Source organism: Vibrio sp. 10N.222.55.C7, assembly GCF_041473335.1.
Taxonomy (GTDB): domain Bacteria; phylum Pseudomonadota; class Gammaproteobacteria; order Enterobacterales; family Vibrionaceae; genus Vibrio; species Vibrio crassostreae_C.
Genome location: NZ_JBFRSC010000021.1, coordinates 269826 through 385168 on the forward strand (window position 1 = coordinate 269826; position 115343 = coordinate 385168).

At 44.6% G+C, this 115343-nt stretch carries 90 protein-coding genes, 4 tRNA genes and 3 pseudogenes (1 of these 97 only partly in view); 53 read left to right on the forward strand and 44 right to left on the reverse strand.

Annotated features, from left to right (window positions below):
• Window positions 1-25 precede the first annotated feature (25 nt).
• From AB4482_RS08490 to yeiP, 3 genes are all read right to left on the reverse strand, one after another.
• Window positions 26-508, reverse strand: a complete 483-nt coding sequence (locus tag AB4482_RS08490; RefSeq protein ID WP_017061495.1) for an RNA methyltransferase — start codon at window positions 506-508, stop codon at window positions 26-28.
• 147 nt (window positions 509-655) lie between these two features.
• Window positions 656-985, reverse strand: a complete 330-nt coding sequence (locus AB4482_RS08495; protein ID WP_004741258.1) for an HI1450 family dsDNA-mimic protein — start codon at window positions 983-985, stop codon at window positions 656-658.
• A gap of 10 nt (window positions 986-995) precedes the next feature.
• Window positions 996-1565, reverse strand: coding sequence for an elongation factor P-like protein YeiP (gene yeiP, locus AB4482_RS08500; RefSeq protein ID WP_017055115.1), 570 nt, complete (start codon window positions 1563-1565; stop codon window positions 996-998).
• 137 nt (window positions 1566-1702) lie between these two features.
• Here yeiP and AB4482_RS08505 point away from each other — a divergent pair, with 137 nt between their 5' ends.
• On the forward strand, window positions 1703-2470 hold the full coding sequence (locus AB4482_RS08505) for a hypothetical protein (RefSeq protein WP_017061494.1): 768 nt from the start codon (window positions 1703-1705) through the stop codon (window positions 2468-2470).
• A 92-nt stretch (window positions 2471-2562) separates the two neighbouring features.
• Here the strand turns inward: AB4482_RS08505 and AB4482_RS08510 are convergent, their stop codons facing one another.
• A complete protein-coding gene (locus AB4482_RS08510; RefSeq protein ID WP_372180785.1) occupies window positions 2563-4926 on the reverse strand; it encodes a DNA polymerase II in 2364 nt (787 codons plus the stop codon).
• A gap of 426 nt (window positions 4927-5352) precedes the next feature.
• Here AB4482_RS08510 and uvrY point away from each other — a divergent pair, with 426 nt between their 5' ends.
• The 10 genes from uvrY (at window position 5353) to nspC (ending at window position 15996) form a co-directional block, all read left to right on the forward strand.
• Window positions 5353-5997, forward strand: coding sequence for a UvrY/SirA/GacA family response regulator transcription factor (uvrY, locus tag AB4482_RS08515; RefSeq protein ID WP_004729778.1), 645 nt, complete (start codon window positions 5353-5355; stop codon window positions 5995-5997).
• A 15-nt stretch (window positions 5998-6012) separates the two neighbouring features.
• Entirely contained in the window at window positions 6013-7845 is a 1833-nt protein-coding gene (gene uvrC, locus AB4482_RS08520) for an excinuclease ABC subunit UvrC (protein ID WP_029235668.1), read from the forward strand.
• 46 nt (window positions 7846-7891) lie between these two features.
• On the forward strand, window positions 7892-8449 hold the full coding sequence (pgsA, locus tag AB4482_RS08525) for a CDP-diacylglycerol--glycerol-3-phosphate 3-phosphatidyltransferase (RefSeq protein ID WP_017061490.1): 558 nt from the start codon (window positions 7892-7894) through the stop codon (window positions 8447-8449).
• A gap of 266 nt (window positions 8450-8715) precedes the next feature.
• Window positions 8716-8789: transfer RNA gene (locus tag AB4482_RS08530), tRNA-Cys, on the forward strand.
• 36 nt (window positions 8790-8825) lie between these two features.
• Window positions 8826-8901 (forward strand) — tRNA-Gly (locus AB4482_RS08535).
• 80 nt (window positions 8902-8981) lie between these two features.
• Window positions 8982-9068, forward strand: a tRNA-Leu gene (locus tag AB4482_RS08540).
• A gap of 32 nt (window positions 9069-9100) precedes the next feature.
• Window positions 9101-9176, forward strand: a tRNA-Gly gene (locus AB4482_RS08545).
• Window positions 9177-10455: 1279 nt separating this feature from the next.
• A complete protein-coding gene (locus tag AB4482_RS08550) occupies window positions 10456-13395 on the forward strand; it encodes a pyridoxal phosphate-dependent class III aminotransferase (protein ID WP_372082731.1) in 2940 nt (979 codons plus the stop codon).
• A gap of 8 nt (window positions 13396-13403) precedes the next feature.
• A complete protein-coding gene (locus AB4482_RS08555; protein ID WP_017061002.1) occupies window positions 13404-14657 on the forward strand; it encodes a carboxynorspermidine synthase in 1254 nt (417 codons plus the stop codon).
• Between the two features lie 199 nt (window positions 14658-14856).
• A complete protein-coding gene (gene nspC / locus AB4482_RS08560) occupies window positions 14857-15996 on the forward strand; it encodes a carboxynorspermidine decarboxylase (protein WP_017063550.1) in 1140 nt (379 codons plus the stop codon).
• A 112-nt stretch (window positions 15997-16108) separates the two neighbouring features.
• Here nspC and AB4482_RS08565 read toward each other — a convergent pair whose 3' ends face one another.
• The gene (locus tag AB4482_RS08565) at window positions 16109-16621 is read right to left on the reverse strand and encodes a glycine cleavage system protein R (RefSeq protein WP_017061000.1); all 513 of its coding nucleotides are present in this window, start codon (window positions 16619-16621) and stop codon (window positions 16109-16111) included.
• A 267-nt stretch (window positions 16622-16888) separates the two neighbouring features.
• Complete coding sequence (locus AB4482_RS08570; protein WP_017069173.1) at window positions 16889-17797, reverse strand: DUF3943 domain-containing protein; 909 nt, start codon at window positions 17795-17797, stop codon at window positions 16889-16891.
• A 212-nt stretch (window positions 17798-18009) separates the two neighbouring features.
• Here AB4482_RS08570 and AB4482_RS08575 point away from each other — a divergent pair, with 212 nt between their 5' ends.
• Window positions 18010-19248, forward strand: coding sequence for a CinA family nicotinamide mononucleotide deamidase-related protein (locus tag AB4482_RS08575; RefSeq protein ID WP_017069172.1), 1239 nt, complete (start codon window positions 18010-18012; stop codon window positions 19246-19248).
• 174 nt (window positions 19249-19422) lie between these two features.
• Here AB4482_RS08575 and AB4482_RS08580 read toward each other — a convergent pair whose 3' ends face one another.
• Genes AB4482_RS08580 through AB4482_RS08590 form a run of 3 tightly spaced genes read right to left on the reverse strand, consistent with a single transcriptional unit; the run spans window position 19423 to window position 23340 of the window.
• On the reverse strand, window positions 19423-20268 hold the full coding sequence (locus tag AB4482_RS08580) for a DmsC/YnfH family molybdoenzyme membrane anchor subunit (protein ID WP_017060997.1): 846 nt from the start codon (window positions 20266-20268) through the stop codon (window positions 19423-19425).
• Between the two features lies 1 nt (window position 20269).
• Window positions 20270-20890 (reverse strand): DMSO/selenate family reductase complex B subunit, encoded by a 621-nt coding sequence (locus AB4482_RS08585; RefSeq protein ID WP_004733360.1) that lies wholly within the window; start codon window positions 20888-20890, stop codon window positions 20270-20272.
• Window positions 20891-20901: 11 nt separating this feature from the next.
• On the reverse strand, window positions 20902-23340 hold the full coding sequence (locus tag AB4482_RS08590) for a DmsA/YnfE/YnfF family dimethyl sulfoxide reductase (RefSeq protein WP_017069171.1): 2439 nt from the start codon (window positions 23338-23340) through the stop codon (window positions 20902-20904).
• A gap of 198 nt (window positions 23341-23538) precedes the next feature.
• On the opposite strand from AB4482_RS08590, the gene AB4482_RS08595 reads away from it, so the two are divergent.
• Window positions 23539-24105: a molecular chaperone gene (locus tag AB4482_RS08595; RefSeq protein WP_017060995.1), complete on the forward strand. Its 567-nt coding sequence runs from the start codon at window positions 23539-23541 to the stop codon at window positions 24103-24105.
• Entirely contained in the window at window positions 24105-24620 is a 516-nt protein-coding gene (gene napF, locus AB4482_RS08600; RefSeq protein ID WP_017060994.1) for a ferredoxin-type protein NapF, read from the forward strand. The genes AB4482_RS08595 and napF overlap by 1 nt, the downstream gene beginning before the upstream one ends.
• A gap of 172 nt (window positions 24621-24792) precedes the next feature.
• Here the strand turns inward: napF and yfaE are convergent, their stop codons facing one another.
• From yfaE to ubiG, 4 genes are all read right to left on the reverse strand, one after another.
• The gene (gene yfaE, locus AB4482_RS08605; protein WP_010438115.1) at window positions 24793-25071 is read right to left on the reverse strand and encodes a class I ribonucleotide reductase maintenance protein YfaE; all 279 of its coding nucleotides are present in this window, start codon (window positions 25069-25071) and stop codon (window positions 24793-24795) included.
• Window positions 25071-26204 carry a class Ia ribonucleoside-diphosphate reductase subunit beta gene (nrdB, locus tag AB4482_RS08610; RefSeq protein ID WP_017063554.1) on the reverse strand — a complete coding sequence of 378 codons (1134 nt, stop codon included), beginning with the start codon at window positions 26202-26204 and terminating at the stop codon, window positions 25071-25073. Before nrdB ends, yfaE begins: the two co-directional genes overlap by 1 nt.
• A 103-nt stretch (window positions 26205-26307) precedes the next feature.
• Window positions 26308-28590 carry a class 1a ribonucleoside-diphosphate reductase subunit alpha gene (gene nrdA / locus AB4482_RS08615; protein ID WP_372180787.1) on the reverse strand — a complete coding sequence of 761 codons (2283 nt, stop codon included), beginning with the start codon at window positions 28588-28590 and terminating at the stop codon, window positions 26308-26310.
• 508 nt (window positions 28591-29098) lie between these two features.
• Entirely contained in the window at window positions 29099-29842 is a 744-nt protein-coding gene (gene ubiG / locus AB4482_RS08620) for a bifunctional 2-polyprenyl-6-hydroxyphenol methylase/3-demethylubiquinol 3-O-methyltransferase UbiG (protein ID WP_372132323.1), read from the reverse strand.
• Between the two features lie 258 nt (window positions 29843-30100).
• Here ubiG and gyrA point away from each other — a divergent pair, with 258 nt between their 5' ends.
• Window positions 30101-32743: a DNA topoisomerase (ATP-hydrolyzing) subunit A gene (gene gyrA, locus AB4482_RS08625; RefSeq protein WP_017072500.1), complete on the forward strand. Its 2643-nt coding sequence runs from the start codon at window positions 30101-30103 to the stop codon at window positions 32741-32743.
• A gap of 169 nt (window positions 32744-32912) precedes the next feature.
• The gene (locus AB4482_RS08630) at window positions 32913-33542 is read left to right on the forward strand and encodes a tetratricopeptide repeat protein (protein ID WP_017066842.1); all 630 of its coding nucleotides are present in this window, start codon (window positions 32913-32915) and stop codon (window positions 33540-33542) included.
• A 25-nt stretch (window positions 33543-33567) separates the two neighbouring features.
• Here the strand turns inward: AB4482_RS08630 and AB4482_RS08635 are convergent, their stop codons facing one another.
• Entirely contained in the window at window positions 33568-33912 is a 345-nt protein-coding gene (locus AB4482_RS08635) for a rhodanese-like domain-containing protein (RefSeq protein WP_017063559.1), read from the reverse strand.
• Window positions 33913-34037: 125 nt separating this feature from the next.
• Entirely contained in the window at window positions 34038-35468 is a 1431-nt protein-coding gene (nrfA, locus tag AB4482_RS08640; RefSeq protein ID WP_170967975.1) for an ammonia-forming nitrite reductase cytochrome c552 subunit, read from the reverse strand.
• Window positions 35469-35950: 482 nt separating this feature from the next.
• On the opposite strand from nrfA, the gene nrfB reads away from it, so the two are divergent.
• From nrfB to AB4482_RS08715, 15 genes are all read left to right on the forward strand, one after another.
• Window positions 35951-36535, forward strand: coding sequence for a cytochrome c nitrite reductase pentaheme subunit (gene nrfB / locus AB4482_RS08645; protein ID WP_372180789.1), 585 nt, complete (start codon window positions 35951-35953; stop codon window positions 36533-36535).
• Between the two features lie 3 nt (window positions 36536-36538).
• Window positions 36539-37225: a cytochrome c nitrite reductase Fe-S protein gene (nrfC, locus tag AB4482_RS08650; RefSeq protein ID WP_017060985.1), complete on the forward strand. Its 687-nt coding sequence runs from the start codon at window positions 36539-36541 to the stop codon at window positions 37223-37225.
• A gap of 2 nt (window positions 37226-37227) precedes the next feature.
• On the forward strand, window positions 37228-38202 hold the full coding sequence (gene nrfD, locus AB4482_RS08655) for a cytochrome c nitrite reductase subunit NrfD (RefSeq protein ID WP_017063561.1): 975 nt from the start codon (window positions 37228-37230) through the stop codon (window positions 38200-38202).
• A 167-nt stretch (window positions 38203-38369) separates the two neighbouring features.
• The gene (locus AB4482_RS08660) at window positions 38370-40286 is read left to right on the forward strand and encodes a heme lyase CcmF/NrfE family subunit (RefSeq protein ID WP_372180791.1); all 1917 of its coding nucleotides are present in this window, start codon (window positions 38370-38372) and stop codon (window positions 40284-40286) included.
• Complete coding sequence (locus tag AB4482_RS08665) at window positions 40267-40821, forward strand: DsbE family thiol:disulfide interchange protein (protein ID WP_017063563.1); 555 nt, start codon at window positions 40267-40269, stop codon at window positions 40819-40821. Before AB4482_RS08660 ends, AB4482_RS08665 begins: the two co-directional genes overlap by 20 nt.
• A complete protein-coding gene (gene nrfF, locus AB4482_RS08670) occupies window positions 40818-41258 on the forward strand; it encodes a heme lyase NrfEFG subunit NrfF (RefSeq protein ID WP_372132311.1) in 441 nt (146 codons plus the stop codon). Before AB4482_RS08665 ends, nrfF begins: the two co-directional genes overlap by 4 nt.
• 89 nt (window positions 41259-41347) lie before the next feature.
• Window positions 41348-41524 (forward strand): hypothetical protein, encoded by a 177-nt coding sequence (locus AB4482_RS08675; protein ID WP_017063565.1) that lies wholly within the window; start codon window positions 41348-41350, stop codon window positions 41522-41524.
• Between the two features lie 249 nt (window positions 41525-41773).
• Entirely contained in the window at window positions 41774-42370 is a 597-nt protein-coding gene (gene ribA, locus AB4482_RS08680) for a GTP cyclohydrolase II (protein WP_009848836.1), read from the forward strand.
• Window positions 42371-42546: 176 nt separating this feature from the next.
• Window positions 42547-43806: an imelysin family protein gene (locus AB4482_RS08685; RefSeq protein WP_017063566.1), complete on the forward strand. Its 1260-nt coding sequence runs from the start codon at window positions 42547-42549 to the stop codon at window positions 43804-43806.
• A gap of 111 nt (window positions 43807-43917) precedes the next feature.
• Window positions 43918-45306 carry a di-heme oxidoredictase family protein gene (locus tag AB4482_RS08690; protein ID WP_372132308.1) on the forward strand — a complete coding sequence of 463 codons (1389 nt, stop codon included), beginning with the start codon at window positions 43918-43920 and terminating at the stop codon, window positions 45304-45306.
• A gap of 159 nt (window positions 45307-45465) precedes the next feature.
• Complete coding sequence (locus AB4482_RS08695; RefSeq protein ID WP_372132306.1) at window positions 45466-46527, forward strand: imelysin family protein; 1062 nt, start codon at window positions 45466-45468, stop codon at window positions 46525-46527.
• Window positions 46517-47605 carry a DUF1513 domain-containing protein gene (locus tag AB4482_RS08700; RefSeq protein ID WP_372132336.1) on the forward strand — a complete coding sequence of 363 codons (1089 nt, stop codon included), beginning with the start codon at window positions 46517-46519 and terminating at the stop codon, window positions 47603-47605. Before AB4482_RS08695 ends, AB4482_RS08700 begins: the two co-directional genes overlap by 11 nt.
• An 80-nt stretch (window positions 47606-47685) precedes the next feature.
• Complete coding sequence (locus AB4482_RS08705) at window positions 47686-49224, forward strand: murein L,D-transpeptidase (RefSeq protein ID WP_372132303.1); 1539 nt, start codon at window positions 47686-47688, stop codon at window positions 49222-49224.
• A 197-nt stretch (window positions 49225-49421) separates the two neighbouring features.
• Entirely contained in the window at window positions 49422-49970 is a 549-nt protein-coding gene (locus AB4482_RS08710; RefSeq protein ID WP_017060953.1) for a YcbK family protein, read from the forward strand.
• A gap of 205 nt (window positions 49971-50175) precedes the next feature.
• Window positions 50176-50829: an MBL fold metallo-hydrolase gene (locus AB4482_RS08715; RefSeq protein ID WP_017060954.1), complete on the forward strand. Its 654-nt coding sequence runs from the start codon at window positions 50176-50178 to the stop codon at window positions 50827-50829.
• A gap of 111 nt (window positions 50830-50940) precedes the next feature.
• Here the strand turns inward: AB4482_RS08715 and AB4482_RS08720 are convergent, their stop codons facing one another.
• Window positions 50941-51741, reverse strand: a complete 801-nt coding sequence (locus AB4482_RS08720) for a DUF2982 domain-containing protein (protein ID WP_372130291.1) — start codon at window positions 51739-51741, stop codon at window positions 50941-50943.
• A 220-nt stretch (window positions 51742-51961) separates the two neighbouring features.
• On the opposite strand from AB4482_RS08720, the gene AB4482_RS08725 reads away from it, so the two are divergent.
• From AB4482_RS08725 to AB4482_RS08765, 9 genes and pseudogenes are all read left to right on the forward strand, one after another.
• Window positions 51962-52354, forward strand: coding sequence for a hypothetical protein (locus tag AB4482_RS08725; protein WP_017060956.1), 393 nt, complete (start codon window positions 51962-51964; stop codon window positions 52352-52354).
• A 553-nt stretch (window positions 52355-52907) separates the two neighbouring features.
• Window positions 52908-54002 (forward strand): TRAP transporter substrate-binding protein, encoded by a 1095-nt coding sequence (locus AB4482_RS08730; protein ID WP_017060957.1) that lies wholly within the window; start codon window positions 52908-52910, stop codon window positions 54000-54002.
• A gap of 197 nt (window positions 54003-54199) precedes the next feature.
• Complete coding sequence (locus AB4482_RS08735) at window positions 54200-54745, forward strand: TRAP transporter small permease subunit (protein ID WP_017060958.1); 546 nt, start codon at window positions 54200-54202, stop codon at window positions 54743-54745.
• Window positions 54746-54754: 9 nt separating this feature from the next.
• Window positions 54755-56038 carry a TRAP transporter large permease subunit gene (locus AB4482_RS08740; RefSeq protein WP_029235146.1) on the forward strand — a complete coding sequence of 428 codons (1284 nt, stop codon included), beginning with the start codon at window positions 54755-54757 and terminating at the stop codon, window positions 56036-56038.
• Between the two features lie 104 nt (window positions 56039-56142).
• Window positions 56143-57498, forward strand: coding sequence for a cache domain-containing protein (locus tag AB4482_RS08745; RefSeq protein WP_019821218.1), 1356 nt, complete (start codon window positions 56143-56145; stop codon window positions 57496-57498).
• Window positions 57491-58129: a response regulator transcription factor gene (locus AB4482_RS08750; RefSeq protein ID WP_017060961.1), complete on the forward strand. Its 639-nt coding sequence runs from the start codon at window positions 57491-57493 to the stop codon at window positions 58127-58129. Before AB4482_RS08745 ends, AB4482_RS08750 begins: the two co-directional genes overlap by 8 nt.
• Before the next feature lie 169 nt (window positions 58130-58298).
• A pseudogene (locus AB4482_RS08755) lies at window positions 58299-59897 on the forward strand (BCCT family transporter).
• A 271-nt stretch (window positions 59898-60168) separates the two neighbouring features.
• Window positions 60169-61740, forward strand: a complete 1572-nt coding sequence (locus tag AB4482_RS08760) for a BCCT family transporter (RefSeq protein WP_017060963.1) — start codon at window positions 60169-60171, stop codon at window positions 61738-61740.
• Window positions 61741-62062: 322 nt separating this feature from the next.
• The gene (locus AB4482_RS08765; RefSeq protein ID WP_017070254.1) at window positions 62063-63946 is read left to right on the forward strand and encodes a methyl-accepting chemotaxis protein; all 1884 of its coding nucleotides are present in this window, start codon (window positions 62063-62065) and stop codon (window positions 63944-63946) included.
• Window positions 63947-64289: 343 nt separating this feature from the next.
• Here the strand turns inward: AB4482_RS08765 and cydC are convergent, their stop codons facing one another.
• The 4 genes from cydC to AB4482_RS08785 form a co-directional block, all read right to left on the reverse strand.
• Entirely contained in the window at window positions 64290-66011 is a 1722-nt protein-coding gene (gene cydC / locus AB4482_RS08770) for a heme ABC transporter ATP-binding protein/permease CydC (protein WP_372180793.1), read from the reverse strand.
• The gene (gene cydD, locus AB4482_RS08775) at window positions 66004-67788 is read right to left on the reverse strand and encodes a heme ABC transporter permease/ATP-binding protein CydD (protein WP_372180794.1); all 1785 of its coding nucleotides are present in this window, start codon (window positions 67786-67788) and stop codon (window positions 66004-66006) included. The genes cydC and cydD overlap by 8 nt, the downstream gene beginning before the upstream one ends.
• Before the next feature lie 161 nt (window positions 67789-67949).
• Window positions 67950-68909, reverse strand: coding sequence for a thioredoxin-disulfide reductase (gene trxB, locus AB4482_RS08780; protein ID WP_004733400.1), 960 nt, complete (start codon window positions 68907-68909; stop codon window positions 67950-67952).
• Between the two features lie 535 nt (window positions 68910-69444).
• Complete coding sequence (locus tag AB4482_RS08785; protein WP_372180795.1) at window positions 69445-70491, reverse strand: S1C family serine protease; 1047 nt, start codon at window positions 70489-70491, stop codon at window positions 69445-69447.
• Between the two features lie 806 nt (window positions 70492-71297).
• Here AB4482_RS08785 and AB4482_RS08790 point away from each other — a divergent pair.
• Both AB4482_RS08790 and AB4482_RS08795 read left to right on the forward strand, forming a co-directional pair.
• The gene (locus AB4482_RS08790; protein WP_372180796.1) at window positions 71298-71954 is read left to right on the forward strand and encodes a 2OG-Fe dioxygenase family protein; all 657 of its coding nucleotides are present in this window, start codon (window positions 71298-71300) and stop codon (window positions 71952-71954) included.
• On the forward strand, window positions 71938-73173 hold the full coding sequence (locus AB4482_RS08795) for a cysteine desulfurase-like protein (RefSeq protein ID WP_123422882.1): 1236 nt from the start codon (window positions 71938-71940) through the stop codon (window positions 73171-73173). The genes AB4482_RS08790 and AB4482_RS08795 overlap by 17 nt, the downstream gene beginning before the upstream one ends.
• Window positions 73174-73314: 141 nt before the next feature.
• On the opposite strand, the gene AB4482_RS08800 is transcribed toward AB4482_RS08795, so the two are convergent.
• On the reverse strand, window positions 73315-73986 hold the full coding sequence (locus tag AB4482_RS08800; protein ID WP_372180798.1) for a type 1 glutamine amidotransferase domain-containing protein: 672 nt from the start codon (window positions 73984-73986) through the stop codon (window positions 73315-73317).
• A gap of 227 nt (window positions 73987-74213) precedes the next feature.
• Between AB4482_RS08800 and AB4482_RS08805 the strand changes: the two genes are divergently transcribed.
• Together AB4482_RS08805 and AB4482_RS08810 are read left to right on the forward strand one after the other, a co-directional pair.
• Window positions 74214-75098: a LysR family transcriptional regulator gene (locus AB4482_RS08805; RefSeq protein WP_372138701.1), complete on the forward strand. Its 885-nt coding sequence runs from the start codon at window positions 74214-74216 to the stop codon at window positions 75096-75098.
• Window positions 75099-75381: 283 nt separating this feature from the next.
• The gene (locus AB4482_RS08810) at window positions 75382-76632 is read left to right on the forward strand and encodes a diguanylate cyclase (protein WP_372180799.1); all 1251 of its coding nucleotides are present in this window, start codon (window positions 75382-75384) and stop codon (window positions 76630-76632) included.
• Between the two features lie 132 nt (window positions 76633-76764).
• Here the strand turns inward: AB4482_RS08810 and AB4482_RS08815 are convergent, their stop codons facing one another.
• The gene (locus AB4482_RS08815) at window positions 76765-77589 is read right to left on the reverse strand and encodes a DUF2797 domain-containing protein (protein WP_029235797.1); all 825 of its coding nucleotides are present in this window, start codon (window positions 77587-77589) and stop codon (window positions 76765-76767) included.
• A 302-nt stretch (window positions 77590-77891) separates the two neighbouring features.
• Here AB4482_RS08815 and AB4482_RS08820 point away from each other — a divergent pair, with 302 nt between their 5' ends.
• Window positions 77892-79187 (forward strand): GGDEF domain-containing protein, encoded by a 1296-nt coding sequence (locus AB4482_RS08820; protein WP_372174087.1) that lies wholly within the window; start codon window positions 77892-77894, stop codon window positions 79185-79187.
• A 254-nt stretch (window positions 79188-79441) separates the two neighbouring features.
• Here the strand turns inward: AB4482_RS08820 and AB4482_RS08825 are convergent, their stop codons facing one another.
• The 3 genes from AB4482_RS08825 to AB4482_RS08835 form a co-directional block, all read right to left on the reverse strand.
• A complete protein-coding gene (locus tag AB4482_RS08825) occupies window positions 79442-80812 on the reverse strand; it encodes a DASS family sodium-coupled anion symporter (protein WP_017059762.1) in 1371 nt (456 codons plus the stop codon).
• A gap of 196 nt (window positions 80813-81008) precedes the next feature.
• Window positions 81009-81809, reverse strand: a complete 801-nt coding sequence (locus tag AB4482_RS08830; protein WP_017063589.1) for a vancomycin high temperature exclusion protein — start codon at window positions 81807-81809, stop codon at window positions 81009-81011.
• Window positions 81810-81981: 172 nt separating this feature from the next.
• Window positions 81982-83670 carry an NAD-dependent malic enzyme gene (locus tag AB4482_RS08835; protein WP_017059764.1) on the reverse strand — a complete coding sequence of 563 codons (1689 nt, stop codon included), beginning with the start codon at window positions 83668-83670 and terminating at the stop codon, window positions 81982-81984.
• A gap of 183 nt (window positions 83671-83853) precedes the next feature.
• Here AB4482_RS08835 and AB4482_RS08840 point away from each other — a divergent pair, with 183 nt between their 5' ends.
• Together AB4482_RS08840 and AB4482_RS08845 are read left to right on the forward strand one after the other, a co-directional pair.
• Window positions 83854-86232 (forward strand): helicase-related protein, encoded by a 2379-nt coding sequence (locus AB4482_RS08840; RefSeq protein ID WP_372073738.1) that lies wholly within the window; start codon window positions 83854-83856, stop codon window positions 86230-86232.
• A gap of 203 nt (window positions 86233-86435) precedes the next feature.
• Entirely contained in the window at window positions 86436-86813 is a 378-nt protein-coding gene (locus tag AB4482_RS08845; protein WP_017059766.1) for a hypothetical protein, read from the forward strand.
• A 160-nt stretch (window positions 86814-86973) separates the two neighbouring features.
• Here the strand turns inward: AB4482_RS08845 and AB4482_RS08850 are convergent, their stop codons facing one another.
• The 8 genes and pseudogenes from AB4482_RS08850 to AB4482_RS08885 all read right to left on the reverse strand — a co-directional run bounded on the left by AB4482_RS08850 (window position 86974) and on the right by AB4482_RS08885 (window position 93131).
• The gene (locus AB4482_RS08850) at window positions 86974-88077 is read right to left on the reverse strand and encodes a phosphoribosylaminoimidazolesuccinocarboxamide synthase (RefSeq protein ID WP_017055177.1); all 1104 of its coding nucleotides are present in this window, start codon (window positions 88075-88077) and stop codon (window positions 86974-86976) included.
• 327 nt (window positions 88078-88404) lie between these two features.
• Entirely contained in the window at window positions 88405-88812 is a 408-nt protein-coding gene (locus tag AB4482_RS08855; protein ID WP_372073740.1) for a SulA-like leucine-rich domain-containing protein, read from the reverse strand.
• 371 nt (window positions 88813-89183) lie between these two features.
• Window positions 89184-89372, reverse strand: coding sequence for a hypothetical protein (locus AB4482_RS08860; protein WP_017059767.1), 189 nt, complete (start codon window positions 89370-89372; stop codon window positions 89184-89186).
• Window positions 89373-89537: 165 nt separating this feature from the next.
• Window positions 89538-89975 (reverse strand): annotated as a pseudogene (locus tag AB4482_RS08865) (hypothetical protein); the annotation flags it as partial.
• An 80-nt stretch (window positions 89976-90055) separates the two neighbouring features.
• Window positions 90056-90623 (reverse strand): annotated as a pseudogene (locus AB4482_RS08870) (tetratricopeptide repeat protein); the annotation flags it as partial.
• Window positions 90624-90780: 157 nt separating this feature from the next.
• The gene (locus AB4482_RS08875) at window positions 90781-91449 is read right to left on the reverse strand and encodes an OmpA family protein (RefSeq protein WP_372050980.1); all 669 of its coding nucleotides are present in this window, start codon (window positions 91447-91449) and stop codon (window positions 90781-90783) included.
• A gap of 99 nt (window positions 91450-91548) precedes the next feature.
• Window positions 91549-92238 carry a DUF2786 domain-containing protein gene (locus AB4482_RS08880; RefSeq protein WP_017059769.1) on the reverse strand — a complete coding sequence of 230 codons (690 nt, stop codon included), beginning with the start codon at window positions 92236-92238 and terminating at the stop codon, window positions 91549-91551.
• Window positions 92239-92447: 209 nt separating this feature from the next.
• The gene (locus AB4482_RS08885) at window positions 92448-93131 is read right to left on the reverse strand and encodes a DUF3334 family protein (RefSeq protein WP_017059770.1); all 684 of its coding nucleotides are present in this window, start codon (window positions 93129-93131) and stop codon (window positions 92448-92450) included.
• Window positions 93132-93353: 222 nt separating this feature from the next.
• On the opposite strand from AB4482_RS08885, the gene AB4482_RS08890 reads away from it, so the two are divergent.
• Together AB4482_RS08890 and AB4482_RS08895 are read left to right on the forward strand one after the other, a co-directional pair.
• A complete protein-coding gene (locus AB4482_RS08890) occupies window positions 93354-96389 on the forward strand; it encodes an FAD-binding and (Fe-S)-binding domain-containing protein (RefSeq protein ID WP_171733459.1) in 3036 nt (1011 codons plus the stop codon).
• A gap of 66 nt (window positions 96390-96455) precedes the next feature.
• Window positions 96456-96917, forward strand: coding sequence for an isoprenylcysteine carboxylmethyltransferase family protein (locus AB4482_RS08895; protein WP_017066183.1), 462 nt, complete (start codon window positions 96456-96458; stop codon window positions 96915-96917).
• A 91-nt stretch (window positions 96918-97008) separates the two neighbouring features.
• Here AB4482_RS08895 and AB4482_RS08900 read toward each other — a convergent pair whose 3' ends face one another.
• The 6 genes from AB4482_RS08900 to hutC all read right to left on the reverse strand — a co-directional run bounded on the left by AB4482_RS08900 (window position 97009) and on the right by hutC (window position 104373).
• Window positions 97009-97734 (reverse strand): DUF3581 domain-containing protein, encoded by a 726-nt coding sequence (locus AB4482_RS08900; RefSeq protein ID WP_016792117.1) that lies wholly within the window; start codon window positions 97732-97734, stop codon window positions 97009-97011.
• A gap of 208 nt (window positions 97735-97942) precedes the next feature.
• The gene (gene hutH / locus AB4482_RS08905) at window positions 97943-99475 is read right to left on the reverse strand and encodes a histidine ammonia-lyase (RefSeq protein ID WP_102428045.1); all 1533 of its coding nucleotides are present in this window, start codon (window positions 99473-99475) and stop codon (window positions 97943-97945) included.
• A gap of 14 nt (window positions 99476-99489) precedes the next feature.
• On the reverse strand, window positions 99490-101184 hold the full coding sequence (gene hutU, locus AB4482_RS08910; protein WP_229647058.1) for a urocanate hydratase: 1695 nt from the start codon (window positions 101182-101184) through the stop codon (window positions 99490-99492).
• Between the two features lie 96 nt (window positions 101185-101280).
• Window positions 101281-102309: a formimidoylglutamase gene (gene hutG / locus AB4482_RS08915; RefSeq protein WP_102393420.1), complete on the reverse strand. Its 1029-nt coding sequence runs from the start codon at window positions 102307-102309 to the stop codon at window positions 101281-101283.
• Complete coding sequence (hutI, locus tag AB4482_RS08920; RefSeq protein WP_372129913.1) at window positions 102296-103546, reverse strand: imidazolonepropionase; 1251 nt, start codon at window positions 103544-103546, stop codon at window positions 102296-102298. Before hutI ends, hutG begins: the two co-directional genes overlap by 14 nt.
• A gap of 113 nt (window positions 103547-103659) precedes the next feature.
• Window positions 103660-104373, reverse strand: a complete 714-nt coding sequence (gene hutC / locus AB4482_RS08925; RefSeq protein WP_017059778.1) for a histidine utilization repressor — start codon at window positions 104371-104373, stop codon at window positions 103660-103662.
• 181 nt (window positions 104374-104554) lie between these two features.
• Between hutC and AB4482_RS08930 the strand changes: the two genes are divergently transcribed.
• Window positions 104555-105298, forward strand: a complete 744-nt coding sequence (locus tag AB4482_RS08930; protein ID WP_372073746.1) for a sporulation protein — start codon at window positions 104555-104557, stop codon at window positions 105296-105298.
• 118 nt (window positions 105299-105416) lie between these two features.
• Here the strand turns inward: AB4482_RS08930 and AB4482_RS08935 are convergent, their stop codons facing one another.
• The 5 genes from AB4482_RS08935 to AB4482_RS08955 form a co-directional block, all read right to left on the reverse strand.
• Window positions 105417-106340, reverse strand: a complete 924-nt coding sequence (locus tag AB4482_RS08935) for a DUF3187 family protein (protein ID WP_372180800.1) — start codon at window positions 106338-106340, stop codon at window positions 105417-105419.
• A 270-nt stretch (window positions 106341-106610) separates the two neighbouring features.
• On the reverse strand, window positions 106611-107408 hold the full coding sequence (locus AB4482_RS08940; RefSeq protein WP_017059781.1) for an IclR family transcriptional regulator: 798 nt from the start codon (window positions 107406-107408) through the stop codon (window positions 106611-106613).
• A gap of 73 nt (window positions 107409-107481) precedes the next feature.
• Window positions 107482-108765, reverse strand: coding sequence for a TRAP transporter large permease (locus AB4482_RS08945; protein ID WP_372133508.1), 1284 nt, complete (start codon window positions 108763-108765; stop codon window positions 107482-107484).
• On the reverse strand, window positions 108762-109331 hold the full coding sequence (locus tag AB4482_RS08950) for a TRAP transporter small permease (RefSeq protein WP_017059783.1): 570 nt from the start codon (window positions 109329-109331) through the stop codon (window positions 108762-108764). The genes AB4482_RS08945 and AB4482_RS08950 overlap by 4 nt, the downstream gene beginning before the upstream one ends.
• 40 nt (window positions 109332-109371) lie before the next feature.
• Window positions 109372-110601, reverse strand: coding sequence for a TRAP transporter substrate-binding protein (locus tag AB4482_RS08955; protein ID WP_372133511.1), 1230 nt, complete (start codon window positions 110599-110601; stop codon window positions 109372-109374).
• Window positions 110602-110800: 199 nt separating this feature from the next.
• Here AB4482_RS08955 and AB4482_RS08960 point away from each other — a divergent pair, with 199 nt between their 5' ends.
• The 3 genes from AB4482_RS08960 to infC form a co-directional block, all read left to right on the forward strand.
• Window positions 110801-112456 (forward strand): GMC family oxidoreductase, encoded by a 1656-nt coding sequence (locus AB4482_RS08960; protein WP_372133515.1) that lies wholly within the window; start codon window positions 110801-110803, stop codon window positions 112454-112456.
• A gap of 497 nt (window positions 112457-112953) precedes the next feature.
• Complete coding sequence (gene thrS / locus AB4482_RS08965) at window positions 112954-114882, forward strand: threonine--tRNA ligase (RefSeq protein ID WP_048659527.1); 1929 nt, start codon at window positions 112954-112956, stop codon at window positions 114880-114882.
• A gap of 2 nt (window positions 114883-114884) precedes the next feature.
• Window positions 114885-115343, forward strand: the 5' portion of a protein-coding gene (infC, locus tag AB4482_RS08970) for a translation initiation factor IF-3 (protein ID WP_076654893.1). Its footprint extends 93 nt past the window's final position; 459 of the gene's 552 nt are visible here — the first part of the coding sequence; its start codon is at window positions 114885-114887; the stop codon falls past the right edge of the window.

Sequence of the window (115343 nt, forward strand, 5' to 3'; positions counted from 1 at the left end):
TCTCGTATCTCGTATCTCGTTCTATTTACTTGTGATTCGAGAAGTTATCGCCTTTCGCCAGTCGGTCGTAAAGCACTACATTCACTGATGCCGCTAGATTCATGCAGCCGTTGGTCGGAACGTAAATCGTCTCACGACAGAAATCTGTGATCTCTTTCTTTAGCGTGCCATCTTCAGGGCCAAAAATGTAAAACGCGCGTGGTGGGTGCTTGTAATCAGGTAGAGGCTTAGCACCTTCAATCAGATCAACAGCAACCGGCACGCAGCCGACTGGAATAATATCTTTCAGCTCTTCAACACCAATCAAAGGCAGGGCTAGGTGCTTTTCTTTGGTATCGGTATGGAATTTTCGCGCATGGTCGTAGCGTGTGCCAGTGTAAAACACAGAGTTGGCGCCGTAGCAGCCAGCTGCTCGCATCACTGAGCCTACGTTTTCTGGCGTCTTTGGGTTAACTAGGCCAATGCAGGCATAGCCTTTTGATTGTGTGTCTGTTTTTGCTTTGGTCATAATCAGTGAATCTAACGTTGATGATGAAAGTGATGAATCACGATGGAAAATAGCGTGATAAAAATAGCCGAGCAATGGGCTCGGCTAACTTTTAACTCGCTTACATGAATACTTGTTTACTCATGCAGATGAGCGTCAACAGCGGTATTAGTCGCGTTTCCACAGCATGTGACAGAACTTATGTTCTGGATCACGGCTGATTAACATGCGAGCAAATACGTCGTCTAGAACGTCATCAGCTTCATTCACAAGACCAATGCGCACTTCAGCGTAGATCTCTTTGTCGACTTCAAAGCCAACATGTTCAACCCAATCATCGCCAGTTTCAACAAGCTCTGCTGCGCCACGATCTTCAAACTGAGCAGTGAAAAGAATCACGTCTGCAGGCTCTAGGTTGTCAGGTGCCATCTCTAGGAAGATGTCGTATGCAGTGTCAATTGCGTCGTCATAAGACATTAGGTCGTTAGCTTCGGTCATAATAAGTATCTTAGCTTGCGCGGTTCATGTATTTACGTTCAGCAGTGTTTACTACTACTTTGTCGCCAGTCGCGATGTATTCAGGTACTTGAATAGTAAGACCTGTAGAAAGACGAGCAGGCTTAGTACGAGCAGACGCTGATGCACCTTTGATTGAAGGATCAGTCTCTTCGATAACTAGTTCAACAGATGTTGGTAGCTCAAGCGTTGCAGCGTTGCCGTCGATAAGGATCGCGTACATGCCTTGAGTTTCTTCGTTGATGAACAGTAGTTCGTCTTCGATAGTCTCACCGTTGAAGATGAATTGTGTGTAATCTTCGTTGTCCATGAAGATGTACTCGTTGCCATCAACGTAAGAGAACATTACTGCACGCTTAGTTACGTCAATAGTTTCAACAATTTCGTCAGCCTTGTGGCGAACTTCAGTTTTAACGCCAGTTGCTACATCGTTACCACGGAAGCGGTAAATCTTTTGGCCGCCACGGCCGCCTGGTGTTGTTACTTCGATATCTTTAACGATCACTGTTTTGCTTTCTACTGTGATAGCAAAACCTTTTTTAATTTCACTTGCTCTAGGCATTTTGTGTTTGTCCTTAGTGGGTCTATCCGCTGATTATATCTCGGAGATGCTATAAATAGGAATAGCTTGAATCATAAAGTCACCTAGGCGATCATAGAGTTATAGTTAAATCATTATTTTATTTACCGAAACGACCTATGCAGCTACCCGTTATTGACCCAACACAGCCTTTTCAACCTGAATTTCAACCTGTGGTTAACGATCTGATTACCTTTCTAAAAGGTGGGTTAGGATCTAATCTGCACAGTATTTATATTTATGGCAGTGTGGCTCGTAAGCAAGCCGTCTTCGGTCGCTCCAATCTAGATGTGGTTGTGGTGACCCATCGACCGTTTCCTGACCAACGAACCACTTTGTTGAACACCATCAAATGGCGTTTCCAAAAGAGCTTCCCGCAGGTAACTCAAGTGGCGATAAAAACTACCTTAGTGAGTGAGATAGTCGATTTCGACAATATCTTCACTTGGGGTTTTATGCTCAAGCATTTAGCCGTGTGTGTGCATGGTGAAGACTTATCAGACTGCTATGGTGATTTTGAAACAAGTTGGGAAATCGCTAAGCACTGGAATATGGATGCGGAAAACTGGTTGGCGGTGTATCGCAACAAGATCGCACGAGCGACAACGCCAGAACAACAAGTCGCTGCGCAGGTGATTATTGCCAAGAAGCTTCTACGGGCGAGTTACTCACTGGTGATGTACCGCGATAAATATTGGTACGATGATCCTGTTGAATGTGGCCAACAGTTCTTGAAGTATCACCCAGATCGAGAAGTCGAAATCCAAAGGTTGGGCATTTTACTTTCTGGTCGACCAATCCCTAAACGTTCGGTGATCGGTATTCTTGATGGCTTTGGTGAGTGGTTGATTAAGCAGTATCAGAAAACCGAGTTCAGAATCGGATAGAGATTTATAACCGATCCATTGATACTAAAAAGCGAGTGTGCTGAAGAACATATCTCTGCTTTTTTCGTTTTAAGAGCATATTGAATATAGTGCTAGAACAAACCCAACTGCTGCCCACTAACTCTTTCAAAGTCTAAACCGATGAAGGGCAGTATTGCCTCTGCGACCGGTTTAATCTGCTTGTCGATATAGTGCTGATAATCGATACCACTCTTTAAATACTCCTTGGGCTCAGGGCCACTCAGAGTAATCAAATACTCAATGCGTCCTTTATTTTGGTATTGAAGAGGGCGCCCTAACTGAGCATTGATCTCATCGGCCATACGAGCTGCGCGAACCTGTGGCGGAATGTTCTTTTGGTATTCATGTAATTTGCGGCGTAAGCGCTTTTGATACACCAATAAATCATCATGTTTGCCAGCAGAGGTTTCATCAACAAACTGTCTGACGTAGTCGGTTGGATCTTGATCGTGAAACACCATCTCATACAAGGTTTGTTGGAATTGCTGTGCGAGAGGTGTCCAATCGGTGCGTGCACTCTCAAGCCCTTTAAATATGATCTTTTCTTTATCGCCTTGAGTGATTAATCCGGCATAACGTTTCTTCGAGCCGGTTTCTGAACCTCTAATGGTCGGCATTAGAAACTTGCGATAGTGAGTCTCGTATTCCAATTCGAGTATTGAGGCTAGGTTGTGGGTCTCTTTTAAGTGATTCGTCCACCAATCGTTGATGTAAGCGACCAGTGTGTTCCCGATCTCGTCTGCTTTTTGCTGATCATAACTGCCGTTCAGAGACACGAAGGTTGAATCGGTATCGCCGTAAATCACTTGATAGCCTTTGTCTTCGATCAGAACCTTGGTTTGCTTCATGATCTCATGTCCACGCATGGTAATTGAAGACGCTAACCGGGTATCGAAGAAACGACAACCAGACGAACCTAACACACCATAGAATGAGTTCATGATGATCTTAATCGCCTGAGAGAACGCTTTCTCGTTGTTCTTCTTCGCCACATCACGTGCAGCCCAAAGGTTTTCGATCATCTCGGGCAAGAAGTGTTTAGAGCGGTGGAATTGCCCACCTCGAAAGCCATCAACGGCTTGGTTTTCTGCTGGGCCTAGTTCAAGCTTCAACCCTTCAATTAGTCCCATAGGGTCAATCAGAAACGAGCGAATGATCGATGGATACAGGCTCTTAAAATCGAGTACCAAAACCGAGTCGTACAGATTGGGAATTGAATCCATCACATAACCACCGGGGCTAGCAATCCAGTTCTCAGGCTCTAAGTTAGGCGCGACATAACCCGCTCTGTGTATCTGTGGTAGGTACAAATTAGTAAAAGCAGCAACAGAACCGCCAACACGATCAAGCTCGACACCAGTCAGTCGCGAACGCTCAATCGCAAAATCGAGTAGGTGGGTATGTTCGAAGATTCGGTTTACCAACACACAGTCTTGAAGGTTGTACTTAGCGAGTGAAGGCTTATCGAACTTAAACATCCGGTTAATCTCATCCATGCGGTCATGAACGTTGTGGATGTCTTTGCCTTCACCAAGTAACTCTTGCGATACGGACTCCAGTGACCAAGACCGGAAGTGGTAGGTTGCCGTTTTAAGCATATCGATACCATCCAAGACAACGCGCCCTGGGATAGTGATAAACCCCTGCTGATTCTGTGCAGAGCTACGGAAAAAGCTTGGTTGATTGTCTCTACCGATATTTAGCTTTACTTCGTTCCATTCTGAACGTTTGTGCAGCAGCCTAAAGTCGAAGTCGATAACATTCCAACCAATGATGATGTCAGGGTCAAATTCAGAGAACCACATAATCATGGCTTCAAGAAGAGCTTTTTCGTTGGCAACCCATTGGATGTTGGTGCCGGCTTCTTGAGGGGCGCCGACCATGATCACTCGGCTATCCATCGAGCTGTCTAGACCAATCGAATAAAGCACGCCTTTTTCTGAACATTCAATATCAAGCGAGACGACAGATAGATTGGGTAAGTAGTCGCCCGCTCGGCATTTCGCATTTGAGACTCTGCGATGCTGGTTCTTTTGTACCGCGGTACCCGTGAACTCAATACTTCCTTTGATAAAGCGTTCCATCAAGAATCGGTCAGCGAGTCGAATATCGCTTTCAAAGGTTTGGATTTCTTCGTTATGGAAGGCTTGCGCTAAACCAAAGCTACTTCTCGACAGCGAGGTATAACACGCGGCGAGAGGTGTTTGCTCGAATGTGGCTAGTTCTAGAGGCTTAAATTGGCAATCAATCGACTCTTTGGCTGCGATTGTCTGACATGCTTCTAAATCAGATTGAGCGACAAAAAATACAGGTTTTTCATTTGGAATGGTCAGCAGAGTAGGGCCTTGAGGGGTGCTTAACCACAAGTCGATTTGCGTGCGCCCTGAAAAATCTCTCGCTTGTCTTGTAAGTACAAAGCCTTGCTGAATATCCAATGTAGTAACCTATTGAAATTGGGAATCGAATACTACCACTTAGCGACCCTCAGCGCACAACAGGCAGCAAAAATACTAACTAAATTCTAGTTAACAGAGGCAAATAACGGGACTCTATAAGCAAATAAGTGAAATTGTCGCGAATGGTTATTCAATGGTATTGAAAATATCTTTATCTTGTGTAATTTTATTGGGTGTTGTTTTAACTGGTTGATTTTTAGAAAAAGCTTGTTGTTTTAGTTAGCTTATTTGTTAATAAGTACTTGCTAAAGTTCGTGTTTCAGCACATATTCAACAGAGCTTTTTTTTAGTAATTAAGTTAAGATGTACTCAATGCTGCGATCCACTGTTCCTTTGTTCAATTGTTTCAAACAGATGAAACGACACAGTGGTTGCAGAGCCAATTAATAGTGTGGAGATACAAGTTTGATAAATGTTTTCCTTGTAGATGATCACGAGCTGGTTCGCACAGGGATACGACGTATTATTGAAGACGTCCGTGGAATGAACGTAGCAGGGGAAGCTGAAAGCGGTGAAGATGCTGCAAAATGGTGTCGTACTAACAATACTGACGTTATTTTGATGGATATGAATATGCCTGGTATTGGTGGCTTAGAGGCAACCAAGAAAATCTTGCGTTTCAACCCTGATGTTAAAATCATCGTTTTAACTGTTCATACGGAAAATCCGTTTCCAACTAAAGTGATGCAAGCTGGAGCTGCTGGTTACCTTACTAAAGGGGCAGGTCCGGATGAAATGGTAAATGCAATTCGAGTGGTTAACAGTGGCCAACGATACATTTCACCAGAAATTGCGCAGCAGATGGCTTTGAGCCAATTCTCTCCTGCGTCTGAAAATCCATTCGCAGACTTATCTGAACGTGAACTTCAAATCATGATGATGATTACCAAAGGTCAGAAAGTGACGGATATTTCAGAACAACTCAATCTAAGTCCTAAAACAGTCAACAGTTACCGCTACCGCTTGTTCAGTAAGCTAGATATCAGTGGCGATGTAGAGCTGACGCATTTAGCGATTAGACATGGAATGTTAGACACTGAGACCCTTTAACACTGAGATCGTATAGTGACCAACTTGTTTGACTCAGTCTCATTCCTCAAGACAGTAACAGAGCAGCCCGGCGTTTATCGAATGTATAACGCCGAGGCTGCCGTTATTTACGTCGGTAAAGCTAAGAACCTCAAAAAACGCCTTTCCAGTTATTTCCGTAAAAAAGTCGACAGTGAAAAAACACGCGCTCTAGTTAGTAATATTGACAAGATCGATGTCACTGTAACGCACACGGAAACAGAAGCGCTCATTCTTGAGCACAACTACATCAAGCAGTACTTGCCTAAATACAACGTACTTTTGCGTGATGATAAGTCGTACCCTTATATTTTTATTAGCGGTCACAAGCATCCTCGTTTGTCGATGCACCGTGGTGCTAAGAAGAAAAAGGGCGAATACTTTGGTCCTTACCCTGATTCCGGCGCTGTGCGTGAGACGCTACACCTAATCCAAAAGATTTTCCCTGCCCGCCAGTGTGAAGATACGGTTTATGCCAATAGAACGCGCCCGTGTTTGATGTATCAGATTGGTCGTTGTGCTGCGCCATGTGTTAGCTCAATCATCTCTGATGAAGAGTACAGTGAACTTATCGACTACGTTCGTCTGTTCCTGCAAGGGAAAGACAAATTAGTCCTTGAGACGCTCATCGACAAAATGGACAAGGCAAGCCGTGAGCTTCGTTTTGAACAAGCTGCCGCTTTCCGTGATCAAATCCAAGCGATTCGACGTGTGCAAGAACAACAATACGTATCTGACGATTCAATGGAAGATATGGACGTGTTGGGATTTGCTCAAGAGAATGGCGTAGCGTGTATTCATATCTTGATGATTCGCCAAGGCAAGGTTTTAGGCAGTAGAAGCCATTTCCCTAAAATTCCCAACAATACGGTGCGAGAAGAGGTCTTTTCGAGCTTTTTAAGCCAATACTATCTTGCGCATAGTGAAGCGAGAACCATCCCAACCCGTTTGATTCTCAATGCCGATTTGATGGAAGATGTCACACCGATTCAAGAAGCCTTGTGTGAAGTAGCGGGTCGTAAGATTCACTTCAATACCAACCCTTCAGGTACTCGAGGTCGTTACCTTAAATTGTCTAATACCAATGCATTGACGGCTATTACCACCAAGATTAATCACAAGATGACGATTAATCAGCGCTTCAAAGAGCTCCAAGAAGTGCTGTCGATGGATGCTATCAAGCGCATGGAATGTTTTGATATCAGTCATACCATGGGTGAAAGCACGATTGCGTCGTGTGTGGTGTTCAATCAAGAAGGCCCGGTTAAACCAGAGTACCGTCGTTACAACATCACCGGCATTACAGGTGGCGATGATTATGCAGCGATGGCTCAGGCGCTTGAGAGACGTTATTCGAAGCAACTCGATGTCGACAAGATCCCAGACATCATCTTTATCGATGGTGGTAAAGGTCAGTTAAACCGCGCTCATGAGATCATTTCTCAATATTGGGGTGATTGGCCGTTTAGACCAAGAATGATGGGTATTGCGAAAGGCGTGACGCGTAAACCGGGTTTAGAAACTTTGGTAACCCTTGAAGGTGAAGAGTTTAATTTACCTAGCGATGCACCAGCGCTGCATCTTATCCAGCACATTCGTGATGAGAGCCATAATCATGCGATTGCAGGGCACAGGGCGAAACGTGGTAAAACGCGCAGAACCAGTGCTTTGGAAGGAATTGAAGGGGTAGGACCTAAACGTCGTCAAGCTTTGCTGAAATATATGGGTGGCTTACAAGAACTTAAGCGTGCAACTGTCGAAGAAATAGCCAAAGTGCCGGGCATTAGTCATTCTTTGGCAGAAAACATTTATCAAGCATTGAAACAATAGTAAAAATCCCGCACCATTAAAGCGCAATTAATAAGAGCCCAATAATATGCGTTTGAATATACCTAACATTTTGTCCTTACTGAGACTATTTTTGATCCCAGTATTCGTTGTCGTTTTCTATCTACCTTATCAATGGGCTCCTTTCGCTGCTGCGATGGTGTTTTGGGTAGCCGGTTTCACTGATTGGCTAGATGGCATGCTAGCTCGTAAGTTAGGGCAAACGTCTCGCTTCGGTGCCTTCATTGACCCTGTGGCTGACAAAGTGTTGGTCGCTACGGCTCTTATCCTGATTACAGAGCATTACCACTCTATTTGGATAACTATTCCAGCCGTGACCATGATTGCTCGTGAGATCATCATTTCAGCGCTTCGTGAATGGATGGCTGAAATCGGTAAACGCGCAAGTGTTGCGGTATCTTGGGTTGGTAAAGTCAAAACGGTTTCTCAGATGTTCGCTCTTTGGGTACTTATCTGGAGATACGACGACTGGATGGTGTGGGTAGGTTACATTGCACTGTATGTCGCCACCGTTCTTACTTACTGGTCAATGGCACAATACTTGATGGCTGCCAAAGACGATTTGTTAGACGAAAAACATCATTGATGAAGAAGCGAGCTGAGGCTCGCTTTTTTGATCTTTAACCTAAGGTTAAGTTATCAATAGTGGATATCTAATGTGATATAGATCTCCTTTGAATAACCCGCTCACAGTGTGTTTTGAACATAAAGTCAGCTATTTGGCCTGTTTCGTATGAAATCTATTCAAACGAATTAAAAATACAAAAATAATATTGACTCAATCGTCTGAATCCGTAGAATGCATCCCGTACCCAAGAGGATGGCAATGAGCGATTCGATTGGAGTTACTAAGGCGCCTTGGCAGAGTGGCTATGCAGCGGATTGCAAATCCGTGGACCTCGGTTCGACTCCGGGAGGCGCCTCCATTCTCTCTTTCTTCTAGAAAGAATTTGAATGAAAATGCGATACTAGCTCAGTTGGTAGAGCGCAACCTTGCCAAGGTTGAGGTCATCGGTTCGAACCCGATGTATCGCTCCAAATTTTGTAATGTTGATTGGCGTCAGCATTAAGATGGTGTTTTACTTTTCAGTAATCGGCATCGCAATAAAGAATTGCGTGCCCTGGTGGTGGAATTGGTAGACACAAGGGATTTAAAATCCCTCGGCGTTCGCGCTGTGCCGGTTCAAGTCCGGCCCGGGGCACCATCTATTAAAGTCTTTATCTCGATAAAGCAAATGCGATACTAGCTCAGTTGGTAGAGCGCAACCTTGCCAAGGTTGAGGTCATCGGTTCGAACCCGATGTATCGCTCCAAATTAAGAAGCCCGAACAGAAATGTTCGGGCTTTTTGGTTTCTGACGTTTAGCTTTTACGTTTAAGAACTCTTCTTGTTCGAATCCGCACTCAACATTCATTTCTATCTCTGTTTCAAATTTTGCAATCAAGTTAGTTTTTAAAAGCGAGATTCCCTATGAACTCGTTCCTCGTGCTAGGGAATGACGGAAAGACGGTATGACCTCAAAGTCTCTCTAGTAACGTTTATAAATCCACGTCGTCATCCTCGGGCGTGAGGAACGAGCGAACCGGGGAGCTCTTGCCGCTTGCTGATTAACTTCAGTTTAATCTATTGCATCAGATAGTTTCTGAATAAAACAATACATCGACATGTTGTAAGGGACTCCCAATGAACTCATTCTTCAGGCTAAGGAATGACGGAAAGGCGCCACAGCCTCAAAGCCATCACTAACACCGCCTGTACACCCACGTCGTCATCCTCGGGTGTGAGGAACGAATGAACCGGGGATCTCTTGCCGCTTGCTGATTAACTTCAGTTTAATCTATTGCATCAGATAGTTTCTTGAATAAAGCAATACAATGACATGTTGTAAGGGGTTCTCTATGAATTCATACCTCGCTCTAGGGAGTGACGCCATGACCTAAAAGCTTCTCTAGCAACGTTTATAACCCCACGTCGTCATCCTCGGGTATGAGGAACGAATGAACCGGGGATCTCTTTCCCAAACGATAGTGTGACGATATTTACAGCAATTGCTTAGCCACCGCTGCTATTTATCAAGCTATTACTAAAAACTATTGATCGTTCATTTCACTTTATGTTACTTTCCCGCGCAATCTCGGAATGAAAATGTTCAAGAAGAGCAACGATTGCTTCTGGGGGATACGCGTAGTGACCATTCTTGCTGATTGGGACATTACGTAGGGTAGGTATTGGCTAGTCCTTTAGCTGATAGACGGGATACTTATGGCGCAGTTCGTCATGTTAATGGGAAACCCAACATTGAACACACTAATTACAACATTGCTAATCAGCTCTGCATTTCCAAAGGGACCAGCTCCTCATAGCTGCCCGATCCTGCAAAAATGTCCAATTCTTCAAAACAGTAGCATTACTGAACCTTGAGCTCACGCTAACAATTTATCGCTGTCTTAAGACGGCTTAATTTCGTATTCGTCATTTGACTTATGCGAGCGTACAGCTATATCTCATTTCTAGACAATACGTGTACTTCACTATGAACTCTCTCCAAATTTAACGAGAGTTGGTGGGTAATTGCGTCTGATGGAGGTGAGTATGAACACATTCAAGGGGACTTTTATGACTACCGCCTTTGAAGTCGATATCAATACTATCGCAAATTCATTTTCAACTATGGTTCCTATCTTAGAGGGAACGTACGACCTAACACCTGACGCTATTTTGCTAGAGCAAGAACAGCATGAGTCGGATGTTCGCTCTTACCCAAGACGCCTGCCTATTGCTATTAAACGAGCATGTGGCGCTTTAGTTGAAGATACTCGTGGCCAACTCTTTCTCGATTGCTTAGCCGGTGCAGGTACACTTTCTCTGGGTTACAACCACCCTGAGATTAACCAAGCACTTAAAGACCAACTCGATTCTGGTTTGCCATACCAAACACTTGATATCACGACTCAAGCAAAAGAGACGTTTATCAAACGAGTTAAAGCTTTTCTTCCTCAAGACTTTTCAAATAACTCGGTTCTTCAATTCTGTGGCCCATCTGGCGCTGACGCTGTGGAAGCGGCGATCAAGCTCGCCAAGCAAACCACAGGTCGCAACACCATGTTTGCTTTCCGTGGTGCTTACCATGGTATGACGAACGGCACCATGGGTATGATGGGTAACCTCGGCACTAAAGAGCGTCGTAGCGGCTTGATGTCTGATGTGCACTTCATGCCTTTCCCATACAACCTACGCTGCCCGTTTGGTATTGGTGGTGAAGCGGGTGCTAACGCGAGCATTCGTTACATCGAACGTATGTTGAATGATGACGAGTCTGGCATCATGAAACCGGCGGCGATGATCGTTGAGCCTGTGCAAGGTGAGGGCGGTGTGATTCCTGCTCCAGCATCTTGGTTACAAGGCCTACGTCGCATCTGTGATGAGCACGGCATCCTACTGATTTTTGATGAGATTCAGTGTGGTGTGGGCAAAACTGGCCATCGATTTGCGTTTGAAGAGTCTGGTGTTAATCCAGATATCTTATGTTTATCTAAAGCGATTGGTGGTGGACTGCCTATGTCGCTGCTTGTGTTCGATAAGAGCATTGATACATGGAAAGCGGGTGAGCACACCGGTACATTCCGTGGTAACCAATTAGCAATGGTCTCTGGCGCTAAGGCGTTGGAGATCATCGAACGAGATGGCTTAGTTGAGCACGCGAACATCGCAGGCCAATATTTACGTCACGGGCTTGAGAAGATTCAATCACGCGTTAGCTGTATTGCTGAAGTTCGTGGTAAAGGCCTGATGCTCGGTGCTGAGATCAAACAACCAAATGGTGAGCTTAACAAGTTTGGCGAACCACAATCAGACGGCGAACTAACCCTAGCGATTCAACGAGCAGCGTTAGAGCGTGGCTTGATGGTTGAAAAGGGTGGTCGTGATGGCTCGGTAATTCGTTTCCTTCCGCCAATGATTATCTCTTTTGAGCAGATTGACTTTGCACTCCGCGTAATGGAAGAAGCGATCATCGCAACTGGTGGTGGCTTACAACAAGACCCAGCTTCAAGCGAACAAGCAAACCAAGAATGGAACAAGCATTTCATCCATACAGGTTTAGGCGGTAGCGACGAATTTGCTAACGTGATGAACCAAACCACTCAAGCGATGAAAGCGGTTTTTGAACAGGTTGAAACCCCTTATTCGGGTTTAGATCCAAAAGTGCTAGAAGCAGCTATCAATGCTGTCGACCTTGATAAAAATCAACACGCTTTGGTTGATGTTGTAGATAGTACTGCAGACCTTGTCGCTGCAAACTCCATCTTCGTGCAACACCCAGATTGCATTGCACACCTTCACACTCCTCCTCTTATGGCTTCGGTAGCAGCGGAATCGATTATCGCGGCGTTGAATCAATCAATGGATTCATGGGACCAAGCATCGGCTGCGACTTATGTTGAGCAGCGCGTTGTGGATTGGATGTGTGACAAATACCAACTTGGCGCACAAGCTGACGGTGTTTTCACTAGCGGAGGCACGCAAAGTAACCTAATGGGTTTATTGCTTGCGAGAGACTGGGTTGCGGATAAGCACAATGGTCATTCTATCCAAAAGCTTGGCTTACCAGAATACGCGAGCAAGCTGCGTATCTTATGTTCAAAGAAATCTCACTTCACGGTTCAAAAGTCAGCCTCTCTACTAGGGCTAGGCGAAGCGGCAGTGTGCTGTGTTGATACCAATGCAAACGGCACTATCAAGCCTGACTTGCTAGACGCAGAAGTGAAAGCACTGAAAGCACAAGGTCTGATTCCTTTTGCTGTGATTGGTACTGCGGGCACAACCGATCATGGTGCTATCGATGACCTTGATGCGATTGCAGAAATCGCAAGTCAGCAAGGCCTTTGGTTCCATGTCGACAGTGCATACGGTGGCGCGCTTATCTTGAGTAGCCACAAGGCTCGCTTACAAGGCATCGAAAAAGCGGACTCTGTGAGTGTCGATTTCCACAAATTGTTCTATCAAACAATCAGCTGCGGCGCGGTATTGTTGAAAGACAAAGCGAACTTTAAGTACCTTCTACATCACGCAGATTACCTAAACCGCGAACACGATGAACTGCCAAATCTAGTCGATAAGTCTATTGCGACCACCAAGCGTTTCGATGCATTGAAAGTCTTCATGACGATGCAAAGCGTTGGACCAAAGCAGTTGGGTGATATGTACGACCATCTTCTTGAGCAAACGCTAGAAGTGGCAGACCTGATTCAAAACCAAGCTGACTTAGAGCTACTCGCAGAGCCGTCACTATCAACAGTGCTGTTCCGATCTAAGCCGTCAGCAAACGGCGAGCTAGATTTAGACAAATTGAATCAAACGCTAAGACTGGAAGCGCTGACTCGTGGTGTTGCAGTACTCGGTGAAACGGTCGTGGATGGTAAGAGTGCGCTTAAATTCACTATCTTGAATCCGTGCCTAAAGACATCAGATTTCAAATCTCTAATTAACAAAATTCAAACTCTAGCCACTGAGCTAGCAGAACAACAAGGGTAATTAATACTATGGCTATTCTACAAATTGGTGCAGGCGGCGTTGGTTGGGTTGTTGCACACAAAGCAGCACAAAATAACGAAGTACTGGGTGATATCACAATCGCTTCTCGCACAATCGCGAAGTGTGAAAAAATCATCGAATCTATCAAGGGCAAAAACAACCTTAAAGATTCAACTAAGAAACTAGAAGCACGTTCAGTAGACGCTGATGATGTTGATGCGCTTGTTGCTTTGATTAAAGAAGTTCAGCCGGATCTAGTGATCAACGCTGGTCCTCCTTGGGTAAACATGGCAATCATGGAAGCATGTTACCAATCTAAAGTTTCTTATTTAGATACATCGGTAGCGGTTGACCTATGTTCTGAAGGCCAACAAGTACCACAAGCTTACGATTGGCAGTGGGGCTACCGTGAGAAGTTCGCTGAAGCAGGCATCACAGGTATTCTTGGTGCTGGTTTCGATCCAGGTGTGGTATCAATCTTTGCTGCATACGCGGTTAAGCACTTGTTCGATGAGATTGACTCAATTGATGTAATGGATGTGAATGCTGGTGACCACGGCAAGAAGTTTGCGACAAACTTTGACCCAGAAACCAACATGCTTGAGATCCAAGGCGATTCTTTCTACTGGGAAAATGAAGAGTGGAAACAAGTACCTTGTCACTCTCGTATGCTTGAGTTTGAATTCCCGAACTGTGGTTCTCACAAAGTTTACTCAATGGCGCACGATGAAGTTCGTTCAATGAAAGAGTTCATCCCAGCTAAGCGTATCGAATTTTGGATGGGCTTTGGTGATGCATACTTGAACTACTTCAACTGCATGCGTGATATCGGTCTTCTTAGCCCAGATCCGCTAACACTGCACGATGGTACTGTGGTTCAGCCTCTGCATGTTCTTAAAGCACTACTACCGGATCCAACATCTCTAGCTCCGGGTTACACTGGTTTAACGTGTATCGGTACTTGGGTTCAAGGTAAGAAAGATGGTAAAGAGCGTAGCGTATTCATCTACAATAACGCAGACCACGAAGTGGCTTACGAAGACGTAGAGCACCAAGCGATCTCTTACACAACTGGTGTTCCAGCGATTACCGCTGCACTTCAGTTCTTCCGTGGCGAATGGGCTGATAAAGGCGTGTTCAACATGGAACAGTTAAATCCAGATCCGTTCCTAGCAACTATGCCGGAAATTGGTCTAGATTGGCATGTTCAAGAGCTTGAAGCAGGCCAAGGTCTTCCAGTGATTCATGAGCTGAAAAAATAAGAACTGATTTCTTGTTTTGATTGCTAATTAAAGGGGACATGGATTGTTCCCTTTTCGATGATGATAGCCTTGAAGCTTTGGTATCATTTATTTTGATTTTGTAACTCACTGCGCTCGGACAGGACAAAATCAAAATAAATCACACCAAAATTGTTAATTTACCTTTCCATCTATAGATGCTGCTTGAGTGTTTACAAAAATGACGTTTAAGAAAGAAGAACTAAAAACCCCATATTTCATGATCAACGAAGACAAGTTGATTGCGAACTTAGAAAAAGCCAAGCAACTGAAAGAGATTTCAGGTGTGAAATTGGTACTTGCGCTTAAGTGCTTCTCGACTTGGGGCGTGTTTGACATCATCAAACCGTACCTAGACGGTACTACTAGTTCTGGCCCTTATGAAGTGAAATTAGGTCACGAAACTTTTGGCGGTGAAACTCATGCTTACAGTGTGGGCTACAGTGAAGATGACGTGAGAGAGGTTGCTGACATCTGCGACAAGATGATCTTCAACTCTCAAAGCCAACTTGCTGCTTACCGTCATATTGTTGAAGGTAAAGCTTCACTGGGTTTACGTTTAAATCCGGGCGTGAGCTACGCAGGGCAAGACTTGGCGAATCCAGCACGTCAATTCTCGCGTTTGGGCGTGCAAGCTGACCACATCAAACCAGAAATTTTCGATGAGATTAATGGTGTGATGTTCCACATGAACTGTGAGAACAAAGACGTCGATGCGTTTATCGGCCTGCTTGATTCAATCTCAGAACAGTTTGGTGAGCACTTAGATAAGTTGGACTGGGTGAGCATGGGCGGAGGTGTGTTCTTCACATGGCCTGGCTATGACATCGAAAAACTCGGTCTTGCGCTGAAAGCCTTCTCTGAAAAGCACGGTGTGCAGATGTATCTTGAGCCGGGTGAAGCGATCATCACTAAAACAACCGACCTAGTTGTGACAGTGGTCGATATTGTTGAGAACGTGAAGAAAACAGCGATTGTGGATTCAGCGACTGAGGCGCACCGCCTTGACACGCTTATCTACAATGAGCCCGCATCAGTATTGGAAGCATCAGAAACAGGCAGCCATGACTACGTGATTGGTTCGTGTTCATGTCTTGCGGGCGATCAGTTCTGCGAAGCGAGCTTTGATGAGCCACTTAAGATTGGTCAAAAGCTGCATCTGTTAGACAGCGCGGGTTACACAATGGTGAAATTGAACTGGTTCAATGGCCTTAAAATGCCTTCAATCTACTGTGAACGTAGCAGTGGTGAAGTTCAGAAGCTAAATGAATTCGGCTATGAAGACTTCAAACGCTCATTATCACAATGGTCAGTTAAGTAACTGAATCACAAGTTCAGAGCAATACAAAGAGCAGCTAATGAGCTGCTCTTTTTTGTTCTTTAATTTTGTTCTTTAATTTTGTTCTTTAATTTTGTTCTTTAATTTTGTTTATTTAGCTTTCAATCATCACACGAGTATCTTCACTGAGCGTTTCGAGTTCATTAACTACGTCGTCGATCTGTACTTCGATTGGCAGCTTAACGGCGATTTTTGATGTGAATAGACTTGAGCTAACACCGCCGCCACCAGCGATAAAGACGCGGTGACAATCCATATCGAGAATACTGATTCCTTGTCTATCCAATACATGAGTCACTTCGTTGACGATACCTGCTCGGTCGTTAGAGTCGAGTCTCAAGTGATGGACCGTGTCTTGAACATTGTGTGTATGATCGGAATCGACAAACTGCACGATGAGATCTGGATTGGCGCTGAACGCTTCTTTTACAATCGATTCGTTGATGGCTGGAAGTTGAACCTTTAGTACGCCTGCGACTTGGTCTTCAATAAAGTTCACTTTACTGATGAGCCATTTGCCGTCGTTTTCGTGAGTAACCGCAGCAAGCTGTTTGATTGTTGCTGGTGATGCTTTTCCGATAAAGTTTACGATAAATGTACTGTTCATATCAGCCCCCAAGGTTTCAATTATTCTTTGCTAATTAAATGTTTGATATCACGCGATAAAGTTCTTTAATTTCAGTGTAGAAGGTTACATCGAACAATGTTTGACCTAGGTCAATTTTTGAAACTAAGCTTCGATGCAAAAAAAGAGAATGAAGAGTAGGGCACAAAAAAAGCGGCTAGAGAGCCGCTTTTTAGAAGAGTTGTCACTGTGATTGATGATTCAGCAACTTATACTCAATAACTTATATTGAGTAGTACTAGAGACGAATTAGAACGTTACTTTGAAGTTCATACCAACAAACTGAGAGTCGTATGGTGCGCCAGCATCGTAAGCAAAACGTGCAGCGTCTTGGTTATCCCACCAAGGGTTAGTATTCAGGTTAACTTCTGCATCACCGCCCCATGCGTCACTTACCCAGTAGTGAATGTGTCCAACAGGGTTAAGGAAGAATAGCGACACATCACCCATGGTTTGAGAGCCCATCACTTCGCCACCTGAAGCAATGATATCCTGCTCTGCTTCTAGCATCATTTCACCGACAACCGCACCGAAGAAAGGTGTGATGAAGAGATCTTGCCATGAAGGTACTTCTGCAAACGCTTCTACGCCGTATTCCCAGAAGAACGTCGACATAGTCCAAGAGTATAAGAATGACTCAAACTCGTCGTAACCTGCGTGTCGAGCTGCGGTGTAGTAAACACCACCGAAATATGGGTGCATTACGTAGTTTAGGAAGTGTTCGTCACGGTCCCATGTTGGACCAGCAGAAACGTTATCTTTCCACTTTTTACCTAATGAGCTGATATCACGTTGGTCATCATCCCACTTAGTAATACTTTCAGGGAGCAGAGTCATTAGACCCACTGTCGCGACACTCAAGCCAAGAATGGTGTAGGTTTGACCCATTAGGTAATCCCAATCTTTCTCCTGACTCACCAACATGTGTTTTGGTTGTTGGATTGAGAAGTCGTACTCATCACTCGACTCGCTCAGTGCGTAATTGGTACTAGGCTTGTAGGTGTACAAGTTGTCATTAAAACAGTAATCTTGAGCACATTCATCCGAGTAAGAAAGGTTGATTGGCTGGTCGAAGTCGTATTGGCTTGCAACCGAGTTAACTGACATTAGCATTGAAAATGCGGCAGTAACCTTTGCTAGTAACGGTGATTTGGCCACAAGGGTCTCCATGAGAAAGTTTGGAATTGATCAGGGTCACAATTATCTATTAAATGCCTGATTTAGGGAACTAATAATTTTTATAGCTTTTCCTAAGAAAACCTTAGGTTTAACATTATTAATATTAGTGAAAAGGCGAATTGCTCCAAATTCAACCATAGACCAGTTTGTAAATAATGCAGTGTCTTTTTATGACAACAAGGGATAGAAATATGACGAAAATCGCAATGTTAAGCACAGGTGAAGAAGTTCTTCATGGAGACATTGTAGATACAAACGCAGCTTGGATGTCTGCTGAGTTTTATCAGCATGGTTTTGCGCTTGCTAAGCGCTCAACTGTGGGTGATCAAATGAATGCTCTTGTTGAAGAACTGCTGATGCTGAGCTTTAACTATGATGTGGTTATCGTTAATGGTGGTTTAGGCCCGACAACCGATGATATGAGTGCTGCCGCCGCTGCAGCTGCTTCCGAGCAGAAACTCGTCATGTTCCCTGAATGGCTTGCTCGTATGGAAGAGATGTTCTCTGGACGTGGCATGCCAATGCCAGACAGCAACCTTAAACAAGCTTTGTTACCTGCGAGTTCAGAGATTGTCGATAACCCTGTAGGGACGGCTTGTGGCTTCAAACTGAAAATTAACGATGCGACTTTCTATTTCACGCCGGGTGTACCAAGTGAATTCAAGCGCATGGTGACGTTTGAGATTCTTCCTGACTTGTCGTGTACCTACCCTCAAGTGGTTGCCTCTGAATGCAGTCGACTGTTTACGTTTGGTTTGTCTGAGTCCGGTATCTCTGATGTTTTGGATCAACTAAAGCTGCCAGAAGGTTATGAACTTGGTTATCGCTCTTATCTGCCGTTCATTGAGGTCAAACTGTTTGGTCCTAAGGCAGACTTAGAAACTCGCGTTAAGCTTCTGCAGATGGTTTACAAGCTGCTAGAGAGTAATGTCGTTAGTGTTGATGAGCCGATGATTGACCATATTGGACACATCATGGCGGAAAAAAAGAAGACGTTATCTGTGTCTGAAGTGTCGACCAAAGGTTCACTGTCAGCGTGGCTGCAATTGAATGAGCAGATAGAAGATTGCTTCGGACACTCATGGGTGATGGCTGAGCCAAAAGAGAGCGAACTTGAAAAGAGCGATCCATTAGCCGCGACCTTTGCGCTGGCTGGAGCAACAAGAGATAAGTGCGGAACTGAATTGGCTTTGGTGACTGGTAAGCTGGAAGGCAACACATTCAGCGTTGCATTGTCGACTGAAGCAGGCGAGTGGGGGCAGGTACTTGAGTTTTATCGTCAGTACTCGCGTGAAGACCAACGCAACGTGATTAAGACCGTTGCCGCCGATATGCTGAGAAGGCATTTAGATAACAAACCGATGTTTGGTACTTATTCTTCGGTTAAGCGATTAAAAGACATGTTTATTCCAGCGGCTATCATTAAGTAGCTATGTAAGCTAACGATGTAAGCGAACTCGCTAAGTCTGTATTAAAAACGCTAGAAAAAACGAAATAAAAAGGCCCAACATCTAAATAGGTGTTGGGCCTTTTGTTTATCTAGCCTTCTAGATAACCAAACAAGCAGCGATGTTTACACGCAACTCATGTCTGTAAGAACTCGATTACAAACCGCTTGTCATATGTAGGCTGTAGAACAAACCACGGCCGATTAACTCTGAAGCCAAGAACAATACTAGTGCTAAGCCAAGGTTAACTGGGTTCACTTTTGCTTTGTTCAGCATAGGTAGAATCCAAATCAACAAGCTTGCCATTAGCAGTGCCACTTGAAGAATCACATAGCTACCTAAACCATCGACTAACTCAGACGCTTTTGCCGCTGAAGTTTGGATGTCTCCGATTAGGTTCAGTTTTCCTACTGTCACAAGCAAGCTGATAGCAACAGCGATAACAGCCAACATGGTGATGTTACGGTCAACCGTAAAGCGGCTGTCGTTTGCGAATACAATCACGAACTGAGATAACAGCAAGCCACCCACAACCATCGTCATGATGAAGCTCAGTGGTGTGTAGATGTTGTCCCACGTCGGTACTGTGTTGATCATGTATACGTTGATCATCGCGTACATGAAGATAACACCCAGTACCATCGCGCCAACCATCAGTGCTTTCTGGATAGCAACGCCACCTTTCTTGACTACCGACAGTAACCATTGCAGGCCACCGACAGCGAAGAATGCCGCACCGAAGAACACTTCGTTAGACAACCAAGCCGAACCTAGCTGATTAAAAGCGTTAAACGCGCGCAGTGGAGAGCCAAGGTGCGTTGTCGAGAACATGAAGCCAAGACCCATCAGTACCCATAGGATAAACATTGGAACCTTGTAGCTGTTCAGCTTCTCTTCGTCATGACCAAGTACCAGTGCACGTGCGCCAATCAGTAAGTAACCACCAACCGCAGTTTGCGCCAACACCGTAAAGAAGATTAAAGACCACTCATGAAAAATCATCTTACACCTCCTTCGGGTTTGCTAGGTGACCGCTGGTATCGCCAGTCGGCTTCGCGTTTTTGTTCAGCTTAATCACGATGTTTGGTAGCGTTTCTGTTGAAGATGGCAGTGGAGCCACATCCGCACCAGAGCCGTACTTCTCGCGAAGTGTATTGATTTCACCAAACTCCAATGCACGAAGTGGGCAAGACTCAACACAGATAGGCTGTTTGCCTTCAGAAACACGTTGGTAACAACCATCGCATTTCGTCATATGACCTTTCTTAGCATTGTATTGTGGTGCGCCGTAAGGACACGCATTGCTACAGTGCTGACAACCAATACATACGCTCTCATCAACCACAACCAAACCGTCTTCATCACGTTTGTGCATTGCGCCCGAAGGACACACTTTCACACACGCTGGGTTAGTACAGTGGTTACAAGCGATAGATAGGTAGTAAGAAAAGACATCTTTCTGAACCCAGGTATCACCATCTTGAGTGAAGCCACCACCGGCATATTCGTATACGCGACGGTAGTTCGTTTTGATGTCTAGATCGTTATAATCTTTACAAGCAAGCTGACAGGTTTTACAACCCGTGCATTTACTTGAATCAATGTAAAAGCCGTATTGTTTCATTCCAACCTACCTTATGCTTTCTTTAGCGCTTTGATTTGAACTAGGTTTGTATGCTGAGGGTTACCCTTAGCAAGTGGGCTCGGGCGCTGAGTCGTCAGCACGTTGATAGAGCCTGCATGGTCGATCTTCTGACCATCTGGTGCGTACCATGCACCTTCGCCTAGTGCGACAACTCGAGGAAGAATCCTAGGTGTCACTTTCGCTGGAATATGTACTTCGCCACGGTCGTTGAAAATACTCACCATGTCGCCGCTATCAATACCACGTTCTTTTGCATCGATTGGGTTGATCCACAACTCTTGCGGTGCTGCTGCTTTGATTTCTGCAACGTTGCCGTAAGTCGAGTGAGTACGAGCCTTGTAGTGGAAACCGGTTAGCTGAAGTGGGTACTTCTCTGCTAGTGGGTCGTTATGACCTTCGAAAGAGTCCGCGTAAATCGGAAGTGGGTGAATCACTTCGTCTTCTTTAAGCTTCCAAGTCTTCGCGATATCAGCCAGTTGCTCTGAGTAGATCTCGATCTTGCCACTTGGTGTGGTCAGTGGGTTCGCTTCAGGATCTTTACGGAAATCTTCATAAGCGATGTAGTGGTGGTCGTAGCTACGTTTGTAGATACCCAGCTCTTTCATCTCTTCGAAGGTTGGCAGTGTTGGATCGTTCTTACGAGTTTCTGCGTAAAGGTGCTCAATCCATTGCTCTTGAGTACGGCCTTCGGTGAACTCTTTTTCTACGCCCATTCGTTTCGCAAGCTGAGTACACATCTCGTAGATAGATTTTGCTTCAAACTGAGGCTCAATCGCTTTCTGCGCGTAGATGAAGTAAGGCATGTTCGCCGCTTTACCGTCCATACACCAGTCGTCTTGCTCAGACGTTGTTAAGTCTGGCAGGATGATATCGGCGTACTTCGCTGAAGACGTCATATGGTTATCAACCACGACAATCATTTCACACGCACTTTCATCTTGAAGAATCGCGTGAGTCTTGTTGATGTCTGAGTGTTGGTTAATGATGCAGTTACCTGCGTAGTTCCAGATCATCTTGATTGGGTTCTTAAGGCGCTCTGCACCGCGAACACCATCAGTGATGTCGGTCATTTCATGGTGACGGTAAATCGCGTCTGTCCACATGAACATTGAAATAGACGTTTCAACTGGGTTTGGCACGGTAGGGAAGCGCACAAATGGAATGTTGATGTCGCTTTCACGAGCGCCTGTTGAACCGCCTGATACGCCCACAGAACCAGTGAGCAGTGACAGCATCGCGATTGCACGACACGCTAGTTCACCGTTCGCAGTGCGTTGTAAGCCCCAACCTTGGTGAATCGCACATGGTTTCGCTGTGCCCATTTCACGGCCAAGCTTAACGATGGTGTCAACTGGAATACCCGTGATCTTAGAAGCCCATTCTGGTGTCTTCTCTACGCCATCTTCACCTAAACCTAGGATGTAAGATTTGTAGTCGCTGTTTTTAGGCGCTGATGCAGGAAGGGTCTTCTCATCGTAACCGACACAGTATTTGTCTAGGAACGGTTGGTCGACAAGGTCTTCAGTGATCATCACGTGTGCAAGACCCGCTACCAATGCCGCATCTGTAGAAGGACGAATTGGGATCCATTGATCTTCACGGCCACCGGCAGTATCGGTGTAGCGAGGGTCGATGATGATCGTTCTTGCGTTTGATTTGTTTTTGCTTTCAACGTAGTGGTGGATCTGGCCGCCACCAGACATACGCGTCTCAGCAGGGTTGTTACCAAACTGAATGTTAAGTTTAGTGTTCTCTAAATCAGAGAAAGAGTTGTTGTTTGCCCAACCGCCGTAGGTGTAGCTCAAGCCTTTCGTGATTTGCGCTGTTGAGTAGTCACCGTAATGGTTTAAGTAACCACCACTTAGGTTCATTAGACGAGCAATCAGCGTTTGAGCTGGTGGCCAAGATTTAGTAACCGTGCCGCCCAGCGTACCTGTACCGTAGTTTAGGTAGATAGTGTCGTTACCGTAGTCTTTGATAAGGCGTTGCATGGTGCCAGCGACTTCATCATAAGCCTCTTCCCAGCTAATACGCTTAAACTTACCTTCACCACGTTTACCCACACGTTTCATTGGGTACTTTAGGCGATCTGGGTTATAAACACGGCGGCGCATCGAGCGACCACGTAGACACGCACGAACTTGGTGATGACCGTATTCGTCAGTGCCTGTGTTGTCTGTTTCTACGTATTTGATTTCACCGTTTTGTACATGCATACGCAGTGGGCAGCGAGAGCCACAGTTTACTGTACATGCACTCCATACGATTTTCTCATCCACATTTTCAGCAACTGCAGCCGCTACTGGTTTGGATTTGAAAGGTAATGCAATACCGCCCGCAAGTGCAGCTGCACTACCTACTGCAGAGGAAGCTTTCATGAAGCCTCTTCGAGTAAGATTCATTACCCCAGATTCTTTCTTATTCGTCATTCTAAGATGCCTTTTGCTATTGATAGCTAGCACTTTATAGGTAGTTTGTTCTTTATGTATTTATTTCGAATTATTGATTGATTGGCATCAAATAAGTGTGGAATTTAAAGTTTATGAATTGAATGTATAAAATAGATCAAAGAATGAAATGAGTTAATTAATATAATTATCTTTAAACCTATAACGGTATAAATAATAATGATTATCGATACGCATAAATTGTTGGGTTCGCTATTTTATCAAGCGACAAGTAAAGAACAGTTAATCACCATTGTCGAAGCTTTGGTTGAGAGCGAAGTACTCTCTGAAGAATGCTTGCAAGCATTAAGAAGCGAAGACGAAGATGCGCTCGCAGCAGAGTTCAGCCGCCTGTTTGAAGGCGTTGGAGACATGCCAGCTCCGCCTTGGGGTTCTGTGTACCTAGATAAAGACCGCGTTGTGTTTGGTGCTTCTACGGTTGAGTATCGCCAGTTTTTAGAATTGAATCAGATTGAATTAGACACTGGGTTAAGAGAGCCGGAAGATCAATTTGGTTTAATGTTATTCGCTCATGCGTATTTGTTAGAAAATAATAATATTAATTCAGCCGGTGAATTGCTTGAGGGTCACTTATTAACTTGGTCTTCTGTTTATTTAGAAAAACTAAATAAAGCATCAGAGTTATCTTTTTATAAAAAGCTATCGGTTGATGTAATAGATTGGTTTAAGTACTTAATATCTGAATATAATTTAAACGTTGCTACTAAAAAGTTATATATCGACTAATGTCTGAACAAATAAATTCAAATAGACGCGGTTTCTTAACTCGACTTTCTAAACCGGTTAAAGCAGCCGCGAATTATGAAGAGATATCACAGCGCTTGCATGCAAGACCGCCAAGAGCGGTCGATGAGGTGCTGTTTGAGCGTCTTTGCGACGGTTGTGGATTGTGTGAACAATCGTGTCCAAATAGCGTTATTGAGATGCTAGAGGGCAGTGCGCTGCTGAATTTGGATTACAACAGTTGTTCTATGTGTAACAAATGCACTGAAGTGTGTCCGACCGGCGCACTTCATCCAACGGTCACGCCTTATATCGACCTCAAGCCGAGCTTTGCGGATAGCTGCAATAATTACATGCAAATGGACTGTTCAGCATGCCAAACGGCGTGTTCAGCTGGTGCAATACACATCGAAGTAGGAGAGTTGCCTACAGTGGACAAAGATAAGTGTAACGGCTGTGGAGAGTGCCGAAGCGCTTGTTATATTGGCTCTGTGACTCTTAACCTGACTCAGCAATAAACGTTTGGCTTTGTATGACACAAGCCAACAGGAAGATTTGGTTTAGTGATAGACGAGTCGCTTTAGATACCTAAAGACATAAATAGAAAAGGGTCCGCATTCCTAAAGGAAGCGGACCCTTTTTTGATTCTTATTGACGATATTCGAACAAAGTGACCTAAAGCCAGCTGGCTTATGCGCGTTTTTGCTTGTTTCTATGAATAACGTTACTCAGCGATAGCTCAGTCTTTGCTTTACAGATACAAGGCAATATCTCATTACCTTGCGTGTAAGCCATAGCAAAACCAACGTACTCGACCTCACCAGAATCCAACGTGCAGCGGCAAGCGCCACAGTGACCATCTCGGCAGTTGTATTCTGGCTCTAACCCAGCTTGTTCCATTGTTTCCAACAGAGTGTTTGAAGGGTTAGATTCAATTGAAGTCAGTTTGTTGATTTTGATTGTTGGCATTACAGCTCAAATCCTTCAAAGTCGTCAGCTTTTACTTCGTTGTCGATTTGGCCAACTAGGTAAGAACTGATTTCTGCTTCTTGTGGAGCAACTTGAACGTTATCTGAAGACAACCAAGCGTTGATCCATGGAATTGGGTTCGACGTTGCTGCTGGGTAAGCCGTACCTAGGCCAACAGCCTGCATACGGATGTTGGTAATGTACTCAACGTATTGGCAAAGAATGTCTTTGTTCAGACCAATCATAGAGCCATCTTTGAATAGGTATTCTGCCCACTCTTTCTCTTGCTCAGCCGCTTCTTTGAATAGGTCGAAACACTCTTGCTTACACTCTTCAGCGATCTGCATGAATTCAAAATCATCTTGACCATTGCGTAGCAAGTTGATCATGTGCTGTGTACCAGTAAGGTGAAGGGCTTCATCACGAGCGATTAGCTTGATGATCTTCGCGTTACCTTCCATTAGCTCACGCTCAGCGAATGCAAATGAACATGCGAAACTTACGTAGAAACGAATCGCTTCTAGTGCGTTTACAGACATTAGACATAGGTAAAGTTTCTTCTTCAGGTCGTGAAGTGAAATCTTGACGTCTTCGCCGTTGATGCTGTGGTTGCCTTCACCGTAGCGGTGGTAGTCAGCCGTTAGCTTGATTAGGTCGTCGTAGTAGAAAGCGATGTCTTTAGCACGCTTCAGAATCTCTTCATTTTCAACGATGTCGTCGAATACTACGCCTGGATCATTCACGATGTTACGGATGATGTGCGTGTAAGAACGAGAGTGAATCGTTTCAGAGAAAGACCAAGTTTCAATCCAAGTTTCAACTTCTGGTAGAGATACCAATGGAAGTAGGGCAACGTTAGGGCTGCGGCCTTGGATTGAATCTAGAAGCGTTTGGTACTTCAAGTTAGAGATGAAGATGTGCTTTTCATGCTCAGGAAGCTTGTTGTAGTCGATACGGTCGCTAGACACGTCTACTTCTTCTGGACGCCAGAAGAAAGAAAGCTGCTTCTCGATAAGCTTTTCGAAGATTTCGAATTTTTGTTGGTCGTAACGTGCAACGTTTACCGACTGACCCAAGAACATTGGTTCTTTTAGTTGGTCATTTTTTTGCTGAGAAAAAGTACTGTAAGCCATAAATGCCTCAAATCCTTTAAAGACCCGTAATAAAACGGACCCTGTTAATGCTTTAAACCCAGAGAAGATAACTCTTCTCTGGGGTCTTAATGTTTATTGCGGTTTAGATCTTACAACCGCCGCCTTCACAATCTTCTTCCGGCACTTGAACTGCATCGCCTTGGTCGTCTTTAGCACCATCACGAGTGTTATGGTAGTAAAGCGTCTTAACACCGTACTTGTACGCTGTTAGTAGGTCTTGAAGCAGCTTCTTCATTGGTACTTTACCGCTGTCGTAAACACTTGGGTCATAGTTAGTGTTTGCAGAGATAGCTTGGTCAACGAATTTTTGCATGATACCCACTAGGTGTAGGTAACCGTCGTTAGAACCAATGTTCCAAAGTAGCTCGTAGTTCTCTTTAAGATTTAGGAAATCTGGAACCACTTGCTTAAGGATGCCGTCTTTCGATGCTTTCACTGATACGTAACCACGTGGTGGCTCGATACCGTTAGTCGCGTTCGAGATTTGAGACGATGTCTCAGAAGGCATAAGCGCTGTTAGCGTAGAGTTACGCAGACCGTGCTCCATGATCTCTTCACGTAGAGAATCCCAATCGTAGTGCAGTGGCTCTTCACATACTAAGTCGATATCTTTTTTGTAAGTATCGATTGGCAGTAGGCCTTTCGCGTAGTTGGTCTCGTGGAAAGATGGGCAACGGCCTTGCTCTTTCGCTAGTTCAACAGATGCTTTTAGCAAGTGGTATTGAATTGCTTCAAAAGTACGGTGAGTCAGGCCATTCGCGCTGCCATCAGAGTACTTAACACCATTCTTCGCTAGGTAGTATGCGTAGTTGATTACACCTACACCTAAAGTACGACGGTTCATTGTCGACTTGTATGCAGCTGGAAGCGGGTAGTCTTGGTAATCAAGCAGTGCATCTAGAGCACGAACAACCAGCTCAGAAAGCTCTGCTAGGTCGTCCAGTTCATTGATTGCGCCAAGGTTGAATGCTGAAAGCGTACATAGTGCAATTTCGCCTTCGTCATCTTCTACGTTAGAAAGTGGCTTAGTAGGAAGCGCGATTTCTAGACATAGGTTCGATTGACGAACAGGTGCTACTTCAGAATCAAACGGGCTGTGTGTATTACAGTGGTCAACGTTCTGAATGTAGATACGACCAGTAGAAGCACGCTCTTGCATTAGCAGAGAGAAAAGCTCAACGGCTTTAACCGTTTCACGCTTCACTAAAGGATCGTTTTCGTACTTAACGTATAGCTCTTCAAAACGGTCTTGGTTTTCGAAGAACGCATCGTAAAGGCCAGGTACGTCTGAAGGTGAGAACAGGCTGATGTTGCCACCCTGAACTAGGCGAGAGTACATAAGCTTGTTCAGCTGTACGCCGTAATCCATGTGACGAACTCGGTTCTCTTCAACGCCGCGGTTGTTTTTCAGTACTAATAGAGACTGAACTTCACCGTGCCATAGTGGGTAGAATACCGTTGCTGCACCGCCACGAACACCACCTTGAGAACAACATTTTACTGCTGTTTGGAAGTATTTGTAGAAAGGGATACAGCCTGTGTGGAACGCTTCACCATTACGGATTTCAGAACCAAGCGCACGGATACGACCTGCGTTGATACCAATACCAGCACGTTGAGATACGTAACGAACAATTGAGCTTGCTGTCGCGTTGATTGAATCAAGGCTGTCACCACACTCGATCAGTACACAAGAACTGAATTGACGAGTAGGCGTACGTACACCAGACATGATCGGTGTAGGTAGAGAAATCTTAAACGTAGACGATGCGTCGTAAAAACGTTTGATGTAGTCAAGACGAGTCGATTTCGGGTATTTAGCGAATAGACACGCAGCAACTAAAATGTAAAGGAACTGAGCACTCTCGTAGATTTCTTTCGTTACACGGTTTTGCACGAAGTATTTACCTTCGAGCTGCTTAACCGCTGCGTAAGAGAAGTCTAAGTCACGTTTGTGGTCGATGTACTCGTCAAGCTCTTCGAATTCAGCTTTCGTGTAATCTTCCATAAGGTGGCTATCGTATTTACCCATATCAACCAGTTTTGCAACGTGGTCATACAGTGCAGGCGGCTCGTATTCGCCGTACGCTTTTTTACGTAGGTGGAATACAGACAGACGTGCTGCTAGATATTGGTAATCAGGAGTCTCTTCAGAGATTAAATCCGCTGCTGACTTGATGATAGTTTCATGAATGTCAGTAGTGGTGATGCCATCGTAAAACTGAATGTGAGCTTTCAATTCTACTTGTGATACAGAAACATTGTGCAAGCCTTCAGCTGCCCATGTAATCACGCGATGGATCTTCTCTAGATCGATCGTTTCTTTGCGCCCGTTACGCTTGGTAACAGTAAGTTGTTGGTTCATTCTGCTTAATTTCCCTAACAAAACTGAACAAGGCCGTGTTTTTGTGTATTTCTGTGTAATTTTTGTAAATTACGTTTCGGCTTTGTGATCTTGGTCTACCCATACATTGTAGTTCAAACACAACATATAGGGGTCATTTGTTTGTTGGGTTACAAGATAGTGCTACAACTGATATTTTTCAAGGTAAAGAAATGGGGTTGCTTGTGGATAAGTGGTGGATTGAAAAAAAACTGTAAGTGACCACTAACTGATGAGGTTATATGTGACTTGATTGTATAAAAGTCGGCTTTTAATGATGCTTTATTTTTGCACGCCCATAAAAAAAAATCCCTTGATCTTTGGCCAAAATGGGCGATTGATTTTAGGCGATTAAATTTAAATCGAGGTGGTCAAAATGGAAGCTAGCGCACGAAATTTAGACTGAAAAAAGTCGCAAAGTTATGGTAATTGCAACTCTTTTCATTCGTCTTTTTTACAAAAGGTTTTACGGTAGGGCTACCGATATTTTTTAGCCAAAGTTTTGCGTGTGGACGATGTAGTTTACGTCTACATTTGTGCCTAAACGATAAGTGTCCGTAAGAGGATTGTAGTGCAGCCCTGTAATCCCTAGTTCTTGCAGCGGAGTGTTATCGACCATCTTGATAAGTTCTGCAGGGCGAATGAACTTCTCGTGCTCATGAGTGCCCTCAGGAACAATCTTAAGTAGCTTTTCTGCACCAACAATAGCGAACAGGTAAGATTTGAAGTTACGGTTCAAGGTAGAGAAGAACACGTGACCACCCGGTTTCACTAATTTTGAACATGCACTAATCACAGATTGTGGATCAGGAACGTGCTCTAGCATTTCCATACATGTCACCACATCGTAAGTTTGTGGATTCTGTTCTGCATGGTCTTCGATGGTGCTCTGGATGTAATCGAGCTTGGTGCCAGTTTCCAATGCGTGAAGACGTGCCACTTCTAGCGGTTCTTTACCCATATCTAGGCCAATGACTACTGCGCCCTCAACAGCCATGCTTTCAGCCAAAATGCCGCCACCGCAGCCAACATCGAGGACTTTCTTACCAAATAAACCTTCGGTCTTTTCTAGCACGTAATTTAGGCGCAGTGGGTTGATTTGATGTAGAGGCTTAAACTCGCCTTCCAGATCCCACCAGCGCGACGCCATGTCTTCGAATTTTTTGATTTCTGCTGGGTCTACGTTCTGTGATTTAGTCATAATCGGCATTTCCAAGTTAAATAATGCATCCATGAAATTGCAGGCATTATAACTTGCCTTTTCGCTCTGACCAGAAGATCTACAATTTTGCTAGTTTATTGGATGTAAAGTGACCATGTTTCAGCAAGATATGATGCGGAGGTGCAATTTCTCATCAATTGATTGGCTACAAGGGTCACAAGATGGTAAAAGGAGAGGGAAAGTGATGCCTCCGTAGGTAAATTTGTGTTATATTTTTCGGTCTTATACGTATTCAAAAATACGATCTGACTATAGAGGGAAAATGGCTCTATGAGCGATCTAGCGAAAGAGATCACGCCCGTAAATATTGAAGATGAGCTTAGAGGTTCATACCTAGACTACGCGATGTCCGTCATCGTTGGTCGTGCCCTTCCAGATGTGCGTGATGGCCTAAAACCTGTACACCGCCGCGTTTTGTTCGCGATGAATGTACTAGGTAATGATTGGAACAAACCATATAAAAAGTCTGCTCGTGTAGTAGGTGATGTAATCGGTAAATACCACCCACATGGTGATAGTGCTGTATACGATACTATTGTTCGTATGGCGCAACCGTTCTCACTGCGTTACATGCTAGTTGATGGCCAAGGTAACTTTGGTTCTATCGATGGCGACTCCGCGGCTGCAATGCGTTATACCGAAGTTCGTATGGCGAAAATTGCTCACGAGCTCCTGGCTGACCTTGATAAGGAAACTGTGGATTACGTACCGAACTACGATGGTACAGAACAAATTCCAGCAGTACTTCCTACAAAAATTCCTAACCTATTGGTAAACGGTGCTTCTGGTATCGCAGTAGGTATGGCTACCAACATCCCACCACATAACCTTGGTGAAGTTGTTGATGGCTGTTTAGCATTTATCAATAATGAAGATATCACTATTGATGAGCTAATGGACTATATCCCTGGTCCTGACTTCCCAACAGCAGCACTTATAAGTGGTCGTAAAGGCATCGTAGATGCTTACAAGACTGGCCGCGGTAAGGTTTACATGCGTTCAAAAGCGGATATCGAAGTAGAGAAGAATGGTAAAGAAACCATTATCGTTACTGAGATCCCTTACCAAGTAAACAAAGCTCGTTTGATCGAGAAGATTGCTGAACTGGTTAAAGATAAGAAAGTAGAAGGCATCAGTGCACTGCGTGACGAGTCTGATAAAGACGGTATGCGTATTGTTATTGAATGTAAGCGTGATGCAGTAGGCGAAGTGGTTCTTAACAACCTATACGCTCAAACTCAACTGCAAACGACTTTCGGTATCAACATGGTTGCGTTGAATAACGGTCAACCACAGTTGTTCAACATCAAAGACATGCTTAAGTGCTTCGTAGACCACCGTCGCGAAGTTGTGACTCGTCGTACTATCTTCGAATTGAAGAAAGCACGCGACCGTGCACACATCCTTGAAGCATTGTCTCTAGCACTTGCTAACATTGATGAAATCATTGAACTGATCAAGAGCGCGCCAACACCAGCAGAAGCTAAAGTTGGTTTAGTGTCTCGTGGTTGGGATCTTGGTAACGTTGCTTCAATGCTTGAGCGTGCAGGTACTGATGCGGCTCGTCCTGATTGGTTGGAAGACCAATACGGCATCCGTGATGGTCAATACTTCCTAACGGAAACACAAGCACAAGCTATTCTAGAACTTCGTCTTCACCGCCTAACTGGCCTAGAGCACGAGAAGATTCTAGACGAGTACAAAGCCCTTCTAGAAGAAATCGCTGAGCTAATGCACATTCTTGCAAGCACTGAGCGTTTGATGGAAGTTATCCGTGAAGAACTTGAAGCAGTACGTGAAATCTATGGCGACGAGCGTCGTACAGAAATCACAGCGGCAGTTCATGACATCGACATGGAAGAGCTGATTGCTCAAGAAGACGTTGTAGTAACGCTTTCTAACGCAGGTTACGTTAAGTACCAAATCCTAAGCGACTACGAAGCTCAGCGTCGTGGTGGTAAAGGTAAGAGTGCAACTAAGATGAAAGATGAGGATTACATTGAGCGTCTGCTTGTTGCTAATACTCACGATAACATCCTATGTTTCTCTACTCGTGGTAAGACATACCGTCTGAAAGTTTACCAACTACCATTAGCAAGTCGTACTGCTCGTGGTAAGCCTATCGTGAACATTCTTCCTCTAGAAGAAGGTGAACGTATTACGGCTATCCTGCCTGTTTCTGAGTTCTCTAACGAGAAATTCATCTTCATGGCAACGGGTGACGGTACAGTTAAGAAGACATCACTGGATCAATTCGCAAACGTACGCGCTAACGGCCTAATCGCAGTTAACCTACGTGACGACGATTCACTGATTGGCGTTGACATCACTAACGGTGATAGCGACATCATGCTGTTCTCTAAATCGGGCAAAGTTGTTCGCTTTAACGAGGACAAAGTACGTGCAATGGGCCGTACTGCCTCTGGTGTTCGTGGTATGAAGCTTCCAGAAGACGATCAAGTGGTTTCACTGATTGTTCCTTCTAACGAAGGCGATATCCTAACTGTGACTCAAAACGGTTACGGTAAGCGTACTGAACTAGCTGAATACCCAACGAAAGGCCGTGCAACGCAAGGTGTGGTTTCTATCAAAGTCTCTGAACGTAATGGCCCAGTTGTTGGCGCTGTTCAAGTTGAAGAAGGCGACGAAATGATGATGATCACCGACGCAGGTACGCTAGTACGTACTCGCGTTGCGGAAGTGAGCCAAGTTGGTCGTAACACTCAAGGTGTAACACTGATTCGTACTTCTGACGACGAGAACGTTGTAGGTCTACAACGTATCGACGAAGTAGAAGAAGCTGAGGTTGTTGAAGGCGAAGCTGAAGTAGCAAACGCTGAAGCAGCAGTCGTTTCTGAATCAAGTGAAGAGCAAGCATCAGACGCTTCTGATAGCGAGCAAGACACTGAGTAATCTTTCACTTCTATAAATAGAAGTTGAGACAAAAAGCCGAGCCATTGTGCTCGGTTTTTTATTACCTAGAATTTGGCTGTGACTTGTTTAAAAGCCAATAGCTAAACCTCGATCAATATTGTTTTAGTGAGAAAAAGGTACAGTAAAGCGTCAATGAAAGGAGAATGGAATGGATATCTGGTTACTGATTGCTTTGCTGCTAATGAGCCTATTTCTAGTGGCAATCGTGATCGCATCAAACAGAAAAACCAGTCATCTTAAAGGCAACCTCCTTATTTCATGTGTGGCGATATTAGCCAGCATTCTGGTTTGGTCTCAGATGAAACAAGAAGCCCCTCAACTTACTTCAAGTGACGACAGCAGCTATACAGCAACAGATTTCCAAAATGAACTTCAGCAGAGCCTGGAGCAAGACCCTAATCAATCAGACCTTTGGTTTAAGCTTGGTGGTGTTTATATGCAGAAAGGGGAGTTTGATGCTGCATTTACCTGTTACGACTATGCGATTCGTTTAGACCCACAGGCGCCTTCAGGGCTTTATGCAGCTAAAGCGAGCGCCTTGTATTACCTAAGTTCACAGGCGATGAGTGATGATGTGAAAGTGCTCTTAAATCAATCCATGGAGCTTGATCCCAACGATCGTACGGCATTGATGTTGATAGCGACCGATCACTTCATCAGTATGCGCTACCAACAAGCGATCGATGCTTGGACTCAAATTCTCGATTCTAACCAGAAAGGCATTGATCGTGTCTCTATCATCCATTCGATCAACCAAGCTAAGCAAATGATCCGTTAAACGGGCACTATCTGTAATTTCGAGATTATTTGCTTTCTTGCATCTCAATTAAACCGCCAGCGTTGTGGATCTGTGTAAACCCTTGAGCTTTCAAATACTGGTAAGCTTGTCCTGAGCGGTTACCACTGCGGCAATACAAAACGATAGGTTGAGCTTTGTCTATGCTGGCAAAGTGCGTAGCGACTTCAGAAAGAGGGTAGTTAATCGCATTGTCCAGATGACCTTGCTTGAACTCTCCTGGTGTCCTGACATCAACGACCAGCGCACCTTCCTCAATCATTTCCCACCCTGTTTCTGCTCGTTCTGAGGCGTGAAGTCCTGAACTTGTTAATGCGATGCATAATGCCGAAAGCGAAAGTAAGTGCTTCATTCTTTGTTCCTTGAATTAGCTAAAAGGTAATGTGAAATTGGGACGGTTGAGTGCGCCCAAATCTAAAAAACCAGCCACACCTTTACAGTGTGACTGGTTTTATCTTATTGGTCTATTTGAAGGAACTAGTATTCGTAGTTAGCTTCACGCTTTTCAGCTTGCTCTTCCCACTTAGGAACCACGGTGTCTAAGAAGTGTTGCTTCTCAGCATTCATCTTATCCATGTCCATTCCTAGCGCTTTCTGAGCGGCTTCTTTGGTTGAGATATCTGGAATCTCGATTGGATCGGTAATGCCTTTCTTCGCAAGTAGACGAACAATCTTAGTTCGCGCGTCTGCTGCGCGGTCAACCGCCGTTCCAAGAACCTCTAGGGCTACTTCAGGCGCGTGCATGTGAACACCATGAGATGCGATAGCGTAGTCCCAACGCCATTGCGCATGACGAATATCTTGTAAGATAGGTGCCATCTCTTGTTCTGTTGCGCCTGCTTCCCATGCTGCGCCTGCTTCAAAGTGAGCGGCTACGATTTGTTTCTCAGCGGTCAGCTTCATGTTTAGTACTTGAGCTTTGCGGCTTGAAACGATGTTACGCATGGTCTCTTTAGATTGAGTATGGCAGTTAGCACAAGTGTCTTCGAAGCGGTCAAACGGGTTACCTACTTTATGGTCGGTGTAAACGGTACCGTCTTCTTTCGTCACTTTAGGCATGTGGCAGTCAACACAAGCGACGTTGTTCTTACCGTGAATACCTTCACGCCAAGTTTCGTAACCTGGGTGCTGAGCCTTTAGCATTGGTGCTTTAGAGACTTTATGTGTCCAATCTTTAAAACCAATCTGATCGTAGTACTCTTCCATCTGTTCAACACGCGTCCCTTTATCCCAAGGGAATTTCACACCTTTTGTTGGACCCGTGAAGTAGTATTCCACGTGACACTGAGCACACACAGAGGCTTGCTGATCAAAGCGACCTTGCTCTTCGAAGTTCTTCCCAATCGCATCGAACGCACGTTCAACATAAGGACGAGTGATCTTTAGTGCAGGTTCGCCATTTTTAAAGCCTTCACTTTGAGTATCGTGACAGTCGGCACAACCAATTGGATTGACTATCTCGCTGCCAAGACGAGCCCATTTACCTTCAAAGTAGCCGTCTTCACCACGCTCTTCAATAACGCGTGCTACGTCTGGGCTTTTACAGCTCCAGCACGCCATTGGCATTGGGCCTGAATTTTCGTCGGTTGGTCCGCCAGTACGCAGGGTTTGTCTTACATCATCAACCGCATAAAAGTGGCCGCGGGCTTTGTTGTAGTCTTTCGCGAAACCGTAGCCCGCCCATAGAATAACCATGTTTGGATCTTCTTTTAGTGCGTCTTCAATTGCTTCGCTTTCTGAAGTTTGTCTCCATGAATGGTATTGATCTGGGTGGTTTTGCTCGAACTGGTCGTTACGAGGATCACCAATTTCTTTTTGTTCAGACGCAGCAAAACTGGTCGCGCTTGCTAGTGATGCGCTAACCATTAATAGTGCTGTGACGGAATTACGTATCCAGTGCTTTTTCACAGTGATATCTCCAATATACTGATTTTTATACCAAGCGTTGTGAGTTTGCTATTCAAATTAAGAACTGGAGAATTGCTGTTTATATTAATTCATAAATAAACACATTTTGTTACGTGTCGGATGTTTGCTTGTTTTAGATCAATTAATGACAGTGACTTCAATCACGTTGAAGTTTATATAGCCCTAAAGGGGTATGTGGACATCAAGTTAGACTGGTCTTATTGAGAATTATTATCATATATAACAAACAATTACCCGACATGCCCTCACTATAAATAGGGTGATTGTGTTCACATATTACCCTTTGTATATTTCGCTTTACCTAATTAGGGGTATATTCTAAATATAGAAAGCGTTGTGGCTTATCCAAAATAAGAATTGATATCATTTAAGCGGTAATAATATCGTTTAAGGGTACTTTTGTTTAACCGGAATATTATTTAGTTGAGAGTTAAATAATGCCGGTATAAGGAAAGGATAAAATGGGCAATATTAAATTGGCCATAGTCATAATGCTTAAATCCCTTCTAGCATTCTGCCTCTATGGTTATTCCATTCATGCTGTTGCAGAGCCTGCTGTTACGCCAGTAGGAGAGTCAACAAGACATGAAGTCGAATTAATACGTGACAAAGATTACAAGTGTGTCCAATGCCATAAAGATTCTAAAGAAACGGTATTTGGTTCACATGGTGAGAGTGCGCACGCTTTGCTTGGCCGTGAAGTAAATTGTACCGACTGTCATAGTTCTATTAGCCCCGGCCACCGCGAAGGCGCGCCTAAAGTGGTGAAGTATCGCGCGGCTCAATCACAACCCGGAACCGAAAAGGTTTTCCTCGATCCTAGCTTAATCCTAGATGCCAACAGCCAATGTATAGATTGTCATAAGCCTGATGATCTGCGCGAAGCGAGTTGGACTCATGACGTACACGCACAAAACTTAACGTGTTCAAACTGTCACGATGTGCATGCGAGTGAAGCGAAGGTGCTTGGCTTAGATAAAAAGCAAACCATCAAGCTGTGTGTGGATTGCCATTCAGACTTCAACCAGAAGAAAGAAGGGGAGTAATCTATGAGCTGCTCAAGAAGAAACTTTTTAGCTGGCGCGGGTGCCGTTATTTTCACAACTGGTGTTGCAGGTACTGCAGCGGTTACAAGCCGCAAAACGCTGGCTAATGTTCAGGAAGATGGCACCAAGCGTTACGGAATGGTTCATGACGAAACCGCTTGTATTGGCTGTACTGCTTGTACTGAGGCGTGTCGTGAAGTAAACAAAGTGCCTGAAGGCGTATCGCGCTTAGAAATCATAAAGAGCGAACCTCAAGGTGAATATCCAAATGTTGATTACCGTTTCACTCGTAACTCTTGTCAACATTGTGATAATGCACCTTGTGTGATGGTTTGCCCAACAGGCGCCGCCTATAAAGATGAGAAGACAGGAATTGTTGATGTACATAAAGAGAAGTGTGTCGGCTGTGGTTATTGCCTGCTAGCTTGTCCATATCAAGTGCGCTTCTTCCATCCTAAGAATAAGTCGGCCGACAAATGTAACTTCTGCCGCGATACCAATCTTGCGCAAGGTAAATTACCTGCTTGTGTTGAATCTTGCCCTACCAATGCGCTGATATTTGGCGACTTAAATGACCCTAAGAGCGAGATAAACCAGGTACTTAAATCTGAAGTGGTTTACAGAGATAAGGCTTATCTAGGTACTCAGCCAAAACTCTATAAAGTGCCACACCAAAAAGGGGAGATTTGATTATGAGTGCATGGGATACAGCGTTTCAATCAGGTACCGTGGTTTGGGACTGGATCATTGCTATCTATCTGTTTTTGGCGGGTATGTCAGCGGGTGCAGTGATGATCTCGATTTACCTTAAGAGAAAGGTGATTGAGGACGATCCAGCGAATAATGGTGTATTAAAGGCAACGGCTTTTCTAGCACCATTCGGGATCATCTCAGGTTTATTGATCTTGGTTTTCCACCTGACGAAACCACTATCATTTTGGAAGATCATGATCTTTTATAATCCGACGTCAGTGATGTCGATGGGTGTGATCTTATTCCAAGTGTATATGGTGATCCTATTTGTTTGGATCGGCATTATATTCCGAAATCAGATTGCCGTATTCTTGAGTGATCAAGCATGGTTAAAAGGGCGACTCGATTTTGTCAGTAACTGGATTGGCAAATTAGAATCTTTTGAGAATGTTTTTGAAATATTCTTAGCTGTGCTTGCGCTATTACTTGCGGCTTACACTGGCTTCTTACTCTCTGCGCTAAATACCTTCCCAATGCTGAATAACCCAGTGTTGCCGATATTGTTCTTATTCTCGAGTTTATCCTCGGGAGCGGCGGCATGTATTTTATTTGGTGTGTTGGTCTTTAAGGAGTCTCCGCATAGTGCGAGTATTTCTTGGATCCACGGCTTCGAACGTCCTGTTGTTATGTTTGAACTGTTTGTCCTTGTTACTTTCTTCACTGGGTTGATATTTGCTGGTGGTCAAAGTGAGCAGGCAGTATGGAACGCGATTGGCGGTGGTTTCTGGGCAAGTTGGTTCTGGTATGGCGTAATTGGTGTGGGTATGGTTTTACCCTTGTTGCTTAACGCCGTGACACCAGCATCGGTTCGCCATAGTACTGTGTATATTTTCTCTGTTACTTCATTGAGTCTGATGGGCGTATTAATGCTAAGAACGTTTGTCCTTTATGCAGGACAATTAACGTTAGCTTAATTTCGCTCAAGGTTATAAGTGAGTGGATGTTGGATACTAAACATCTGCTCACTAAATTTCTTTTCGCTGAGTAGCAATAGCTAGTTGAGTTACATCAGCTAGTTGAGCAATCAATGCCAATAATGGTTTAACTTGGTTCTGCTTAGGTAGAGCCTGATTGAGGTGATATGGTCGGTTCTTTGGGGCTGTTTAGTTTAATTTTGGTCGCTGTTCTCAGCAGCATTATCGCTGTGTATTCGATGTATCAAATGCTAACTAAACAAGCACAAAATGTGGCTTTAATTCGCAGTTTCTCCCTCTCTAGCGCTTTGTTTTCCATTGGCGCTATCGTTTTACTTGGCTATGCCTTTGTAGGTGACGACTTTTCCATCCTCTATGTTGCAGAACACTCCAATACTCAATTACCCACCTTCTTCAAAATGGCCGCTGTGTGGGCTGGACATGAAGGCTCATTGCTATTTTGGGTCTTAACCATTAGCTGTTGGTCGGGTGTGATTGCCCTACAAAAGCAATATTCTTCTGAGTATCAGAGCCGCGTATTGTGGGTGATGAATGTGTTACTCGCGATATTTGCATGGTTTACCTTATTTGCTTCGAACCCATTTGAACTGAATTCGACCTTGCCACTTGAAGGGCGTGACCTTAACCCAATGCTGCAAGACGTTGGTTTGATATTCCATCCGCCTCTGTTGTATTTGGGTTATGTTGGTTTCTCTGTGGTCTTGGCATTTGCTGTGGCCGCTTTGCTGGTGGATCCGATTGAGTTCGATTGGGTCGCTCATTGTCGCAGTTGTTGTTTGGTCGCTTGGATCTTTTTAACCGCAGGGATCATTCTTGGTTCTTGGTGGGCATACTACGAGTTAGGGTGGGGTGGTTGGTGGTTCTGGGACCCGGTAGAAAATGCCAGCCTATTACCTTGGCTAACATCAACCGCTCTATTGCACAGTTTGGGTGTTGCTAAAGGCAAGCAACAGTTGCTGAAGTGGTCACTTAGCCTTGCTTTCATTACGTTTTGTTTAAGTATCCTCGGTACTTTTATTGTTCGATCTGGCGTCCTCACTTCCGTTCATGCTTTTGCTGTTGACCCAACCAAAGGTATCGCGCTGTTGCTGATACTGGTTTTGGTGTTAGTGAGTTCGTTTTCTCTTCTTATTGTTCGTGGTGAATCTTTCGAGTCGAATCCAATCACTAGCTTTGCGAGCAAAAGCTTTTTGAGCTTAGTTGCGGTGCTTATTTTTGTTCTCGCGACTGCTGTCGTAGTGTTCGGCACGTTTTATCCCATGGTATTTGAACTGCTTGGACTGGGAAATATCTCGGTCGGTGCACCTTACTTTAATCTCTTGATTGCACCTTTGGCTTTGCTTGCGTTGGCTGTCGTCGGCCTTGCCCCATTGCTGAGTATTAAGCCTCAAGCATCGAAAGGCGTTATTACGTTGATCGCTCTAGCATCTATTTGCCTCGGGTTTGTCTGTTACGCTTTGCAAGTAGAGAAGGTCCAAGTGATGGTGCTGATGACATGGTCACTCGCATTTTGGGTTTTACTCACTCATGTGTATGGCTTGGCAGTAACGCGCAGTTCCAAGTTTCAACGTAAAGTCTGGGTGATGACCTTTGCCCATGTTGGGGTTTCAGTGTTAGCGATAGGTGCCGCGATGAACAGTTACCATTCATTTGAGCGAAGTTACAAATTGAGCCCAGGTGAAGAGGTTGAGTTTATGGGTTGGACGCTCTCTCATCGTGATACCGAGCTCTATGTCGCCTCCAACTTTACTGCAGAAAAAGCGATACTCGAATTAGATGCTAGCGAGCAAAGCTTTTCCATCGCGCCAGAAAGAAGACACTACCAAGTTCGTGTTATGAACATGAGTGAGCCTGCAATGAAGTGGTTCTGGCATGGCGATGTTTATATCACCATGGGCGAGAAAGTCGATTCCACCGCTTACGCATTTCGTGTTCAGTATAAGGCGTATGCGCGCTGGATCTGGTTTGGTGGGCTGTTCTCCATTATCGGCGCTTTGCTCTCATTGACTCATCGTAAAAAGAAAACCGTTAAGGCGTCACAGTATGCATACCAGCGTTCGTAACAAGCTAATTACTCTAATTGCCTTAGCATTGATTGTGGTGCTGGGATTTGTCTTTGCGCTTGATAATAAGCAGCAGTCGACCATTGTGTCTGAACAACAAAGGGCATTTCCAGAATTTACATCGACTGCGTTAGTGAATAGTGAAGGCGTCAATGGTCAGCAGAAAATTACGCTTACTGATGTCACGCAGCACCCTTATCAACTGGTTAATGTATGGGCATCTTGGTGCGGGATATGTAAAACCGAACATTCATTTTTGCTTCAACTTCACGATAAAGGCATTCCCATCGTTGGGCTTAATTATCGAGATAACTCTGGGGCTGCGATTAACGTGTTATCGAACGATGGCAACCCGTACTCAACCGTGATCAGTGACCCTCAAGGCAAGTTAGCATTAGAGTTGGGCGTAATCGGCACACCTGAAACGTATTTGGTTGATGCTAATGGCCAGATCATTAAAAAGCTATTGGGCGTGATTAATGAAATGGTATGGAAAGATGAACTTGCGATGTATTTTGATGGTGTGAATGGATGATGAAGTCTCTAGTACAAACCTTGTTTATGCTGTCAGCTCTTTTAGTGATTAGCCTTTCAACCATGGCTGAAGATCTGTTTACTGCCAGTAATAAAGAGACGAGTATTCAAGTTGAACTGTTTGAGTTTGAAAACCCAGAACAACAGCAACGTGCTATTAGCTTGGCGAAAACGTTACGCTGCCCACAATGTCAAAACCAAAATCTGATTGAATCCAACTCACCAATAGCAAAAGACTTACGCCTTGTTGTGTTCAATATGGTGAAAGCAGGGAAGAGTAATAATGAGATTACTCGATATATGACGGAAAGATTTGGTGAATTTGTACTTTATAAGCCGGCGATGAAGGTTTCAAATCTATTACTTTGGTTGCTACCGAGCCTATCATTTCTCTTATTTATATATTTATCAGTAAAAAGTGTTAGGAAGAGCTCATAAAAATTGTGTATTACTGTTTACCAATTGACCTGTATTTTGTAACATTGACTGATTATAAAGGCTAAGCACTGCTATATAAGGATGTATCTGTGGATAACGTAATCTCAAATTTAAAGAAAGAGTTCCATACTCATGTCCGATCTGATAAATGGGCAGAAAAATACAGTGCAAAGTCGAGCATTTCTACGCTTACTCAAGAAGAGTTAACCGAATTAGAGAACGCTTGGGTTCAGCTTGTCATCTGGAAGCAAACTCAAGTAAGTTGATCGTTCTGTAAAAAATCGTAGTCTTAGCCGCAACTGATTAATTTATAACCCCATGTTGGTCATCCCAATGTGGGGTTTTTTCTTATGTGAAAAATAATTGTTATATTATAACAATTTGTACGAGGTCGACCTTGAAAAAAATTGTTAACAGCCTCATAGTGTCTATCATTAGATAGTTAGCTACAAAATATTGCCTAGACATATAATGTAGTGTTGTTAAATACATCGAATTTTCAAGTGAGTATAGCTATGGCGGAAGTGCGTGCCAGAATAGATTTCAAAGTAGGGGTAACAAGCAGTATAGATGCTGAACTTCTGTCTTTTCATGGATTGAAAACAGATAAAGAGCATGTTGCTGTGATATTTAAATCAGCAGACAAGACACAAGACATACCTCTTGTTCGTATGCACTCTGAGTGCCTGACTGGTGATGTTTTCCATTCTTCTCGCTGTGACTGTGGCGAGCAGTTAGACGAAACCATTAGAATTATGGGTGAGACGGGTGGGGTGATTCTTTACTTACGCCAAGAAGGTCGTGGTATTGGCTTGTACAACAAAATCGATGCGTACCGTCTGCAAAGCGAAGGCATGAACACCTATGAAGCCAACAACCACCTAGGTTTTGGCGATGACCTTCGCGATTTTACTGAAGCTGCTGAAATGCTACGCGCCTTAGGTACTACAAAAATCCGCTTAGTCACCAACAACCCTAAGAAGATCAATGAGCTAAAATCTTTTGGTATTGAGATTGAAGAAGTGGTGAATACCTCTGCTCATATCAAATCGGGTAATGAAAGCTACCTGAAGGCAAAAGTCTCACACGGTAAGCATAATCTGGATATCTGATTAGCCTCTTTGTTACGCTTAACATAAAAATGTTTAAAGACCTCACATATGTGAGGTTTTTTTGTATTTATCTTGCAATAAAATTGTAAGTTTGTATTATTTGAATCCGTAGTGCAAATGATAATGGTTTGCACTATTACTACGAATAATAATTTAAAGCTCAACAAGGATGCTTCATGACCATTAAATCTTTAGTGACAAAAGCCGTAACTTCGTCACTCATTTTTGCCTCTGCTTCTTCTTTCGCAGCAGTAACTCAAGATCAAGTTGTAGAACATTACGCAGATATTGCGCATGCAGTGTTTGCAGATTCAGTAATTACAGCTAAAGCGTTGAACTCTTCTATTGATACCTTCTTAGCTTCTCCTTCTGCTGGCAACTTCGAACAAGTAAAACAAGCTTGGCTTGAGTCTCGCGTACCATACCAACAGTCAGAAGTTTTCCGCTTCGGCAACGCTGTTGTTGATGATTGGGAAGGCCAACTGAACGCATGGCCACTTGATGAAGGCCTGATTGATTATGTTTCGACTGATTACCAATATGAACTTGGTAACGAAGGCGCTAGCGCAAACATCGTGGCTAACAAGACTTTCCAAATTGGTCAGACTACCGTTGATGCAACCAACATCACCCCTGAGCTAATCGCAGACTTGAACGAGATCGGTGGTTCTGAAGCGAACGTAGCGTCTGGCTACCACGCAATTGAATTCCTACTTTGGGGCCAAGATTTAAACGGTACAAACAGCGGTGCAGGTGAGCGTGCTTACACTGATTTCGTTGTTGGCGCTGAGTGTACTAACGGCAACTGTGACCGTCGTGGCGCATACCTAAAAGCATCTGCTGAGCTACTTATCCAAGACCTAGAATGGATGGAAAAGCAGTGGGCTGAAGGCGAGAAAGGCAACTACCGTCAAGAACTGCTTTCTGAATCTAGCGAAAACGGCCTACGTAAAATGTTATTCGGCATGGGTTCACTGTCTCTTGGTGAGCTTGCTGGTGAGCGTATGAAGGTGGCTTTAGAAGCTAACTCTACTGAAGATGAGCACGACTGCTTCTCTGATAACACGCACAACTCTCACTACTACAACGAGCAAGGCATCTACAACGTTTACACGGGTCTATACAAGCGTGAAGACGGTACTCTGCTTTCCGGCCCAAGCCTGTTCGACCTAGTAGAGCAAAAAGATGAGCAAGCTGCGAAAGAGATTCAAAAGCAGTTTGACCTAGCACGTGCACAAGTAGGCGAATTAGTAACGTCTGCAGAGAAAAACAACCAGCACTTCGATCAGCTAATCGCTGCTGACAACGCTGCGGGTAATGCACTAGTAAACAAAACAATTGTTGCGCTAGTGTCTCAAACAGCGGCTATTGAGCGTGCTGCGGGTGTGATTGGCATTGATAGCCTAAACCCAGACACAGCGGATCACGAGTTCTAAGAACCCGAGCCGACACAAATGTAAGGGCTCTGATTGAGCCCTTAATTGTTTGATCCTCAAGAAAGCCACACCCACATAAAAACTAAAATCAAAAACACAGCAAGGCAATGTATGAAGTCGTATCTCTCAGCCTCACTATTAACCGCACTGTTTTTCGTATCTCCATTACACGCTCATGAAACCTACTCTGGCGGCAAAACGACCGTGAAGAAAGAAGGAGCGAACGCTTTTTCCCTTCCCGCAGCCAATCTACCAATGAGTAAGCGCTTGGATTTCAGCGTAGGTAATAGCTTCTTTAGAAACCCTTGGGTTCCTGCACCGTCATCAACCGATGCTCGTGATGGGTTAGGACCACTATTTAATACTAACGGCTGTCAAAACTGCCACATCAAAGATGGTCGTGGTCACGCGCCAGAAGAAGGAGATGAGAACGCAGTATCCATGTTGGTTCGTTTAAGCATTCCGGCTGAAACGCCTGAGCAGCGACAAGCCTTCATTCGAGATGGTGGAATTCCAGAGCCGACGTACGGCGGTCAGCTACAAGATTTTGCGCTTCAAGGTGTAAAACCAGAGGGCAAAGTGAACATTAGCTACACGGATGTTCCTGTTGAATTCAAAGACGGCACCGTCGTTACTCTGCGTAAACCCACTTTAAATATTACTGAACTTGCTTTCGGCGAGATGCATCCTAAGACCGAGTTTTCAGCTCGAGTGGCGCCGCCAATGATTGGTCTTGGTCTGCTTGAGAGCATCCCACAAGAAACGATTCTTGGCTTCGCGAAGCAACAAGCTGCGGACAGCCAAGGCGTAACAGGCAAAGCCAATTATGTTCTTGATGTTCAAACTAACGAAATGGCGTTGGGTCGATTTGGTTGGAAAGCCGGACAGCCAAACCTAATGCAACAAAATGCTGCAGCATTTAACGGCGATTTGGGCTTAACAAGCAGTTTGTTCCCGAACGAAAACTGCACATCAGCTCAATCAACCTGTGATGATTTTCCAAATGGTGGTGAACCTGAAGTCAGCGATAATATCCTAGATTTTGTTGAGTTCTATTCGCAGCATTTGGCGGTTCCAATTCGTCGCAACGTTGATAAGCCTGCGGTTGTTCAAGGTAAAAAACTGTTTAAAGCTATTGGTTGCCAAAGTTGCCACCAAGCTGAAATTCGCACAGCAGAACGTGAAGGCTTACCTGCGTTGTCTAAACAGCTAATCAGCCCATATACCGATATGTTACTGCACGATATGGGAGAAGGCTTAGCCGACAATCGCCCTGAGTATCTTGCCAATGGTCAAGAGTGGCGTACCACACCACTTTGGGGATTAGGTTATACCAAAGAAGTGAACGGTCATACGTTCTTACTTCATGACGGTCGCGCAAGAAACGTTATGGAAGCGGTACTTTGGCATGGTGGTGAAGCAGAAATGGCAAAACAAAAAGTATTAGCTTTGAGTAGCAGTGAACGCGAAGCACTACTAGCGTTTTTGGACTCATTATAGGCTGTCTTGAATTCAGTTAAGCCAACGGCTTAGTTACTTAAGAAAACCGCTAACAAAAGACTGACTACCGCTGAACTTGTAGGGATACGAGGCCAGCGGTCGTTTCATATTTATTGAACTCATATAATTAAAAGAAAAACTAGGAAGTAAGGTAACAGCATGGCACATAAATTTTTGTTAATGCCCTTGTCGGTATTAATCATGGCAGGCTGCCAGTCATCGGGTGAGCAAACGGCTTCATCTGAGGTTAACGGTGTCTCTTATCAAGCAGACACGACTGCTCATATCAGCCGTAGCGTGTATCAACAAGAGTTTGATTCAGCCGTGCTATTCGCTAAGCAAGCCGGTGAGCTGGAAGTCTTGATGCAGGGTTACTGTGAAACCAACAATATTGAGCTGGATGCGTTGGAAAATCAGTGGCAGCTCACCATGAACAGCTGGATGGCACTGCAAGGACAAGAAAGAGGCCCAACAGCGGCATTGGAACAGAGCTGGAATGTTCAGTTTTGGCCAGACAAAAAGAACACCACAGGTCTAAAAATGCGTCAACTGACTCAGCAAGATAAAGCTTGGTCACAAGATGAAATCGCACAGCAGAGTGTGACTGTTCAAGGGCTTGGCGCCTTGGAGTGGTCTCTGTACGACGAGCAATCTCCATTACTGCAAGACAAAGCGTCTGGTTGTCTATCTTCACAAGCGATCGCACAAAACTTGGCAATGAAATCGGCCTCTATTGCTGAGGCATGGCAGGTTAACCCTTGGTTAGCGCTAGACGAGACTCGTTGGGAGTCTGAATACATCGCTTTATTGACCAACCAACTTGATTACAGCATGAAAAAGCTGAGTCGCCCGATGGCGAAAATTGGTCATCCGCGTCCTTACTTCTCAGAATCATGGCGCGCTCAAACCTCAATGACTCAGCTGAAAGCGAACGTAGCGGCGCTAGAGAAATTGTACTTAGCAGATGGTAGTGGTCTTGATGGTTTATTGAGAGAGAAGGGCTTAAATGACCTTGCCGATCGTGTTGCAGCCCAGTTCACGTTAACGTTAGATACTTGGCCGACAGATTCTAGCTTGTTTACTCTCCTACAGAGCAAAGAAGGCTACCGAGATGTGCTGACTCAATACAACAAACTAGAACGTTTGAAGTACCTGATTCATGAAGAAGTAGCGATAGAGCTTGGCGTGGTAATAGGATTCAATGCTACCGATGGTGACTGATATTACGCGAAGAACGTTACTCAAGGCTGCACTGGGTTGTGCAACTGTTCCATTACTTCCATTTGGCTGTGCGAGTCGAAAGGATGAGGCGAGTGCGTCGAACGATCCCCAACTGATTGGTTGTGCGCTTAATGGTCGTGGTCAATATTCTGCAGTTGTGGCTGACGAATTTGGCATGCCACTGAGCCAACTTCCCATCCCCAATCGTGGCCATGGCGTCGCGATTTGCCCAACCTCATCGCATGCGGTGGTTTTTGCTCGTCGTCCTGGTGACTATTTTATGGTGTTTGACTATAAAAACGGTCAGCAGATCAAAATGGTCGTCAAAGGTAACAACCGTCACTTCTATGGTCATGGCGTTTACTCATTAGATGGCAACTTACTGTATGCCACTGAAGGGAAAACGGACAGCAGCCAAGGTGTGATTGGCGTTTACGATGTCGCGCAAGGCTATCGTAAGGTCGAAGAGTTCAGCGGTTTTGGTATTGGGCCTCATGAAGTGATCATCATGCCGGATGGTAATCTCGCGATCGGCGTTGGTGGCGTTCATACTGATGGTAGAACACCGAAAAACCTCGATTCGATGCAGCCGAGCTTGAGTTATGTTTCTCCTGAAGGTGTGTTACTTGATCAGGTTGAATTGTTGGATAAGAAGCTGAGCATTCGACACTTAGCCCATGATGGTGCTGAATCCGTGCTTTGTGGCCAGCAATATCGTGGTGAACCAGATGAGTATCCTTCGCTATTGGCGATGCATACTAAAGGCGGAAAGTTTGAATCACTGAACGCAGAGCCAGAGCAATGGGCAAGGTTCAATCACTATATCGCCAGTATTGCGGCGTCAGATGATTGGATTATTGCGACTTCGCCAAGAGGCAACTGCTACGGTATTTGGTCTAAAGAAACCAAAGAGTTAGTAGAACTCTCTGCATTATCTGATGCTTCTGGCGCTGTGCTGCTTGATGGTGAGTTTCGATTAAGCTCTGGGGCGGGAAGTGTGGTAAGCCAGAGCAAGCCTTATGAGAAATCAACTCAACAATCATCGGTCCAGTGGGATAACCATTGGAGTTCAATCTGATTTATAAAGCCTCTTAAAAATAACATGCTTACTCCGATTTCTTTGCCATACTTATGAGATGGTTGGTGATGGAGTTAAGCATGTTCGCAAAATACTTCTGTGGATTATTAGTTCTAGTTTCTGTGCACGCATGGAGCTATACGAGTTCTGACGAGAGCCGATTTATTCCGGCTGATTCGGAGCTCTCTTTTATGCTGATTTATCCAGAGCTTACCCAGAGTATTTATCAAGACTCGTCTCTGCCTATTCTTTGGGATTCACCTGAACTTGTTAAGGCGTTTGAATTTCAATTGTCGCTTCTCGAACAAGCTCAAATGGCACCACTCTTCGATCGACAACTCAAGCAAATTCGTCACTATCAATCCCATGCTCAATGGCAAGAGTTGGACATATTACTCACCGATACTTTTATCTACTACCTGAGCTACGTTGAAAATGCGCCGCTTGCCGGTAAAGATTGGTACTTCTCGGGCAAGTTGCATTCCAAATTACCTGCGCCTTCTCCGCATATTCTGATGAGCTTAAAAAGCAGCGTTGCCAATGATTACTTATTGGAGATGGTGTTGTCTTACGCGCCGCCTGTTGGGGATTTTGACCAATTCAAAGCAACCTATTCGGTGTTAGAAACCGCCTCTGAACTCAATATTGAACGATATAGACAGAAAGGTTTGAAGCGCTTGGGTGACGAGCTTTCAGACAAGACGGTTCTTGTTGAGCGCATTGCTTTGGTTGGTGTTGATACCTCGATGATCGCGGTCGATTTTCCCAAGTTCGATCGAGATCTGCAAAAGGCGATTAAATCTTTCCAACGCATGCACGGTCTTACGGATGATGGGATCATCGGGCCAGACACGATCAAATGGATCAATATGGGCTTTGATGATCGACTTACTTCCCTAGCATTGAACGCCGAGCGTGCCCGCTTATGGCCAAGAAATAGAGACTCACTGATTGTGGTGAATGTACCTAGTTTTGATATGAAGTATTGGGAAGATGGGGAAGAGGTTTTTGAATCTAAAGTTGTGGTTGGGAGAAAATCGAGAAAAACACCACTCTTAGAGATAAAGCTTGATTCGGTTATCTTAAATCCGACTTGGAACGTGCCATGGAAAATCATGGTTAAAGATATCTTGCCTAAAGTAAAAGCCGACGAGAGTTATCTTGAAACACACAATTTTCAAGTGATCGATGGTTGGCGTTCGATGGAAACTGTCGATACTACCGAGATAGATTGGCAAACGATTAACTTTAGCTCTTTTCCTTATCGAATGCGCCAGCAAGCAGGCTCTAGTAACGCATTGGGTTTGTATAAGTTCAATACGCCCAACAAGCGAGCCATCTATCTCCATGACACCCCAAGTAAAAGCTTGTTTAACGATGACTTCCGCGCCTATAGCTCTGGTTGTATTCGTGTTGAGCATGCCGAGGAACTCGCGGAGTTGTTATTTGCGACTAAGGTAAAGAAAGTGCCGAATCAGGATGATGAACTTGCGCCCAATACTAAGGTTCGTCTCAAGAAGCGAATTCCAGTGCATATCATTTATCAAACCGTGTTGTTTGAAGAAGGAGGCATACAATACCGCGGTGATATCTACCAATATGATAAAGAGGGCGGTTGATTGAAATATGGTCAAGAAAGGTGATCTTGACTGAAAAATGACAACCAAGCTTCTATTGATAAAATTATAATGAGTATCAATAACTAACCGTGCAAAGGTTACAAATACTAACGTTTTGCACGGTTTTTGTACGTTGACGCAGCAAATTCCATTATGTATCGTGCATTTTTCGTTCGATCTAATTGGTTTTTTGCTGTATGTCTCAAAGTTTATTTTCACGCCGTCAGTTTCTGACTTACGCTGGTGGTACTGCTGTAGTCGCCTCTCTTACTCCTTCTATCGCTTTCGCTTCATACCCGGATCAACCAAGAACGATTAGCATGAACAATCTTCACACTGGTGAACGATTAGAGACTTGTTATTTCGATGGCACTAACTATGTTGGTGACGAGATGGCACGCCTTAGCAAACTGTGCCGTGACTTCCGCCGCAATGAGATTCATCCAATGGATAAGAACCTGTTTGATCAGATCACTCAGATTCAAAATGTACTGGGTATTCAAAAAGAAGTTCAAATCATCTCTGGCTACCGCTCTCCAGCAACCAACGAAGCGTTGCGCTCTAAGTCGAGTGGTGTCGCTAAAAAGAGCTATCACATGCTTGGTAAAGCGATCGATTTTCGTATCGATGGTGTTGATTTAAAGGAACTGAGAGACGTAGCTAAAAGTCTGCAAGCAGGTGGTGTTGGTTATTACGCTCGTAGTAACTTCATCCACATTGATACTGGTCCAGTTCGCAGCTGGTAGAGCTAAGCTGAGTTATTGAGTGATACGGTAGGCACTTGTCAAAGTAGACATCCAATGTCATAGTTTGCCCAAATTTCAGTTTGTTCTAATAATTCGGTTTATTGCTGCTCAGTTTGTTGCTGTTTAGTTTGTTATTGTTGGGTTTGTTGCCAATAACATAGCGATATTCGAGTTGTTCACCAGATTCGCTCTTTAAGGTTTGTATATGTCTCTTAAGTATCAAGTTGTACCTGTTACCTCTTTTTCTCAGAACTGCTCGATTGTGTGGTGTGATGAAACCATGGAAGGCATCGTTGTCGATCCGGGCGGTGATGTTCAACAACTCGCGGCTATCATTGAAGAACTCGGTGTTAAGGTTGTGAACTTGGTACTGACGCACGGTCACTTAGATCATGTTGGCGGTACGGTACCACTTGCTGAGATCTTGAAGGTTGAAATTGTGGGCCCGCATAAGGCAGACAACTTCTGGCTACAAGGTCTAGAGAATCAAAGTCAGATGTTTGGTTTCCCACTGTGTAAAGCTTTTGAACCAAACACTTGGTTAGAAGAGGGCGACAAAGTCACTTTTGGTAATCAAGTGATTGATGTGATTCACACGCCGGGCCACACGCCAGGTCACGTTGTACTGTTCAGTGAGCAAGCTCGTTTAGCGTTTGTGGGTGATGTGTTGTTTAACGGCGCAATTGGCCGTACTGACTTCCCACAAGGTGACTTCAATACGCTTATCGCTTCAATCAAGACTAAGCTTTGGCCACTAGGCAGTGACGTAACATTCGTTCCGGGCCATGGTCCTGAATCGACATTCGGTCGCGAGCGTGCATCAAACCCGTTCGTCGCAGATGAAATGCCTCTGTACTAATTAAATCTTTGATTTTACAACCGATTATTTGTGTCGATTGATTGAAAATGAAGCTTAGCTTTTGTCCTGAAAGCTAAGCTTTTTTATTGTGTGTGAACTTACTGGTAAACCTTAATCAGAAAGACGTTCAGCGGCAGCCAAGTAGCGTCGAGCCAGCCCCACAAACTCTTCTCCACTCATATTCAAATCATGGGTTGATATGAAAATGTCATAACCGTGGAAACCCCTTTGATACTTCATTCTGTTGGCAAGCATCGCCTGTAAGCCAGAATAGTCTTTAATCACCGCGTTTTGATTGTTTGTTTCATTCGGTGAATCAAGGTTGTCTTGTGATTGGTTATCGTTGAAATTAACGTCGTCGGTATTCTGTGACTCTTTATATTGGCTTAGTTCGATACAGCCACTTTCAGTACAACGCGCGTAGTAATGCGATGAGTCGAGAACCATATCCTCAAAGTTGGACTCTTTGCCTGCTTGCTTCGCTCCTAAGTACAAAAGTGCTCGTTGGCTGAGCAATAATTCACAAGTTATTTTAGGGCAAATCGAATCGAGGTAGGGCGAGTAATCTTTTACTTTAATTCCGACCCAGGGCAGAGGTTGATGCCAACCATCTTGTTCATAAGTGCAAAGACCAATTTTTTGGATGTTACTCCATTTTAAAACCCAACCCCCTTTGTAAAAGTGCTGCTGAAAATGAGTCGGGGTAAGTGTGAACATCACTCGGCTGCGCAGCATCAAATAGTAGCCAGTTCCCAGAAGCGCAATACTGCAAAAAGCACCCACGATCAGTAACTTTGGATTGTCACTGTAGAGCGCAACGATCAAGCAAATGAAGCCTAAAATAACGGCGAGGATACGGTACGAGCGAGTGAATGAAGGCAAAGAGAAATTACTAAGGTGACGAGTGTCCATAGGCAACACCAAGTTTTCATATTTTTGTCTGGATGGATAACCAGTGTATATGACCTTGAATTGATAAGTCGATGTTTAAATAATAGACGCTAGTAGACAATATCGGTATTTTTCGTCGACTTTCGACGCTTCACTCTACAAATAGCTCCTGTTTTTTGGTATAAATCGCGCTTCAAATTTTCACCACTGCGAAAAGAGCAGTGAACTGGAGAAATATTCAATGAGACTTGCTCATAAGCGTAAGGTGCAGGCTAAACTGCAGAAACGCACTAAAGCGGCTGTAGTTAAAGCAGTGGCAACGCCGAAAAAAGCGAAGCCTGTCGCAGAGAAAGTTGTAGCAGAAAAAACTGTAGCAGCAAAACCAGCGGTAGAGAAAGCAGTAGCAGCAACTAAAGAAGTTGCAGTAGCACTGACTCCTAAGCAACAACAAGTTCTAGACATCGTTGTTAGCAATGCTGAAGGCATTAACCCTAAAGGTATCGGCCTAGAAGCTGGTCAAGAAGACGCGAAAGCAGCTTCATGGGCAACAGGCGCATTGAAAAAACTTCTTGAAGAAAACCTAGTAGCGAAAGAGCAGCTAGCAGGTAACAAGGTTATCTACAAAGCTATCTAATCCTGTGGGATTACATTCGCTTCGTTAAGTTTTTAAGCCTCGATTTTCGAGGCTTTTTTGTATCTGGCACATTATGCCAAGTCCGAGCCCAAATCCAAGCCTAAACCTAGGCTCTATAATCTCAATTCCAATTCGATATACGGCTTAACTGATTAGTGTTGTCTCGTGTCAGAGCTTCGAATCAGCAAGCACTAAATTAGGGCGTTAGCTAGGTAGATCAAGAGAGCAAAGCCTTGATTTTTTCCCCTAAAATACAGCAATGAATAGAGCTTCATCACGAAATGGCAATCAATTGTTAAGAGTATTTAATTATTAATACTTAGGTATTTATCAATACGCATTGCCTTGGTGAATATCCAAACTCCTTTGAAATCGACACTATTCAATCATCTCCTACGTAGTTCTACTTAATCCTTTGGTCTAATACGTAACTTTGTTAACGCCATGCGTGCGTGCTCTCCCTGATATCTTGTTGCCTCATCACGGTGCACTCTTATGTTGAATCATAAAAAATGCTCATAGAAAGAGTGTTAACCCAACAAAGGACGTGAACATGAGTCTCATTTCTAACTCCCTCACACGAGTTTTTAAAAACGTTGCAGTAACTGCTGCGGCTTGTTTAGCTTTGGTCGCTACTGGTGCTACAGCCGCTGATAAGGTTTACCGTTTAAAACTTGCGGAAACTTGGGGACCAAACTTCCCAGTTTTCGGTGATGCAACCAAAAACATGGCGGCGATGGCTGAGAAGATGTCGAATGGTCGACTGCAAATCAGAATCGATTCAGCAAACAAACACAAAGCACCTCTTGGCGTTTTTGACATGGTTAAGTCTGGTCAATACGACATGGGTCACTCAGGCTCTTACTACTGGAAAGGTAAAGTTCCAAACACTCTTTACTTCACTTCTATGCCTTTCGGTATGACGCCTGCAGAACAATACGCGTGGTTCTATCACGGTGGTGGTATGGAGTTAATGGAGCAGGTTTACTCTCCACATAACTTGATGTCTTTCCCTGGTGGTAACACGGATATCCAGATGGGGGGTTGGTTTCAAAAAGAGATCAACAGCGTTGAAGATCTACAAGGTCTGAAAATGCGAATCCCGGGCTTTGCAGGCGAGATTCTTGCTGAGCTAGGTGCTAAACCGACGAACATTGCCCCAGGTGAACTTTACACGTCTCTAGAGCGTCGCACGATTGATGCACTAGAGTGGGTAGGTCCATCGCTGGATTTACGAATGGGCTTCCACAAAATCGCGCCTTACTACTACACAGGTTGGCACGAGCCGGGTTCAGAGCTTCAATTCCTAGTGAACAAGCGTACATGGAACAAGCTGCCTGAAGACCTACAAGAAATCTTACGTGTTGCAATGCGTACTGCGGCTTACGACATGTACACACAAGCAACGCACGAAAGTGGTAAGAACTGGGTTTCAATGAAGACAGAATACCCAGATGTACAAGTGAAAGATTTCCCACCAGAGGTTATGTCTGCTCTGAAAGAAGCGAACGATCGCCTACTGGCTGCACATGCTGAGAAAGATGAGCTAGCAAAAGAGATTCAAGCTTCACAAGCAAGCTACCTAGAGCAAGTACGTTCATGGACGGATATTTCACATAGAGCTTATCTAAATAGCCAAGCGAAATAATCGACAGTTGTTGAACTGAATCTAAATGAACCCGAAGCTTTTCTTATTGAGTATTTAAGAGTGAATAAGCCGAGGGTTCATTTAAAACATAATAACTAAGCAGGATAAATCCTGTATTACGCTCAAGAACCTTTTCTACGTCCTACAGCTCGTTACCTCAGCTGCGCGATGTCTTTTCAAATTCCATGGAGTCGGGAATGCGAAGTCTAATTTATATTGAACGCCTGTTTAATCGTATCGGTGACGCACTGGGATGGCTTTCCAGTATGTTGTTTATTTTACTTATCGCCAACGTCGTGTATGACGTTGTCATGAGATATGCCTTCAACGATGTCTCTATCGCCTTCCAAGAGATGGAATGGCACCTTTTCTCCGCCGTTTTCCTACTCGGTGTTCCTTATGCCATCAAGGCTGGTGGCCATGTTCGAGTTGACGTGTTCTATGAGCAACTGAGCTTTAAAGCACAAGCGATTATTGACCTGCTTGGCACGCTTATCTTTCTACTTCCGTTTTGCCTGCTGGTGGCTTGGTTTGGTATCGATGTTGCCAAAGAGAGTTATGAACTGGGTGAAACCTCAGGCGATCCCGGTGGCCTGCCGTATCGCTGGATCATCAAAGCTATGATCCCGCTGTCATTCTTTTTGATGGCACTTAGTGGCGTAGGTTTGATCCTGCATTCACTGAATAAGATTTTTAATCCGCATCTTATCCATGCAAACAATATTCATACAAAAAACAAGTAGAGGCTGAACATGATTGGAATAGTAATGTTTTTCGTAGCCTTGTTTGCGCTTTTACTTGGCTTCCCAGTGGCGTTTACCTTTGGTGGTATCGCGTTAATCTTTGGTGTTTGGGCTGAGGGCATTGAAATGTTTGCCTTCATGCCATATCGAATTCAATCCATTATGGAAAACACGGTTCTGATGGCCGTTCCATTGTTTGTTTTTATGGGGCTCGTTCTACAAAAGACCAAGCTTGCTGAGCAGTTGCTTGAGTCTATGGGGCGACTGTTTGGCGGCGTTCGTGGTGGTATCGCGATTTCAACCGTATTAGTAGGTTCACTACTTGCGGCTTCTACTGGCGTGGTTGGTGCTTCTGTTGTTGCTATGGGACTTATCTCCCTACCTGTAATGCTCAAGTACAATTACGACAAAGGCTTAGCCTGCGGCACTATTTGTGCGTCTGGTACGCTAGGGCAGATCATTCCACCCTCCATCGTATTGATTCTATTGGGTGATGTTCTAGGTGTTCCTGTAGGCGACTTGTTCCAAGCGGCGATTTGGCCAGGCGTGATGCTGGTCGGCGCGTACATCGTTTATATCTTGATATACGCAAAGCTACACCCTGAAGCGGCTCAACCTATTGAACGTGATGACTCCATCAGCCGTAAGCAGGAAGTGTTTAATGCACTGAAAGCGATTCTTCCGCCTCTAGCGTTAATCATTGTTGTACTGGGCTCTATCTTCGCAGGTGTTGCTACGCCAACAGAGTCAGCCGCATTAGGTGGCGCGGGTGCGATGATACTTGCACTGCTTTACGGTCAATTTAGTTGGTCGATGGTGTACGAGGCGTCGAAAGAGACGGTGAAAGTAACGGCGATGGTATTTGCTATCTTGTTGGGTGCAACGGCATTCTCAATGGCGTTTACCTACACTGGTGGCGACTATCTGGTTGAAGAGTGGATGCTACAACTGCCAGGTGAAAAATGGGGCTTCCTGATCATTACCATGCTGGTGATTCTGATTCTGGGTTTCTTCATCGACTTCGTAGAGATCTGTTTCATCATCGTGCCGATCATTGCGCCAGTTGCTGAACTGATGGGCATCAACATGACATGGTTCGCTATCCTTATTGCGATGAACCTACAAACTTCCTTCTTAACGCCGCCATTTGGTTTTAGTTTGTTCTATTTAAAAGGCGTAGCACCGAAAGGCGTGACGACTAAGGACATCTACCGAGGTGTGATGCCGTTCATTCTGATTCAAATCCTCGTACTTGGATCACTTCTCGCTTTCCCATCTTTCTATGGAATGTGAGTGAAGCCAAGAATGTGAATGATATGTTTCGACGGCTATCTATAAATTGCTAAAGTAAAACGGCTTATTGATGTTCAGTAAGCCGTTTTTTGTGAGGGAAAGGAATGCCTCTAAAAGCCAAGCTGATTTTGCTGACGTTGCTCCCGTTGCTGCTGGTAACGGCGAGTATTAGTTGGATCTCGCTGCACCAGACTAAGACGTTAGGCGCTAAAGAAGTCGAGATCTTTAGAGACAGCCTAATCAAGTCGCGTGAAAACGCCCTCAAAGACACGGTTGATCTCGCGTTCGACGCCATAGAACACGTCTATAACGATCCAAATATCCAAGAAGCCCAAGCCAAAAAAAAAGTTCGAACCATATTGTCTAAACTTAGATATGGCTCTGATGGGTACTTCTTCGCATACGATCGCCACGGGACCAACTTGGTTCATCCAATTCAGCCAGAATTGATAGGCCAAAACCTACTCCAACTGCAAGATGAAGATGGCGATTTTCTGATAGAGGCTCTGTTAAGAGAAGCGCAAACCGGAGGCGGGTTTCACCAGTATTTGTGGCAAAAACCGTCGACGGGTGAGGTGGTGTCTAAGCTGAGCTACGCCGCTTGGTTAGAGCGTTGGGACTGGATGATTGGCACCGGCTTGTATATTGAAGACGTACACCAAGAAGTGGCTTCGATGCAGGCTGCGATAAATAAGAATATTGAAACCACGTTCTTTTCGATTGTGGTGATTTTGAGCGTAACGGTCGCGGTCATCATCGTGCTGACCTTGGCTATTAACATGCATGAACATCGGATTGCTGATAACAACTTAAAGGAGCTGGCGCATAAGACGGTGATGTTCCAAGAAGACGAGAAGAAGCATCTAGCGCGTGAGTTGCATGATGGTATTAACCAATTATTAGTGTCGAGTCGTTGCCATTTGGAACTGCTCGGTAATAAGCTACAAAATGAAGACCTTAAAGCACATTTGAATAAGTCGCAGCATTCACTGATGCGAGCAATCGAAGAAGTGAGGCACATCTCGCATCAACTTCGTCCAAGTTCGTTGGATGATATTGGTTTAGAGGCGGCATTGTCTTCATTGTTGTTAGATTTTCAGGCGCATTCGGGTATTGAAGTAGAAACCTTGTTTAGCACTCAACAGGGTAAGTTGAAATCTGAGGCTGCGACAACCTTGTATCGAGTGGTGCAAGAGTCGCTGAATAATATCGAGAAACACGCGCAAGCGACCAAAGTAACGGTTATCGCTCAGCAAATTGGTAATGTGTTGCAACTACTGATTCAAGATAACGGTGTCGGTTTCAACACCTATAAAGCGATGGAAAAACGAGGGATCGGGCTGCGTAACATGAGAGAGCGAGTGGAGTTCATCGGTGGTGACTTTGAATTGATGAGTGAGATTGGCCTCGGAACGGAAATTACAGTGTTACTGACACTAGAGGGATTAATGAATGAGTGAAGTTATTCGAGTTGTGATTGCTGACGATCACCAAGTGGTACTGGATGGCTTTATGGCGAGATTGGAACTCGAGCCAGATATTAGCGTGATAGGTACCGCCAGCAATGGACTAGAAGCGGTAGAGGTCGTTAAGTCTCTGCGCCCTGATGTGGTGTTGATGGATATCAGCATGCCTATCATGAATGGCATTGATGCCACCCATCTGATTAAAGAAGAAGACCCAGAAGCCAAGGTCCTGATGCTGACCATGCATAACAACCGTGAATACATCATGAAGGTGATGCAGTCGGGGGCTGTCGGCTACATGTTGAAAGAGATTTCGGCTGAAAAAATGGTGCAGGCAATCAAAACGGTCAATCAAGGCTCGACCTATTTCTGTGAAAAAGTCACGCAGAATTTGTTTACTCAGCCGATTACTCCGACGCCATCGGTCAAGAATCCATTGAGTAGACGTGAAGAGGCTGTGCTGAAATTAGTCGCAAAAGGGGAGAGCAGTAAAGAGGTCGCAAAGGCGCTGAATATCAGCTATCGAACGGTAGAAACCCATAGGCAAAATATTAAGCATAAGCTCGATATTCACTCTACGGCAGAGCTTGCTAAATATGCGGTCAGCTCCGGGCTTGTGGACTGATCTTACGCTAAATAACGTTAAATGTGTAATTTAATTACTAAATGTGTAATTTACGCCTCCTTTATGGAGGTTTTTTTAGTATTTTTGCGACAGGTTGATATTCTTCTTTTCGAAATTTAAGCGCCGAATGCAATGTTGCAAACTGTGCGCTGCAAATTAGAGAGGAAGCATGGAGCCTGTAAAAGATAGGTATAGTATTGAAAATACCGATTATACAGTAGGACAAGATAACGTTCAGAAATGGGGTTTTGATGTTCATAACCCAGTATTTGGAATCAGTGCAGGGGCGATCATTATCTTCCTGTTGGCACTTCTAGTCGCAGACCCTGAAACCGCAAAAGCGGCGCTTGATGGAATCAAATGGAAAGTCATTGGTAACTTCGATGGTTTCTTCATGTGGGCAGCAAACATCTTCGTAATTTTCTGTTTTGCCCTCATTGTCTCCCCGTATGGCAAGATACGTATTGGTGGCAATGATGCCAAAGCAGAGCACTCAAACCTATCTTGGATGTCGATGTTATTCGCCGCAGGAATGGGTATTGGCTTAATGTTCTGGGGTGTTGCTGAGCCAGTAGCTTATTTCACTGGCTGGTGTGAAACACCACTAGGTGTTGAAGCTTACTCTCCTGAAGCGGCGAAGTTGGCTCTTGGTGCAACCATCTACAACTGGGGTCTGCACGGTTGGGCGATTTACGCGGTTGTTGCTCTAGCGCTTGCCTTCTTCACCTTCAATAAAGGTTTACCTCTATCAATCCGCTCTATTTTCTACCCTATCTTGGGTGATAGAACTTGGGGTTGGTTTGGTCATATTGTTGATATCGTCGCTGTGCTTGCAACGCTATTTGGCCTTGCAACTTCATTGGGCTTAGGTGCTCAACAAGCGACCAGTGGTATTAACCATGTATTTGGTACCGATGGCGGTATTGGCATGCAGCTGATTGTTATCGCTGTGGTTACTTTCTTAGCGACAATGTCCGTGGTTCGTGGCATCAACGGCGGCGTATAAGTGCTAAGTAACGTGAATATGCTGGTGGCTTTAGGCTTGCTGATCTTTGTTACGATTGCAGGTGGCATGGCGGGTATTAAAGCAATCCCAACCGCGCTAATGGGCTACATTGAAAACTTCATTCCCTTAAGCAATCCTCACGGTCGTGATGACGAAACGTGGATGCAAGGTTGGACGGTATTCTACTGGGCGTGGTGGATGTCTTGGTCACCATTCGTAGGCATGTTCATCGCTCGTATCTCTAAAGGTCGAACGATTCGTGAATTCATCGTTGCTGTATTGTTCATCCCAACGACAGTAATCATCATCTGGATGGCTATTTTCGGTGGCATCGCGATTGATCAAGTGGCGAACAAGGTGGGCGAGATTAGTGTGAATGGTCTGCAAGATATTACACTTTCTCTTTTCCATACTTACGATGCTCTGCCAATGAGCTCTGTGCTTTCAGTGGTATCGATTGGTTTGATTATGGTGTTCTTTATCACCTCTTCTGATTCAGGCTCATTGGTTATCGATAGCATTACCTCTGGCGGTAAAGTGGATGCACCGGTTCCACAACGTGTATTTTGGGCGTTGATGGGCGGCGCGATTGCAGCGGTTCTACTATGGGTTGGTGGTACGGAATCTATTCAAGCACTGCAAGCTGGAACGGTATCGATGGCGCTACCATTTGCCTTCATATTATTGCTTATGTGCCTAAGCTTATTGCTAGGTTTACGAACTGAAAATCAATTGGTTAAGCACCAAAATGCTTTGAGTTAAAAGTATTTTTGATAAAAAGGTCGACAGGGTCGACCTTTTTTTCGTCATATACTTGAGTAATTACGTGAATATTGTTTGAAATTCCATCGAACCGATTCTAGTTTACTGAAAACAACAAGTTAACCTGCTAAACTTCAGACATCCAAGTATTTGAATTATTGTGACAACAGCTTGTACTACTTGGATCGTAGGTTCGAGTTTGTAATTAAGTCGCAGGTAAGTAAGGAATACGAGGTCAATAGACCCTAATAGAATTCCGTAGAGAGGGATGATGACTAAAGGTATAGATAAATACAGTATCGACAGTACGGATTACACTGTCGGTCAAGATAACGTCCAAAAATGGGGTTTTGATGTTCATAACCCAGTATTTGGTATTAGTGCGGGACTTATCGCTTTGTTCCTGATCGGTGTTCTTATTACAGATACCGCTTCAGCAAAGGCTGCGCTAGATGGCGTTAAAGGCCAGATTATCAATTCGTTTGATTGGCTTTTCATCTGGTCGGGTAATATTTTCGTAATTTTCTGCTTAGGTTTGATTGTTTCTCCGTACGGCAAAATCCGCCTTGGTGGTGTTGATGCGACGGCAGATTACTCATTCTTCTCTTGGCTATCGATGCTGTTTGCCGCAGGTATGGGTATCGGCTTGATGTTCTGGAGTGTGGCAGAGCCAGCGGCTTACTTCACGGGTTGGTTTGAAACTCCGTTAGGTGTTGAACCAAACACACCAGAAGCTGCAAAACTGGCATTGGGCGCAACCATGTATCACTGGGGTCTACACCCTTGGGCGATTTATGGCGTAGTAGCACTGTCACTTGCGTTTTTCTCTTACAACAAGGGATTGCCTCTTTCTATCCGTTCTATCTTTTACCCAATTTTAGGTGATAGAGCTTGGGGCTGGGCAGGTCACATTGTTGATATTCTTGCTGTACTTGCAACGCTATTTGGTCTGGCGACATCGTTAGGTCTTGGTGCACAACAAGCGGCAAGTGGTATTCAGCATGTATTCGGCATTGAAGCGGGCTTAGGTCTGCAAGTTATTGTGATTACAGCGGTGACTTTATTGGCGGTAGTATCAGTACTTCGTGGTATTGATGGTGGCGTTAAAGTTATCAGTAACATCAACATGTTGGTGGCTTTCCTACTGCTTATCTTAGTGGCTCTAATCGGCTACGCGGTGACTTTAGGTTCTATCCCAACGACATTGATGGCATACATTGAAAACATCATTCCGTTGAGTAACCCTCACGGTCGTGAAGATGAAACGTGGATGCACGGTTGGACTGTATTCTACTGGGCTTGGTGGATCTCATGGTCTCCATTCGTAGGTATGTTTATCGCACGTGTTTCTAAAGGTCGTACCGTTCGTGAGTTCATCACAGCAGTACTGATTGTACCGACTACAGTGACTATCATTTGGATGTCAGTATTCGGTGGCATGGCGATTGACCAAATCGTGAATAACGTTGGTATTCTTGGTCAAGACGGCCTAACAGATGTATCACTAGCAATGTTCCAAATGTTTGATGCACTGCCGTTCGGGACTCTGCTTTCAATCATTGCGGTTGTATTGGTTCTAGTATTCTTCATTACATCGTCTGACTCAGGCTCTCTAGTAATCGACAGCATCACCGCGGGTGGTAAAGTTGATACGCCTGTGCCTCAACGTGTGTTCTGGGCGTTCCTAGAAGGTGCTATTGCTGTTGCTCTATTGTGGGTTGGTGGTACTGAAGCAGTACAAGCTCTACAAGCGGGTGCAATCTCTACAGCATTGCCATTCACCATCATTCTATTACTGATGTGTGTGAGCTTGCTAATGGGTATGCGTACAGAAAAGCGCTAGGCTTTTAAGCTGAAATCTACTGCAATTTATACGCAGTAGAGTGGTAAATAATATGAAGGCAGAAGAGGAAACTCTTCTGCCTTTTTTGTTTCTTCTTTACCGTGTTTTCTTGTCTCTTTTTAACATGTGAAGTGCGATAAAAATACTAATAACCGTAGAGATAATGCCGCCTTAAATTTGGCGACAAGCCAAGGAATTGACATTAGGTAAGCTTATGGTTTGCTTAAAATTATATTCCGATATTAAATTATAAAATTGCTCGAATTTAATACTGATATTGGGTAGTATGCGCGGGATTTCCCACCACTCGTGAAACTTTGACATGAAACTAACACTAAAGCAGAAGTTGATAGGTGCTAGCCTATCTGCTGTTGTCGTTATGGCTACAGCGTTGACTTGGTTATCAGCAAACCAATTATTTGAACAGACTCGTAATGGCGTATACCTACGAGCTGAAAGCGTATCTGAAGCAGCATCTGAAGGTATTAAAAACTGGATTGATATCCGTACTGATATCGCATCAGCATTTAATGACTTTTCACGAGAGGATGATGTTGTTCCTTTCCTTAGACAAGCTCGTGTAGCGGGTGGCTTTGACGATATCTTTTTAGGTACTCCAGAAGGTGGAATGTACCGTTCACATCCTGAACGTAATCGTGCAGATTACGATCCTCGTCAACGTCCTTGGTACCAAGAAGCAAACGCTGCAGGTAAGCAAATCATTACTACGGCTTACCAAGATGCAATCACCAAAGCACTTCTAGTAACGATCGCAGAACCTGTTCGCCACAATGGCCAACTTGTTGGTGTTGTTGGTGCAGACGTACTGATCGACCAGTTGGTTAACGATGTAATCAGCCTTGATGTTGGTGACAACGCTTACGCAATGCTAATTGATGCCTCTGACGGCACATTCCTAGCACACCCAGATTCAGCACTAAGCTTGAAGCCGGTAAGCCAGCTTTCAAACGATATCTCTATGCCTATCATCGAAAACGCAGTGCGTACGGGTAGCATCGAGATCATCAAAGAGCGCGGCGCAGACAAGCTGCTTTACTTCACGAAGGTGCCTAACACTAACTGGATCTTCGCGGTTCAGATGGACAAAGCAACAGAAGAAGCGAACCACTCAACGCTACTTACTCAGCTGATCATCACTGCTGTCGTTATTACGCTCATCGTAATCGTACTCGTGTCTTGGTTAGTAAGCTTCCTATTCCGCGACCTAAACCGCGTTTCAGCAGCACTTGAAGAAATTGCTTCAGGTGAGGGCGATCTTACTCAACGCCTTGAGCCTAAGAGCGACGACGAAATTGGTCAGCTTGCAGCAAACTTCAACCGCTTTGTGGGTAACATGCACACCATGGTGATCAAGCTAAGCGAAGTATCTGCTGCGCTAGGCAACCAAGCACGTCAAACGGCTTCTCAAGCTGAAGAACGTAGTGCTCGTATCCAAATGCAACAAGACGAGATCAACATGGTAGCAACAGCCGTTAACGAAATGGCTGCAGCAACACAAGAGATCGCAGGTAACGCAGACCACACTGCACAGAACTCATCTGAAGCGGTTGGCGCGTGTGAGCACGGTACTGGTCAAGTAACACAGACTCAAAGCTCTATCCAAAACCTTGCTCAAGAAGTTCAAATCGCAACTAACGTGATTCTCGAGCTTGAAGAGCACGGCAACAGCATCAACGCTATCTTGTCTAACATTCAAGGTATTGCAGAACAAACGAACCTACTTGCACTTAACGCCGCTATTGAAGCAGCACGTGCCGGTGAGCAAGGTCGTGGTTTCGCAGTAGTAGCGGATGAAGTTCGAGTTCTGAGCCAACGTACACACGGTTCAACGCAAGAAATTCAACAAACGATTGAGTTGCTGCAAGGTACAACAGGCAAAGCGGTTAACATCATGAACGATAGCCGTACACTTGCTGAAACCAGTGTTGATGACGCGAACTCAGCGGCTGCAAGCCTAACGCAAATCCATGCTGCTGTTGAACGCATCAGTGACATGGCAACACAGATTGCTTCTGCTGCAGAAGAGCAAGCGTCAGTAACGTCTGAGATTACTCGTAACACTGAAGGAATCCGTGACGTATCTAACGAGCTAGCAGACGAAGCACACCAAGCTGCAGAGCAAGCCGCTCAACTTTCTGAGCTGTCTCACGAGCTAGAAAGCGAAATCAGCCGCTTCAAGCTTTAAGCACTAACTCGTAATTTAAAAGCCGAATGTGATTATCACATTCGGCTTTTTTGTGCGTGCTAGTTAGAGTTATGAATCCCTAACTAGTTATTCGGATAGCCAGGGAATTTCGCTTTAAGGTTGGCACGAGTAGGGAAGTACTGCTCCATAAATTTAACCATCGCAGGGTCGTTCGCTTGTCGTTTTTAAGCTGTTTGGGTATTGGCATCAAGGTCAGTACTTATTGTAAGTGACTGGCCAAGTTTGATTGGAGAAGGGTGTAGTTCAGGAGAATCACAGACACAAAAAAGCCCGAGCATGGACTCGGGCTTTGAATGGTTTTTTTTTATAACTTATGAAGGAGCTAGATTGCCTGGCGAAGTTGGAAGTAACGTCCTTCTTCGTTTAACAGCTTCTCATGGGAGCCGTGTTCAACAATCTCGCCTTGTTCAATCAGAACAATCGAATCCATCGACTCTAGACCAATCAAACGGTGAGTGATGAAGATAACCGTCTTGCCTTCAAAGTGCTTCTCGAACAGCGTCATGATGCTGTGTTCTGTTTGCTTATCTAAGCCTTCTGTTGGCTCATCGAGAAGCAGGATAGGGGCATCATGAAGAATCGCACGTGCGATGCCAATACGGCGCTTCTCACCACCAGACAGTTGACGACCACCGTCACCTAACCAGCTATCAAGTGCGTTATTCTCAAGCAGCTTTTCTAGACCAACGTCTTTTAGGATATTCGCTAAGTGATCATCGGTCGCTTCTGGTCTTGCAATCAACAAGTTGTCACGCAAAGTACCATTTAGAATGTCGACACGTTGGCTTACCACACTGATTGATTCACGAAGCTGTGATTCGTTCCACTGCGTCAGTTCAATGCCCGCGATTGAGATATAGCCCTTTTTAGGATCCCAGTAACGAGTCAGAAGCTGAATCAGAGTCGATTTACCAGAACCTGTTTGACCCACAATCGCAACCTTGTGCGTGGCAGGGATCGTTAGGTCAACAGCGTTCAGAACACTGCGCTCAGAGTCAGGGTAGTTGAATGTCACGTTTGAGAACGTAATATCAAGCGGCTTGTTGATGTCTAGCTTCTCTTCAGCGAACTGAACTTCAGGCTCCGACAAAATAACTTCGTTCAAGCGACGTGCTGAAGACAGAGTTTGACCTAAATGCTGGAACGCACCTGCAATTGGCATTAATAGCTCGAAGCTTGCCATGGTTGCGAATGCCATTAGCGCGATGAACGGGTCTGGTGCATTACCACCCACACCGTCAGCCGCAAGCCAAAGCATAAGAACCAACGTCAAACCGTTGAACAGCATTAGCGCTGCTGAAGCCATACCGGTTAGGTTAGCATTCACAAACTGATTCGCCATCAGCTTGCGTTGCGTTTCTAGAATTGCATTGCGGTAACGCTCTTCAGCACCAAACAGAGTCAGTTCGCTGTAGCCTTCAATCCAATCTAACGTAGTCACACGAAGATCAGCTTTGTTCTGTGTCAGTTCACCACCGTTACGTTTACCCAGCTTGTAGAACAAGATTGGCCAAACCAACAGCATGATAAGAAGGATAGAACCTAAGATTAAACCTAGTGAGCTATCGAACCACATTAAGAACAGAGTTAGGAAGAAGATCCCGAACATACCCACCGTCACAGGGCTTACTAAGCGCAAGTACACGTGGTCCATGGCGTCGACATCAGCAACCAAACGGTTGAGAAGGTCAGCGTCACGAAGGTTTGAAATACGACCTGGGATCAGCGGAGCCAGCTTCTTGAAGAAGAAGATCCGTAAATCAGTTAACAGTTTGAATGTCGCATTGTGGCTCACAACACGTTCACCCCAACGACCCGCAGTACGGCTCATTGCCAAACCACGTACGCCACCACCCGGTAGCATGTAGTTGAAGGTTTCACGTGCAATCGTCAGGCCAGCAACCGCGGAAGCTGAAATAAACCAACCTGATAGCGTTAACAAGCCGATAGAAGCCGACAGAGTAGCAAAAGCCAATAGCATGCCTAGCGATAGGCCAAACCAATGCTTTTTATAGAGTTTCAGGTAAGGCAGTAAATCACGCATCTAAATTACCCTTATTATCTTGTTGAGCTAAGTTCGCGTTAAGCATCTCTTCGAATAAACCACCCGCAGTCGAAAGCTGAGAGTAATGACCTTGTTCAACAAGACCACCATCGCGCATAACCAGAATGTTATCGACCGATTGAAGCGGGGCAAGTTGGTGCGTCACAAGTAGGGCAGTGCGGCTTTCGATGTTGCTATTGATGCCTTTCATTACCAACTGTTCGCTACGAGTATCTAGGCTGGCACTGGGTTCATCGAGCAACCAGAACTGACCGTCTTGAATCATTGCGCGAGCCAGAGCCAAACGCTGAGATTGACCAACAGAAAGGCCGCCAGAGCGATCAGAAATCATGTAATCCAAGCCGTGCTCGTTTACAAATTCGCTAGCAAATGATTGCTCAAGTGCATTCTCGACAATTTGGTCAGCGATATCGTGCTTACCTAGGGTGACGTTGTCACGAATGCTACCGTGCAGTAGCAATGGGTTTTGACCAACCCAGCTAATGGTTTTACGCCAAGAGGCTAAGTCGAGGTCACGCAATTCAATACCATTGATTTTCAAGCTTCCTTCATAAGGCATGAAACCAAGAATAGCGTTGATCAAACTCGTTTTACCCGCACCACTTGGGCCAACTAACGCAGTCGACTGTCGAGTGTTAAGTGCGAACGAAATAGGACCAACCAATTGAACACCTTCAGGGCTTAACACTTTGAGATCTTGAGCTTCAATATTGATGCCTTGAGCCGGGTCGAGCTGAGTGTCGCCTGATTTAACCTTAGTGATGTCTGTTTCTAGGAACTCGACAATACTTTCGGCAGCGCCAACCGCTTGTTGCTTCGCGTGGTAGAAAGTACCTAAGTCGCGCAGAGGTTGGTAAAACTCTGGCGCCAAGATAAGGATAAACAAACCTGCGAATAGCGTAATGCCCGCGCCGTAGTGGCCGAAGTTAAGCTCACCAATGTAGGTGAAACCAAAGTAAACCGCTGTCATCGCGATAGAGATCGACGTGAAAAACTCAAGTACAGCAGAAGACAAGAAAGCGATTTTCAACACATCCATGGTACGCGTTCTGAACACTTCAGATGCACCTTTCAATACCTCTGTTTCAGCGTTGGTGCGATCAAATAGACGGATGGTTGTCATTGACTGCAAACGGTCGTAAAAGTGACCAGAAAGACGCTGCAGTGCTTTGAAGTTTTTACGGTTTGCATCGGCTGCTTTCATACCAACAAGTGCCATGAACATCGGCACCAGTGGAGCAGTAATCAAGAAGATCAGTCCTGCTGCCCAGTTAACTGGGAACACCACAACCAAAATAATGAATGGAATCATTACCGACAAAGACATCTGAGGTAAGTAACGAGAGAAGAAGTCTTGCATGTCTTCGACTTGTTCTAGCAACAGGGTTGCCCACGTACCCGCAGGTTTGCCTTTGATATAAGCAGGGCCCAACTCACGTAACTTATCAAGGATCAGTTGCCTGATGTAGACACGGATCTGTTCACCACAGCGATAACCTGCGATCTCACGTCCCCATGTACAGCCAGCACGGCCAACGACCGATAATGCCAAGCCGGCGAAATGACCAACCAGTTCAGATTTATCGACATTCTCGATGATCAGCTGGTGAAGAATAGAGGCGAGAAGAGCTGCTTGAGCAATTAAAAACACGCTTGAAAGTACGCCAAGGCTAATCGCAATCATAAGCCAGCGTTTCGCTAACTTACTCTGTTGCTTAAGCCACTTGTTCAAGCTGCGTTGTTTTTTCTTATCCATTATGAAGGCTTAATGATAATTATTATTTGTTGAGGGCGGCTAGTATACAAAAGAAAGCCCAGTGGATATACCACTGGGCTTTAGGGATTTACAACAAAATGTGATGACGCCCTGCATCTACTGAGGCGAGAGCACCGATAATCAAATCTGCAATCTCAGATTTACTTATCGTTAAGGCCATCTAGGAAGCGTTCAGCATCCAGTGCAGCCATACAACCTGTACCAGCAGAAGTGATTGCTTGGCGGTAGTTGTGGTCCATTACATCACCTGCAGCGAACACGCCAGGGATGCTGGTTTGTGTTGCGTTACCTTCAAGACCAGACTGAACGATGATGTAGTCATCTTTCATGTCGACTTGGCCTTTGAAGATTTCAGTGTTTGGTTGGTGACCGATAGCAATGAATGCGCCCATTACTTCGATATCTTCTGTCTTATCAGACTGAGTATCTTTAATACGAACGCCCGTTACGCCCATGTCGTCGCCCAGAACTTCGTCTAGCGTGCGATCAGTGTGAAGAACAATGTTGCCGTTCTCTACTTTGTCCATTAAACGTTTCACTAGGATCTTTTCAGCGCGGAACGTGTCACGGCGGTGAACTAGGTGAACTTCAGATGCGATGTTAGACAGGTAAAGTGCTTCTTCAACAGCCGTGTTACCACCACCAACTACCGCCACTTTCTGGTTGCGGTAGAAGAAACCATCACACGTTGCACAAGCAGAAACGCCACGGCCTTTAAATGCTTCTTCAGAATCTAAACCTAAGTACTTAGCCGATGCACCCGTAGAGATGATCAATGCATCGCACGTGTACTCGCCTGAATCGCCTTTAAGACGGAAAGGGCGGTTAGATAGGTCGACTTCGTTAATGTGGTCGAACAGGATCTCTGTTTCAAAGCGCTCTGCGTGCTCTTTCATGCGATCCATTAGAGCTGGACCCGTTAAACCTTCAGCATCACCCGGCCAGTTTTCCACTTCTGTTGTGGTTGTAAGCTGACCACCTTGCTGCATACCAGTAACCAGAACTGGGTTTAGGTTTGCACGAGCAGCGTAAACTGCAGCTGTATAGCCAGCAGGGCCAGAACCAAGAATCAATAAATTACAGTGCTTTACGTCGCTCATGAGGACTCCGAAATTGAAATTGTTTTTATTTATAATCGCTTAGGATTGTATGGAAAATATGGAGGCAATAAAAGTGTAAACAAGGGCTGAAGTGTAATTAATCGTTATACGTTAGAACTTAATGGAGACAAACGTTTTCCTGGCTGGAAGAGTCAGTGAGAACTTCCCAAGGTTTAACGTGTGGTGGGGAGGTCAGCACTATCGCTAGTTAGGGGCCTTCAAAAGCTAGTGGAGGAGTGAGCATGTTATAGTGCTCAGAGAGTATGTAGGCTTTGAAGTTTATAATTAAGAGTACAAAAAACACTCGAACTCGAGGGTTCGGGCAACTTTTGGGGTTGGAAAGTCGCTTACAGAAGCGTCTAGCCCTATTGGTTCAGGACAGTTAAACAAAAGTGCTTTAAATACACAAGGCGTAGAGAAAGGCCAACCATAAACCAAACCGATCAGAGCTTTAATTTCGAGTGATAACTTGTGGCCAAAAAGCCGAACTAACTAAGTAGAACGACTCTTTGATATTGACTCTTGGTTATCAAAATTACATGTTGGTTTGATTGTGACCTACCGCTAATTCCGAGGTGATCTTGTCCATCATGTCATAAACTGGACCTTGGACACCCATTGAATCAGCTTCGAGGGATGACTTTAAAACCGTTTCACCGGTATTACTATCAATAAGGTGCAATCTCATATACGACAGATGGTTACCTAGGTCCCAATTATATCTATAAGTAAACTTGGCGATATAAGTTCGCTTCTGGTTTGTTGAATTGCCATTCCAAATTAATGCCGTACTACTGAGAAGCGCCTGAACGCTATCTATTGTTTCTTGTGGTGTCTCAACGCCATTTTGCAACAAAAATCCTGTGGCAATGTTCGGAGATACAGCGAAGTTTAAGCCTTGAGGTAGCGAACCGATTCTATTAGCCATCGCGACTGTATTTGCCGTGCTGACGACTACACCTACCGCTTCAAAGTCGGTATTTGTTACAGGTCCTCCTGAGTTCCCTGGAGAGATCGGGGCCGTAATTTGTATGTTGCTAGTGTTACCATCAAATCCATACAAACTGCTTATATTACCCGTTGTCAGTCTTGCATAATCGCCCAGCATAGAAGAGAGCGGGTAACCCGATACGTAAATACTATTTCCAACTTCAGCTGTAGCGAATTTTATTGATTTCAAATCACCGCTGTCTGCCTTTAGGAGGGCTAGATCATTATGTTCATCAGTAGCAATAACAGTAGCCGGAATGTTCTTACCTGCATAACTGATAGTAATGTCATCTAAATCCTTTATTACATGGTAATTGGTGAGCCATTTGTTTTCAGCCACCAAGAAACCGCTACCAGTGCCTGATTGCGCAAAATGCTTGCCGCCATGACCAAGTTCTGATGAGATTTGTTTATCTTCTAAATACTTCAAGATAACCGGACCAACACCAAGTCGATCCTCAACCGCGTCACTTTCAATCACAACATGAATGTTATTGTTACCTACAGCAGTGTTATCCACAATGGCTACTTGCGATGACACACACCCCATTAAAGACAAAGACACCATACATAACAAAAGTAACTTTTTCACGAACATCTCCAAAACAAAAAAGGGGCAGAATTCTACCATTAACCTCATGGTTGTTTGATTGATCATTCGTTTCAAAATGCTACGAAAAAGCTCGAAGTAGCTAGATAGTGTATTAGAAAAACAACGGGTAGGAATTAGCACATCAGTGCCGGAATCTACATTTTTAAAGCACTTTATTATCAAGCTCTCTAGGTTAACTCAAATACGAGTCTTAACTGATACTAGGAGAACACACCACAAACTGAATTGGAATTGAGAAAGGCGTAACCTTAAAAGAAAGTAATTGTTACTTAAGAGCGGCCGAGTTCCCCCCGAACTCGACCTGTTCCAGACGCGCAAGCAAAGGCGTTTGGTTTCTGGCGTACTTATAAATTAACCAATTTCAGTTTGTTGTGTAAATAATCAATAGCTTGGCAATTGATAGGTAGGTCGTATTTCGCTGTGCAAAAGCATAGAAATGAATGATGGCGAGCGTGACGCCTGAGCTCATGTAAGGAGGTTGGCGTATTGACGCTAAAGGGCTGACACAATATGAAACTTAGCTTTCCAGTGGATAATATCGTTATATTTAAATTTATAGGGATTTATAACTAGCTAGTGGAGTGTGCTAGTTTTAAGAGTTGGTCATCTTTTATTCTGGTGTTATACACTGCTTTTTGATTTCGGGTTGGATTTAGTGTCTGAATTATTAAATCTGACGGGATAAATGATTGTTTAATGTTGATTTGACAAGATCTTCAAGTATCCTTTATGTAAGCAAAATGTTAAATATCAAAAGTAAATTAACAATCATTAAGGAGTCGATGATGTTACATGCTCACGAAAATACCCTACATATTACCCACCTCAGTAACCACGCGGTTGAGGAGTTGTCACCATCATTCTCTAAGCTACCAAGCACAGAGCATGCGGATGGCCAGTTTCGATTGAGAAGGTACTCGGTGGTTCAATTCAGTAATGGACAAGTCGTTGAGCTAGACAAACATAACTTTGTTCAGTCTGAAAACATTAATCACTTTCAAGGTGATGTTGTTCGTCAGTTCGAGCCGATTGAAGCACCAATTCTAAGCAGCCAAGGCATGCAAGAGATGTGTGAACTGTTTATTGAAACCAATGGGCTTGAAGACGGGCAAGAAATCGAAATCCACCAAATCCGTATCGCTGCCATTTTTGAAGAGACGCAGGTTGCACCAGAAGGTGTTCACCAAGACGGCTTCGACCACATCGCTTTAATTGGTGTTAACCGTCATAACATTGTGGGTGGCGAGATCATGCTGTACCAAGATTCTCATGAAGCGCCATTCTTTAGAAAAGTGCTTGAAGACGGTGAAGTAGCAATGCTCGCCGACAGCAAGCTTTGGCACAACGCACAGCCTATTCGTACCATAGACCACGATGAGATGGGCTATATGGATGTGTTTGTTCTAACGGCTAAGGATGCGCGCAATGTCCTTCACTCTTAATGATGTGCGCCAGCAGTTTAGCGCACTAGGCCAATACCATAACGGTAAGCCTGTGACCTTTTTTGATGGGCCGGGTGGCTCTCAGGTTCCTGAAAATGTTTTAGCGTCCATGACGGAATACCTTGGGCACTTTAATTCAAACCTCGGCGGTCATTACTTTTCTAGCCAGAAGACCACAGGTTTAATGCAGCAAGCGAGAGAAGCGGCACAAGCGCTACTCAATGCTGAGTCTTCTGGCAACGTTGTGTTTGGAGCGAACATGACATCTCTGACCTTCCAACTTAGCCGCGCGATCAGCCGCGATTGGAAAGAGGGCGATGAAGTTATCGTCACTGCGTTAGACCATTACTCGAATGTATCAAGCTGGCAGCAAGCGGCAGACGACAAAGGCGCGATTGTTCGCCAAGTTCGTGTAGATGAGTCGGATTGCAGCTTAGACATGGCGCATTTTGAGTCTCTGTTAAATGAGAAGACCAAGCTGGTTGCTGTGACTTTTGCTTCGAATACGACAGGCTCGATTGTTGATATGGCGAAAGTTATCGAGCTTGCACATCAGCACGGTGCTCAGGTTTATGTTGATGCGGTTCACTACGCTCCTCATCACTTGATCGATGTTCAACAGCTGAATTGTGATTTCTTAGCGTGTTCGGCTTATAAGTTCTTCGGCCCGCATGTGGGTATTGCTTACATTGCACCTCAATGGCTGCATACGTTAAAGCCTTACAAGGTTGAGCCTGCCACTAACATTGGCCCAGGCCGTTTTGAAACAGGAACACAAAGTTTCGAAGGTCTTGCAGGTGTGATTGCGGCGGTGGATTACTTAGCACAGTTTGGTGAGCCAACAGATTCACTGCGTTCTCGTTTAGAACAAAGCTACGCGCTTTATAATAAGCATGAAAGCCAACTGAGTGAGTACTTCCTAAAACGCTTGGGCGATCTGGAAGGGGCAAAACTTTATGGTAAGACGGAGTTTGATTCGAACCTGAGAACGCCAACGTTCGCCATCACCTTCGATAACCACTCGCCAGAGTTCATCGCTAAGAAGCTGGGTGAGCATAATATCTGTGTGTGGAACGGACACTTCTACGCGCTAGGTTTGGTGAAGCAGCTGGGTATTGAAGAGCAGGGCGTGGTGCGTATTGGTTGTATGCATTACAACTCGATTGAAGAGATCGACTTGCTGTTCAATGTGCTTGAAGGGATCTTGCGAAGCCATTAGCAGAAGTAATTAGCACTAAATCGCGACAGAATTAGAAAAGAGCATACTTCTCTCATGAATATTGAGTAGGAAATATGCTCTTTTTCATTTCACCGCGCTTATTGAGTTAGCGCCAGTGACTTAATCAAGACAGCGATTCGACTAAGAAAGCTGCTCAACAATGGCGACACCCACTGCGTGTGCGCTGGTTGGGTTCTGGCCTGTAATGACTCGCTCATCAACAATCACAAGCTCTTGCCAAGGTTGAACCTTGTTGAAACGTGCTGCGCCACGAGCAAGTGACTCTTCTAGTAGGAATGGAATGTCGTTGATGGTGCCAAAGTCGATCTCTTCTTCACGTGTAAAGCCAGTCACCGATTTAGAGCTTAGTAGCTTCTCACCGTTGCTTAGTACGATAGGAAGTAGGGCTGCTGGGCCGTGACATACTGCTGCGACAATACCACCATCTTCATAATGCTTTGCTGCGATGCTAGCGAACTGTTCATTGGTTGCTAAGTCTGAAAGCAAACCGAATCCACCTGGGTAGAAGATAGCGTCGTAGCTTTCAGCATTGATTTGGCTTACTGGAATCGTGTTGTTAATGCGGTTTTGGAAATCATCATCCGCCAAGATATCAGCGTTTACTGAATCCCCTTCAATATCGGTTCCGTACAATGGGCCTTTACCACCCTTGATAGAAGCGATGTCGTACTCAAAACCCGCAGCAATGATCTCTTTGAGAGCATGAGTCAGTTCAGGCGCATAAGTACCATTCGCTTGATCTGTATCGCCTAGTGTTGCGTGGTTAGTCACTGGAATTAGTATTTTTTTCATGGTTCGTCCCTTTGAGCTGCTGTTTTTTTATTTAGGTGCTGACGCTTTTCGTTAAGCACTGATGTTGTTCGTTAGGTGCTAACGCTTAGTGCTAGGTATCGTGTTGTTACTTAGCTATCGCCGTCTTGTTGTATCTAATACTAGTTCCAAACCGATTAGGTGATAATATGCTAAACAGGCAAAACATTGTTGCTATATAGCAAAGATAAAATGCGAGTAGATTATGTATGGATAGCTTTGAAGGGATTAATGAATTTGTTGCGGTCGCTGAGTGTCACGGCTTTTCAGCGGCCGCTAAACAGCTAGGTTGCAGTACCAGCCATGTGAGTCGGCAGGTTTCAAGGTTGGAAGAGAGAGTGGGAGTGGCTCTGCTTGCGCGTTCAACACGGATGGTTAGCCTGACTGAATCTGGCCACACTTATTACCAACAGTGCAAAGACTTGGTGATTGGGCTGCAACAAGCGAATGAACAAGTCACATCTCAACAAACTCAGTTGAGCGGTACTTTACGTGTCAGTGCGGCGGGCGCATTTGCAGAAAACCATGTTGCCGCAGCACTGATGGAATTTGCTAAAGATCACCCTGAACTGACTATCGAAATGAACTTCAACACTAAGATGGTGAACTTCATCGAGGATGGTATCGACTTCGCCATTCGCTACGGTCGATTAGACGATTCAGGGCTGGTGGCAAGAAAGTTGGTTGATCGCCCAATGGCTGCGGCAGCAAGCAAAGATTACATTGCTGAGTTTGGTGCGCCAGCGAATCCAGAACAACTCAAGCTGCACAGCTGTATTATCGCCAACAGTGACCAGTGGTTATTCGAGAAAGATGGACAGCCGCTAACTGCGGTAAGAGTTCATGGCCGTTGGAGAAGCAACAATTCAAGCGCGGTACTGAAAGCTTGCGAAGAGGGGCTTGGTATCGTTTATCTTCCTAAAAGCAGCTTCAATGGTGGCCTTAGCAATGGAAAACTCGTTCCTGTGTTAGAAGAGTATTGGGGATCGGGCACAAGCAGTTGGATTGTTTATCAGAACCGTCGCTTTCTTCCACAGAGAGCACGGTTGGCTATCGACTTTTTAGTCTCTTATTTCTCTGATTGGAACGAGTAGTGCACGGGTTATTTCATCAGATTTAACCCAAAAATAGAAAAAGATAATGGTTACATTGGTATAGGTTATCTATTTCTGTTTTTTGACGCGAATAATGGGATTGAGATGCTTGTCTACTTTTACTAACTCGTGTTAGCGATTGAGTTGTAGAGAAGGCCGCAACAGTACGATATACTAGATGGCATATTAATGTCCCTAGCGCGTGATAGATTGTGTGGAAGCGTTGGCAGGATGTGTTGTTATGCTCCAGTTTATGAAGTGTAGCTAGAGTGCGGAGTTGGCAATGTCTTCAATAAATTTCGAATCCACGTACGGTGTAATAACTATTCAAGATATGAATGTAGTGAGTGTTGACGCTAACTATGCTCGCATCTATGGATACCAATCGCCCGAAGAACTACTTTCTAATATCGATAGCTTTCTAGATCTAATCTCAGAAGATTACCATGTTTTAGCTTATCAAAATTACCTTGAAACGGTCAGTGGTCAACGCGACCCTCAGGTTCACACCTATACCAATATTGATCGTAATGGCAGAGAGTTCACTGTGTTTTCTATCGACCATGTGACGGAGTGGCAGGGAAGACCTGCACTGCAAGTCACGGTGATCGATCTTTCCCCAGCGATTCAGCTGCAAAATGCGGTGCTTGAGCAAGATAAGATGTATCACGACATGATCATGCAATCTGGGCAGGGCATCTTGGTTCACCGAGATTTCAAGCCGCTGATGGTTAATCAATCTTGGGTCAACATGCAAGGCGCGGCTTCCATCGAGCAAGTATTAGAGCTGGACTCTATCCTTGAACTGGTACCAAAACAGAATGCCGATGGCATCAGCAAGCACTATCACGCGATCGTATCAGGGGAGTTGTCAGGTACTAGTACCGTGGTTGAAAACATTGGCTTTGACGGCGTTCATCGGTTCTTCAATATTTACGACAATGCGATTACTTGGAAAGGTCAGCCAGCCGTTCAGGTTGTGCTCGAAGATGTGACTCAAAAGGTGATGCTGGAAAAGCAGTTGGTACACCAAGCGAATTACGATGAAATGACGGATTTGCTTAACCGTAGGGCGATTTATGAGTGGCTGAGAGAGCACCTTGTCTCTGAGACTCACTTAGTGTGTATGCTGCTTGATATCGATGACTTCAAATCGATCAATGATACCTACGGGCACATGGTGGGTGACGAGGTAATTTGCGCATTGGCTGATATTACTAAGCGTAATGTTGAGGCTGTGGGCGGTGTTGCAGGTCGATGGGGCGGTGAAGAGTTCATTGTATTTATCCCTAATGCGTCGCCTCAGATTTCGCGTCAAGTGTCTGATCAGATCCGAGAGCAGTTTAATCAAACCGAATTTAAGATTGATGAACAGTTACGATTTAATTCGAGTGTCAGTATCGGAATCAGTGATAGCCAAGCCTGTGAAGACGGTGTCACGATTGATGCACTCGTGAATTTAACGGATCAATCTCTCTATCGCGCGAAAGCCAAAGGCAAGAATTGTGTAGACGGAGATGTGGTTGCGCTCTAACGCCTAAAATCGTCATCGAAAGCGAATAGGATCGACAACGAAAAATGCCCTCAAGTCATCACTTGAGGGCATTTTATTTTTTGGCTATTCACTAAGCGTTTCCAACTATAAGAAACGTTTAAGTTCTACAAGTTATGCAGACACTTCCACTTCGTAAGAGCCAAATTTACGGATGTTAATCACGCCCGTATCTAAGATTAGGTATTGGCCTTTAATACCTTGCAGCACACCAGATACTTCAGGGTTCTTGTCAAAGTTATGCGAAACAATCTTCACTGGGTGTTGCTCAACTGGGTAGCTCAATGAAGTGATGTTTTCGCTCAGAATCTCGATTGCATCGTCACCAAACTTTGCTCTGATCTCTTGGATTTTATCCTCAACCAATGGCAATAGTTCTTTGGCTTTTTCTACCAACTCCATATCGTCGCCATCGCCTTTTAGCAGCGTGCGCCAGTTGGTTTTGTCAGCAATGTGCTTCGCTAACTCAACTTCGATCAGGCCAGAGATCTGACGTGTTTTTACCTTCAAGATAGGCAAACCTTGAGTCGCGCCTTGGTCAATCCAACGGGTAGGGATTTGAGTATGACGAGTGATACCCACCTTTAGGCTTGATGTGTTTGATAGGTAAACGAAGTGATCAACCATGCAGTTCTCTTCACCCCATTGAGGCTCACGACATGTGCCTTCATCGTAGTGACAAGTCTCTGGCTTCATGATGCACATGTCGCAGCTTGCTAGCTTTTTCATGCACACAAAACAGTGGCCTTGAGAGTAGCTCTTCTTAGTTTTCTTACCACATGAGCAGCAAAAAATATTGCCGGTGTGAGTGAGGTTGATGGTTTTACCAATCAGAGGGTTTAGCTCTACAAACTCTTCGCCTACAGGCAAACGGTAGGTAACCGCGCCATCAAGGGAAGCACTCATCTTCTTGAGTGTTCCTTTTGCTAATAAAGACATGACATTACTCGTTGTATTTTGATTATTATTTCGTCCACTCGCTCGCCTTGTGAACAGGCGATACGGTCAACGATGATTTGCGATGAGTATAACAAATAGAGTCTGCTTTTATACGCAATATTGCTCGATTATTGCGATGGATAATTGATGGTAAACACTCAGTTTAAATTATGGTATGACATTTTGTTAAGGCGTGATATAACGCTTTTTAGTGGATTATTGGCATCAATATCATTAATCCACTCAGGTTATTTTTTATCATGAAATCCCATTTATAGGGACCTTAAGCCGGAAGCTTAGACGTGAAGTGGATCCATAAGATTGTTATCTTTTTAGTTATCGCAACACTTGCCATTGTGCAGTATTACCGTGTGAGCGGAAATCGTGTGATAACGGCAATTACCCCTGATAAATATGAATTTATCGCGACCAGTGATCAAGTTGATAGAGGAGTCAGTACGTCCCAGTTATCCTACGAAAATGGGCAGTATATTCTCGACTGTGAACTTAAAGAGTCGGAGTATCCGTGGCCTTACTGTGGGCTGTCGATTCGTATCAACCCTGACATCACCTCGGGCCTTGACCTTTCTCAGTACCACACCTTTAGAGTGAACATTGATTACCATGCGGAGGCTGACTCTAGTGGCCGTTTGAGAACCTATCTACGTAACTACAACCCTACTTATTCAGTTCCTGATGACGAGTACACGCACAAGTACAATGGGATGGAGTTTTCTCCAGGAATCGATGGTGGTGTGATTGAAATCCCGATCAAAAATCTGCAAGTGATGACATGGTGGCTGGCTGACAACGACATTGCGTTAGAGCATTCGGCCCCTGAATTTTCGAATGTGAATATGGTTGAGTTTGCTACTGCGTCTGGAGCGAAACTCGGTCACCACAGAATCGTCATCCGCAGTATTGAGTTCGAAGGTTCGTATATCACCGCAGAAAGCTTGTTCATGATCCTACTGTTTGTGTGGGTGGGGACGGGCACCGTATTCTTGCTGTCAGAGTTAAACCGTTCAAGAAAACGCATGGTGATCGCAGAGAAAAGACATCACCACTTAAAGAACGTCAATCGCGCACTGAGAGAACAGAATTTTGAATTTTCAGAGATGGCCCATCGTGATGAGTTAACCGGAATACTAAACCGCCACGCGATTCGTGATTGGTTGAAAATGCAGTCACAACATGTGAAGCAAGGACATGGCAAGCTGGGTATGTTGTATCTCGATATCGACTACTTCAAGAGTGTAAATGACAAGTACGGACATCAAATGGGTGACCATATTTTACGCGAGTTCAGCATGGTGGTGGGCAGTTCGATCAGCGCTACCGACAAGTTGGTGAGATGGGGTGGTGAAGAGTTCATTGTTTTTTGCCCTGAGACCGAAGCCGGAGAGGCGCAGATAAAAGCTGAACGCATTCGATTATTGGTTAGCCAGCACCTTTGGGTTCATGGCGATCCGCTGACATGCAGTATCGGTGTTGCCGAGATGAAGCAAGAGCGAGTGACAGAGACCATTGCTCGCGCTGATGAAGCTTTATATCAAGCAAAGCATTCAGGTCGAAACCAGGTGATCTTGAGTCACTAATCTGAAAATTGTTTTGATGAGTTTATAAGCCACACGTGCATATGTGACGTGTGGCGTTTTTATGGTTCTTCTCCCAAAAGCCAAAACAAAAAAGGTGGCGCGGGGCCACCAAAAGGGAAAGCGTTTCTTGTTTTTATATGCCCGTTCAGTGCTTGCTTACGCTGAACGGGCATTTTTGTCTTGGTTGAACCGGGGGAAGTTCAACCAGTTTAGGGGAGCATTCCTGTAAGCATGCGCTTATAGAACGTTAGTGTTTACCAGAAGATCCAAGCGAACAGAGTCAGAACTAGGATACAAACTAGGTTCAACACCATACCGATTCGCATCATCTCTTTCTGCTTGATGTGACCCGAGCCAAACACGATTGCGTTAGGAGGTGTCGCTACTGGTAGCATGAAGGCACAAGATGCAGCGACAGCGATCAGAGCAGACAAGATAACTGGCGACATACCAAGTGCTTCAGCGATGGTTGCGAATACTGGCACCAGAAGTGCTGCACTCGCTGTGTTACTCGCAAATTCCGTTAGGAATACCACGAACGCTACCACGGCTAGAATCGTAAGCAGTACGCCAGCTGTTTCTAAAAATCCGCTTAGTGAGTGTGCTAGGAATACGCTGGTTCCTGTCGCTTTCAGAATGTTACTTAAACAGATACCGCCACCGAACAGGATAAGAACACCCCAGTCCGTTGTCTTCTCAACATCTTTCCATTCCACCGCTCTAGAAGCGCCAAGCAGTACAATTGCGCCAATCGCTACCAAGCTATCAAATTTAGAGAATCCGCCAATCATTGCGTTGATTGGTTTACCGAATATCCAAAGCGTTACGGTTAGAAGGAAGATAGACAGTGTGATTTTCTTGCTGTTTGTCCATTCAACTGGGGCATGGTCTAGCTCGAATTTGTGGTCAAGCTTCGGCTTAGTCATCACGTAAAGAATAATCATCGCGATTGGCAGTAAGATCATTGAGATTGGTAGGCCAAGTGCCATCCACTCTGTGAAGCTCAAGCCAACTTCTGCCGCCGCAATTGCGTTTGGTGGGCTACCAACCAAGGTTGCGATACCACCGATTGAAGCACAGTAAGCAATACCCAGTAGTACGAACACGTAGGTGTTGCGGTCTTCACTTTGGTCAACCTTGTTCATGATGCCAAGAACAAGAGGAAGCATCATTGCTGTGGTGGCTGTGTTTGAGATCCACATTGATAGACCTGCACTCACACCGAACAACATGAACACAGCGACCGACATTCTGCCTTTTGCTATCAGCAGCACTTTGTCAGCTATCGCTTTATCTAGCTCTTGCTTGTTCAGTGCAGCTGCTAATGCGAAGCCACCCATGAATAAGAAGATGATCGGGTTTGAAAAGTTAGCCAGCGCTGCGGGCGTATTGAACACACCAAACAAGACAGCCAAGAGTGGAACGAGCAGAGCGGTGATGCTGACATGAATAGCTTCGGTTAACCATAGAACCGCAACGAACACGAGAATACTCAAACCAGTATTGACTTGTGATTCGAAAGGAAGGGTGTTGAGCAAGAGTGCGAATAGCGTGAAATTACCAATTAATATCATGCTGTTGCGGGTGAACAACCAGTGTTTCAGTGTAGTAACAAGTGCCGTCATAAGACGCTCCTTTTGTTATCCTCGTTTTATTGGTGCACGACTTCATTGAGTCGTGCTTATTATTTTCGAGGTATATAGCTTGATGTAGGGTCAGACTTTGTTGGGAGAATGTTACTTAAGTTAATAAAGGCGTGTTGGTGTGTTTTTGTGTAACAGTGGGGAAATGTGAGGCAACAAATTCAAAATGTGTAGTTTTCTACACATCTGTCTCTGCTGGGTCTGCAATAGGGTTTGTTGTAGGATCTACAACAGGGTTTACAGAGGGGTCAGTCATAGGGTTTGGAATCGGAAATGATTCCGGTTTTGGACTCGATTGAATGGGCTCTTTAGGTCCAAGGAACTTTGGCGTTGTCCCCATAATATACAAATCTAAGAAGGCTTTGGTACGCGCAAAAACTTCACGCAAACGGATAGAGGTGCCTGAATGATGAGTAGGGCCTGAAACCGCTAAACATTGTGCATGAATATCGTAAGAATTAGCGATAAATAGTGCTCTTTCACAGTGGAATTTCTGAGTAATGATCAGGAAGTTGTCGGTGTCGAAGATCTTTTTAGCGCGAACAATCGAGTCTAAGGTTCTAAAGCCTGCGTAATCGAGGTTAATGCGTTCATCGGGTACACCCGCTTTCAGCAAGTCGCGTTTCATCGTCCACGGCTCATTGTAAGAGCGATGAGCGTTATCACCACTTAACAGAAACTGGTCGACTTTTTCACGGTCGAACAGCTCAATCGCGGCTTCGATTCGGTGCTTATAATAGTCGTTGAGTGTTCGACCCAAATATTTGCTCGTGCCAAGCACAACGGCGACCTCAAGCTCGGGCACTTCATCTATATCGTAGATGATGCGATCTTCCGCTTGCCATGAAACCCAATAATCGATCGCAATAACCGCAGCGCTGCCTACTAAGAACACGAGGAAAGCGCCAAACAGAAAACCTTGCAGTTTTTTGTAAGCTTTTTTTATGTAGCTACGGATAATGTGAGAATCAAATTTCACTCTCGGTATGGTCCTTTCACTGAGCATTAATTTTTGAGTGCTCGATAATACCAAATAAAAATGAGAAAAATCAGTTAAAAAGACAAGACAGTTTAAAGAAAAAAGCCCCTGCAATTGCAGAGGCTCATATAAGAGTCGTTAACGCTCTTTATTCCAAGCGCAGTACGCTTTATTAGAATGCCGTGCGCTTGTAGCGACGGTAAACTGGCTGCCAGAAGTGCTGGTCAATCGCTTGTTGCAGTGCTTCTTCAGTGATCTCTAGAGCAACGCCCTGTTCAATCGCCTTTTTACCTACCGCAAGAGCAATTTTCTTAGATACCGTGTGGATCTCTTCCAATGGTGGAAGTAGAGCACCTGTGCCATTGATTGCTAGTGGAGAACACGTAGCAAGTGCACGGCTTGATTCCATTAGCATTTCGTCAGTGATGCGTGAAGCATTCACAGCCAATACACCAAGGCCAATACCTGGGAAGATGTAGCTGTTGTTACACTGAGCGATTGGGTAAGTTGTGCCGTTGTGAACGACTGGCTCAAATGGGCTACCTGTCGCAACAAGTGCTTGGCCATCAGTCCAACGAATAATGTCGTTTGGCGTCGCTTCAACACGGCTTGTTGGGTTCGACAGTGGGAACACGATAGGGCGTTCACTGTGTAGGTTCATCTCTTTGATGACTTCTTTGCTGAATAGACCTGGAGCACCAGACACACCAACCAATACGGTTGGTTTCGCGTGGCGAACTACGTCTAGTAGAGAGAAACCAGTGCCATCGCTTTCCCAGTCTTTGGTGTTTTCGTTGGTTTGAACCAGACGCTGTTGGAAATCAAGCAGGTTTTGCATGCCTTCTTGTAGCAGACCCCAACGGTCAACCATGTAAACTTGAGAGCGAGCTTGTGCATCGCTGATACCTTCAGACACCATTTGGGCAATGATAGCTTCAGCAATACCACAACCTGCAGAACCCGCACCTAAGAAGGTGATGCGTTGATCTGAAAGTTTGCTGTTTGCTGCTTTACATGCTGCAAGTAGAGAACCAACCGTTACGGCTGCTGTGCCTTGGATATCATCGTTGAAACAACAGATGCGATCTTTGTAGCGCTCAAGCAGTGGCATTGCGTTCTTTTGTGCGAAATCTTCGAACTGAACTAATGCATCAGGCCAACGGCGTTGAACCGCTTGGATGAACTCTTCAACGAATGCATCGTAGTCAGCACCCGTAATACGAGGATGACGCCAGCCCATGTACATTGGGTCAGCAAGACGTTGAGGGTTGTTAGTACCCACATCGAGCACGATTGGTAGCATGTAAGCTGGGCTGATACCGCCACAAGCTGTATAAAGTGCTAGCTTACCAATTGGAATACCCATACCACCGATGCCTTGGTCTCCCAAACCAAGAATACGCTCACCATCCGTAACCACGATAACTTTAACGTTGTGGTTTGTCGCATTATTCAGTAGGTCATCGATACGATCGCGGTTCGGGTATGAGATAAACAGACCACGGCCACGACGGTAAATATTTGAGAAGTTCTCACATGCTGCGCCAACTGTTGGTGTATAAATGATAGGCATCATTTCAGAGATGTGGTTTTGAACTAAACGATAAAAAAGCGTTTCATTAGTGTCTTGGATGTTACGAAGGTAGATATGCTTATCCATATCACTTTCGAAGTTACAATATTGTTTGTATGCACGTCCTACTTGCTCTTGGATTGTTTCGGTTGTTTCCGGTAACAAACCTTCAAGGTTGAAAGAACTGCGCTCTTCAGCAGAGAATGCGCTGCCTTTGTTTAGAAGAGGTGTACTTAGTAGAGCAGGACCAGCATAAGGGATATATAGAGGGCGTTTATCGTTGTTCATTGGATGCCTAATATGGGAGAAAGGGTAACTAAAAAATGATAACGGTTTAGTTATTCAATTGTAAATAGTTTCTCCGCGATCTGAGCAAACAAAATGATATTCTTACCTCTGTCCCACACTTATCGAATTTCAACACGATAATTCGTTATACTTTGCTCACACTTTTTCGCTACTCGCCATTTTATGTCATTACTTCCCATCGATGCTTATCAAAACGTATTCCACGAACAAATCGCTAATTCTCACCTTGTCGTAGAGGCGGAAACCGGATCAGGTAAATCAACGCGCCTGCCACTTTGGGCCTCTCAACATGGACGAGTGTTAGTGGTGGAGCCAAGACGCATCGCGTGTACATCACTGGCTAAATATCTCGCGCAGCGATCAGGCGAGAAGTTGGGTAGCAAAGTGGGCTATGCGATTAAGCTTGAGTCGGAATACAACGAGCAAACTAACGTTGTTTTTGTGACGCCCGGTATCGCGCTGCGTTGGTTATCAGAAGATGGATTAGCTAGTTTTGATGTGATCGTGGTGGATGAGTTTCACGAGAGGCGCTGGGACATTGATCTGCTGGTGGCGATTCTGAAACAAAAAGCGAGTCATCGTTTGGTGATCACTTCAGCAACCATTGAGGGTGAACGCCTTGCTCATTATTTGGATGCGAATCGCATAAGCTGTGAAGGGCGAACCTATCAAGTTGAGATTGAGCACAGAGCGAATGAATCCAGAACACTGCCTGATAGTCGACATCTAGGGCAGCGCATCGTGGAAGAAGTTAATCATCAGTTGATCGCTTCTTCTGGCGATATGTTGGTTTTTCTACCGGGTAAAAAAGAGATCGTGCAATGCGAACAAGCCTTAGCGAAAAATCCAGATATCCAAGTTGTTAAATTGCATGCGTCGGTCAGTGATAAAGAGCGAGATTCAGCGTTATCGGGTCGTAATATCAATACTGAAGGTAATGGTTTGAGAAAGGTCATCCTTGCGACCAACGTTGCAGAAACCTCATTAACCATTCCTGACATTGGCGTGGTGATAGATTCAGGATTAGAGAGACGCACCGTTCAGCGTAATGGCAGAACCACACTGATGCTTAAATCCATATCACGAGCGAGTGCCAAACAGCGAGCTGGCCGCGCGGGTAGGGTAATGGATGGCGTTTGCGTGCGTCTATATGGTGAACATGCGGCGTTAGAGTTAGTCACACCGCCTGAATTGCAGCGTGAAGAGCTGACTGAACCTATGTTGGCCGCAGCATGTTGTGGATCTCCGCTTGAGAGCTTGTCCTTCCTTGACCCTATTCCAGAGAAATCACTCAACAGTGCAACTCAAACCTTGCTGACGATGGAAGCGATTAACGCCGACCATCAAGTTACCGAGCATGGTAAAAAGCTGTATCCGTTGCCGATTGATGCTTTGTATGCCGATATCGTTACTCGAATCAAAACCAAAGCATTAAAAGAGGCGATGGTTGATCTCACTGCGGCGCTGTCCGTTCCTGCTCGCTTGTATCAGTTACCAAATAATGCAGAACATCTTGAAGCGCTCGCGCAACAAGAGAAGGAAGGGTGTGATTTAAGCCTGTTGATTCAGATTGTGCGCGGTCGAGAATATCCGCATTTAGACATCGACCAACAGGCTCTGAATGAAGCTCAAGGATTGGCGAAGCAAATGCGGGAGGTATTTGAACTTCCTCAGCTAGAAGTCGCGTCACGTTTCCAACGCATTGAATTGCTCAAGACCATTGTGAATCTGCATCCTGAACTGGTGTTTGTGCGCCGACTGAAAAGGAAAGAAGCCTTTGCCAATGGTGTTTTAGAAGTGGTGCTCGGTCGTCAGAACCGTTTCCCTGATAATGCACAAGCGATGTTGGTGTTGGATACTCACAGCTTGCCGGGAAGAGGCGTTAAGCAAACACTGACCTTAGCGACGGTCACGACACCCATTCCTCTTGAGCTTCTCATTGATGCTGAACTAGGAGAGTGGGAGCAAGGCGAAACCGTTGTGAATGATGATGGTGTTTTTACCGAGATGGCATTGGTGTACGCAGGCCGCACGATTACAACCAAACTCGTCGCCGCTGAAGGGCAACTATCGTTAAAACCTATCGTCGACCTTGTGTTAAATGGAGAGCAGCTTCCCGGTTTTGCAAAGGCTCGCACTCAAGAAATCAAACACTGGCAGTTGTATGTGAAACTTGGTCTCGATGAACAAACTAAATACACACCAGAAATTGAGAACATTAACTTTGAGCTATGGTTTATAGAGCAGCTTGAAGTACTAGGTGTTACTGATGTCAGCGAATTGGAAATGTTCGATCATGCAGACATACCGTTCGATGGCATTCCAACTTGGCTCTACTCAGAATTTTCGGAAAAATACCCGTTTGCATTGAGCCTTGCCGACTTGCAACTCGATGTTGAATACTTGCCCGCAAGAAAGCTGATTTACGTCCATTATCAGTCGGGTAGCCGAAAGTTATCGCCAAAACGTTGGGAGCTACCGACATGGTCTGGTTGGCGTATTCAGTTCAAAAAAGCGAGTCGAATAATTGATATCAAATAGATGGATAAGTTTTATCTCTAAAATATTAATCAAATAGATGCATATATGATTTTTCAGTGCTTATTTTGTTACAAGTTTGATTTTTATATGCCTTTTTAACCAATCAAAAGGTCATAAAAGACTATTCTTCTATATCCTATTGCTATAAAGAAAGAGTTGATAGATATTGAGTATATTGTGTTGCCAAAGTGTCGGGGGACATCATGGATAAACAGGAAGAGACGCGTGTAGAGTTCGATTATACAACATTTCTTGGCGCCTCATGCAGTAAAAAATGGACTTTTCTGGAAGCACTCACCACAATTGCGCCAGTGTTCAGTACCGTCTGGCGAGATAGCATTAAAGAGTTGGGCACCCCAGAGGATCGTTTATGGCAGATGGCATTGAAATCAATGTCGACGCGTAAAAGTGATGAGTCGAACATTGTTACCTTACTCAAGCTCGCTAAGCTGGAAGGGATCAATGAGCTCAAAGTGGTGATGCCATATTCACTTGAAGAAGAGCAGATCGAGTATATTGAATCGCGCAGTCATTTAGTGATTGCGGGTAATTCTGGAGAAGAGTTCACGATTAAGCTGTAACTTCAGCTCGCCTATAATCTCTCTCGAGGAATAGTAAAAACGTACACGTAAAAAGGGCCTCAAATATTTTGAGGCCCTTTTAGTATCTAAAACTTGAGTCTACGAGCTTATTAGCTTTCGAGCTTTTTATTTTGAGATTAAGCAATTAGCAATTAAGCGACTAGTCGATTAGACCATAGTCAGCGCGCAGTACATCGATGATCTCTTGCTTAGGATTTTCGCTCAGTACGATCTCCGCACCTGTGATTTTCGCTGCGATATCAAGGTAAGTGCGAGACAGAGACATTAGAGAATCCAGTGGAAGTTCATTGTCACGAGCCAATGCTTCACGTTCTGGCATACGCTCTTTATTCAAAAGAATGTCGGCATCAGGGAAGTAGTTAAGCAAGAACTGACGGAAGCCTTCTTTTGAATTCTCAACGATGTTGCCGTTGTTATATTCCTGAGTATCCCAAATGCGAGATGAATCTGGAGTACCGACTTCGTCCATGTAGATAAGCTTTTCTTTGCCTTGAGCATCGTTGACGTAGCCAAACTCAAATTTGGTATCAACAAAGGTTTGGTCTACTTTTGCTAGCGCTTGGCTGATTACGTTGAAGCCTTCTTTAAGAAGTTTTTCGTAATGCGCGATGTCGCTTGCTTGAGTAAAGTTGAATGCTGCGAAGTTATCTTCGATGTTGTTGCGTGTGATGTTCACATCGTCAGCTTCTGGAACGCCAGGAATACCTTTCAGAATCCCTTTTGTTGAAGGCGTGATCAGTAGCTCAGGCAACTTCTTGTCTTTCTCAAGGCCTTCAGGCATCTCGATACCACAGAATTCACGTTCGCCGTTTGCGTATGCACGCCACATTGAACCAGTGATGTATTGACGACAAATCGCTTCGATCATAACTGGGCGAGCTTTTTGTACAATCCATACGAACGGGTGAGGGATATCAAGAATATGACTGTCAGCAAGTCCGTTGTCTTTAAACAATTTGAACCAGTGGTTAGAGATAGCATTCAGAGCCGCTCCCTTACCTGGAACACCTTTAAGATTCCCTTCACCACGCCAGATACAATCAAATGCAGAGATACGGTCACTGATCACCATGATTGCTAAAGGCGCATCTGGTGCTACATCGTAGCCTTTCTCTTTAATTAGTCGTTGGCTATCTTCTTCAGTTAACCAGTAGACCGAACGAACCTTGCCACTGTGGACAGGTTTATCAGTACGGATTGGTAGGTCATCATTTACGGCAAGAACTTGATCAGCAAGGCTCATTTAGACATTCCTATCTTTTATCAAACGTCATACAGAGAAGTGCGGTGTGCACATGATTAGACGGGCATTATACCCAATCTACTATTTGCTTCCAGAGAAAAAGCAAACGTTTGCTAAATCTGTTGTTTAAATAAAAACCCCCGCCTAACAATCCGCTAAAAAATGGGCGAATTGTAGGGCAGGGGAAGGCAGTATGTTTGGACTGTGTTTTGGCGAATTGTTTCTTAAGTTAAATTAAGTTTGTTAGCTAAAAGATTAAGCTATGTTTGTGGACCATGTTTTTGAGCCAACATGTTATTAAGCCAACATGTTATTAAGCAAGGTGGCTTAGTGAATACGCTCTGAATTTGCATCCATAAAGAAGACTTCACATTGAAAGCGTAACCCTAATGTTCTTAGGTACTGTTGGCTGAACTGATCAATCGATGCACTTGCAACAATCGCGCTCGCATTCTTAGAGCGGATTGCTTTCTCGACAGTCTCTACCTCAGTCATTTGATGAGAGGCTTTCATATGAATAACGCGGTCGCAGCAAACATTATGTTGCTTAAGCTGCTTAGCCGATGGTCTTGGTGTTTGAGCCGTAAACAGTAACCACTGATGTTGATTGGACAGCAACGCCATTCTTGCAAACAACGCTTCCTCGTTTGAATTTTTGCTTTTACGAGAAATTGATGTAAATGCGCAGTGAACTAGCGGGCTAGAGTGTTGTGCTTTAACGTGTGCTTGAATCATTTTGCTGTCCTTATATACATGCTGTATGTGTATACAGTAGTTTTAGTTGCTTATAAGATCAAGCGTTTTTTGCGGGATTATTGGACGATTTCGTCTGAGGTTATGGATGATAAATGATTAAATCATTGAAAGTATTCGATAAATTAAATTTGAATGAATCTGCTGTTTTGTATCATAAGTTGAATAAATGTGAGCTTTATACAGGTGTATACACTGGTTTTTGCAGAAAAGTACTGTATATACCTGTATAGAAGAGAGAACAAAGAACAAAGAACAAAGAAGAAAGAAGAAAGAAGAAAGAAGAAAGAAGATCTAAAACCACAGGCACAAAAAAAGCGCCTTAGGCGCTTTCTTATATTTCACGGTGTTGCTTATCTCAATGTCGCTTGGGAGAGTTTTGCTCTCATTTCCATTTCACCAATATTGAACTGGCGAACATCAATGGTTGCAATATCATTGCACTCGTTACATGCATGATGACACTTACCATCTAGGTAGTCGTGCTTTTTAACTAGGCTTGGCTTTTTGCACCAATCACAAACGCCTTCTATTGTGAACATATTCTCTCCTCACCTGTTTAAGTCAGGTGTATTTTCGGCGCAAATTATGACACAAGTAAGACCCATTAGTTAATAGTTTGTTACCCGTTTTTGAGAGGGGGATCGATTGCAACACCAATAAAATCGATATCTTTGAGATCTAGGAAAATGAAGATGTGTGTTTGTTTACGGTTTTGTAACATTTTGTAAAATGGTTTTTAGCGCATTGTTCAAACGTTTCATTTCTTCGTCACATCCGTGACCATCTGGATGGTAGATCTTTGATAGCTGTTTGTATCGGATCTTGATGCTTTTCTGGTCGGGGATTGAGCTAGGTGTGTAGCCAAATAGCGCGCAGGCCACCTGCAAATTACTCAGACCTTTGCTGTTTTTCTGCTTCTTCAATTCGTGGAACATAGTGTTCAGCTGGCGTTTTTGCTGCTTAATCGTAAGGTCCTTCGAGCTAAGCTGCGCTTCAAGTGATTGTTGTTGCTGTCGCGAATCACCCGACTTTAGAGCTTGTCTTTTTCTTGAGATAACGAGCGTCGCAATAATGCTGATGATTGAAATCAACACGGCCAACGCAGCACCAATCATATAGTCAGAGCTAGTTAGGTTAGAACTGGAGAGGTTAGAGCGTGATGCTTGGTTAGATTGAACGTGCTTAGATACCCCCTGACTGGTGTCTATTTCAGAGTCGATGCTGTCATCGAGCTGTTCTATTGAAGAGATCTGTTTTGCACGTTGCTGGTTGAATTGTGCTTCCAAAATGCGGTTGTAGCCCTCTTCTGCTTGTGGATTATCTTTTAAGGCTGCTTCATACCATAGCTGCGCTTTATCTAATGGTTGAAGGAGGTCTTGTTCTAGCGAGGATTCGTAGAGTTTTGCTACCTCGATAGGTGCGCGCTGGTTACCTTGCAACGCCGCTTTAATAAACCATTCCAAAGCAAGCTTGTTACTTTGTTCAACACCTGTACCTGCCAAGTACCATTCACCCAGTCTAAATTGCGCGTTTGGGTTGCCGTTTTCTGCTGACTGCGTGTACCAATACAATGCATCACTGGTGCTAACAGGAACGTCGACACCCGATTCATAAGCTTGAGCCAATTGGTATTGAGAAACTGGATCTTGAGGTTGTGATTCTAGTGAAAATTCATCACTGCTTGCTGCGTGCACGAAATGTGTGGTGGACAGTTGAATCGTGGAAAAGATGAGGGCTAGAAATAGTGTTCTAAGAAATGATGATGACAGAATGTTGGATAGGATCAGCAAAAGATAAGTCTCGTAAAAAAGCCCAGAATCGATATGTCAGTATGAATACGCTTTATGGTCGTTGATTATTATTATCACGTTAAATGAGTAACATAACTGATAAACAACTATATAGAGGTTAATTCAATAGATAAAGATGGACTGGGCTTTAATCGTGCTACTTAAGCGGCAAGATTTGAATTTCTACGCGACGGTTACAAGCACGACCTTGAGAGGTGTTATTGTCACATAGAGGGTAGCGCTCACCGTTACCACGAGCAATAGCACGACCTGCAGCAACGTCTTGAGAGATCAAGAATGCACGAACAGATTCAGCTCGACGCTCAGAAAGGATTTGGTTCGTCGATTCGCTGTCAGTGTGACCTTCAATCACTAGGCTAGTGTCTGGGTATTCAACTAGGATGCGAGCAACGCCGCGAAGGGTATTGTGAATGCTTGATTCCAAAGCGTAGGAGCCAGAATCAAAACCGATGCCGTTTTCTAGGCGAAGTAGAAGTTGGTTCTCACCGACACGTTCAACTTGAACGCCTGAATTCATTAGCTCTTCACGAAGGGCAGCTTCTTGTCGGTCAAAGTAGTAACCAATACCACCACCAACAGCGGCGCCACCGGCAGCACCAATAAGTGCACGTTTACCACGGTCTTTAGAGTCACCAGTTGCAGCACCAGCAACGGCACCAGCGAGTGCACCAATTAGAGCGCCTTGAGTTGCAGAGTTAGCCTCAGATTCGCCAGTTGTCGCGTTTTGGCGTTGAGTTGCCTGACAACCCGTTAAAGCGATAGTAAGCGCTAGGGCTAGTGTGATTTTTTTAACGTATTTCTCCATCATGTACTTCTGTCAAACGAATGAATTCGAGTGACAAACATAGTCCTGTAAATCTTATTGATGGTTTTTATCAATACGTCGAAGCAATGTAAAGTGGCTCTATGATTTAGTTATCTTTTTAGCTGCCTGGGTACCGCCAACTGGTCGATTAACAGACAATTTACGACCTTTCTTCAAACCAACTTCATAATCGGCGGTGAGGTTTTTCATCGCTTCTCTCAGTTGCTGCTTGAACGTTTCACGGTCGATATTTTTGAATTCTTTATCAATGTAGTTATTGATCTTGTTGTTTGATTCGTCGTCGGGAGTAATGGTTGGTAGCTTTTCAAGCGCACCTTCAACCCAGCCTGAAACAAACGAGTTCACGCGGCGTGTCACTTCTAAGGACCCTGTGCCAGAGCCAGCAAAGCTATTTCTGAATTGGCCGGTGTGTTCATTCAGCTCGCGATAAATGATATCGAAAGCGAAGGCTGCGAAGATCGCGCGGTCGGCTTCACCAATGAATTCAACGCGCTTGAGGCCTTTGTGATTCAGTAACACGGCTTCTACGCCAAACTTGGTGTTGATACCGCGAATAACGCGCAGCAGTGTAGAACTGATATTTGCAGGTAACAGGTGACTGGACTGAGTTTTCCCCATCTTGATAAATTCAATATCGTCTTTTTCGAGACCATATTTCAGCATCAAGTTATGCGCCATTTTTATCGCATTGGCAGCTTCATTGACGTTCGCAGAATTTCCAAGCTCAAGACACTTGGCAATTTTCTTTAGGGCTTTTTTCTTATCCATCGACAATTTAATCAGTACCGCAAATTTTTAAAAGTCCAACATTTTACATGTTTTCGCGGGTAACAGAAAGGCAAAACTGGTTTGATGAACAAGTGAGGCGGTGAACATTGAACTGCATGAGCCGACTTGACGGTAAAAACAAAAACGCCATCAAGCGTATTGATGGCGTTAGTGACACGATTTTTTAAAGTGACTAGAGCATTTGCAAACTAGATACCCAGTTCATCGAGTAGGTCTGCTGCAGAATCATTGCCAGAGCTTTGAGCTGGCTTGTTCGCTTCTTGCATTTTTTTCTGAGTCGCCTCAAGAATGCTATCTGGACATTCGTCTTCTGCGATTTCAAATTCTTCCAATTGAATGAATTCGGTCTTATCCATCGCAAGCTCAAGGTAGAAGATGTTGTTATTGGCGGTAGAGAAGGTCACACGACGAGCTTGTGGACGATCGAGGTTAGTATCAACAGAAAGGTTTACTTGCTTGTTCAGAGCCAGCATTTTCGGTTGGTTTTGTGTGATGTTGGTTTGCAGCTCTTTGCGGATTTTATTGGTGAAGTCACCCACCAATTGGTTCATCAACTCACCCAATACATCACCCACTTCGTCTGAAGTATGAAGCACAGCGAGCTCGTTTTCAGGCATGCCCATATTGCGCATGTAATTGGTGTAGATCTCTAACGCTGCTTTGGACGTAAAATTGATAACAACAAGACCAGAAAAGCCGCCGTCAAACAGAACGAAGCAACCAAAGTCTGGCTTGAGGCTTGTTTTGTTGATCTTTTGAACCATGGCTGAATAGGACACCTGAGAAGCCGTCGCTGAAGTAAGTACGCTTGAGACTGATTGGCATAGTTTAAGAAGGATATCTTCAGTTGTGACTGTTTTGTTTTTTTTCATTGTGATGTGCTCGTGGAGATGTCTTAAACAAAATGTTATTCAGTATATTGTTACTGAATTAAGACGAAAGTGACTATTTCTCCATTCTTGCACTGAGATTCTGATTTGATCACCTTTTTATATGATCTTAATAGTAGTAAAGTGACGAAATTCAAAGAAAATTATTAAAAATCTCAGATAACCCAATGCTGATAGGATCAGCGAAGTAGGGGCAGGAAGCAAATGTTACCAAGACTTCAACTCAATGCTGATGTCGATCCAGTTGTCGTACGCTTTTTAGATGAACTAAAAACAGCGGGCTTTACTGGCGACATTGAATCTCAATATTCTAGCCGTTTGGCTGTGGCGACTGATAATAGTGTCTATCAGCAATTGCCGCAGGCGGTCATCCTTCCTAAAACAACGCAAGACGTTGTGCTTATCGGTAAAGTGGTTTCTAAATCCGCTTACGAACGCGTGACTTTTTCCCCTCGTGGCGGCGGTACCGGAACCAACGGACAATCTTTAACAAAAGGTGTCGTGGTTGACCTGTCGCGATACATGAATAAGGTTCTTGAGATTAACGAGAAAGAGGGCTGGGTAAGAGTTCAGTCTGGTGTCGTTAAAGATCAATTGAACGACGCTGTTCGCCCTTATGGTTACTTTTTCTCTCCAGACCTTTCTACCAGTAACCGAGCAACCTTGGGTGGCATGATCAATACCGATGCTTCGGGCCAAGGGTCATTGAAGTACGGCAAAACGTCTGACCATGTATTGTCGCTGCAAGCGGTGTTCGCAGATGGTTCATGTCTAGAATCTGATTTATCACACGGATTACCTGTAGAGGGTGAATTCGCTCACCATGCACTTACGGTGACAGAGGCGGTTTGTCGAGACAAACGCGCTCAAATCTTAGATAAATTCCCTCCGCTGAATCGCTTCTTAACAGGCTATGACCTAAAGAATGCAATCAACGAACAAGATGACAGCTTTGACCTAACTCGCGTTCTATGTGGCGCTGAAGGTTCTTTAGCATTCATCACGGAAGCAAAGTTAAACCTAACCAAGATTCCAAAAGCGCGCACACTGGTTAACGTGAAATACAACACGTTTGATTCTGCGCTGCGTAATGCGCCGTTCATGGTGGAAGCGAAAGCACTGTCTGTTGAAACGGTAGATTCAAGAGTATTGAACCTAGCGAAGCAAGACATCGTTTGGCACACCGTGAGCGATTTGCTGACTGATGTTCCGAACAAAGAGATGCTTGGCATCAACATGGTTGAGTTTGCAGGCCAAGATGAAGCGGAAGTTGAACAGCAAGTTCAAGCGCTGACTGCACGCCTTGAAACCATGGTTGAAAGCGAAGAAGCCGGCGTGATTGGTTTTCAAGTTTGTAGCGATTTGGCGAGCATTGGCCGAATCTACAACATGCGTAAGAAAGCAGTGGGTCTGTTAGGTGCGGCGAAAGGCCGAGCTAAGCCAGTCGCTTTTGCTGAAGATACTTGTGTACCACCAGAAAACCTCGCGGATTTCATCTCTGAATTTAGAGTGTTACTCGATTCAAAAGAGTTGAATTACGGCATGTTTGGTCACGTTGACGCGGGCGTATTACACGTTCGTCCAGCATTGGATCTGTGTGACCCGATGCAAGAAGCATTGATGCATGAAGTCTCTGATGAAGTGGTTAAGCTGGTGGCGAAATACGGCGGTTTAATGTGGGGCGAGCACGGTAAAGGTTTCCGTTCTGAGTATGGCCCAGACTTCTTTGGTGAAGAGCTGTTTACCGAATTAAGACGTATTAAAGCAGCATTCGACCCGCACAACAAGATGAACCCAGGCAAGATCTGTACGCCTTTAGAAAGTGACGCTGAATTGGTGAAAGTCACCGATACCAAGCGTGGTTTCTACGACCGTCAGATCGACGTACAAGTTCGTGACAGCTTCAAGCAAGCAATGGAATGTAACGGTAACGGCTTGTGTTTCAACTACGATACTAGCTCGCCAATGTGTCCTTCAATGAAAGTTACGGCTGACCGACGTCACTCACCCAAAGGCCGCGCAGGCTTGGTAAGAGAGTGGTTGCGTCAACTGACTGAACAAGGCGTTGATATTCTCGACCTTGAGCAAGAAGCGTTGAAAGACAACACACCCGTTAAGACTATGATTGAGCGTGTTCGCAATACGATGAACAAACGCCATGAGTACGATTTCTCGCATGAAGTTCATGAGGCGATGAACGGTTGTTTGGCGTGTAAAGCGTGTGCGAGTCAATGTCCGATCAAAGTCGATGTACCAAGTTTCCGTTCTCGATTCTTGAACATCTACTACTCGCGTTACCAGCGCCCTGCAAAAGATTATCTAGTTGCCAACATTGAAACCATGCTGCCGCTGATGGCGAAAGCGCCAAAAGTAGTCAACGCTGCATTGGGTCAAAAGTGGATCCAAACGGCAACAGCTAAAACGGTCGGTTATGTTGATGCACCATTGATGTCGGTGCCTACGCTCAAAAATCGTCTAGCGAGTAAAGAGCTGCAACTCTTCGATTTACAGTATTTAGAAGGCTTGTCTTCTGAACAGAAGAAACAGCATGTGCTGATCGTTCAAGACCCGTTTACCAGCTTCTATGATGCCGAGGTGATTGAAGACTTCGTCACTCTGGCTCAAAAACTTGGCAAAACTCCGGTACTGCTGCCGTTCAAACCGAATGGTAAAGCGTTGCACATCAAGGGCTTCTTAAATCGTTTTGCACGTGAGGCGAAATCGACTTCGGATTTCTTGTCGATGGTGGCGGATATCGGAATTCCTTTGGTCGGTGTTGATCCTGCTCTTGTGCTTTGTTACCGCGATGAATATGTCGAGATCTTAGGTGACAAGCGCGGCGACTTTGATGTACTTACTGTGCATGAATGGTTAATGCCATCGCTAGGTGAGTTCGAAGCACGCTCAGCAAGTGAAGATATGTGGTACTTGTTTGCTCACTGTACTGAGAAAACCAAAATGCCGAACGCTGAAAAAGAGTGGGGTACTATCTTCAAACACTTTGGGGCGGCGTTAACCAGCGTTCCTGTCGGCTGTTGTGGTATGGCGGGAACTTTCGGCCACGAAGTCGATAAGCTACAAATGTCGAAAGACATATATGGTTTAAGCTGGAAGCCTCAAATGCAGGACTTACCAAAAGATCGTTGCTTGGTGACGGGCTATTCTTGCCGCAGCCAAGTGAAGCGTTTTGAAGGTGAGAAGCTTGCTCACCCATTACAGGCGCTAGCAAAAATTCTCTAATACATTTAGCCCAGCAATTGCTGGGCTTTTTTCTAAACTAACAAAGGAATGTTAATAAGGAAAAGTATGAAATTTCTAGAATTAAAAGTACCACCAGTTGCACTGTTCATTATTGTATTCGTAGCATCATACTTCTGCGCTCAACAGTTGAGCCAAGGGACACTGGCATTGCCTTATGGAATGATTGTGTTAGGAATCGGAGTCACATTGAGTGGTGTGATCGGAATATCCGGCATATTGGAATTTCGAAAACAGAAAACCACCGTTAACCCGATCAAAGTAGAAACCGCTTCAGCCGTCGTGGACAGTGGAATTTTTGGCTACACGCGAAACCCAATGTACTTAGGGTTGTTCATCCTGCTATTTTGCTTTGGCTACTTCTTCCAGAATATCTTCAGTGTACTACTTAGCTTTGGCTTCGTAATCTACATGAATTACTTCCAAATCAAACCCGAAGAGCGAGCACTAGAACAATTATTCGGCGCAGAATATGTTGATTACAAACAAAAGGTTAGACGCTGGATTTAGTGATGATTTGAGTGCTGGCTTAGTAATCGAAATAAAAAAGCCCAGCTTGAGATTATCAAGCTGGGCTTTATTGATCTTGTTCTAGAGCTGATTAAGCAGCGGCTGTGAACTGAGCTAGAAACATCTCTTTGCGTTCGTTGAAGCGGTTTACTAGGTCGTCTACAGAAGCTTGGTCGTATGGCTTAAGGCCACTTGCTACCATACGCTTCACGCCTTTACCTACTACTTCGCCGTCTTCTTTGAAATCGAAGTTCAGGGTCACGATGCCACGTTTGCCTTCAACATCAAAAGTCGCGCCAGAGAATTCAACTTCTGGGTGAGACAGGTCTAGGCGAGTAAATTCAACTTCCATGCTCTCGTAAATCACTAGAGGACGTTGGCAGTTGATCATCATTTGTTGTTCTTCCATAAGAGGAACCATGATGTGTGGGAAGTTCATGCCAGAGAACTTAACGTAGTTTGTTACCACGTGCTCGATGAATGCTTGGTCGTGGCTCTTTTCACCTTCACAAGACATGTGTAGGTACTCTTTGCCTTTCTCGTCAACCAGTGAGCTTTCTTTCTCACATTTGTTGTCAACGCTAAGCGCAATACCGTTACCCACCATACCTGAAAAATCAAAACGCATTTTTTGGCTGATGCCTTCTTTCTGCAGAAGAACTGCAAACAAAAGATCGCCAGGCACGCAGAAGCGCTTGTTGTCTTCATCGTGAATTGGGTTGAAGTCAGCAGCTACTTTTTTAGCAAAGTGGCTAGCTTGTTCACGAGTGAATTGAAATTGATTGTCTTCAGTAGAAAAGTAAGGTGTCAGAAACATAGTATCGCTATTAGTCATCAAATCTGGGGTGGATTATAGCTAACTAACTTCGATCTAATGGTCTATCCAGTTAACTTTGCTTATATATCAGTCAATTAGATAAATACGTTGGATGGTATGTGGCAGTTTTACAGGGGATATGGTGACTGGCTCAATGCAACAAGGGCTAATCGATAGCCCTTGTTTATATGACGTGTTATTTCACGACTCAGAAGCTACACAAAATACCTTCAGGCATTAAGTGGTTGTGTACAGACAATTTGAGCAATAAGTTAGCTTGCTCGATATCTGGTGAGAAGTAGCGATCTTTGTCGTAGAAGCTGACTTTCTCGCGCAGTATCTGTTTTGCTTCTTCTACTCGAGGAGAAGAGAGATTTGGTGCTCTAAAATCCAAGCCTTGTGCTGCTGCTAAGTATTCAACAGCCAAGATGCCACGGGTGTTTTCTGCCATGTCACGCAGTCGACGACCCGCAAAGGTTGCCATAGATACATGATCTTCTTGGTTTGCCGATGTTGGAAGGCTGTCTACTGAAGCTGGGTGTGCCAGTGTTTTATTCTCGCTTGCCAGAGCAGCAGACGTTACTTGAGCAATCATAAAGCCTGAGTTAACGCCGCCGTTATCGACTAAGAAAGGTGGAAGTTTGCTTAGTGCGCTATCAATCAGCAGTGCCATTCTTCGTTCAGAAAGGCTACCAATTTCTGCAATCGCAAGTGCTAGGTTATCCGCTGCCATTGCCACAGGTTCTGCGTGGAAGTTACCACCTGAAATAATGTCGCCGTCTTCAGCAAATACCAGTGGGTTATCCGATACCGAGTTCGCTTCAACGTTTAACGTTTCTGCTGAATTACGAATTTGCTGTAAACAGGCACCCATCACTTGAGGCTGACAGCGCAACGAGTAAGGGTCTTGAACCTTTTCACAGCAAGTGTGTGATTCACCAATCTCACTCTTTTGATCAAGCATATGGCGATAAGCAAGCGCGGCATCCATTTGACCACGATGACCACGAACGCGATGAATTCGAGGGTCAAACGGACGACGACTACCCAGTGCAGCTTCTACAGACATTGCACCACATACGGTTGCAGACGCAAACAAGTCTTCCGCTGCGAACAGACCTTCTAATGCAAAGGCAGTCGATGCTTGTGTGCCGTTTAACAGCGCTAAGCCTTCTTTCGGCGCAAGTGTGATTGGCTCCAAGCCAGCGATCTGCATTGCTTCTAAGCCAGTGATGATTTTGCCGTTGTGGCGCGCTTGGCCTTCACCTAGAAGTACCGTACTCATGTGGGCGAGGGGAGCAAGATCTCCAGATGCACCTACTGATCCTTTTTGTGGAACACATGGGTAAACCTGTGCGTTCACAAGATCGATAAGAGCATTGATGACCTTGAGTCGGATACCCGAGTAACCACGAGACAAGCTGTTAATCTTTAACACCATCATCAAGCGCACGGTTTCATCAGACATGAATTTACCAATGCCGGCCGCGTGAGAAAGCACGATACTTTTCTGTAGTACTTCTAAATCTTCAGGCGCAATTTTGGTATTTGCCAATAAGCCAAAACCCGTATTGATGCCATACACAGTGCGATCTTCAGCAATCACTTGTTCTACAACGTGCATGCTCGCTTCAATATCAGGAATCGCTGCTGGATCGAGTGATAAGTTTACAGGGCTACGGCTGATTTTTCGAAGTTCAGGCAGGCCTAGAAGTCCTGGTTTAAGTAATAAATTCAACATGTTCTCTCCAGAAGTTAAAGGCGACGAAGTTCTTCGTTTAGCATAGGTAAATCAAGCTTCTGCTCTTTAGCACACTGCTTGGCAATATCGTAACCCGCATCAGCATGACGCATAACGCCTGTTGCTGGGTCATTGTGAAGTACGCGAGCAATACGCTGTGATGCATCTTCACTGCCGTCACAACAAATCACCATGCCTGAGTGTTGCGAGAAGCCCATACCAACGCCACCACCGTGGTGCAAAGAAACCCAAGTTGCGCCGCCCGCTGTGTTCAGAAGGGCATTCAATAGAGGCCAATCTGATACGGCATCTGATCCATCCATCATGCCTTCTGTTTCGCGGTTCGGGCTTGCTACTGAACCTGAATCTAGGTGGTCACGACCGATAACAACTGGTGCTTTCAGTTCGCCATTTTTCACCATTTCATTGAATGCTTGGCCTAAGCGTTCACGATCTTTCAAGCCAACCCAACAAATACGCGCTGGCAGGCCTTGGAACTGAATGCGTTCACGCGCCATATCTAGCCAGTTATGTAGATGTGGGTTGTCTGGAATCAGTTCTTTTACTTTTTGGTCTGTTTTGTAGATGTCTTCTGGGTCACCAGATAGTGCCGCCCAACGGAAAGGACCAATACCTTCGCAGAATAAAGGTCGAATATAAGCCGGAACGAAACCTGGGAAATCAAACGCGTTTTCTACGCCTTCTTCCAGTGCCATTTGGCGAATGTTATTACCGTAATCCACGGTCGCTGCGCTGCGGTATTGCAGGTCTAACATCGCTTGTACTTGAATCGCCATAGATTGCTTAGCGGCTTTCACCACTTTTGCTTCATCAATGGAGCGCTCTTGTGCGGCTTTCTCCATCGTCCAACCTTGCGGCAAGTAGCCGTTAAGAGGATCGTGGGCAGAGGTTTGGTCAGTCACCACATCAGGTGTGATATTGCGTTCAACTAACTCTGGGAAGACGTCTGCGGCGTTACCTAATAAGCCAACAGAGATTGGCGTGTCTGACTCTTTAATGATTGCCATCGCTTCATCTAAGCTGGTGGCTTTTTTGTCTACATAGCCAGTACGCAAGCGGTAGTCGATTCGTGATTCATCACACTCCACTGCGATCATTGAGAAGCCAGCCATCGTTGCAGCAAGAGGTTGAGCGCCGCCCATTCCACCAAGACCGCCCGTTAGAACCCACTTGCCGTTTGCTTCACCTTGGAAGTGCTTCTTCGCGATAGCGACAAAGGTTTCGTAAGTACCTTGAACGATGCCTTGTGAACCAATGTAGATCCAGCTGCCCGCGGTCATTTGGCCGTACATCATCAAGCCTTCTTTATCGAGCTCGTTGAAGTGTTCCCAGTTCGCCCAGTGTGGAACAAGGTTCGAGTTAGCGATCAGTACGCGAGGTGCGTTTTTATGAGTCGGGAACACGCCCACAGGTTTACCGGATTGAACAAGTAACGTTTGGTCGTCCTCTAAACGCTCTAATACTTCAACAATCTTGTCGTAACATTTCCAATCACGCGCAGCGCGACCAATACCGCCATAAACAACCAGTGCATGTGGGTGTTCTGCCACATCAGGGTCTAGGTTGTTCATCAGCATACGCAGTGGTGCTTCTGTTAACCAAGATTTAGCGCGCAAAGTGGTGCCATGAGGTGCGCGAATTTCGCGAGTCGTGTCGAGACGAGGGTCACTGTTGTGGTGTTCCGTCATTTTGGAATTCCTTCTGTTTCACGTTATATCGTTGTAGTTGTAGTTGTAGTTGTAGTTGTAGTTGTAGTTGTAGTTGTAGTTATCGGTATAGCTGGATTAGTCGCTGGCCATTGCACTGGCAATATCCCAACATAAACGAGCCGCTAATCGAGCCGTTTGGCCATCGACGTCGTAGTCTGGGTTGTATTCCGCTATGTCCGCGATAATGAGTTTTTCACTGTGTTGGAAAATCTGTTCTAGAAAAGGAGCGAGTGCTTCATAGCTAACGCCTCTTGCTGCTGGGGCACTAACACCCGGCGCAGTAGCTGCGGGGAAAACATCGAGATCAATGGTGAGATAGAGATAATCACACTCAACGATGAATTTTTGTAACTTGATCAGTTGAGCGACTTGATTCACTTGGGTCATGTTGCGGTCGTGTTCATACCACACGCCCAGTTGGTCAGCTTTGTTAAACAGCGCTTTGGTATTGCTGGCGGCACTCACACCAAGACAAGCGTAATGAAACGGCCATTGATGTGCGTGGCAGTAATCACTGATCTGGTTAAAAGGCGTGCCGGAGCTCGGTTTAACATCGGTGATGTCGCTTTCAAATTCACGAAGATCAAAGTGAGCATCAAAATTAACGATGCCGATCTTAGGATTGTGTTCTGATTGAATTTTATTTAGGTGCTCAGCGAGACCTTGGAACGTTGCCCAAGCCACCTCGTGACCACCGCCAAGGGTAATCACTTTGTTGGTTGCTAAGGCATTGGCAATCACAGAAGCACACTGTTTTTGGCTGACTTCTAATTGACCATCATTGCACTCGATATCACCAAGATCGGCGATGTGTGCGTCACTGTGCCAAGCCATATTCGCCAACGCTTGGCGTATCAAGTTAGGTGCTTGTTTCGCGCCCACGCGTCCTTTATTTCTTGCAACACCGGCATCGCTGGCAAAGCCTACCAAGGCGATATCACCGTCAGTCAGCTTGTCACTTAACTCACTACTTTGCACTTGCTTGGTAATGTGATGAACGCGAGTACCGAGTGCGCCATCTTCAAGATCATTACGTCCGGTCCACACAAAGTTATGCACGGTTGTTGCGTTCTCTTGGATACCGTTGGATTTAGATTGAGTCATGACACACCTCGCCATTAACAATGCGTTTATGCAGGTGAGGAACACCGACTTGATAGCTTAGATCTGCAGGGTGGTCGATGTTCCAGATAGCCAAATCTGCGGCATAACCGATTTCGACTTTGCCTTTGGTTTGTGACTCACCAATGGCAGCCGCCGCGTTACAAGTTACACCGCGTAGCGCTTCTTCAGGCGTCGTACCAAACAGGGTGCAGCTCATGTTCATCATCAGCGTTAAGTCTGCAAAGGGAGATGTGCCGGGGTTTAGGTCGGTCGCGATCGCCATTGGGATTTTGTGTTCACGAAGTAAAGCAATAGGTGGCTGTTGAGTCTCTTTCAAGAAGTAGAAAGCCCCGGGTAATAAGGTGGCGACTGTGCCTGATTCTGCCAGTGCTTTTACTCCGGTTTCATCAAGGTATTCAACATGGTCGACAGAGAGTGCACCGTATTTAGCTGCGAGCGCACTGCCGCCCATATTTGAAAGTTGTTCAGTGTGACCTTTAATCGCTAGCCCATGTGCTTTGGCAGCTGCAAATACACGTTCGGTTTGTTCTAAGTTGAAGCCGATAGATTCGCAGAACACGTCAACGGCATCGGCGAGCCCTTGCCCCGCAGCTTTAGGAATGATCTCTTGGCAAACCAGATCTATGTAACGATCTGGTTGTTCTTTGTATTCTGGCGGTACTGCGTGTGCTGCAAGGAGAGTGGTAGTGATCTTAATTCGGCGATGATTTTCTAACGCTTTAGCTGCACGTAACATCTTGAGTTCGTCTTCAAGTGTTAAACCATAGCCCGATTTTACTTCGATGCTGGTTACGCCACTTCTTAGCAGGCCATCGAGTCTAGGTAGTGCCATTTCAACCAGTTCAGACTCTTGCGCTGCGCGTGTTGCAGTGACTGTCGCAAGAATCCCGCCGCCTTGTTTGGCGATGTCGGTGTAAGAGATACCATTCAAACGCTGTTCAAATTCGTTGGCGCGATTGCCTGCAAATACGAGGTGAGTGTGGCAATCAATCAGACCTGGGGTAACGAGCTTGTTTTTGCAATCATAGGTGATGTAATCCGCAGAGTTATCAGTGCTCGGTTGTTCTACCTCATAAGCATGAGCCTCATGGTTTGAACAAGAGATAGACACGATCTTACCGTCTTCGATAACGATATCTTGAGGGGAAGAGGGCTGATAACCGTCGGCTCCCGAACTCATGGAGACCACTCGTGCGTTTTTGAGGATCAAATTCATAATCACCTAGATCTTTGCTAAATATTAAATGTATATACAAATAAATAGGCTAAACGCTGACCCGAATCAAGTTGATGTTGCAAAAATGTGATCGGCGATCAGGATGATGTTCTTTAATCTAGAAGTATCTTGGAGCTTAATTTGTACTTAGAGCCAGGATGGTAGAGCAATGCAAAGCTGATGAGGCGTTCTTTGCTCCATGTTCTTCTATTCAAAAGAAGGCAAGGTTCTGATTCAGATAGCTTTAGTGACGTTCTGATTTGAGAATCTGGAATAATGGCTTCAACCGTGTGCTCGATAGCACTTAACGGGCAGCTTTTTGAAAGGTATTCGTTGGGCGTAGAGGTTGAAAAGTCTTGCTCTAGGTATTTTGGAGCGGCTTGAGAGTTCACCCAGCGCGCTTCCAATTGAATCGGTGCGTTGTCCGCAAAGTGTATGATTTCACTATAGAACACTTCTGCGTTAATCATCACACCTAACCGTGTAGCCGTGCTTTCATCAGCCTTGATACTATCGTGCTTGATAACTTGGCTAGTATACGTTTGGCCTCGGTCTTTGATCTCTTGCGCTATGTTGTTGATATCAAGCAACGGAGATTGCGCTTTTTCGTCGGGTTCACAAACAAAAGTCCCCAGTCTTGGTTTCCTGATGAGCTTGCCTTCAGACACAAGATCTCGAATGGCTTTATTGACCGTCATTCGACTCACATTGAACTGCTCGGTAAGTTCGAGTTCTGTGGTGATTTGGTAACCCACCGGCCAATGACCACTGCTGATCTTGTCATCTATGAACTGTTTTATCTGAAGGTAGAGCGGTGCTTTCGACATAATGAAACCTTATTTGACTATACAAATAGAGTAACGGAATTTTTCACGATTTCAACATTTCCTCGGGCAATGTGACCTTATTCAACATAGATGGGGCAAATTGCTTGATTCTGTGAGGCAAGTGTCGCAAATTGTCACGCAATAACTATTCGTAAATCAGATAATTAGAAAGGGAAATAATATGTTTAAGAAATTAAAGGCCTCGTTGGGCATCGGTGCAGCAAAGGTTGATACTGTCTTAGATAATATTGAAGTTTTCCAAGGTGGAGAGTTGTCTGGCAATGTTCACATTGTTGGTGGTGACGTTGAGCAACAAATCGACCTGATCAACTTGGTTCTCAACACAGAAGTAAAAGTAGAAACGGAAGATAGCACCAGCTACGAAACCTTTTCACTGGGTCGTATTCAAGCCGTAGAGCCTTTCGTTATCCAACCGGGCGAAACCAAACTGGTTCCATTCCGACTTAAGTTAAATGATGAAACGCCAGTCACCGCGTTGAACGCACAAATGAACCAATGCCATGTGTGGGTTGAAACCAACCTAGATATAGGCTTCGCGATTGACCCTAAAGACCGTGACTTTATCTCCGTACACCCATTGCCAACAGTGGCTAAAATCATCCGAGGCGTGGAAGCATCAGGTATGGCAATGGTGAAAGCAGACGTAGAGAAGGGCTTCTTAAAAGGCAACAGCTTTGCTTCTCGTTCGGGCTGTTACCAAGAGATTGAGTTTCGCAGCGGCGGCTTCATGAATAATAAAGAGATCGAGCTGTCATTCATCGTTGAAGGTTCAATGGTTCACTGCCTAGCAGAAATCGACCGCTCAATGAGCTTCCGCGGCGACCAATACATCTCATTCAGCTTACCTGCTAATGCGGCCGACTCAGACATTCGCAACGCTGTATCAAGAATCATGAGTGCGTAGTTCCCTCTCTGTTAGCAGTCGCTCTGTCTATTAATTAATAGAGACAATACAACTTTTCAAGCCGAACTTAACCATTCGGCTTTTTTGATTCTACTATCTGCCCCGTCCTGAAATGGGTTTACCACTGGTGCCGATAGGCCAATTGAAAAGCAACATCGGTGGAGTTGTCCATATTGAAAATGTTCTCGATTATGGATATCTCAATTGCCGAGCGTTGCATGAGATAGCGATAGCCAAACATCATTTCATTCGCGGCTTCTGAAAACTCAGTTTCACCGTCTTCTGCGCCTTCATACCAACGATACTCTAGGTGTAACTCATGATTTTCAAATAGCGTGAGTTGATATCCTCCCATCCATGACCATGTCGTTTTTTTATGTGAAAAGCTATTCTCCACTTCTCTACTGGACTGATTCGCTAATCCTAAGCTTGTATAGGAGGTATTGATGTCGAGTTGGTATGCATAATTGAGTTGAGCGCTTTGTTCGGTGCTGTTTCCCTTAAATGCACCGTGGCTGACTTTGTTATGATAAAGGGAGACGCCAAAAGATAAGCCATGGTTTTCTATATCTATGATCTGATATTGGGTGTAGAGCGTGAAAGCGCTAGTCAATGTGTCGCCGGAGAAGTCTCGATTATTGACGCCATGGTCTGGTGCATAGATGTCGAATTGGTGTCTCTCTTTCTGATCTCGACCTGCTTGGTCGATGCTAAATAGGTCGTGAAAGTTAATGGTGATTTTGTCGAGATGATTATTGGCGGCGTATAACCAGCGGTAATTGAGCTCTACTTGCCACGCTGTAGTCAATTGCCATCGCAGGCCTGTTTGAAGTTGGTTTTGATAATAGTCTAAGTGATAGCCGTGGGAGTTAGCCCAGATACTCGCAGCAGTTAAGGCTGTAAATACTTCAACCTTATTCTCTTCAAGAGGGAAGCCTGAACGGAGCGACGGGGTGAGGCGAACCGACTGCAGTGGTGCTTGGGTATAACTGATTAAGGGGCCGTAATCTTTGTTGGCCCATGCGTTTGGCGCAGAAAACATGGCGGCTATTACTAGCGGTAAAGGTCGTATGAGCGATATACAAGTAGCCCGTTTCTCCATATGTACCTCATCTGCATTCCGTTGCTTCTATATAGCTTAGTTCGAAAGGTGAGTTTTAAAAGTAGAGAGATGAAGACCACGGTGCTCAAAGGCACTGTAGATTAATGAAGAGTCATTGAAGTAATACTACCTGTTACTTTGTTATTTTAACTTGTGCTCGTTTGTGAACTCGGTATTTAGGCCTATTGGGATACATCTATTCGTGTCACGTTACTCTACCGCCTCATCGGTAATCTGGGATTGAAATGTCATTAGGCTTTCTAGTTTTTTTGCTGCAAGCTTCAACCTACCGGCTTTAGTGAGTAAGTCACTAACACTCAACCTCAATGTAGGTGCGTGTATTGCCATGCCTGCAATCATATTTCCGTCTTGATCACAAACTGGGACTGCAATGGCAACCATACCTTCAATGAGCTCTTCATTGTCGATGCTAATACCACGAATCCCAATCTCGTCGAGCTCTCTGTTTAGGTCGTCGACGTTGGTAATCGAATGTTTTGTTTGTGGTTCTAGTGTTAGGGTCGAAAGTATCTGCTTTCGTTTATTTCTTGGCATTAAGGCCAAAAATAGCTTGCCACTAGCAGTACAGTGCAGAGGTAACCTCGAGCCTAATTTTAAGTTGACCATCATAGGCCAATTAGCCTCAACACGCTCAAAATACAACAATTCATATCCATCTAATACGGATAAGTTACAGGTTTCCTGTATTTCGTCTGTTAATTCTTTTAAAACCATCTGGCGAGGTGCGCGCCCATCAAAATGTGACAGGACGTCTAGAGACATTTTTTTAAATCGAGAACCGATAGACAAGAAGCGACCTTGGAGATCTCTCGCAATAATATCCTCCTCTTCAAGTTGACTGAGTATCCGGTGTACGCTGGCCTTAGGAAGGTTTAGGAACAAAGCAATATCAACCGCTGTAACGGGGCGTGTCTCACTAGCGATGAACTCAGTAATCTTAAATGCACGTGACAGTGCTGAATTACTTGACGATTCGTTATTGCTCATGCTGCTTCTCCTTTGTTTTTTCTGATAAATTTGCAAGCAATGGGTCATTGCTTGCAAATTCGGTTAATCTACTTTAGCCGCCAAATTGAACCAAGAATAATGAAATGCTCGGTAATAAAGCAATCAAAACCCACGAGATAAATAGCGCTGTGAAGTAAGGAATGACAAACCGAACTAACTTACCATAAGGGATCCCGGTTACGCTACTTGCGACATATAAATTTAAGCCGAACGGTGGTGTGACAAAACCAATTGCAGCTCCGACTAAGAAGATAACTGAAAAATGAATCGGATCGACGCCAATGCCTGTGGCAATAGGTGCGAGAATTGGAGCTAAAATAATGGTAACCGGTAAGCTTTCTAAGAGCATCCCGGCTAAAAGTATAATCCCCATACACATAAATAAGACTGCGTAATAGCTTCCGAATCCATTAAGTGCGTTACCAATTATTTCACCGACTCCCATCATGGAAAGTAATTGTTGCATGACGACAGAAATCGCGATTAATGGTGCTAGCATCCCTGTAATCTGCCCTGATTTGAGCATCACAGAAGGAATGTTTTTGAAATGTAAGTCTTTGGTCAGAATACAGCCTGCGATAATTGTGAACCCAACGGTGAATGCAGCGGCCTCTGTTGGTGAGAATGCTCCAGAGTAAATGCCGTAGACGACTACACCAATAGTAATGAAGCCGAGGTAAGCGCGTCTTGCATATTTGAAACTGGTCTTTGCGACAAAAGGAATAACTGTTCCCCATCCTTGTTTTCGAGCAACTAGATGGCATGCGAACATCATCGCTAATACCATGAGGCTACCTGGCAGCATTCCTGCAATAAACAGATCCGTTATGGAAAGGTTCATCATGAAGCCATACACAATGAATATCACGCTCGGCGGAATAATAATTCCAACAGTTCCTCCTGATGCTGCTGTGGCTGCAGAAAATCTTTCGTCGTAACCATTCTTTTTCATTTCTGGAGCCATTATTGAGCCAATTGTGGCTGTTGTCCCAGCATTAGACCCGGAAATGGCTGCGAACATCCCACAAGCTCCAATCGCAGCCATACCCATACCACCACGAATGGAACCCAAAATAGAGTACGTAAAATCAGAGAGTCGTTTTGCAATGCCTGCAGCATTAATTAGATCGCCGGTTAGAATGAAAAGAGGTAATGCTAGTAAGCCGAAAAAGTTTAACCCCTCAAATAGCGTTACACCGATGTTAGCGAGGGTAAAGTCAATGACGATACTAACCCCAACAACCCATAGCCCAATGATTAAAAATATAGGGATGCCTGCTAGAAATAGAACCAAAACGATGACACTAATAATGCTAATCAAATCACCTTCACTCATGCTTCTTTCTCCGCTAATGATGTCTGGATTATCAATGGCTCATTATTTATGTACCGTTTACAATCTTGGAAGAAGTTCTGTATCACTCGATAGATTATTAATGTCCAGCCTACTGGTGTTGCCATATAAAACCACCACTGCATGACATCGTCAGTTCCTTGAACAATTGCAAAATTGTCGTAAGCGATCCTTACCTGATCCGTTGCAAAATAAAGAACGACGCCCGCAAAAACTAGCCAGAGAACGGCATCTAATATGAGGCATACAAATTGCGCTTGATAAGGGAGGCGTAATCTAATTTCGGTGAGCGATAAGTGAGTACGGTTTTTGACATTGACAGCTGCGCCGACCCAGGTAAGCCATAAAAATAGTAGTACAGGGATACTAGTGCTCCACGGAGCCTGAATACTAAAGAAAAAACGTCTGATTATTTCAACGAAGATAATGACAGTCATTATAGAGTAGCTGCTCACAATGAGATATTTTTCTATGTTGTTATCTAGCCAATACAAACACTTTTTGACTGAGGTTGCCGGGTGGACGGCAGTGCTGATGATTTCATTCATGATGTCATGCCTTAGTTTTATTTAATGGGTTGTCAGAGTATTAACCTAACCACCAACGTTGTGGTTTGACGTTGACTACCGCTGCGTCTTTAGGGAGTTCTCTAGCAATCCCGTGAATTTCTTTATAGATATCAATATCGCCTGCCCAAGCATTTAAACGATTACGCCATTTTTGCCATGGTTCTGGGTTATATTCCGGTGAGCATATTTGTTCAGCCTTAAATCTCTCTTCATCTGAAAGTGCAGCAAAGCGGATATTATTTTGTCGGAATTGCGTATTCTCGTTAGGGTGAGTTTGTGCACCAATAATTTCGTACAACCCACCTTCATTCATTCCGTGAGTAAAAATTTGTGCACAATATGCAGATTCCATGACCGCTTCTTTATGTTTATCGCTTAACTTTTCAAAAACGTCGTAATTCATAGCTGTACTCTCGTTGCCAGAGAACATGCGTAAATCGATCGCTTGAGATATTACTGATGTCATTCCTGAATATGCCGCTGCGCTCATCCAAGTTTCCGCACCATCAAGTAGTCCTTGTCGGAGCCCATCAATTGTTTCAGCCCAGGCAACTGGTACAGGGTTGAGATTGAGTTGCTCCATGGCGATACGCCCTAACTGGGTTCCTGTTACTCGGTTTTTGGTGCCTTGAATATCGGCTAGCGACGTAACCAAGGGTTTGTCTTTCCATTTGTTGCCTAACATGAGTCCACGTAAGTCACAGTGCGTGAATAGGAATTGAATGTTGTGGCGTTTACGTAATGGTTCACGAAACAATGATTCGCTTCGTTTGTCATAAAAAAAATGAAATTGCGAAGCTCGCGTAGGGAACATGTATGCAAAATCAAGAACATTCATGTATGGCGCACCAGCAGCGGAGTTTTGTGTAGATGCGGAATATATGTCAACGATTCCTTGCTGAGTTTTTCTTATACAATCCAATTGCCCACATAGTTGATTGGAGCCAAAGAATTCAACTTGTATTTCACCATTTGTTCTTTCTTCAAGATCTCTAGCGAAAAATAATTGTCCCGACTTTTGGATATCTAAGTTTTGTTCATTAAAGCCAGAGGCTCCAAACTTTAAGACTACGATTGGTTTTTTCTTTTCTCGAGTTCGAGATACGCTTTCCGACGCATTTGCCAGGCTACTTAAGGTAGCCCCTGTCCCTAATGTCCCTACAGCGAATAAAGCTGATGTAAGCCCGGCACGCTTTGCAACATTAAAAAAGTCGCGTCGGCTATATGGTTTGTCTTTTGAAGTTCTCATGTACCCATCCTGATTCATGTAAATAGCCCAATTACACTTGTTTAAAAAATGTTAAATGTCCAAATTGGGTTGTTATTAGTGTGCGATAAGTCAACAAAAAACAATTCATATTCTCTCGATATTTACTAATTATTGTTATTGGTTTATGTTTTTTGGGACGCTGTGTCTCGATTTATGAAAATACAAAGGAGATTTTGTTATGGGAAGGTTACATAAGGATGTGGGTGTCTTTGATTATGTTGTTGTAGGGGCGGGGTCGGCTGGGTGCGCAATTGCTAGTCGTTTAAGTGAGGATCAAGATGTTTCAGTGTTATTACTTGAGGCTGGTGGTCGAGATTGGAATCCTTGGATTCATATCCCGGTTGGTTATTTTAAAACCATGCACAACCCGTCAACTGATTGGTGTTATCTAACCGATCGTGATGAAGGTATTGATAATCGACAATTACAATGGCCTAGAGGCAAAGTACTTGGTGGGAGCAGCTCCTTGAACGGGTTGCTATATATACGTGGGCAAAAAGAAGATTATAACGACTGGGCGTCACTTGGTAATGAGGGGTGGAGTTATGACGACGTGCTTCCCTATTTTAAAATGTCTGAATGTCAAAGCCGAGGAAAAGATAAGTACCATGGCGTGGATGGGCCGTTGAAAGTGTCAGATCTTAGACTGAAACGGGATATTGCCGAACGATTTGTGGAGGCAGCTCAAGAGGTAGGTATTCCTTGGAATGATGATTTTAATGGTGAGAACCAAGAAGGAGTAGGCTATTTTCAGCAGACAGCATTTAATGGGTTGAGGTGCAGCAGTGCAAAAGCTTTTTTAACGTCGGCTCGAAAGCGCCATAATTTAACAATATTGACTCATGCACATACCTCCAAGCTTGATATTGTCGATAAGACAGCAAAAGGTGTTGAATTTTTTTGCAATGGAAAAGCAATGTATGTTTCGGCAGCTAAAGAGATTATTGTCAGTGCTGGTGCAATTGGCTCACCGCAAATATTACAGTTGTCTGGAGTTGGCAACAGAGCGGAGTTAGAAGCAGTAGGTGTTGATTGCGTTCATCATTTACCTGGAGTTGGAGAAAACCTTCAAGACCATTTACAAATTCGTCTGGTCTACAAAACTAGTTGTACAACACTGAACGATGAGTTGAGAACACCTTTGCATAAACTGACAGTGGGAGTTAAATATGCTCTGTTTCGCAAAGGTCCTTTAACGTTGGCTGCTAGTCAGGTATGTATTTTCACTCAGTCTTCCTCTGACTTAACAAGGCCTGACATACAGTTTCATATGCAGCCACTCAGTGCGGACAAACCTGGAGAAGGAGTGCACCCATTTTCGGCCTTTACTACTTCGGTTTGTCAATTGCGTCCTGAAAGTCGAGGTCGTGTGAAGATCACCAGCAAAGACTACTCCGTGCACCCTAGTATCCAACCTAACTATCTCTCGCACCCTAAAGATAAAGCTGTTGCAATAAACGCGATAAAGGTAGCGAGAGAAATCACCGATGCGAGTCCTTTATCTTCGGTTATTTCTGAAGAGTTTGTACCAGGTTCAAAGTATCAAACGGATGAACAATTGTTGGAAGCTGCGACAAAATACAGTCAATCCATCTATCACCCCGTTGGTACTTGTAAGATGGGCAATGATGCAATGGCAGTCGTTGATAATGAGCTAAAAGTTCATGGGCTAAAAAGCTTAAGAGTAGCGGATGCATCTATCATGCCTATTATTGTGTCGGGAAATACTAATGCACCGTCTATTATGATCGGTGAAAAATGTGCAGCTATGATAAAAAAAGAAACTAGTCTGTCTAAATCAAAGTCAGCAAAATTGTGCGAAGAAGCGATTTAATGCATCGGGGCTAAATTTAATCTCTAGGTTAGATGTATTACAGCCCCAAATAGTGTTCCCTGCCAATAAGTCATTTGCCAAACCACTGACGAAAATACTCCCAAAAATTACTCTTATGAGTCTATATTTTTGTTCAGAGTAAAAAGAATGGTTGAGGCTCAGAATATCAATACCCTACATTTACCTCTTTTGTTTCGCTTCATCAATCCTATGCAAGAAGACTTATTGCGTCTATAACACGATAGGCGTGCGAATTGCCTGAATTTGACTGCAGGGGAGAGGGGCGGCTTCGGCGCCATACCCACAGCGCATCATTGTCATTTTATATTATTTCGTTACAATGCTCGGATACCTACAAATAGGGCATCTGTATTTGCTTCTATGTGGGTATATTTATTATGCATATATCCCCAATCAGCGTACTCGTTGATTGAAAGACATATATTAAACATTTTCATGTGTTGCTTGGTGTGCAACACCACTGTAAAGGACAAATAATGCCAATTATTACTCTTCCTGACGGTAGTCAGCGTCAATTTGACAACCCTGTATCAACTCTAGATGTTGCCCTATCAATCGGTCCTGGTCTTGCGAAAGCAACCATTGCTGGTCGTGTAGACGGCGAGCGTGTTGATGCTTGTGATCTTATCGAAAACGATGCAAGCCTAGAAATCATCACAGCTAAAGATGAAGTTGATGGCCTTGAGATCGTTCGTCACTCTTGTGCTCACCTTTTAGGCCACGCGGTTAAGCAGCTTTTTCCAGAAGCGAAAATGGCGATCGGTCCTACTATCGATAACGGTTTCTACTACGATATCGACCTTGAGCACTCTCTAACGCAAGAAGATCTAGAAAAGATTGAAAAGCGCATGAAAGAGTTAGCGAAGACCAAGTACCAGGTTGTTAAGAAGAAAGTTAGCTGGCAGGAAGCGCGCGACGCATTCGAAGCTCGCGGCGAGACTTACAAGATTGAAATCTTGGACGAGAACGTTTCTAAAGACGATCGTCCAGGCCTGTACCATCACGAAGAATACATCGATATGTGTCGTGGTCCACACGTGCCTAACATGAGCTTCTGTCAGCACTTTACTCTACTTAACGTAGCGGGTGCTTACTGGCGTGGTAACAGTGACAACAAGATGCTTCAACGTATCTACGGCACTGCATTCCACGACAAGAAGGCGCTTAAAGCTCACCTTGTGCGCCTAGAAGAAGCGGCTAAACGTGACCACCGTAAAATCGGTAAAGCGCTTGACCTATTCCACATGCAGCAAGAAGCACCAGGCATGGTGTTCTGGCACCATAACGGTTGGACTATCTTCCGTGAGCTAGAAGTATTTATTCGTCAAAAACTGACTGAGTACGATTACCAAGAAGTTAAAGGCCCATTAATGATGGACCGTGTTCTTTGGGAACGCTCTGGTCACTGGGATAAGTACGCTGAAGCAATGTTCACAACTTCTTCTGAGAACCGTGAATACGCTATCAAGCCAATGAACTGTCCTGGCCACGTTCAAATCTTCAACCAAGGTTTGAAATCTTACCGTGATCTACCGCTACGTATGGCTGAGTTTGGCTCATGTCACCGTAACGAGCCGTCTGGCGCACTTCACGGCATTATGCGTGTTCGTGGCTTCACTCAAGATGATGCTCACGTATTCTGTACTGAAGACCAAGTTCAACAAGAAGTTAAAGCTTGTATTGATATGGTTTACGATACTTATACAACTTTCGGTTTCGAAAACATTGTTGTTAAGCTATCGACTCGTCCAGAACAGCGTGTAGGTTCAGACGAAATGTGGGACCGTGCAGAGGCTGACCTTAAGCAAGCGCTAGAAGCATTAGAGATTGCATACGAGATTCAAGAAGGCGAGGGTGCGTTCTACGGACCTAAGATTGAATTTACTTTGCATGATTGTTTGGACCGCGCTTGGCAATGTGGTACAGTGCAGCTCGATTTTGCATTACCAGAACGTTTAGGTGCTACTTACGTAGGTGAAGATAACGAGCGTCACACGCCAGTTATGATCCACCGCGCGATTTTAGGTTCACTAGAACGCTTCATCGGTATTCTTATTGAAGAATACGCTGGCTTCTTCCCAACGTGGTTGGCGCCAGAACAAGCAGTTGTCATGGGCATTACAGACAAACAGTCTGAATATGTACAAGAAATTACGAAAAAACTGCAAAAAAGTGGATTTAGAGTCAAAGCAGACTTGAGAAATGAGAAGATTGGCTTTAAAATCCGCGAACATACTTTGAAACGTGTACCGTTCATGCTTGTGTGTGGTGACCAAGAAATGGAAGCCGGCGAAATTGCAGTACGTACACGTAAAGGTAAGGACCTTGGCAAATTTAAAGTGGATGACTTTATTTCATACATCCAAGCCGAGGTTTCAAGCCGTAAGCTCAATCTGGAGGAATAGCTATTAAAGGCGGAAGACGTGGCCAACAACCGGCCAAACAAAACCAGCACCGTTTAAACGGTGACATTCGTGGCGTTCGTGAAGTGCGTCTAACTGGCGCAGACGGCGAAGCTGTTGGTGTAGTATCAATCGCTGAAGCGATGGAAGCTGCAAATGAAGCTGGTATGGATCTTGTAGAGATCAGCCCTAACGCCGAGCCGCCAGTTTGTCGTGTGATGGACTACGGTAAGTTCCTCTTCGAGAAGAGCAAAGCTGCGAAAGAGCAGAAGAAGAAGCAAAAGCAGGTTCAGATCAAGGAAATTAAATTCCGACCTGGAACTGATATTGGAGACTATCAGGTAAAACTACGCAACCTGACTGGTTTCCTAGAAGACGGCAACAAAGTGAAGGTAACAATTCGCTTCCGTGGCCGCGAAATGGCTCACCAAGAAATCGGTGTTGACGTTCTTAATCGTTTGAAA

What these genes read in the sequence shown, in the direction of transcription:
- AB4482_RS08490 (WP_017061495.1), bottom strand. Translation starts at nt 508, where the DNA reads ATGACCAAAGCAAAAACAGACACACAATCAAAAGGCTATGCCTGCATT.
- AB4482_RS08495 (WP_004741258.1), bottom strand. Translation starts at nt 985, where the DNA reads ATGACCGAAGCTAACGACCTAATGTCTTATGACGACGCAATTGACACT.
- yeiP (WP_017055115.1), bottom strand. Translation starts at nt 1,565, where the DNA reads ATGCCTAGAGCAAGTGAAATTAAAAAAGGTTTTGCTATCACAGTAGAA.
- AB4482_RS08505 (WP_017061494.1), top strand. Translation starts at nt 1,703, where the DNA reads ATGCAGCTACCCGTTATTGACCCAACACAGCCTTTTCAACCTGAATTT.
- pgsA (WP_017061490.1), top strand. Translation starts at nt 7,892, where the DNA reads ATGCGTTTGAATATACCTAACATTTTGTCCTTACTGAGACTATTTTTG.
- AB4482_RS08550 (WP_372082731.1), top strand. Translation starts at nt 10,456, where the DNA reads ATGAACACATTCAAGGGGACTTTTATGACTACCGCCTTTGAAGTCGAT.
- AB4482_RS08555 (WP_017061002.1), top strand. Translation starts at nt 13,404, where the DNA reads ATGGCTATTCTACAAATTGGTGCAGGCGGCGTTGGTTGGGTTGTTGCA.
- nspC (WP_017063550.1), top strand. Translation starts at nt 14,857, where the DNA reads ATGACGTTTAAGAAAGAAGAACTAAAAACCCCATATTTCATGATCAAC.
- AB4482_RS08565 (WP_017061000.1), bottom strand. Translation starts at nt 16,621, where the DNA reads ATGAACAGTACATTTATCGTAAACTTTATCGGAAAAGCATCACCAGCA.
- AB4482_RS08575 (WP_017069172.1), top strand. Translation starts at nt 18,010, where the DNA reads ATGACGAAAATCGCAATGTTAAGCACAGGTGAAGAAGTTCTTCATGGA.
- AB4482_RS08580 (WP_017060997.1), bottom strand. Translation starts at nt 20,268, where the DNA reads ATGATTTTTCATGAGTGGTCTTTAATCTTCTTTACGGTGTTGGCGCAA.
- AB4482_RS08585 (WP_004733360.1), bottom strand. Translation starts at nt 20,890, where the DNA reads ATGAAACAATACGGCTTTTACATTGATTCAAGTAAATGCACGGGTTGT.
- AB4482_RS08590 (WP_017069171.1), bottom strand. Translation starts at nt 23,340, where the DNA reads ATGACGAATAAGAAAGAATCTGGGGTAATGAATCTTACTCGAAGAGGC.
- AB4482_RS08595 (WP_017060995.1), top strand. Translation starts at nt 23,539, where the DNA reads ATGATTATCGATACGCATAAATTGTTGGGTTCGCTATTTTATCAAGCG.
- napF (WP_017060994.1), top strand. Translation starts at nt 24,105, where the DNA reads ATGTCTGAACAAATAAATTCAAATAGACGCGGTTTCTTAACTCGACTT.
- yfaE (WP_010438115.1), bottom strand. Translation starts at nt 25,071, where the DNA reads ATGCCAACAATCAAAATCAACAAACTGACTTCAATTGAATCTAACCCT.
- nrdB (WP_017063554.1), bottom strand. Translation starts at nt 26,204, where the DNA reads ATGGCTTACAGTACTTTTTCTCAGCAAAAAAATGACCAACTAAAAGAA.
- nrdA (WP_372180787.1), bottom strand. Translation starts at nt 28,590, where the DNA reads ATGAACCAACAACTTACTGTTACCAAGCGTAACGGGCGCAAAGAAACG.
- ubiG (WP_372132323.1), bottom strand. Translation starts at nt 29,842, where the DNA reads ATGGATGCATTATTTAACTTGGAAATGCCGATTATGACTAAATCACAG.
- gyrA (WP_017072500.1), top strand. Translation starts at nt 30,101, where the DNA reads ATGAGCGATCTAGCGAAAGAGATCACGCCCGTAAATATTGAAGATGAG.
- AB4482_RS08630 (WP_017066842.1), top strand. Translation starts at nt 32,913, where the DNA reads ATGGATATCTGGTTACTGATTGCTTTGCTGCTAATGAGCCTATTTCTA.
- AB4482_RS08635 (WP_017063559.1), bottom strand. Translation starts at nt 33,912, where the DNA reads ATGAAGCACTTACTTTCGCTTTCGGCATTATGCATCGCATTAACAAGT.
- nrfB (WP_372180789.1), top strand. Translation starts at nt 35,951, where the DNA reads ATGGGCAATATTAAATTGGCCATAGTCATAATGCTTAAATCCCTTCTA.
- nrfC (WP_017060985.1), top strand. Translation starts at nt 36,539, where the DNA reads ATGAGCTGCTCAAGAAGAAACTTTTTAGCTGGCGCGGGTGCCGTTATT.
- nrfD (WP_017063561.1), top strand. Translation starts at nt 37,228, where the DNA reads ATGAGTGCATGGGATACAGCGTTTCAATCAGGTACCGTGGTTTGGGAC.
- AB4482_RS08660 (WP_372180791.1), top strand. Translation starts at nt 38,370, where the DNA reads ATGGTCGGTTCTTTGGGGCTGTTTAGTTTAATTTTGGTCGCTGTTCTC.
- AB4482_RS08665 (WP_017063563.1), top strand. Translation starts at nt 40,267, where the DNA reads ATGCATACCAGCGTTCGTAACAAGCTAATTACTCTAATTGCCTTAGCA.
- nrfF (WP_372132311.1), top strand. Translation starts at nt 40,818, where the DNA reads ATGATGAAGTCTCTAGTACAAACCTTGTTTATGCTGTCAGCTCTTTTA.
- ribA (WP_009848836.1), top strand. Translation starts at nt 41,774, where the DNA reads ATGGCGGAAGTGCGTGCCAGAATAGATTTCAAAGTAGGGGTAACAAGC.
- AB4482_RS08685 (WP_017063566.1), top strand. Translation starts at nt 42,547, where the DNA reads ATGACCATTAAATCTTTAGTGACAAAAGCCGTAACTTCGTCACTCATT.
- AB4482_RS08690 (WP_372132308.1), top strand. Translation starts at nt 43,918, where the DNA reads ATGAAGTCGTATCTCTCAGCCTCACTATTAACCGCACTGTTTTTCGTA.
- AB4482_RS08695 (WP_372132306.1), top strand. Translation starts at nt 45,466, where the DNA reads ATGGCACATAAATTTTTGTTAATGCCCTTGTCGGTATTAATCATGGCA.
- AB4482_RS08700 (WP_372132336.1), top strand. Translation starts at nt 46,517, where the DNA reads ATGGTGACTGATATTACGCGAAGAACGTTACTCAAGGCTGCACTGGGT.
- AB4482_RS08705 (WP_372132303.1), top strand. Translation starts at nt 47,686, where the DNA reads ATGTTCGCAAAATACTTCTGTGGATTATTAGTTCTAGTTTCTGTGCAC.
- AB4482_RS08710 (WP_017060953.1), top strand. Translation starts at nt 49,422, where the DNA reads ATGTCTCAAAGTTTATTTTCACGCCGTCAGTTTCTGACTTACGCTGGT.
- AB4482_RS08715 (WP_017060954.1), top strand. Translation starts at nt 50,176, where the DNA reads ATGTCTCTTAAGTATCAAGTTGTACCTGTTACCTCTTTTTCTCAGAAC.
- AB4482_RS08720 (WP_372130291.1), bottom strand. Translation starts at nt 51,741, where the DNA reads ATGGACACTCGTCACCTTAGTAATTTCTCTTTGCCTTCATTCACTCGC.
- AB4482_RS08725 (WP_017060956.1), top strand. Translation starts at nt 51,962, where the DNA reads ATGAGACTTGCTCATAAGCGTAAGGTGCAGGCTAAACTGCAGAAACGC.
- AB4482_RS08730 (WP_017060957.1), top strand. Translation starts at nt 52,908, where the DNA reads ATGAGTCTCATTTCTAACTCCCTCACACGAGTTTTTAAAAACGTTGCA.
- AB4482_RS08735 (WP_017060958.1), top strand. Translation starts at nt 54,200, where the DNA reads ATGCGAAGTCTAATTTATATTGAACGCCTGTTTAATCGTATCGGTGAC.
- AB4482_RS08740 (WP_029235146.1), top strand. Translation starts at nt 54,755, where the DNA reads ATGATTGGAATAGTAATGTTTTTCGTAGCCTTGTTTGCGCTTTTACTT.
- AB4482_RS08745 (WP_019821218.1), top strand. Translation starts at nt 56,143, where the DNA reads ATGCCTCTAAAAGCCAAGCTGATTTTGCTGACGTTGCTCCCGTTGCTG.
- AB4482_RS08750 (WP_017060961.1), top strand. Translation starts at nt 57,491, where the DNA reads ATGAGTGAAGTTATTCGAGTTGTGATTGCTGACGATCACCAAGTGGTA.
- AB4482_RS08760 (WP_017060963.1), top strand. Translation starts at nt 60,169, where the DNA reads ATGACTAAAGGTATAGATAAATACAGTATCGACAGTACGGATTACACT.
- AB4482_RS08765 (WP_017070254.1), top strand. Translation starts at nt 62,063, where the DNA reads ATGAAACTAACACTAAAGCAGAAGTTGATAGGTGCTAGCCTATCTGCT.
- cydC (WP_372180793.1), bottom strand. Translation starts at nt 66,011, where the DNA reads ATGCGTGATTTACTGCCTTACCTGAAACTCTATAAAAAGCATTGGTTT.
- cydD (WP_372180794.1), bottom strand. Translation starts at nt 67,788, where the DNA reads ATGGATAAGAAAAAACAACGCAGCTTGAACAAGTGGCTTAAGCAACAG.
- trxB (WP_004733400.1), bottom strand. Translation starts at nt 68,909, where the DNA reads ATGAGCGACGTAAAGCACTGTAATTTATTGATTCTTGGTTCTGGCCCT.
- AB4482_RS08790 (WP_372180796.1), top strand. Translation starts at nt 71,298, where the DNA reads ATGTTACATGCTCACGAAAATACCCTACATATTACCCACCTCAGTAAC.
- AB4482_RS08795 (WP_123422882.1), top strand. Translation starts at nt 71,938, where the DNA reads ATGTCCTTCACTCTTAATGATGTGCGCCAGCAGTTTAGCGCACTAGGC.
- AB4482_RS08800 (WP_372180798.1), bottom strand. Translation starts at nt 73,986, where the DNA reads ATGAAAAAAATACTAATTCCAGTGACTAACCACGCAACACTAGGCGAT.
- AB4482_RS08805 (WP_372138701.1), top strand. Translation starts at nt 74,214, where the DNA reads ATGGATAGCTTTGAAGGGATTAATGAATTTGTTGCGGTCGCTGAGTGT.
- AB4482_RS08810 (WP_372180799.1), top strand. Translation starts at nt 75,382, where the DNA reads ATGTCTTCAATAAATTTCGAATCCACGTACGGTGTAATAACTATTCAA.
- AB4482_RS08815 (WP_029235797.1), bottom strand. Translation starts at nt 77,589, where the DNA reads ATGTCTTTATTAGCAAAAGGAACACTCAAGAAGATGAGTGCTTCCCTT.
- AB4482_RS08825 (WP_017059762.1), bottom strand. Translation starts at nt 80,812, where the DNA reads ATGACGGCACTTGTTACTACACTGAAACACTGGTTGTTCACCCGCAAC.
- AB4482_RS08835 (WP_017059764.1), bottom strand. Translation starts at nt 83,670, where the DNA reads ATGAACAACGATAAACGCCCTCTATATATCCCTTATGCTGGTCCTGCT.
- AB4482_RS08840 (WP_372073738.1), top strand. Translation starts at nt 83,854, where the DNA reads ATGTCATTACTTCCCATCGATGCTTATCAAAACGTATTCCACGAACAA.
- AB4482_RS08845 (WP_017059766.1), top strand. Translation starts at nt 86,436, where the DNA reads ATGGATAAACAGGAAGAGACGCGTGTAGAGTTCGATTATACAACATTT.
- AB4482_RS08850 (WP_017055177.1), bottom strand. Translation starts at nt 88,077, where the DNA reads ATGAGCCTTGCTGATCAAGTTCTTGCCGTAAATGATGACCTACCAATC.
- AB4482_RS08855 (WP_372073740.1), bottom strand. Translation starts at nt 88,812, where the DNA reads ATGATTCAAGCACACGTTAAAGCACAACACTCTAGCCCGCTAGTTCAC.
- AB4482_RS08860 (WP_017059767.1), bottom strand. Translation starts at nt 89,372, where the DNA reads ATGTTCACAATAGAAGGCGTTTGTGATTGGTGCAAAAAGCCAAGCCTA.
- AB4482_RS08875 (WP_372050980.1), bottom strand. Translation starts at nt 91,449, where the DNA reads ATGGAGAAATACGTTAAAAAAATCACACTAGCCCTAGCGCTTACTATC.
- AB4482_RS08880 (WP_017059769.1), bottom strand. Translation starts at nt 92,238, where the DNA reads ATGGATAAGAAAAAAGCCCTAAAGAAAATTGCCAAGTGTCTTGAGCTT.
- AB4482_RS08885 (WP_017059770.1), bottom strand. Translation starts at nt 93,131, where the DNA reads ATGAAAAAAAACAAAACAGTCACAACTGAAGATATCCTTCTTAAACTA.
- AB4482_RS08890 (WP_171733459.1), top strand. Translation starts at nt 93,354, where the DNA reads ATGTTACCAAGACTTCAACTCAATGCTGATGTCGATCCAGTTGTCGTA.
- AB4482_RS08895 (WP_017066183.1), top strand. Translation starts at nt 96,456, where the DNA reads ATGAAATTTCTAGAATTAAAAGTACCACCAGTTGCACTGTTCATTATT.
- AB4482_RS08900 (WP_016792117.1), bottom strand. Translation starts at nt 97,734, where the DNA reads ATGTTTCTGACACCTTACTTTTCTACTGAAGACAATCAATTTCAATTC.
- hutH (WP_102428045.1), bottom strand. Translation starts at nt 99,475, where the DNA reads ATGTTGAATTTATTACTTAAACCAGGACTTCTAGGCCTGCCTGAACTT.
- hutU (WP_229647058.1), bottom strand. Translation starts at nt 101,184, where the DNA reads ATGACGGAACACCACAACAGTGACCCTCGTCTCGACACGACTCGCGAA.
- hutG (WP_102393420.1), bottom strand. Translation starts at nt 102,309, where the DNA reads ATGACTCAATCTAAATCCAACGGTATCCAAGAGAACGCAACAACCGTG.
- hutI (WP_372129913.1), bottom strand. Translation starts at nt 103,546, where the DNA reads ATGAATTTGATCCTCAAAAACGCACGAGTGGTCTCCATGAGTTCGGGA.
- hutC (WP_017059778.1), bottom strand. Translation starts at nt 104,373, where the DNA reads ATGTCGAAAGCACCGCTCTACCTTCAGATAAAACAGTTCATAGATGAC.
- AB4482_RS08930 (WP_372073746.1), top strand. Translation starts at nt 104,555, where the DNA reads ATGTTTAAGAAATTAAAGGCCTCGTTGGGCATCGGTGCAGCAAAGGTT.
- AB4482_RS08935 (WP_372180800.1), bottom strand. Translation starts at nt 106,340, where the DNA reads ATGTTTTCTGCGCCAAACGCATGGGCCAACAAAGATTACGGCCCCTTA.
- AB4482_RS08940 (WP_017059781.1), bottom strand. Translation starts at nt 107,408, where the DNA reads ATGAGCAATAACGAATCGTCAAGTAATTCAGCACTGTCACGTGCATTT.
- AB4482_RS08945 (WP_372133508.1), bottom strand. Translation starts at nt 108,765, where the DNA reads ATGAGTGAAGGTGATTTGATTAGCATTATTAGTGTCATCGTTTTGGTT.
- AB4482_RS08950 (WP_017059783.1), bottom strand. Translation starts at nt 109,331, where the DNA reads ATGAATGAAATCATCAGCACTGCCGTCCACCCGGCAACCTCAGTCAAA.
- AB4482_RS08955 (WP_372133511.1), bottom strand. Translation starts at nt 110,601, where the DNA reads ATGAGAACTTCAAAAGACAAACCATATAGCCGACGCGACTTTTTTAAT.
- AB4482_RS08960 (WP_372133515.1), top strand. Translation starts at nt 110,801, where the DNA reads ATGGGAAGGTTACATAAGGATGTGGGTGTCTTTGATTATGTTGTTGTA.
- thrS (WP_048659527.1), top strand. Translation starts at nt 112,954, where the DNA reads ATGCCAATTATTACTCTTCCTGACGGTAGTCAGCGTCAATTTGACAAC.